At 69.5% G+C, this 111882-nt stretch carries 113 protein-coding genes, 3 tRNA genes and 3 pseudogenes (2 of these 119 cut by a window edge); 61 read left to right on the plus strand and 58 right to left on the minus strand.

Annotation, left to right across the window (positions count from 1 at the left end; all coding sequences use genetic code 11):
- A protein-coding gene (gene aspS, locus QF037_RS23395; RefSeq protein WP_307028310.1) for an aspartate--tRNA ligase crosses the window boundary here: on the minus strand, window positions 1-789 show its 5' end (the start). 975 nt of this gene lie to the left of the window's left edge; 789 of the gene's 1764 nt are visible here — the first part of the coding sequence; the start codon lies at window positions 787-789; the stop codon falls past the left edge of the window.
- A gap of 184 nt (window positions 790-973) precedes the next feature.
- Between aspS and QF037_RS23400 the strand changes: the two genes are divergently transcribed.
- Both QF037_RS23400 and QF037_RS23405 read left to right on the plus strand, forming a co-directional pair.
- Entirely contained in the window at window positions 974-3103 is a 2130-nt protein-coding gene (locus tag QF037_RS23400) for an ATP-binding SpoIIE family protein phosphatase (protein ID WP_307028312.1), read from the plus strand.
- Window positions 3104-3232: 129 nt separating this feature from the next.
- Window positions 3233-4102, plus strand: a complete 870-nt coding sequence (locus tag QF037_RS23405) for a BRO-N domain-containing protein (protein ID WP_307028313.1) — start codon at window positions 3233-3235, stop codon at window positions 4100-4102.
- Window positions 4103-4192: 90 nt separating this feature from the next.
- Here the strand turns inward: QF037_RS23405 and QF037_RS23410 are convergent, their stop codons facing one another.
- The 4 genes from QF037_RS23410 to QF037_RS23425 all read right to left on the minus strand — a co-directional run bounded on the left by QF037_RS23410 (window position 4193) and on the right by QF037_RS23425 (window position 6621).
- Entirely contained in the window at window positions 4193-5164 is a 972-nt protein-coding gene (locus QF037_RS23410; protein ID WP_266889914.1) for a pirin family protein, read from the minus strand.
- A 91-nt stretch (window positions 5165-5255) separates the two neighbouring features.
- Window positions 5256-5699 (minus strand): hypothetical protein, encoded by a 444-nt coding sequence (locus QF037_RS23415; RefSeq protein ID WP_307028316.1) that lies wholly within the window; start codon window positions 5697-5699, stop codon window positions 5256-5258.
- Window positions 5687-6088: a hypothetical protein gene (locus QF037_RS23420; RefSeq protein WP_307028318.1), complete on the minus strand. Its 402-nt coding sequence runs from the start codon at window positions 6086-6088 to the stop codon at window positions 5687-5689. Before QF037_RS23420 ends, QF037_RS23415 begins: the two co-directional genes overlap by 13 nt.
- A 68-nt stretch (window positions 6089-6156) precedes the next feature.
- Window positions 6157-6621, minus strand: coding sequence for an SseB family protein (locus QF037_RS23425; protein ID WP_059194285.1), 465 nt, complete (start codon window positions 6619-6621; stop codon window positions 6157-6159).
- A 167-nt stretch (window positions 6622-6788) separates the two neighbouring features.
- On the opposite strand from QF037_RS23425, the gene QF037_RS23430 reads away from it, so the two are divergent.
- The 4 genes from QF037_RS23430 (at window position 6789) to QF037_RS23445 (ending at window position 11279) form a co-directional block, all read left to right on the plus strand.
- Entirely contained in the window at window positions 6789-7628 is an 840-nt protein-coding gene (locus QF037_RS23430) for an intradiol ring-cleavage dioxygenase (RefSeq protein WP_307028321.1), read from the plus strand.
- 133 nt (window positions 7629-7761) lie between these two features.
- On the plus strand, window positions 7762-9588 hold the full coding sequence (locus QF037_RS23435; protein WP_307028323.1) for an acyl-CoA dehydrogenase: 1827 nt from the start codon (window positions 7762-7764) through the stop codon (window positions 9586-9588).
- 77 nt (window positions 9589-9665) lie between these two features.
- Window positions 9666-10961 carry a M18 family aminopeptidase gene (locus QF037_RS23440; RefSeq protein WP_307028325.1) on the plus strand — a complete coding sequence of 432 codons (1296 nt, stop codon included), beginning with the start codon at window positions 9666-9668 and terminating at the stop codon, window positions 10959-10961.
- Window positions 10962-11039: 78 nt separating this feature from the next.
- Window positions 11040-11279: a DUF6458 family protein gene (locus QF037_RS23445; protein WP_307028327.1), complete on the plus strand. Its 240-nt coding sequence runs from the start codon at window positions 11040-11042 to the stop codon at window positions 11277-11279.
- Here the strand turns inward: QF037_RS23445 and QF037_RS23450 are convergent.
- Window positions 11267-13096 carry an NHL domain-containing thioredoxin family protein gene (locus tag QF037_RS23450; RefSeq protein WP_307028329.1) on the minus strand — a complete coding sequence of 610 codons (1830 nt, stop codon included), beginning with the start codon at window positions 13094-13096 and terminating at the stop codon, window positions 11267-11269. The genes QF037_RS23445 and QF037_RS23450 overlap by 13 nt on opposite strands.
- 29 nt (window positions 13097-13125) lie before the next feature.
- Entirely contained in the window at window positions 13126-13530 is a 405-nt protein-coding gene (locus QF037_RS23455; protein ID WP_307028330.1) for a cupin domain-containing protein, read from the minus strand.
- Between the two features lie 53 nt (window positions 13531-13583).
- Between QF037_RS23455 and QF037_RS23460 the strand changes: the two genes are divergently transcribed.
- A complete protein-coding gene (locus QF037_RS23460) occupies window positions 13584-14597 on the plus strand; it encodes a helix-turn-helix domain-containing protein (protein WP_307028332.1) in 1014 nt (337 codons plus the stop codon).
- A gap of 99 nt (window positions 14598-14696) precedes the next feature.
- A complete protein-coding gene (locus QF037_RS23465) occupies window positions 14697-15194 on the plus strand; it encodes an LURP-one-related/scramblase family protein (protein WP_307028334.1) in 498 nt (165 codons plus the stop codon).
- Between the two features lie 3 nt (window positions 15195-15197).
- Here the strand turns inward: QF037_RS23465 and QF037_RS23470 are convergent, their stop codons facing one another.
- Entirely contained in the window at window positions 15198-15992 is a 795-nt protein-coding gene (locus QF037_RS23470) for a carbon-nitrogen family hydrolase (RefSeq protein WP_307028336.1), read from the minus strand.
- 180 nt (window positions 15993-16172) lie between these two features.
- On the opposite strand from QF037_RS23470, the gene QF037_RS23475 reads away from it, so the two are divergent.
- On the plus strand, window positions 16173-16997 hold the full coding sequence (locus tag QF037_RS23475; RefSeq protein ID WP_307028337.1) for a maleylpyruvate isomerase family mycothiol-dependent enzyme: 825 nt from the start codon (window positions 16173-16175) through the stop codon (window positions 16995-16997).
- A gap of 44 nt (window positions 16998-17041) precedes the next feature.
- Here the strand turns inward: QF037_RS23475 and QF037_RS23480 are convergent, their stop codons facing one another.
- Together QF037_RS23480 and QF037_RS23485 are read right to left on the minus strand one after the other, a co-directional pair.
- The gene (locus tag QF037_RS23480; protein WP_307028339.1) at window positions 17042-18334 is read right to left on the minus strand and encodes an MFS transporter; all 1293 of its coding nucleotides are present in this window, start codon (window positions 18332-18334) and stop codon (window positions 17042-17044) included.
- A complete protein-coding gene (locus QF037_RS23485) occupies window positions 18331-19005 on the minus strand; it encodes a GntR family transcriptional regulator (protein ID WP_307028341.1) in 675 nt (224 codons plus the stop codon). The genes QF037_RS23480 and QF037_RS23485 overlap by 4 nt, the downstream gene beginning before the upstream one ends.
- A gap of 270 nt (window positions 19006-19275) precedes the next feature.
- Between QF037_RS23485 and QF037_RS23490 the strand changes: the two genes are divergently transcribed.
- Complete coding sequence (locus tag QF037_RS23490) at window positions 19276-20124, plus strand: D-alanyl-D-alanine carboxypeptidase family protein (protein WP_307037331.1); 849 nt, start codon at window positions 19276-19278, stop codon at window positions 20122-20124.
- Between the two features lie 70 nt (window positions 20125-20194).
- On the opposite strand, the gene QF037_RS23495 is transcribed toward QF037_RS23490, so the two are convergent.
- Both QF037_RS23495 and QF037_RS23500 read right to left on the minus strand, forming a co-directional pair.
- Window positions 20195-20656, minus strand: coding sequence for a GNAT family N-acetyltransferase (locus QF037_RS23495; protein WP_307028343.1), 462 nt, complete (start codon window positions 20654-20656; stop codon window positions 20195-20197).
- Window positions 20653-21174: a hypothetical protein gene (locus QF037_RS23500; protein ID WP_307028345.1), complete on the minus strand. Its 522-nt coding sequence runs from the start codon at window positions 21172-21174 to the stop codon at window positions 20653-20655. The genes QF037_RS23495 and QF037_RS23500 overlap by 4 nt, the downstream gene beginning before the upstream one ends.
- Before the next feature lie 153 nt (window positions 21175-21327).
- Between QF037_RS23500 and QF037_RS23505 the strand changes: the two genes are divergently transcribed.
- Complete coding sequence (locus QF037_RS23505) at window positions 21328-22287, plus strand: BRO-N domain-containing protein (RefSeq protein ID WP_307028346.1); 960 nt, start codon at window positions 21328-21330, stop codon at window positions 22285-22287.
- Between the two features lie 379 nt (window positions 22288-22666).
- Window positions 22667-23092 carry a hypothetical protein gene (locus QF037_RS23510; protein ID WP_307028348.1) on the plus strand — a complete coding sequence of 142 codons (426 nt, stop codon included), beginning with the start codon at window positions 22667-22669 and terminating at the stop codon, window positions 23090-23092.
- A gap of 41 nt (window positions 23093-23133) precedes the next feature.
- On the opposite strand, the gene QF037_RS23515 is transcribed toward QF037_RS23510, so the two are convergent.
- Window positions 23134-24756 (minus strand): protein kinase domain-containing protein, encoded by a 1623-nt coding sequence (locus QF037_RS23515; RefSeq protein WP_307028350.1) that lies wholly within the window; start codon window positions 24754-24756, stop codon window positions 23134-23136.
- A gap of 336 nt (window positions 24757-25092) precedes the next feature.
- On the opposite strand from QF037_RS23515, the gene QF037_RS23520 reads away from it, so the two are divergent.
- Complete coding sequence (locus tag QF037_RS23520; protein WP_307028352.1) at window positions 25093-26658, plus strand: protein kinase domain-containing protein; 1566 nt, start codon at window positions 25093-25095, stop codon at window positions 26656-26658.
- 76 nt (window positions 26659-26734) lie between these two features.
- On the opposite strand, the pseudogene QF037_RS23525 reads toward QF037_RS23520, so the two are convergent.
- From QF037_RS23525 to QF037_RS51470, 3 pseudogenes are all read right to left on the minus strand, one after another.
- Window positions 26735-27797 (minus strand): annotated as a pseudogene (locus tag QF037_RS23525) (phosphotransferase).
- A 92-nt stretch (window positions 27798-27889) separates the two neighbouring features.
- Window positions 27890-28223: pseudogene (locus tag QF037_RS51465) on the minus strand (pyridoxamine 5'-phosphate oxidase family protein).
- Window positions 28206-28355 (minus strand): annotated as a pseudogene (locus tag QF037_RS51470) (DNA-binding response regulator); the annotation flags it as partial. The pseudogenes QF037_RS51470 and QF037_RS51465, both read right to left, overlap by 18 nt.
- Before the next feature lie 394 nt (window positions 28356-28749).
- Here QF037_RS51470 and pdhA (QF037_RS23540) point away from each other — a divergent pair.
- From pdhA (QF037_RS23540) to QF037_RS23550, 3 genes are read left to right on the plus strand one after another with little or no spacing between them, the layout of a single operon-like run.
- Window positions 28750-29928 carry a pyruvate dehydrogenase (acetyl-transferring) E1 component subunit alpha gene (gene pdhA / locus QF037_RS23540; protein WP_307028354.1) on the plus strand — a complete coding sequence of 393 codons (1179 nt, stop codon included), beginning with the start codon at window positions 28750-28752 and terminating at the stop codon, window positions 29926-29928.
- A gap of 2 nt (window positions 29929-29930) precedes the next feature.
- On the plus strand, window positions 29931-30911 hold the full coding sequence (locus QF037_RS23545) for an alpha-ketoacid dehydrogenase subunit beta (RefSeq protein ID WP_307028355.1): 981 nt from the start codon (window positions 29931-29933) through the stop codon (window positions 30909-30911).
- Between the two features lie 10 nt (window positions 30912-30921).
- Window positions 30922-32328 (plus strand): dihydrolipoamide acetyltransferase family protein, encoded by a 1407-nt coding sequence (locus QF037_RS23550; protein WP_307028357.1) that lies wholly within the window; start codon window positions 30922-30924, stop codon window positions 32326-32328.
- Between the two features lie 83 nt (window positions 32329-32411).
- Here QF037_RS23550 and QF037_RS23555 read toward each other — a convergent pair whose 3' ends face one another.
- On the minus strand, window positions 32412-32948 hold the full coding sequence (locus QF037_RS23555) for a bacterial proteasome activator family protein (protein ID WP_307028359.1): 537 nt from the start codon (window positions 32946-32948) through the stop codon (window positions 32412-32414).
- Between the two features lie 149 nt (window positions 32949-33097).
- On the opposite strand from QF037_RS23555, the gene QF037_RS23560 reads away from it, so the two are divergent.
- Window positions 33098-33661, plus strand: coding sequence for a hypothetical protein (locus QF037_RS23560; protein ID WP_307028361.1), 564 nt, complete (start codon window positions 33098-33100; stop codon window positions 33659-33661).
- Window positions 33662-33694: 33 nt separating this feature from the next.
- Here QF037_RS23560 and QF037_RS23565 read toward each other — a convergent pair whose 3' ends face one another.
- Window positions 33695-34675, minus strand: a complete 981-nt coding sequence (locus QF037_RS23565) for an NAD(P)H-quinone oxidoreductase (protein WP_307028362.1) — start codon at window positions 34673-34675, stop codon at window positions 33695-33697.
- A gap of 181 nt (window positions 34676-34856) precedes the next feature.
- Between QF037_RS23565 and QF037_RS23570 the strand changes: the two genes are divergently transcribed.
- Window positions 34857-35879 (plus strand): ATP-binding cassette domain-containing protein, encoded by a 1023-nt coding sequence (locus QF037_RS23570; RefSeq protein ID WP_307028364.1) that lies wholly within the window; start codon window positions 34857-34859, stop codon window positions 35877-35879.
- A complete protein-coding gene (locus tag QF037_RS23575) occupies window positions 35876-36724 on the plus strand; it encodes an ABC transporter permease (protein ID WP_307028366.1) in 849 nt (282 codons plus the stop codon). The genes QF037_RS23570 and QF037_RS23575 overlap by 4 nt, the downstream gene beginning before the upstream one ends.
- Window positions 36725-36737: 13 nt before the next feature.
- Here QF037_RS23575 and QF037_RS23580 read toward each other — a convergent pair whose 3' ends face one another.
- From QF037_RS23580 to pdhA (QF037_RS23605), 6 genes are all read right to left on the minus strand, one after another.
- Complete coding sequence (locus QF037_RS23580) at window positions 36738-37835, minus strand: potassium channel family protein (protein WP_307028368.1); 1098 nt, start codon at window positions 37833-37835, stop codon at window positions 36738-36740.
- Window positions 37832-39199, minus strand: a complete 1368-nt coding sequence (locus QF037_RS23585) for a molybdopterin molybdotransferase MoeA (protein WP_307028369.1) — start codon at window positions 39197-39199, stop codon at window positions 37832-37834. The genes QF037_RS23580 and QF037_RS23585 overlap by 4 nt, the downstream gene beginning before the upstream one ends.
- Window positions 39196-40062, minus strand: a complete 867-nt coding sequence (locus QF037_RS23590) for an NTP transferase domain-containing protein (protein WP_307028370.1) — start codon at window positions 40060-40062, stop codon at window positions 39196-39198. Before QF037_RS23590 ends, QF037_RS23585 begins: the two co-directional genes overlap by 4 nt.
- A 78-nt stretch (window positions 40063-40140) precedes the next feature.
- Window positions 40141-41457 (minus strand): dihydrolipoamide acetyltransferase family protein, encoded by a 1317-nt coding sequence (locus tag QF037_RS23595; RefSeq protein ID WP_307028372.1) that lies wholly within the window; start codon window positions 41455-41457, stop codon window positions 40141-40143.
- Complete coding sequence (locus QF037_RS23600; protein WP_307028374.1) at window positions 41457-42461, minus strand: alpha-ketoacid dehydrogenase subunit beta; 1005 nt, start codon at window positions 42459-42461, stop codon at window positions 41457-41459. Before QF037_RS23600 ends, QF037_RS23595 begins: the two co-directional genes overlap by 1 nt.
- Window positions 42461-43594, minus strand: coding sequence for a pyruvate dehydrogenase (acetyl-transferring) E1 component subunit alpha (gene pdhA / locus QF037_RS23605; RefSeq protein ID WP_307028376.1), 1134 nt, complete (start codon window positions 43592-43594; stop codon window positions 42461-42463). Before pdhA (QF037_RS23605) ends, QF037_RS23600 begins: the two co-directional genes overlap by 1 nt.
- Window positions 43595-43784: 190 nt before the next feature.
- On the opposite strand from pdhA (QF037_RS23605), the gene QF037_RS23610 reads away from it, so the two are divergent.
- Entirely contained in the window at window positions 43785-44270 is a 486-nt protein-coding gene (locus QF037_RS23610) for an Lrp/AsnC family transcriptional regulator (protein ID WP_266829930.1), read from the plus strand.
- Between the two features lie 72 nt (window positions 44271-44342).
- Here QF037_RS23610 and QF037_RS23615 read toward each other — a convergent pair whose 3' ends face one another.
- Together QF037_RS23615 and QF037_RS23620 are read right to left on the minus strand one after the other, a co-directional pair.
- Window positions 44343-44933, minus strand: a complete 591-nt coding sequence (locus QF037_RS23615) for a TetR/AcrR family transcriptional regulator (protein WP_307028378.1) — start codon at window positions 44931-44933, stop codon at window positions 44343-44345.
- Window positions 44930-46447, minus strand: a complete 1518-nt coding sequence (locus tag QF037_RS23620) for a 3-hydroxyacyl-CoA dehydrogenase (protein ID WP_307028380.1) — start codon at window positions 46445-46447, stop codon at window positions 44930-44932. The genes QF037_RS23615 and QF037_RS23620 overlap by 4 nt, the downstream gene beginning before the upstream one ends.
- Window positions 46448-46606: 159 nt before the next feature.
- Between QF037_RS23620 and paaN the strand changes: the two genes are divergently transcribed.
- Window positions 46607-48298: a phenylacetic acid degradation protein PaaN gene (paaN, locus tag QF037_RS23625; protein ID WP_307028383.1), complete on the plus strand. Its 1692-nt coding sequence runs from the start codon at window positions 46607-46609 to the stop codon at window positions 48296-48298.
- 16 nt (window positions 48299-48314) lie between these two features.
- Here paaN and QF037_RS23630 read toward each other — a convergent pair whose 3' ends face one another.
- The 3 genes from QF037_RS23630 to QF037_RS23640 are packed head-to-tail and all read right to left on the minus strand — an operon-like array spanning window position 48315 to window position 51102.
- Entirely contained in the window at window positions 48315-49058 is a 744-nt protein-coding gene (locus tag QF037_RS23630) for a TrmH family RNA methyltransferase (RefSeq protein WP_307028385.1), read from the minus strand.
- Window positions 49055-50272 (minus strand): HTTM domain-containing protein, encoded by a 1218-nt coding sequence (locus QF037_RS23635; protein ID WP_307028387.1) that lies wholly within the window; start codon window positions 50270-50272, stop codon window positions 49055-49057. The genes QF037_RS23630 and QF037_RS23635 overlap by 4 nt, the downstream gene beginning before the upstream one ends.
- A complete protein-coding gene (locus QF037_RS23640; protein ID WP_307028389.1) occupies window positions 50269-51102 on the minus strand; it encodes a DUF5819 family protein in 834 nt (277 codons plus the stop codon). The genes QF037_RS23635 and QF037_RS23640 overlap by 4 nt, the downstream gene beginning before the upstream one ends.
- Before the next feature lie 246 nt (window positions 51103-51348).
- Here QF037_RS23640 and paaA point away from each other — a divergent pair, with 246 nt between their 5' ends.
- The 6 genes from paaA to QF037_RS23670 all read left to right on the plus strand — a co-directional run bounded on the left by paaA (window position 51349) and on the right by QF037_RS23670 (window position 56154).
- Window positions 51349-52332 carry a 1,2-phenylacetyl-CoA epoxidase subunit PaaA gene (gene paaA / locus QF037_RS23645; RefSeq protein WP_307028391.1) on the plus strand — a complete coding sequence of 328 codons (984 nt, stop codon included), beginning with the start codon at window positions 51349-51351 and terminating at the stop codon, window positions 52330-52332.
- On the plus strand, window positions 52329-52616 hold the full coding sequence (gene paaB / locus QF037_RS23650) for a 1,2-phenylacetyl-CoA epoxidase subunit PaaB (RefSeq protein ID WP_307028393.1): 288 nt from the start codon (window positions 52329-52331) through the stop codon (window positions 52614-52616). Before paaA ends, paaB begins: the two co-directional genes overlap by 4 nt.
- Window positions 52613-53335 carry a 1,2-phenylacetyl-CoA epoxidase subunit PaaC gene (gene paaC, locus QF037_RS23655; RefSeq protein ID WP_307028395.1) on the plus strand — a complete coding sequence of 241 codons (723 nt, stop codon included), beginning with the start codon at window positions 52613-52615 and terminating at the stop codon, window positions 53333-53335. Before paaB ends, paaC begins: the two co-directional genes overlap by 4 nt.
- A complete protein-coding gene (gene paaD / locus QF037_RS23660) occupies window positions 53329-53853 on the plus strand; it encodes a 1,2-phenylacetyl-CoA epoxidase subunit PaaD (protein WP_307028397.1) in 525 nt (174 codons plus the stop codon). Before paaC ends, paaD begins: the two co-directional genes overlap by 7 nt.
- Window positions 53853-54911 (plus strand): 2Fe-2S iron-sulfur cluster-binding protein, encoded by a 1059-nt coding sequence (locus QF037_RS23665; protein ID WP_307028399.1) that lies wholly within the window; start codon window positions 53853-53855, stop codon window positions 54909-54911. Before paaD ends, QF037_RS23665 begins: the two co-directional genes overlap by 1 nt.
- A gap of 109 nt (window positions 54912-55020) precedes the next feature.
- Window positions 55021-56154, plus strand: coding sequence for an acyl-CoA dehydrogenase family protein (locus tag QF037_RS23670; RefSeq protein ID WP_307028401.1), 1134 nt, complete (start codon window positions 55021-55023; stop codon window positions 56152-56154).
- Between the two features lie 22 nt (window positions 56155-56176).
- Here the strand turns inward: QF037_RS23670 and QF037_RS23675 are convergent, their stop codons facing one another.
- The 5 genes from QF037_RS23675 to QF037_RS23695 form a co-directional block, all read right to left on the minus strand.
- Complete coding sequence (locus QF037_RS23675) at window positions 56177-56524, minus strand: rhodanese-like domain-containing protein (RefSeq protein WP_266824702.1); 348 nt, start codon at window positions 56522-56524, stop codon at window positions 56177-56179.
- Window positions 56525-56627: 103 nt separating this feature from the next.
- A complete protein-coding gene (locus tag QF037_RS23680; protein WP_307028405.1) occupies window positions 56628-57473 on the minus strand; it encodes a J domain-containing protein in 846 nt (281 codons plus the stop codon).
- Between the two features lie 46 nt (window positions 57474-57519).
- Entirely contained in the window at window positions 57520-57678 is a 159-nt protein-coding gene (locus tag QF037_RS23685; RefSeq protein WP_307028406.1) for a hypothetical protein, read from the minus strand.
- A 123-nt stretch (window positions 57679-57801) separates the two neighbouring features.
- A complete protein-coding gene (locus tag QF037_RS23690) occupies window positions 57802-59235 on the minus strand; it encodes a DUF2252 domain-containing protein (RefSeq protein WP_307028408.1) in 1434 nt (477 codons plus the stop codon).
- 158 nt (window positions 59236-59393) lie between these two features.
- Window positions 59394-59753 (minus strand): winged helix-turn-helix transcriptional regulator, encoded by a 360-nt coding sequence (locus QF037_RS23695; protein WP_307028410.1) that lies wholly within the window; start codon window positions 59751-59753, stop codon window positions 59394-59396.
- A 109-nt stretch (window positions 59754-59862) separates the two neighbouring features.
- Between QF037_RS23695 and QF037_RS23700 the strand changes: the two genes are divergently transcribed.
- The gene (locus tag QF037_RS23700; protein WP_307028412.1) at window positions 59863-60516 is read left to right on the plus strand and encodes an FMN-dependent NADH-azoreductase; all 654 of its coding nucleotides are present in this window, start codon (window positions 59863-59865) and stop codon (window positions 60514-60516) included.
- Between the two features lie 102 nt (window positions 60517-60618).
- Here the strand turns inward: QF037_RS23700 and QF037_RS23705 are convergent.
- Window positions 60619-60702 (minus strand) — tRNA-Leu (locus QF037_RS23705).
- 474 nt (window positions 60703-61176) lie between these two features.
- Here QF037_RS23705 and QF037_RS23710 point away from each other — a divergent pair.
- From QF037_RS23710 to pknB, 6 genes are all read left to right on the plus strand, one after another.
- Window positions 61177-62055 (plus strand): FhaA domain-containing protein, encoded by an 879-nt coding sequence (locus QF037_RS23710; protein WP_307028414.1) that lies wholly within the window; start codon window positions 61177-61179, stop codon window positions 62053-62055.
- 10 nt (window positions 62056-62065) lie between these two features.
- Window positions 62066-62578 carry an FHA domain-containing protein FhaB/FipA gene (locus tag QF037_RS23715; RefSeq protein WP_266824712.1) on the plus strand — a complete coding sequence of 171 codons (513 nt, stop codon included), beginning with the start codon at window positions 62066-62068 and terminating at the stop codon, window positions 62576-62578.
- A gap of 98 nt (window positions 62579-62676) precedes the next feature.
- Complete coding sequence (locus QF037_RS23720; RefSeq protein WP_307037335.1) at window positions 62677-64248, plus strand: Stp1/IreP family PP2C-type Ser/Thr phosphatase; 1572 nt, start codon at window positions 62677-62679, stop codon at window positions 64246-64248.
- 27 nt (window positions 64249-64275) lie between these two features.
- A complete protein-coding gene (locus QF037_RS23725) occupies window positions 64276-65718 on the plus strand; it encodes an FtsW/RodA/SpoVE family cell cycle protein (RefSeq protein ID WP_307028416.1) in 1443 nt (480 codons plus the stop codon).
- Window positions 65715-67190: a penicillin-binding transpeptidase domain-containing protein gene (locus QF037_RS23730; protein ID WP_307028418.1), complete on the plus strand. Its 1476-nt coding sequence runs from the start codon at window positions 65715-65717 to the stop codon at window positions 67188-67190. The genes QF037_RS23725 and QF037_RS23730 overlap by 4 nt, the downstream gene beginning before the upstream one ends.
- 169 nt (window positions 67191-67359) lie before the next feature.
- Complete coding sequence (gene pknB / locus QF037_RS23735) at window positions 67360-69393, plus strand: Stk1 family PASTA domain-containing Ser/Thr kinase (protein WP_307028420.1); 2034 nt, start codon at window positions 67360-67362, stop codon at window positions 69391-69393.
- A 185-nt stretch (window positions 69394-69578) separates the two neighbouring features.
- On the opposite strand, the gene QF037_RS23740 is transcribed toward pknB, so the two are convergent.
- Genes QF037_RS23740 through QF037_RS23765 form a run of 6 tightly spaced genes read right to left on the minus strand, consistent with a single transcriptional unit; the run spans window position 69579 to window position 73759 of the window.
- Complete coding sequence (locus tag QF037_RS23740) at window positions 69579-70319, minus strand: class E sortase (RefSeq protein WP_307028422.1); 741 nt, start codon at window positions 70317-70319, stop codon at window positions 69579-69581.
- 6 nt (window positions 70320-70325) lie between these two features.
- Window positions 70326-71432 carry a class E sortase gene (locus QF037_RS23745; protein WP_307028424.1) on the minus strand — a complete coding sequence of 369 codons (1107 nt, stop codon included), beginning with the start codon at window positions 71430-71432 and terminating at the stop codon, window positions 70326-70328.
- Complete coding sequence (locus QF037_RS23750; protein WP_307028427.1) at window positions 71429-72067, minus strand: aminodeoxychorismate/anthranilate synthase component II; 639 nt, start codon at window positions 72065-72067, stop codon at window positions 71429-71431. Before QF037_RS23750 ends, QF037_RS23745 begins: the two co-directional genes overlap by 4 nt.
- Window positions 72064-72261 (minus strand): hypothetical protein, encoded by a 198-nt coding sequence (locus QF037_RS23755; RefSeq protein ID WP_307028428.1) that lies wholly within the window; start codon window positions 72259-72261, stop codon window positions 72064-72066. The genes QF037_RS23750 and QF037_RS23755 overlap by 4 nt, the downstream gene beginning before the upstream one ends.
- Window positions 72262-72277: 16 nt before the next feature.
- Window positions 72278-72961 (minus strand): class E sortase, encoded by a 684-nt coding sequence (locus QF037_RS23760; protein WP_307028430.1) that lies wholly within the window; start codon window positions 72959-72961, stop codon window positions 72278-72280.
- Window positions 72962-72979: 18 nt separating this feature from the next.
- Window positions 72980-73759: a DUF881 domain-containing protein gene (locus QF037_RS23765; protein WP_307028432.1), complete on the minus strand. Its 780-nt coding sequence runs from the start codon at window positions 73757-73759 to the stop codon at window positions 72980-72982.
- Window positions 73760-73900: 141 nt separating this feature from the next.
- Between QF037_RS23765 and crgA the strand changes: the two genes are divergently transcribed.
- Window positions 73901-74155 carry a cell division protein CrgA gene (gene crgA / locus QF037_RS23770; protein WP_307028434.1) on the plus strand — a complete coding sequence of 85 codons (255 nt, stop codon included), beginning with the start codon at window positions 73901-73903 and terminating at the stop codon, window positions 74153-74155.
- Window positions 74156-74413: 258 nt separating this feature from the next.
- On the opposite strand, the gene QF037_RS23775 is transcribed toward crgA, so the two are convergent.
- Both QF037_RS23775 and QF037_RS23780 read right to left on the minus strand, forming a co-directional pair.
- Complete coding sequence (locus QF037_RS23775) at window positions 74414-75325, minus strand: rhomboid family intramembrane serine protease (protein ID WP_307028435.1); 912 nt, start codon at window positions 75323-75325, stop codon at window positions 74414-74416.
- Between the two features lie 133 nt (window positions 75326-75458).
- A complete protein-coding gene (locus tag QF037_RS23780) occupies window positions 75459-75992 on the minus strand; it encodes a peptidylprolyl isomerase (RefSeq protein WP_307028436.1) in 534 nt (177 codons plus the stop codon).
- A gap of 362 nt (window positions 75993-76354) precedes the next feature.
- Between QF037_RS23780 and QF037_RS23785 the strand changes: the two genes are divergently transcribed.
- Entirely contained in the window at window positions 76355-77056 is a 702-nt protein-coding gene (locus QF037_RS23785) for a DUF5324 family protein (RefSeq protein WP_307028438.1), read from the plus strand.
- 451 nt (window positions 77057-77507) lie between these two features.
- Here the strand turns inward: QF037_RS23785 and QF037_RS23790 are convergent.
- Window positions 77508-77580, minus strand: a tRNA-Ala gene (locus QF037_RS23790).
- A gap of 182 nt (window positions 77581-77762) precedes the next feature.
- Here QF037_RS23790 and QF037_RS23795 point away from each other — a divergent pair.
- Both QF037_RS23795 and QF037_RS23800 read left to right on the plus strand, forming a co-directional pair.
- A complete protein-coding gene (locus QF037_RS23795; protein ID WP_046256534.1) occupies window positions 77763-78311 on the plus strand; it encodes a helix-turn-helix domain-containing protein in 549 nt (182 codons plus the stop codon).
- Window positions 78312-78588: 277 nt separating this feature from the next.
- Window positions 78589-80088 (plus strand): protein kinase domain-containing protein, encoded by a 1500-nt coding sequence (locus QF037_RS23800; RefSeq protein ID WP_307028440.1) that lies wholly within the window; start codon window positions 78589-78591, stop codon window positions 80086-80088.
- Window positions 80089-80116: 28 nt separating this feature from the next.
- Here QF037_RS23800 and QF037_RS23805 read toward each other — a convergent pair whose 3' ends face one another.
- Together QF037_RS23805 and QF037_RS23810 are read right to left on the minus strand one after the other, a co-directional pair.
- Entirely contained in the window at window positions 80117-81406 is a 1290-nt protein-coding gene (locus tag QF037_RS23805) for a hypothetical protein (protein WP_307028442.1), read from the minus strand.
- 117 nt (window positions 81407-81523) lie between these two features.
- A complete protein-coding gene (locus QF037_RS23810; RefSeq protein ID WP_003999697.1) occupies window positions 81524-81652 on the minus strand; it encodes a DLW-39 family protein in 129 nt (42 codons plus the stop codon).
- Window positions 81653-81990: 338 nt separating this feature from the next.
- On the opposite strand from QF037_RS23810, the gene QF037_RS23815 reads away from it, so the two are divergent.
- Window positions 81991-82335, plus strand: a complete 345-nt coding sequence (locus QF037_RS23815; RefSeq protein ID WP_307028443.1) for a DUF6344 domain-containing protein — start codon at window positions 81991-81993, stop codon at window positions 82333-82335.
- A 463-nt stretch (window positions 82336-82798) separates the two neighbouring features.
- Here QF037_RS23815 and QF037_RS23820 read toward each other — a convergent pair whose 3' ends face one another.
- Both QF037_RS23820 and QF037_RS23825 read right to left on the minus strand, forming a co-directional pair.
- Window positions 82799-83212 carry a peptidase inhibitor family I36 protein gene (locus tag QF037_RS23820; RefSeq protein ID WP_307028445.1) on the minus strand — a complete coding sequence of 138 codons (414 nt, stop codon included), beginning with the start codon at window positions 83210-83212 and terminating at the stop codon, window positions 82799-82801.
- A 679-nt stretch (window positions 83213-83891) separates the two neighbouring features.
- Entirely contained in the window at window positions 83892-84650 is a 759-nt protein-coding gene (locus QF037_RS23825; protein WP_307028447.1) for a GntR family transcriptional regulator, read from the minus strand.
- A 190-nt stretch (window positions 84651-84840) separates the two neighbouring features.
- On the opposite strand from QF037_RS23825, the gene QF037_RS23830 reads away from it, so the two are divergent.
- The 13 genes from QF037_RS23830 (at window position 84841) to QF037_RS23890 (ending at window position 91511) form a co-directional block, all read left to right on the plus strand.
- A complete protein-coding gene (locus QF037_RS23830; RefSeq protein WP_232027742.1) occupies window positions 84841-85167 on the plus strand; it encodes an SCO3933 family regulatory protein in 327 nt (108 codons plus the stop codon).
- Window positions 85168-85169: 2 nt separating this feature from the next.
- On the plus strand, window positions 85170-86489 hold the full coding sequence (locus QF037_RS23835; RefSeq protein ID WP_307028450.1) for an FtsK/SpoIIIE domain-containing protein: 1320 nt from the start codon (window positions 85170-85172) through the stop codon (window positions 86487-86489).
- A gap of 5 nt (window positions 86490-86494) precedes the next feature.
- On the plus strand, window positions 86495-86662 hold the full coding sequence (locus QF037_RS23840; protein WP_307028452.1) for a hypothetical protein: 168 nt from the start codon (window positions 86495-86497) through the stop codon (window positions 86660-86662).
- An 80-nt stretch (window positions 86663-86742) separates the two neighbouring features.
- Window positions 86743-87402, plus strand: coding sequence for a DUF2637 domain-containing protein (locus tag QF037_RS23845; protein ID WP_307028454.1), 660 nt, complete (start codon window positions 86743-86745; stop codon window positions 87400-87402).
- A gap of 21 nt (window positions 87403-87423) precedes the next feature.
- A complete protein-coding gene (locus QF037_RS23850; RefSeq protein ID WP_307037338.1) occupies window positions 87424-87603 on the plus strand; it encodes a hypothetical protein in 180 nt (59 codons plus the stop codon).
- 4 nt (window positions 87604-87607) lie between these two features.
- Window positions 87608-87796, plus strand: coding sequence for a mobile element transfer protein (locus tag QF037_RS23855; RefSeq protein ID WP_307028456.1), 189 nt, complete (start codon window positions 87608-87610; stop codon window positions 87794-87796).
- Between the two features lie 11 nt (window positions 87797-87807).
- Window positions 87808-87963, plus strand: a complete 156-nt coding sequence (locus tag QF037_RS23860) for a hypothetical protein (RefSeq protein ID WP_307028458.1) — start codon at window positions 87808-87810, stop codon at window positions 87961-87963.
- A gap of 24 nt (window positions 87964-87987) precedes the next feature.
- A complete protein-coding gene (locus QF037_RS23865; RefSeq protein ID WP_307028460.1) occupies window positions 87988-88272 on the plus strand; it encodes a SpdD protein in 285 nt (94 codons plus the stop codon).
- Window position 88273: 1 nt separating this feature from the next.
- Entirely contained in the window at window positions 88274-88492 is a 219-nt protein-coding gene (locus tag QF037_RS23870) for a hypothetical protein (protein WP_307028462.1), read from the plus strand.
- A 92-nt stretch (window positions 88493-88584) separates the two neighbouring features.
- Window positions 88585-88764 (plus strand): hypothetical protein, encoded by a 180-nt coding sequence (locus tag QF037_RS23875; protein ID WP_307028463.1) that lies wholly within the window; start codon window positions 88585-88587, stop codon window positions 88762-88764.
- A 4-nt stretch (window positions 88765-88768) separates the two neighbouring features.
- Window positions 88769-90163: a replication initiator protein RepSA gene (repSA, locus tag QF037_RS23880; RefSeq protein ID WP_307028465.1), complete on the plus strand. Its 1395-nt coding sequence runs from the start codon at window positions 88769-88771 to the stop codon at window positions 90161-90163.
- Window positions 90160-90354 (plus strand): helix-turn-helix domain-containing protein, encoded by a 195-nt coding sequence (locus QF037_RS23885; RefSeq protein WP_307028468.1) that lies wholly within the window; start codon window positions 90160-90162, stop codon window positions 90352-90354. The genes repSA and QF037_RS23885 overlap by 4 nt, the downstream gene beginning before the upstream one ends.
- Window positions 90354-91511 carry a tyrosine-type recombinase/integrase gene (locus QF037_RS23890; protein ID WP_307028470.1) on the plus strand — a complete coding sequence of 386 codons (1158 nt, stop codon included), beginning with the start codon at window positions 90354-90356 and terminating at the stop codon, window positions 91509-91511. Before QF037_RS23885 ends, QF037_RS23890 begins: the two co-directional genes overlap by 1 nt.
- Before the next feature lie 55 nt (window positions 91512-91566).
- Here QF037_RS23890 and QF037_RS23895 read toward each other — a convergent pair.
- The 9 genes from QF037_RS23895 to dnaA form a co-directional block, all read right to left on the minus strand.
- A tRNA-Ile gene (locus QF037_RS23895) sits at window positions 91567-91643 on the minus strand.
- Between the two features lie 124 nt (window positions 91644-91767).
- The gene (locus tag QF037_RS23900) at window positions 91768-92565 is read right to left on the minus strand and encodes a DUF3566 domain-containing protein (protein WP_307028472.1); all 798 of its coding nucleotides are present in this window, start codon (window positions 92563-92565) and stop codon (window positions 91768-91770) included.
- Window positions 92566-92583: 18 nt separating this feature from the next.
- The gene (gyrA, locus tag QF037_RS23905; protein ID WP_307028474.1) at window positions 92584-95178 is read right to left on the minus strand and encodes a DNA gyrase subunit A; all 2595 of its coding nucleotides are present in this window, start codon (window positions 95176-95178) and stop codon (window positions 92584-92586) included.
- A gap of 42 nt (window positions 95179-95220) precedes the next feature.
- The gene (gene gyrB, locus QF037_RS23910) at window positions 95221-97260 is read right to left on the minus strand and encodes a DNA topoisomerase (ATP-hydrolyzing) subunit B (RefSeq protein WP_307028476.1); all 2040 of its coding nucleotides are present in this window, start codon (window positions 97258-97260) and stop codon (window positions 95221-95223) included.
- Between the two features lie 415 nt (window positions 97261-97675).
- Window positions 97676-98212, minus strand: coding sequence for a DUF721 domain-containing protein (locus QF037_RS23915; protein ID WP_307028478.1), 537 nt, complete (start codon window positions 98210-98212; stop codon window positions 97676-97678).
- Entirely contained in the window at window positions 98209-99330 is a 1122-nt protein-coding gene (recF, locus tag QF037_RS23920) for a DNA replication/repair protein RecF (protein WP_307028480.1), read from the minus strand. Before recF ends, QF037_RS23915 begins: the two co-directional genes overlap by 4 nt.
- A gap of 72 nt (window positions 99331-99402) precedes the next feature.
- Window positions 99403-100278: a phosphogluconate dehydrogenase (NAD(+)-dependent, decarboxylating) gene (gene gnd / locus QF037_RS23925; protein ID WP_307028481.1), complete on the minus strand. Its 876-nt coding sequence runs from the start codon at window positions 100276-100278 to the stop codon at window positions 99403-99405.
- Window positions 100279-100411: 133 nt separating this feature from the next.
- Window positions 100412-101542: a DNA polymerase III subunit beta gene (gene dnaN / locus QF037_RS23930; protein ID WP_067436160.1), complete on the minus strand. Its 1131-nt coding sequence runs from the start codon at window positions 101540-101542 to the stop codon at window positions 100412-100414.
- Window positions 101543-102397: 855 nt separating this feature from the next.
- The gene (dnaA, locus tag QF037_RS23935; protein ID WP_307028484.1) at window positions 102398-104326 is read right to left on the minus strand and encodes a chromosomal replication initiator protein DnaA; all 1929 of its coding nucleotides are present in this window, start codon (window positions 104324-104326) and stop codon (window positions 102398-102400) included.
- 374 nt (window positions 104327-104700) lie between these two features.
- Between dnaA and rpmH the strand changes: the two genes are divergently transcribed.
- From rpmH to QF037_RS23980, 9 genes are all read left to right on the plus strand, one after another.
- Window positions 104701-104838 (plus strand): 50S ribosomal protein L34, encoded by a 138-nt coding sequence (gene rpmH, locus QF037_RS23940; RefSeq protein WP_006381191.1) that lies wholly within the window; start codon window positions 104701-104703, stop codon window positions 104836-104838.
- 21 nt (window positions 104839-104859) lie between these two features.
- A complete protein-coding gene (gene rnpA, locus QF037_RS23945) occupies window positions 104860-105231 on the plus strand; it encodes a ribonuclease P protein component (protein ID WP_307028486.1) in 372 nt (123 codons plus the stop codon).
- Complete coding sequence (gene yidD / locus QF037_RS23950) at window positions 105228-105581, plus strand: membrane protein insertion efficiency factor YidD (protein ID WP_266890082.1); 354 nt, start codon at window positions 105228-105230, stop codon at window positions 105579-105581. The genes rnpA and yidD overlap by 4 nt, the downstream gene beginning before the upstream one ends.
- A 3-nt stretch (window positions 105582-105584) precedes the next feature.
- On the plus strand, window positions 105585-106856 hold the full coding sequence (yidC, locus tag QF037_RS23955; RefSeq protein ID WP_307028488.1) for a membrane protein insertase YidC: 1272 nt from the start codon (window positions 105585-105587) through the stop codon (window positions 106854-106856).
- Between the two features lie 15 nt (window positions 106857-106871).
- The gene (locus QF037_RS23960; protein ID WP_307028490.1) at window positions 106872-107384 is read left to right on the plus strand and encodes a Jag family protein; all 513 of its coding nucleotides are present in this window, start codon (window positions 106872-106874) and stop codon (window positions 107382-107384) included.
- A 127-nt stretch (window positions 107385-107511) separates the two neighbouring features.
- A complete protein-coding gene (gene rsmG, locus QF037_RS23965) occupies window positions 107512-108231 on the plus strand; it encodes a 16S rRNA (guanine(527)-N(7))-methyltransferase RsmG (RefSeq protein ID WP_307028492.1) in 720 nt (239 codons plus the stop codon).
- Between the two features lie 322 nt (window positions 108232-108553).
- Window positions 108554-109627, plus strand: a complete 1074-nt coding sequence (locus tag QF037_RS23970) for a ParA family protein (protein WP_307037341.1) — start codon at window positions 108554-108556, stop codon at window positions 109625-109627.
- On the plus strand, window positions 109624-110724 hold the full coding sequence (locus QF037_RS23975; RefSeq protein ID WP_307028494.1) for a ParB/RepB/Spo0J family partition protein: 1101 nt from the start codon (window positions 109624-109626) through the stop codon (window positions 110722-110724). The genes QF037_RS23970 and QF037_RS23975 overlap by 4 nt, the downstream gene beginning before the upstream one ends.
- Before the next feature lie 323 nt (window positions 110725-111047).
- On the plus strand, window positions 111048-111665 hold the full coding sequence (locus QF037_RS23980) for a GNAT family N-acetyltransferase (protein ID WP_307028496.1): 618 nt from the start codon (window positions 111048-111050) through the stop codon (window positions 111663-111665).
- 75 nt (window positions 111666-111740) lie between these two features.
- Here the strand turns inward: QF037_RS23980 and trxA are convergent, their stop codons facing one another.
- A protein-coding gene (trxA, locus tag QF037_RS23985) for a thioredoxin (protein WP_081218330.1) crosses the window boundary here: on the minus strand, window positions 111741-111882 show its 3' end. 191 nt of this gene lie beyond the right edge of the window; 142 of the gene's 333 nt are visible here — the last part of the coding sequence; the start codon falls outside the window, past its right edge; its stop codon occupies window positions 111741-111743.

Genomic DNA, 111882 nt, shown 5'->3' on the forward strand with positions numbered 1-111882 from the left:
CTCCTCGAACAGCTCCGTCATGAGCTTCTCGATCGGCTGGAAGACATCCTCCTGCTCGACGAAGCTCATCTCGACGTCGAGCTGGTAGAACTCGCCCGGCGAACGGTCCGCGCGGGCGTCCTCGTCACGGAAACAGGGCGCGATCTGGAAGTACCGGTCGAAGCCCGAGATCATCAGCAGCTGCTTGAACTGCTGCGGCGCCTGGGGGAGGGCGTAGAACTTGCCCGGGTTCAGACGCGACGGCACGACGAAGTCACGCGCGCCCTCGGGAGAGGTGGCGGACAGGATCGGCGTCGCCATCTCGTTGAAGCCCAGCGCCGTCATCTTGTGACGGATCGCGGAGATGACCGACGTACGCAGCAGGATGTTCTTGTGCATCCGCTCGCGGCGCAGGTCCAGGAAGCGGTACTCCAGGCGCCGCTCCTCGTTGACCCCGTCCTCGGTGTTGATCGTGAAGGGCAGCGGGGCGGCCGCGCCGAGCAGCTCGACCTCGCCGACCTCGACCTCGATCTCGCCGGTGGGCAGGTCGGGGTTCACGTTGTCGGTTCCACGTGAAACAACCTTGCCGTCCACCCGGACCGTGGACTCCTTGGAGACCTTGTCCAGGGCCTCGTAGGCAGGGGTGCCGGGACGGGCGACGAGCTGCGTGATGCCGTAGTGGTCGCGCAGATCGATGAAGAGGATGCCGCCCAGGTCGCGCCGATTGTGCAGCCAGCCGCTCAGCCGGACGTCGGTACCGACGTCAGAGGCGCGGAGCTCGCCGCAGGTGTGGGACCTGTACCGATGCATCGTCGTTCATCGTCCTTACATCTTGGGCTGTGCCGAGGGTCACTCCCCGACAAGGAACGGGCCATGGTGCCCGGACCTCCCAAGGGTACCGGCCGCCCCAAGATCGGCTCCCCACCATTGATCGGGAGGACGTGGACCCGGCCATCGGTGGCAGCCCCCGATCGCCTCTCCCTACAGTGGGGCAATGCGCACTGGTGAGCCCCTGCCCGCCGTGGGGGACATCCTCGCCGCCCTCGCGACCGGCCTGTGGCACTGGGACACCGCAACGGGCCAGGTCACCGTGGACGCCGAGGCCGCACGGCTGCTCGGGCTGCCCGCCGAGCCGACCACCCTCACGGAGGTCCAGGCACGCGCGCGTATGCACGCCGTCGACTGGAACGAGATCACCGGCGTCATCCAGCTCGCCGTCGCCGAGGGCACCCTCGCCGAGGTCCGCATCCGGATCATGGATGAGCAGAACCGGGTGGTGCGGGTCGTCCGCAGCCGCTCGAATCCCTCCTACGACGCCGAGCGCCGCGCCTTCGTCCTGATCGGCACCCTGCAGGAGGTCACCGAGCCCTCGCCCGGCACCCCCGCCGGCCGCAGCGCCATCACCGGCGACTGGCGGCGCTCCAGGGAGGCGTTCCTGCTGGACGCGGGCCGCGCCCTGGCCGAGGCCCGCTCCACCGAGGAGGTCCTCCGGGTCGCCGCGGGCCTGTCGATGCCGGGCTTCTCCCCGGACGGCCTCGCGGTCTTCGGCGTCGAGGGCGACCGCCTGAAGATCATCGGCCACCACGGCCAGCAACCCGGCGACGAGGGCCCCTTCTCCCACATGGCCCTGGAGACGGACTACCCCGCCGCCGAGGTGGTCCGCACCGGCCGCGCGGTCTATCTCTCCACCCCCGAGCAGTACCGGAACCGCTACCCGGTCACCTGGCCCCTCGCGGCCAACTTCGGCCGCCAGTCCTGGGCCTTTCTCCCCCTCACGGTCGCGGGCCGCACGATGGGCGCGTGGATGGCGGCCTTCGCCTACCCGGTCGCCTTCACCCCGGACGAGAGATCCGTGCTCACGACGGTCGCCCGGATGCTCGCCCAGGCACTGTCCCGCGCGGAGGCGGCCGAGTCGGCCAGAGAGCTCACCGACGGCCTCCAGCGCTCCATGCTCCCCAAGCTGGGCCCCGAGATACCGGGCATGAGCGTGGCGGCCCGCTACGTCCCCACCGGCGGCGGCCTCCAGGTGGGCGGCGACTGGTACGACATGATCCCGCTGCCCGGGGCAGGACGCTTCGCCCTGGTCATAGGCGACGTACAGGGCCACGACGTCCACGCGGCGGGCCTGATGGGCCAGCTGCGCATAGCCCTGCGGGCCTACGCCTCGGAGGGCCACCGCCCCGACGCGGTCCTGTCCCGCGCCTCCCGCTTCCTGCACGGCATGACGTACGACTCCCACGACCCCGCCGACCAGCGCTTCGCGACCTGCCTCTACGTCGAGGTAGACCCCGCCACCGGCCGGCTCGACATCGCCCGCGCCGGCCATCCCGACCCCGCGATCCGCATGGCGGACGGCACGGTCCTGGTCCGCCGCACGGACGGCGGCCTCCCCCTCGGCATCGACCCCGACGCCGACTACCCCACCACCCGCCTCACGCTCGAGCCCGGCGAGACGATGATGGTCTGCACCGACGGCCTGATCGAGACGGGCGGCCACGACCTGGAGACCGGCTGGCAGCGGGTCCGCGGGATCCTGGAGGAACACAAGGGCGACCTGGAGGAACTGGCGGACGCCCTGGTCCAGGCAGTGCACGGCCCCTCCTCCCACCACACGACGGGCCCCCTGGCGGACCGCCGCGAGGACGACATAGCGGTCCTGCTGCTGTGCCGCGAGGGAGAGGGCTGCGGCTGCGGCGACACCGTCGCGACGACGCCACAGGTCCGCCGCACGATGCTGTCGGTCGCCCAGGCGGAACCGGAACGCGTGGCGGTGGCCCGCCAGCAGCTGAAGGAACTCCTCCACGACTGGCCCTCGGAGGACCAGGTGGACTCGGCGGTACTGCTGCTGTCCGAGATGCTGACGAACGTCCTGGTCCACACCGACGCGGACGCGCTGCTCCTGGCGGAGGTACGCGGCGAACAGGGCGCCCGCCGAATGCACGTCAAGGTGACCGACACCAGCGACGACCTCCCCCACGTCCGCCGCCCCGGCGAACTGGCCTCGTCGGGCCGCGGGTTGATGCTGATCGAACTCCTCGCCGACACCTGGGGCGTGGACCCACAGGGCGAGGGCAAGAGCATCTGGTTCGAGCTCTACGAGTCGACGGCGGAAACACCGGAGTAGAACTCCCGCGGCAACCCTTCAACACACGTACAGAACCGATACTTCTGTCCACCTTTCGGGCGAACATCCTTAATGCGAACGCGAGTTGCCCTTCCGCGTCTCTAGGTTCCGAAGCGGAGGTGATGCTCGATGAACGAGCAGAACAACACGCGCAAGGACGCGATCGACATCAACGACTTCGTGTTCGCGGCCACGGGGGCCCGGGTGCGGAGGCTGACGATGCCGGACGGGACGCACTGGTTTCCCGCGGTCGACGTATGCAAGGAGCTTGGGTACACCACCCCTCGAAAGGCGCTGCTCGACCACGTTCCCCAAGAGCACCGAGAGATTCTCGAGACAGTGACTGGAGGTCACACTCTCAGCGTTCCCGCAGGTCGGGAGTGGCGACGAGACATGAACGTCGTCGATCTCCAGGGCCTGATCCGCTTGGTCAACGGCTGCACGAAGCCGGAGTCCCAGCCCTTCAAGAACTGGGTCGCCGAAGTCATCGCCACCATCCAGCGCGACGGCTCCTACTCCCTGGAACCGGCCCCCGCGCAGCCCGCCCCCACCGAGTGCACCGCATACGCCGTGCCCCAACAGCTCGCCGACGCACTCGTCCGGCTCGAAGAGCGCTCCTGCCACACGGACGAAGCACTACGGCGAATCGACCACAAGCAGAACGTGATCATCGAGTCCCTCCGGGACATCACTCAGGCCCTACGGCGCTCAGGTGACCGCTCCCGCCCCGTCGAGGCCCCGGAGCTGACGCCCCAGCAGCTCCTGGCCAACTGGAAGTCCCGGAACCTGGTCGTCACCGAGGACGTACACGCGGTGGCCGCCCACCTGGCTCCTGCGCTGCTGCACGGCGGCGCCGGTTACAGCGTGGACGAGATCTCCGTCTGCACCGGGCTGTCGCCCGACCGCGTCCACGACAGCCTGGAGTTGCTGTCCGAGCAGGAATGTGTGCGGCAGGTGGGCCGCGCCCCGAACGGCGCGCCGTTCTACGTACTGCCGTAATCCGGTAACGCCCACGCAGAAAAGGCCCGAAGCCGCACCCCAAACTTGCGGCTTCGGGCCTTCTCACAACCTACCGAGTCGCAGCCCGCCTTACAGGCCGCCCTCCGACATTCCGTGCACGGCCGGCACCGTCCCCAGCCGTCCCTTCTGGAAGTCGTCGAAAGCCTGCTGGAGTTCCTCACGGGTGTTCATGACGAACGGCCCGTAGTGCGCCATCGGCTCACGGATCGGCTGTCCACCGAGCAGCACGACCTCAAGATCCGGCGTATGCGAGTCCTGCTTCTCGTCCGCGCGGACGGTCAGGGACCCACCGGCGCCGAAGACCGCGGTCTGGCCCAGGTGGATCGGACGCCGCTCGGCACCCACCGACCCCCGGCCGGCGAGGACGTACGCCAGCCCGTTGAAGTCCTCCCGCCACGGGAGCGTGAGCTCCGCACCCGGCGCCAGCGTCGCGTGGACCATCGTGATCGGGGTGTGAGTGATACCGGGACCGTCGTGGCCGTCCAGCTCACCGGCGATCACTCGAAGGAGTGCGCCACCGTCGGGGGTTGTCAGCAGCTGGACATTGCCGCCACGGATGTCCTGGTAGCGCGGGGCCATCATCTTGTCCTTGGCAGGAAGGTTCACCCACAGCTGGAGGCCGTGGAAGAGACCGCCGGACATGACCAGGGACTCCGGCGGCGCCTCGATGTGGAGCAGGCCCGAACCGGCGGTCATCCACTGGGTGTCGCCGTTGGTGATGGTGCCGCCGCCACCCTGGCTGTCCTGGTGGTCGAAGACGCCGTCGATGATGTAGGTGACGGTCTCGAAGCCACGGTGCGGGTGCCAGGGGGTGCCCTTCGGCTCCCCAGGCGCGTAATCAACCTCCCCCATCTGATCCATCATGATGAACGGATCCAGCTGCCGGTAATGGATCCCGGCGAACGCACGGCGCACCGGAAAGCCCTCACCCTCGAAACCGCTCGGCGCGGTCGTGACGCCGAGCACGGGACGGGCCACGGCGTCGGCCGGGGCGGCCACGCGGGGGAGCGTCAGCGGGTTCTCCACGGTCACTGCGGGCATGTCGGTACCTCCTTGGTGCGTCCAGTTTAGTTGAGCATTGAACTTCCTGCCACCCCTAACCATGAGGTCCGCAGGCACATTCCCGCCGCCGTCAACGGAACAGGGCCTCCACCCCGACGCCCATCGCCCACAGGCCCGCCGACACCGTGGCCAGCCCGAGGACCAGGCGGAACAGACCGAGGGCAAGGTGCCCGGCGGTACCGTGCCCGACCTTGGGGGTGCCCTCCGGATCCTCGGGGTCGTACAGGATGTCGACCTCGTCCGCCCCGCCCTCGCGACCGCTGCGCGTACGCGTCTTCCCGAGGGCGTCGACGTACTCGTACGTGTGATGCGTGACGGCGTCCTCGCCGGTCCCGACCTCGTACGACCGCTCGCGCCGCCCCTCCACCGTGATCCCCCGGCGGCGCAGCACGACAGCCCCCCGCACCGTGCGCACGCCGCCCGGCAGGACGGTGCTCCCGGCGCCCGTCAGCACCGGACCGGCCAGCCAGAAGACGACGGCCCGCTCCCCCGCACCGCGGTTCACCAGCACCACGGCGACCAGCCGATAAGCGAGGACCAGCGCGCCGAGGATCGCGTATCCCAGGTGCGGGCCGGGCCTTCGACCGGCTCCGCCGACACCTCCGGGCGCGGCTCGTCGGCGTCGCGCACGGGCAGCGCGCGGCGTACCGCCTCGGCGAACGCCCGTACGGCAGGTGCGCTGCGGGAGGTGACGGAGTGGGTCACCGAATCGGTGGGTGTCGTGGCCACGACGACCGTGAGCACGCGGCCTCCGGGGCCGGTCGCGTCGACGCGGGCGATCGCCGCGACGGGGATCCGGTGGCGTACGCCACCGGTCTCCAGCAGCACGACGCCCGCTCGGAGGCGGGCAACAGAACGCCGCCGACCGTGCAGGACCAGCAGCGATGTGTCGATCTCGATCACGCGGGCACAGCAGGCGAGCCCGGCGCCCGGACGTAGCGGTTCAGTCGGAGCGGTCGTGGATCCGGCACTCAGCCGTACATCCGGCGCATCGCGAACTCGACCATCTGCTCCACGGCCTTCGCGTCGAAGACCATCCGGTGCTCGCCCTCCATGTCGAGGACGAAGCCGTAGCCGGTGGGCAGCAGGTCGATCACCTCCGCCCCCGTGATCACGAAGTACTTGGACTCCTTGCCCGCGTACCGGCGCAGTTCCTTGAGCGAGGTGAACATCGGGATCACCGGCTGCTGGGTGTTGTGCAGGGCGAGGAATCCGGGGTTGTCGCCGCGCGGGCAGTACACCTTGGACGTGGCGAAGACCTGCTGGAAGTCCTCCGCGGCCAGCTGGCCCGTGGTGAAGGCCCGCACGGCGTCCGCGAGGGACGGCGGGGACGGCTCGGGATACAGCGGCGGCTGCTGGCCGTACCCGCCCGGCATCTGCTGCTGTGGCGTGGCGTACTGCTGCTGCGTACCCGCGCTCTGGTCGTAGCCGTACATGGGCGCAAGAGTACCGATCGGGGCGGGGGCGCGGGCGGCAATGGGGGCCGGGCAGACCGACAGCGGCTTGACAGGCGGTGGCCGTGGTTTCCGGCGGCCGCCCCTCGTAGCGTCTGTAGTGCCGAGGGGAGCGGCACGGACAGCGGCCCACCACCAAGAGGACAGCCATGCGCGGACACCACGACGACGCAGCTCACGAGCACGACGGAGGACTCGCCCACGACCTTCCCGTCCTCGCCCGCCGACGGATGATCCGGCTGATGGCGGGAGCGAGCCTGGTACCGCTGGTCGGCTGTTCCGCGGACAACGACTCCACCGCGTCCGCCTCTTCCTCTTCCTCATCCTCTGCTACGGCCGGCTCGTCGTCCTCCTCGGAATGCGCCACCATTCCCGAGGAGACCGCCGGGCCCTACCCCGGCGACGGATCGAACGGTGTGAACGTCCTCAGGGAGAGCGGTGTCGTCCGCAGCGACATCCGCACGAGCTTCGGCGACTCCGCGGGCGGCACCGCCGAGGGGGTGCCCCTGACGTTCACGCTGACGGTCGTGGACGCCGCCTCCGGCTGCGGGACCCCGAGAGCGGGCGCCGCGGTCTACGTCTGGCACTGCGACCGCGAAGGGAACTACTCCCTGTACACCGAGGGCGTCACGGACGAAAACTATCTGCGGGGTGTGCAGGAGACCGACGACAAGGGGCAGGTCACCTTCACCAGCATCTTCCCGGGCTGCTACACCGGCCGCTGGCCGCACGTCCACTTCGAGGTCTACGCCGACCTGGAGGACGCGACCGCGGCCACCTCCATCACCAACACCTCGCAGCTCGCGTTCCCCAAGGACGTCTGCGACACGGTGTACGCAACGGACGGCTACAGCGAGAGTGTGTCCAACCTCGGTCGGCTCTCCATCGAGACGGACATGGTTTTCAGTGATGGGTACGACCAGCAGATGGCGGCCGTCACCGGAAGTGTCGAGAAGGGTTACACCGCCACCCTCACGATTCCGGTGTGAACCGTCACAGATGACTGGATCAGGGTTGCGGTTTATTACCGGCGGGTAGCATCATCGTATCGAAGCTACTTGTTGGTACGTGAACTAGCGCGAGGATCCAGTCCCTCGCCCGTCTCTCTACGGAGCCGTCGCCATGGGGCACTACAAGTCGCATCTCCGCGACATCGAGTTCAACCTCTTCGAGGTCCTCGGCCGGGACAAGCTGTACGGCACGGGTCCCTTCGAGGAGATGGACGTCGAGACCGCGAAGAGCATCCTCGACGAGATGACCCGTCTCGCCGAGAACGACCTGGCGGAGTCCTTCGCCGACGCCGACCGCAACCCGCCGGTCTTCGATCCGGAGACCAACACCGCGCCGGTCCCGGCGTCCTTCAAGAAGAGCTACAAGGCCTTCATGGACTCCGAGTACTGGCGTCTGGGTCTCCCGGAGGCCATCGGCGGCACCACCGCCCCGCCGTCCCTGATCTGGTCGTACGCGGAGCTGATCCTGGGCGCGAACCCGGCCGTGTGGATGTACTCCTCCGGCCCGGCGTTCGCCGGGATCCTCTACGACGAGGGCAACGACGTACAGAAGAAGATCGCCCAGATCGCCGTGGAGAAGACCTGGGGTTCGACCATGGTGCTGACCGAGCCCGACGCGGGCTCCGACGTCGGCGCCGGCCGCACCAAGGCGGTCCAGCAGGAGGACGGCTCCTGGCACATCGAGGGCGTCAAGCGCTTCATCACGTCCGGTGAGCACGACATGGAGGAGAACATCCTCCACTACGTCCTCGCCCGCCCCGAGGGCCACGGCCCCGGCACCAAGGGCCTGTCCCTCTTCATGGTCCCGAAGTACCTCTTCGACTTCGAGACCGGCGAGCTGGGCGAGCGCAACGGCGTCTACGCCACCAACGTCGAGCACAAGATGGGCCTGAAGGCCTCCAACACCTGCGAGATGACCTTCGGCGACCAGCACCCCGCCAAGGGCTGGCTGATCGGCGACAAGCACGACGGCATCCGCCAGATGTTCCGCATCATCGAGTTCGCCCGCATGATGGTCGGCACGAAGGCGATCTCCACCCTGTCGACGGGCTACCTGAACGCGCTGGAGTACGCCAAGGAGCGCGTCCAGGGTTCCGACCTCGCCGCCTTCGGCGACAAGACCGCGCCCAAGGTCACCATCACCCACCACCCCGACGTACGCCGCTCGCTCATGACGCAGAAGGCGTACGCGGAGGGCATGCGCGCCCTCGTCCTCTACACCGCCTCCATCCAGGACGCGATCGCCGTCAAGGAGGCCGCGGGCGAGGACGCCAAGGCCGAGCACGCGCTCAACGACCTGCTCCTGCCGATCGTGAAGGGCTACGGCTCCGAGAAGGGCTACGAGCAGCTCGCCCAGTCGCTCCAGACCTTCGGCGGCTCCGGGTTCCTCCAGGAGTACCCGATCGAGCAGTACATCCGCGACGCCAAGATCGACACCCTGTACGAGGGCACCACGGCCATCCAGGGCCAGGACTTCTTCTTCCGGAAGATCGTCCGCAACCAGGGCGCGGCTCTGAACGGTCTCGCCGAGGACATCAAGAAGTTCCTGGCGCTCGGCACGGGCGGCGAGGACCTCGCGGGCGCCCGCGAGCACCTGGCCAAGGCGGCCGTCGAGCTGGAGGCCATCGTCGGTCTGATGCTGACCGACCTCGCGGCCACCGAGCAGGACGTCAAGAACATCTACAAGGTGGGCCTGAACACCACCCGCCTGCTCATGGCCTCCGGCGACGTCGTCGTCGGCTACCTGCTCCTCAAGGGCGCCGCGGTCGCCGCCGAGAAGCTGGAGACGGCCTCCGCCAAGGACAAGGCGTTCTACACCGGCAAGATCGCGGCGGCGAAGTTCTTCGCGGCCAACGTCCTGCCCGGCGTCACCGGCGCCCGCAAACTCGCCCAGGGCGTCGAGCTCGAGCTGATGGAGCTGGACGAGGCCGCGTTCTAGGACACACCCGCACAGCTCTCCCGAGGGCCCGCTCCCATCATCGGAGCGGGCCTTCGTACGTCGTTAAGGTGAACCCCATGAGCGAACCCTCCCGCTTCGACCGCGGTCACACCGACGACCTCATGTCCTTCCTGGCTGCCGCCCCCTCGCCGTACCACGCCGTGGCGAACGCCGCCGAGCGACTGGAGAAGGCGGGCTTCAGGCAGGTCGCGGAGACGGACGCCTGGGACGGGACGACCGGCGGCAAGTACGTGCTGCGCGGCGGCGCGATCGTGGCCTGGTACGTCCCCGAGGGCGCCGAGCCGCACACGCCGTTCCGGATCGTCGGCTCGCACACCGACTCCCCCAACCTGCGGGTCAAGCCGCTGCCGGACGCCGGGGCGCACGGCTGGCGCCAGGTCGCCGTGGAGATCTACGGCGGACCGCTGCTGAACTCCTGGCTCGACCGCGACCTGGGCCTGGCCGGCCGGCTGACCCTGCGGGACGGCTCGACGCGGCTGGTCAACGTCGGCCGGCCGCTGCTGCGGGTCCCGCAGCTCGCCGTCCACCTGGACCGTTCGGTGTCGACGGAGGGCCTCAAGCTCGACAAGCAGCGGCATCTCCAGCCCATCTGGGGGCTCGGCGACGACATCCGCGAGGGTGACCTCATCGGCTTCCTGGAGGAGGAGAACGGGCTCCCGGCGGGCGAGGTGACCGGCTGGGACCTGATGGTGCACTCCGTGGAGCCCCCGGCCTACCTGGGCCGCGACAAGGAGCTGGTGGCCGGCCCGCGCATGGACAACCTGCTGTCCGTGCACGCCGAGGTCGCCGCGCTGAGCGCCGTCGCCACCGGCTCGGCCCTGTCCCACATCCCCGTACTCGCCGCCTTCGACCACGAGGAGAACGGCTCGCAGTCGGACACCGGCGCGGACGGGCCGCTGCTCGGCAGTGTGCTGGAGCGTTCGGTGTTCGCGCGCGGAGGGTCCTACGAGGACCGGGCGCGCGCCTTCGCCGGCACGGTCTGTCTGTCCTCCGACACGGGCCACGCGATCCACCCCAACTACGCGGAGCGCCACGACCCCACGCACCACCCGCGGGTCAACCGCGGCCCGATCCTCAAGGTCAACGTCAACAACCGCTACGCCACGGACGGTTCGGGCCGCGCGGTCTTCGCCGCCGCCTGCGAGAAGGCCGGAGTCCCCTTCCAGTCCTTCGTCTCCAACAACTCCATGCCCTGCGGCACCACGATCGGCCCCATCACGGCGGCCCGGCACGGCATCAAGACCGTCGACATCGGCGTCGCCATCCTGTCGATGCACAGCGCCCGCGAGCTGTGCGGCGCGGACGACCCGCATCTGCTGGCGAACGCGCTGGTGGCGTTCCTGGAGGGATAGCGAGACACAGCGAGGGATAGCCCCCGCAAGGCCGGGTACCCGCCTGCAACCGGAACCACCGGACAGGGAGGCGACACTATGGGCCTCGGCGGATGCATCATCCTCATCGCCGCGGGAGCCATTCTCACGTTCGCGACCGACTGGGATATGCAGGGAGTCAATCTCGACCTGGTCGGCGTCATCTTCATGATCGTCGGCCTGATCGGCGTCAGCACGTTCAGCAGCATCGCCCGGCGCAGGCGGGTGGTCGTACCGCCGCCCACGACGACCGTGGTCGAGGACGACCACCACCGGCGCGGGGGCGGCTACAGCGCCTGATCGTCCATACCGGCCAGCACGAGGGGCAGCCGGTCCGTACCGCCCTCGGCGAGACGGACCGGCACACCCCAGTCCTGCTGGTGGACATGGCAGGCGGGGTATGCGTTGCGAGGGTCGTCGTCGCAGGAGGCGGCCATCGCGGAGACATGCAGCACCCCTTCGGCGACCGCCGGATCGAGGTGCAGGGTGCGGGAGAGCTCGGTGCCCGCGCCATCGCCCTCGACGAGCAGTCCGGGCGGGGTGGCGGAGATCAGCAGCCGGGTCGAGGGACCGTAGCGGGTGTCGAGCTTCTGTCCCGCCGGAGCCTGGAAGACCACGTCCAACCGCAGCCTGCCCGGGGCGACTTCGGTGGCGGCGCGCGGGGTGCGATGGGCGACCGACTCCATCCGTACGGCCTCCTCCGGGAGCCGCAGCCGGGTGAGCCGGTGCCGGGCCGACTCGACGACCACGAGGTCGTCCCCGACGAGAACGGCGCCGCTGGGCTCGCGCAGATCCGTGGCCAGGGTGGTGACTTCGCCCGTCGCCGGGTCGTAGCGGCGCAGGGCGTGGTTGTACGTGTCGCTGACCGCGACCGAGCCGTCGGGCAGCGCGGTGACCCCCAACGGGTGCTGGAGCAGAGCCTGTCCGGTGGCGCCGTCGCGGTGTCCGAAGTCGAAGAGCCCGGTGCCGACGGCGGTGTGGACGGTGCCGTCGGTGTCCACCCAGCGCAGGGCTGACGTCTCGGAGTCGGCGACCCAGAGCCGCTCGGGGGTGGCGCCGAGCCCGGAGGGCTGGGCGAACCAGGCCTCGGCGGCGGGGCCGTCGACCAGGCCCTCGTTGGTGGTGCCGGCCGCGACCGCGACCGTTTTGTCGGCCGGGTCGTACGTCCACAGCTGGTGGATGCCGGCCATGGCGATCCACACCTTGCCGTGCCACCAGGCCACGTCCCAGGGGGAGGAGAGGTTGACCTCGCGCGCCGGTCCCGAGGTGTCGTCGCCCCGCATCCACGGGTGGCCGGTGCCGGCCAGGGTGGTGGTGCGGCCCGACTCCGGGTCATAGCGGCGCAGGGTGTGGTTCACGGTGTCGGCGACGACCACGGAGCCGTCGGGCAGCAGCGCCAGGCCCTGCGGCTCGTTGAACCGCGAGCGGACCGACGTACTGTCCGTCATCCCCCGGTGGTCGCCCTGGCCGATCCGCCGCACCACGGTCTCCGCGTCGGGCGCCAGCTCCACCAGCTGATGCCGGGTGGTGTCACTGACCAGGAGGTTCCCCGAGGGCAGCAGCACCGCCTTCCCCGGGAACCGCAGCACGGTCGCCTCCGGCTCCGGCGCCGCATAGGGTCCGTCCCCCCTCCGCAGCGTGCCCTTCGCCTCGTGCTCGGTCTCCAACTCCCTCACGAGCCGCTCTATGGCGTGCACATGCCCCTCACCGGCATGCTGCGCGACGACATACCCCTCCGGATCGACCACGACGAGCGTCGGCCAGGCACGCACCGCGTACTGCTGCCACGTCGCCAGCTCCGGGTCGTCGAGCACGGGATGCTCCACCCCGTACCGCTCGACGGCATCCACGACCGCCGCGTGCTCGGCCTCGTGCACGAACTTCGGCGAGTGCACCCCGATGACGACGACGGTGTCGGGGTGCTGGTGCTCCAGCTCGCGGAGCTCGTCGATGACGTGCAGGCAGTTGACGCAGCAGAACGTCCAAAAATCGAGAACGACGATACGTCCCCGCAGGTCGGCGAGGGTGTACTGCTTCCCGCCCGTGTTCAGCCAGCCGCCCTTGCCGACGAGCTCGGGGGCGCGGACGCGGACACGGCGGGGCGCGGAGTCGCTCATGGATCAAGAGTGCCACCCGCCACCGACAGTCACCCCAGCGTGTGCCCCGTGGTCGCGTCCACGTGGTCGGGGACGTCCTCGTGGCGATCGCCGACCGTGAGGGTGCCGGTGGGTTCGAGGAGGAGGATCGACGACGGGACGGGGGCGTACGGCTTGTGTTCCGTGCCGTGGGGGACGGTGAAGACCGAGCCCTTGGGGAGGACGACGGTGCGTTCGCCGGCCGATTCGCGCAGGGCGATGTGGAGTTCGCCGTCGAGGACGAGGAAGAACTCGTCGGTGTGGTCGTGGGTGTGCCAGAGGTGTTCGCCCTCGACCTTGGCGACGCGTACGTCGTAGTCGTTGACGGTGGTGACGATGCGGGGGCTCCACCGGTCCGTGAAGGACGCGAGGGCCTTTTCGAGGGAGATCGGCTCGGGGAAGACGGGTTCGCTCATGCCCGTCATCTTCGGCCGTGGCCCGGCACACGCGCGAGTGCTAGGAATTGCATATGCCGCAAGGATCCTCTCAAGCGAACAGGCGTCCGCACCGGGTCGCGGTCATCGTCGACGAGGGCACCAACCCCTTCGAGGTCGGCGTCGCGACCGAGCTGTTCGGGCTGCCGCGGCCCGAACTGGGGCTGCCGGGGCCGCTGTACGAGGTGACGCTGTGCGCGCCCACGCCCGGGGTGCGGATGAACCACGGGTTCTTCACGCTGAGCGGGGTGCCCGGGCTCGAAGCCGTGGACGGGGCCGACACCCTGGTCGTGCCGGGGCGCCCGGACAACGTCGTACCGCGCGGGGCCGCCGTACTCGACGCCATTCGCCGCACGCACGCGCGGGGCGCCCGCGTCATGAGCCTGTGCACCGGCAGCTTCGCGCTCGCCGAGGCGGGGCTGCTGGACGGCCGGCGGGCCACCACCCACTGGCTGTGGGCGGATGCGTTCCGCGAGCTGCATCCGGAGGTCCTCCTGGAGCCCGACGTCCTCTTCGTCGACGAGGGCGACCTCCTCACCGCCGCCGGCAGTGCCGCCGCGCTCGACCTCGGGCTGCACATCTGGCGGCGCGACCACGGTGCCGAGGTCGCCAACGCCGTGTCCCGGCGGCTGGTGTTCGCCGCCCATCGGGACGGCGGGCAGCGGCAGTTCGTGGAGCGTCCGGTGCCCGAGGTCCCGGACGAGTCGCTGGCGCCCCTGCTGGCGTGGGCGCGGGAACGGCTGGGGGAGCCGCTGACGGTCGCGGAACTCGCCGCCCGCGCGGCCGTCTCCCCCGCCACGCTGCACCGCCGTTTCCGGGCCCAGCTCGGCACGACGCCGTTGGCCTGGCTGACGGGGGAGCGCGTGGCACTGGCCTGCCGGCTGATCGAGCGGGGCGAGGAACGGCTGGACGTGGTGGCCGCCCGCAGCGGCCTGGGGACGGCCGCGAACCTCCGCGCGCGCGTGCGGCGCGCGACCGGGCTCAGCCCGTCGGCGTACCGGAGGCGGTTCGGGACATCGGCGCCAGAGGTGCCGCGGCCTCGGACCTGAGCTCTCGCAGCTCGAACACCACACCGACCCCGGCGTGCCCACCATCCCTACGGCCTATCGGTTGCGTCCCGACGCGCGGGGCGGGGAAGCCGTAACGACATGAGATTCCTCGTACGCGACCGGCTCCTCGGCTTCGGTGACGACTACTGGATCGAGGACGACCAGGGCAACAAGGTGTTCCTCGTCGACGGCAAGGCCATGCGACTGCGGGACATCTTCGAGCTGAAGGACACCCGTGGGCGCGTCCTGATCGACATCCGGCAGAAGATGTTCGCCCTGCGGGACACGATGCTCATCGAGCGGGACGGCGAACCGCTGGCCACCATCAAGCGCAAGCGGCTGTCCCTGCTGCGCAACCACTACCGGGTGTCCCTGGCGGACGGCAGCACCGAACTCGACGTCAGCGGGAAGATCCTCGACCGGGAGTTCGCGGTCGAGTACGACGGTGAGCTGCTCGCCGTGGTCTCCCGGCGGTGGCTGCACGTGCGGGAGACCTACGGCGTCGACGTCGTACGGGAGGACACGGACCCGGCGCTGCTGATCGCGGTGACGGTGTGCGTGATCCACCTCGCCGAGAAGGAGAGCGAGTCCGACTGAGCCCTAGCGGCGGGGTGCGTCCAGTCCCAGCATCCGGTCCTTCAGCGCCGGGAACTGATCCCGTGTCACGGCGACCTTCGCGGGGTCGAACTCGACGGTGAGGACCTCCTCGCCCGCGCCGGCCTCGGCCAGTACCTCGCCCCACGGATCCACCACGATCGAGTGACCGGCCTGTGGAACTCCCGCATGCGTCCCGGCCGTTCCACAGGCAAGCACGAACGCCTGGTTCTCGACCGCCCGCGCCTGGGCCAGCAGCGTCCAGTGCGCCCGGCGGCGCTCCGGCCAGCCCGCGGGGATCACCAGGGTCTCGGCGCCGGCGTCGACGAGGCCGCGGAAGAGTTCGGGGAATCGGAGGTCGTAGCAGGTCGCCAATCCGAGGGTGGTATCGGGCAGACGGACCGTCACCAGGTCCCGGCCCGCGCCCATCAGCACGGCCTCGCCCTTGTCGAAGCCGAAGCGGTGGATCTTGCGGTAGGCGGCGATCAGGTCGCCGGAGGGGGAGAAGACGAGAGAGGTGTTGTAGAGCGTGCCGTCGGCGGTGCGCTCCGGGATGGAGCCCGCGTGCAGCCAGACGCCCGTGTCGCTCGCGGCCTTCGCCATGGCCTCGTGCGTCGGCCCCTCCAGCGGCTCGGCCTCGCTGCCGAACCCCTCGTAGGCGAACGCGCCCGTGGTCCACAGCTCCGGCAGCACGACCAGATCGGCACCGGCCTGGTCCCGTACCAGGGAGGCCACCCGCCGTCGGCGCGATTCGACCGATTCGCCCTCACTTACGGCGATCTGAATCAACGAGGCGCGCACACTACCACCGTCCTGGCATTCGAGCCGTTCACACGGGCCTACGATCGTCACACGAAAGCACTGCCGGGGTGCCTCTTAGCAGCGTAACTTAGCGTTCCAAGACACCCGCCGACAGCCACACTCCCACTGGCAACGACGCCATCACCAGCCCGTGCACCGACCGCCGAGGGGTCCCGTTCCGTGAGTCTGCATCCCACCCTCCAGCCCTACGCCGACGCCTGGACCCACTCCATCGACGCGATATCCGAGCTGGTGACCCCGCTCGTGGAGGGAGAGTGGAACCGGCGTACCCCGTGCCCCGGCTGGTCGGTGCGGGACATCGTGTCCCATGTCATCGGTCTGGACACCGAGATGCTGGGGGACCCGCGCCCCATCCACTCACTGCCTCGCGACCTCTACCACGTCACCAATGAGCACCAGCGGTACACGGAGATGCAGGTCGACGTCCGCCGTCATCACACCGCGCCGGAGATGACGTCCGAGCTGGAGTACGTGATCATCCGCCGCAACCGTCAGCTGCGCAACGAGTCGCGGGATCCGGGCACGAAGGTGCGCGGCCCCCTCGGCAGCGAACTGACGCTCGAAGAGTCCATGCGCAAGCACGCCTTCGACGTCTGGGTGCACGAACAGGATCTCCGCGCCGCTCTCGGCCGCCCCGGCAACCTGGACTCCCCCGGCGCGCACATCGCCCGTGACGTCCTGCTCGCCGAGCTACCCGCCATAGTCGCCGAGAAGGCCGACGCCCCTCGCAGCTCGGCGATCGTCCTCGACGTCCACGGCCCGATCGAGTTCCTGCGCACGATCCGCGTCGACATCCAGGGCCGCGGCACCCTCGAAACGGCCCCCGCCCTCGGCCCCGCCGCCACCCTCACCCTCGACTGGGAGACCTACGTCCGCCTGGCCTGCGGCCGGGTGACGGCGGACGCGGTACCGGACCGGGTCAAGGCGGAGGGCGACCCGGCACTGACGGCGGCGATCCTGCGGAACTTCACGGTGACGCGGTAGCGGACCGGCGGTGACGGGCGGGACCGGGGGCTCAGCCCCCAGCGCTACACCGGCACGTGCACCGTCTCCACCCGGCTCGCCACCAACCGCTCCCGCTCCCGGCGGATCGCCCGCTTGCGCAGCCGCAGGATCTGGCTGATCCCCAGCGCCTGCAGCACGAAGACCGCGGAGAAGGCGATCCGGTAGTTGTTCCCGGTCGCGTCCAGCAGCACCCCGATCGCGAACAGGGTCGTCATCGAGGCGACGAAGCCGCCCATGTTGGTGATGCCGGACCCGGTGCCCTGCCGCTCCGGCGGGTTCGCCGGACGCGCGAAGTCGAAGCCGATCATGGAGGCCGGCCCGCACGCGCCCAGCACCGTGCAGAGCACCACGAGCAGCCACATCGGCGCATGCTCACCGGGGTACGCCAGCGTCACGGCCCACACCAGCCCCGTCGCCCCCACGGTCCCCAGCGCCAGCGGCAGCCGCGCCTCGTGGTGCCGGGCGACGACCTGGCCGTAGACCAGCCCGATCGCCATGTTCGACAGCACGACGAGGGTCAGCAGCTCACCGGCGACCGCCCGGGACAGCCCCTGCGCCTCGACCAGGAACGGCATGCCCCACAGCAGCAGGAACACCATCGCCGGGAACTGGGTCGTGAAGTGCACCCACAGGCCGAGCCGCGTGCCCGGCTCCCGCCACGAGGCGGCGATCTGGCGTCGTACGTAGGCCGCGCCCTGGTGCGGGAAGGGCTCCGGCTCCTGTCCCTCGGGGTGGTCCTTGAGGAAGAGCAGCAGCAGGACCAGCACGACGACACCCGCGACCGCGCTGCCCGCGAAGGCCGCCGTCCAGCCGATGCCGTGCAGCAGCCGGGCCAGCACGAGGGTGGAGACCAGGTTGCCCGCCATGCCGACCAGCCCCGCGAACTGCGCGACCATCGGCCCGCGCCGGGCCGGGAACCAGCGGGTGCCGAGCCGCAGCACGCTGATGAACGTCATCGCGTCACCGCAGCCCAGCAGCGCGCGCGAGGCGAGGGCCATGCCGTACGAGGGGGAGAAGGCGAAGCCGAGCTGTCCGGCCGTGAACAGCACCACCCCGATGGTCAGCACCTTCTTGGTGCCGAGCCGGTCGACGAGCAGACCGACCGGTATCTGCATGCCCGCGTACACGAGCAGCTGGAGGATGGAGAAGGTCGACAGCGCGGAGGCGTTGACGTGGAACCGGTCGGCGGCGTCGAGGCCGGCCACCCCCAGCGAGGTACGGAAGATGACGGCGACGAAGTAGACGGAGACGCCGATGCCCCAGACGGCCATCGCGCGGCGGCCGCCCGGAGGGTCACCCGGCAGAGTGGCGCTCATCGGACCTCGCCCCGCGCCAGATGCGAGAACCACTCGACGTGGCCGTGGATGAGCCCGACGACCGCCTCCGCGTCGCCGGAGCGCAGCGCGTCGAGGATCTGCTCGTGCTCGACGAGGGTCTTGGTGATGCGGTCGGGGTGAGCGTGCATCACGGCGACGCCCATCCTCAACTGCCGGTCGCGGAGCTGGTCGTAGAGCCGGGACAGGATCTCGTTGCCCCCGCTGCGGACGATCTCGGCGTGGAAGCAGCGGTCGGTGACGGCGGCGCCGGCCAGGTCCCCGGCGGCGGCCTGCTCCTTCTGCTGGGCGAGGAGTTCCTCGAGCCGTGCGATGAGCCGCGGCGATGCCGGTACGGCCTTGCGCGCGGCGTGTTCCTCGACGAGCTGGCGGGTCTCCACCACGTCCGCGATCTCCTGTGCGGAGACGGGCAAGACCAGCGCGCCCTTCTTCGGGTAGAGCTTGATCAGCCCCTCCACCTGGAGCCGCAGCAGCGCCTCGCGCACCGGTGTCCGCGAGACCCCGACGGCCTCGGCGAGCTCGCCCTCGGTGAGCAGGGTGCCGCCCTCGTAGCGGCGCTCCAGGACGCCCTGCTTGACGTGGTCGTAGACGCGGTCGGCGGCGGGCGGCTGCTTGATGTGAGCGACGGACGGGGCGGGTGGGGCTGAAGGCATGCGCACATCATAGATACAACACGTACGCATGACGGAGACCCGTCCATATTGCGGAATCCAGGGGCCCCAGGGGCCCCGCAGGGCAGGGAAACCCGAACTCGCCCCAGCGGCCGCACAACCTTCTGTGCTACTTACGAGTCAGACACGTGCGGCCCCAACAGCTTTTCAGGTCAACTCGGCCGCACGCCAGGGGCATTCAACGTATTCGGGGTACCTCACTTGATTACCGGCATTCAGGGCATCCGTATCCGCAGAGCTGTAGCCGTGGCCGTGACCACCGGCTCGCTGCTCGCCACCGGAGCCCTCACCGCGGCGCCGGCGCAGGCCGTCACCGCGCCCACCATCACCGCCAAGGGCGGGTTCCTGATGAACAGCGCCACCGGCACGACGCTCTTCTCGAAGTCGCCCGACACCAAGCGGCTCACCGCGTCCACCACCAAGGTCATGACCGCGAAGGTCGTCCTGTCGCAGTCGAACCTGAACCTGGACGCCAAGGTCACGATCAAGAAGGCGTACAGCGACTACATCGTCGCCAACGGCGCCTCGTCGGCGGGTCTGATCGTCGGTGACAAGGTCACCGTCCGCCAACTGCTCTACGGGATGCTGCTGAAGTCGGGCTGCGACGCCGCGATGGCGCTCGCCGACAAGTACGGCTCCGGCACGACGGTCGCGGCCCGCACCAAGAGCTTCATCGGCAAGATGAACACCATGGCCACGAGCCTGGGCATGAAGAACACGAAGTTCGACTCGTTCGACGGCATCAGCAAGGGCGCCAACGCCTCGACGCCGCGCGACCTGACGAAGCTCGCCCGCAGCGCGATGAAGAACTCCACCTTCAAGTCCGTCGTCAAGACCAAGTCGTACACGGCGAAGACGATCACGAAGACGGGCTCCACCCGCACCATGGCGGCGTGGAAGAACACCAACCTGCTGCTCGGCTGGAACGGCACGCTCGGCGTGAAGACCGGCTCCGGCACCGAGGCCAAGTACTGCCTCATCTTCGCCGCCACGCTCAACGGCGAGTCGGTGATCGGTACGGTCCTCACCGCACCCAACGAGGCCAGCCGCACGACGGACGTGAAGAAGCTGATCAACTACGGCTACGCGAAGATCAGCTGACACGCGGCATGTGTGCGTGAAGCAGAGGAAGGGGCCTGCCACGGCGGGCCCCTTACTCATGTACCGAGCCTCATGTGACGGGCAGAAGGAACCGCCGCTTGTCCTTGGACGTGGCCCCGATCCGCCCGTAGAACCGAATGGCCCCGTCGTTCCACGCGGGCGTCTGCCACTCCACATGCCCGACGCCGAGCGCCCGCGCCTCATCCCGTACGGCGTCCATGAGCGCCTCCCCGATGCCGAGCCCGCGGTGCCCGTCCCGCAGGAACAGACAGTCCATGTGGAGGTACTCGGCACCGTCCCAGGTGGACACCTCGGCGGAACAGGTGGCGTACCCGACGACGGTCCCGCCCAACTCCGCGACGAGACACCGCAGTCGTGGCTCGGGGCTCCCGAACATCAGGGGCCGCAAGCGCTCTTCGAGCCCGGGGGCGGGCGGTTCGGCCTTCTCGTAGACGGCGTGCTCGGCGATCAGCGCGACGACGTCCGTCAGTTCCTCGGGCCGCGCCCGCCGCACGACGGGGCCACCGCTCACCGGACCTCACCCTCCAGCACCTCCGCGGACCAGGCGGCGAGCCGCGCGCCGATCTCCCCGTCCCCGTCCAGCACATGCCGCACCCAGGCGTCTCGCTCGTACGCGAGCACGGCCGCCTCCCACACGCAGGGCGCCAGCCCCTGCCGCCCCGGCCGCAGCCCCTCCGGCTCGCCGACGGGCCCGACGAACACCGCGAGGTCGGACATGTCCCCCTCGATCCACGTGTGCACCAGCACGTAGTCCCCGTCCCCACCGGCATGTACCAGCAGCACGGCGACCCCGAGAGAGCCACGCAGCCCGGCACTGCCGAGATGCGCCTCGGCGACCGCCAACCCGGCGCCCACGCCCTCGACCTGACGCCCGGGGGCTTCGATGCCGTACGCCTTCACCAGATGCCCGGCGACCTCGTGCGTCCCCAACGGCCTTACGACGCGGGCGTGATGGGTGTCGGCGAGCGAGGTCAGAGTGGGCAGGTCCACGGACGCGGGCGCTTCTGAGACGGTTCGAAGATCGGCCATACGGTCATGATGCCTGGTCCTGGTCGCTATACACCCATCCATGGTGGCCCCGCGGCGAGATCCATGATCTTCCCTCCGCAATCGTGAACATTGCTGCGCTGGCTGGCATATTCGCTTTTGTCCGCTCCACGTTCCGCAGCGGAGGTGGTTCACATGATCGAACCCAGCAAGCATCAGCCCGATCCTCGGACACAGCATGACGCGATCGACGTCAGCGACTTCGTGTACGCGGCTACCGGAGCCCGTATCCGGAGGCTGACGATGCCGGACGGGACGCACTGGTTTCCCGCGGTGGATGTCTGCAGGCAATTGGGGCACACCAACTCGCGGCAGGCACTCGCCGACCATGTCCCGGATGGCCATCGAGAGATTCTCGAGACCGTAACTGGAGCTTACGGTCTCAGCATTCCCGCAGGTAGAGAGTGGCGTCGAGACCTGAACGTCATCTCTCTCCAAGGTCTCATCCTCCTCGTCAACGCCTGCACCAAGCCGGCCTGCGCCCCCTTCAAACAGTGGGCGGTCGAAGTGATCGAGACCGTCCAGCGCGAGGGTTCCTACACCCTCGAAGAGGCCGAGGTGCAGCCCACCGAACCGGGTGCCCCGATCGCGTACGCGATGCCGGAGCAGGTCGCGGAGGCCATCGTCCGGCTGGAGGCGCACAACCTTCAGGTCGACGAAGAACTCGCGAACGCGCAGCGCGAATCACTGGCCGTGCAAAGGGAGATGCTGGAGATGCAGCGCGCGACGCTCACGGCGCAGCAGGCCATCGCCCAGGCCATGGACCGCATCGCGAACCGGCTCGACGTCCTCGCTCTTGACCGTCCGACACCCACCGCCGACTTCTCGGACCACCCGACCACCGAGGCCGTACTGGCCGACTGGCGGCAGCGGCTCTCCGTGACCGCGGACGTCTGGGCGGTCGCGGTGGTGATCGCTCCCGTGCTGGTCGAGGAGGGCGAGCTGAGGCAGCCGCTCGACTCGATCGCCGCCCGCACCGGCCTGTCCGTCCACCGCGTCAACGAATGCCTGCGCCTGCTGCGCAAGCACGCCTGCATCCACCCCCGGGGCGGTGCCGAGGACGGGACGCCGGTCTACGTGCTCAAGCGTTCCTGACCGCTCTCTCGCTCTTAGGTGAAGGGACGGCCGCAATCCGAACTTGCGGCCGTCCCTTCGGTTTTCAACCTACCGCCTCAGACCACCTCGACGAACGCGGTCCACGCGGCGGGCGTGAGCCGGAGGAGGGTGGTGGGTGTGTTGCGGGCGACTTCCAGGATCCGTCGATCAGGCTGACCGAGCCACACCAACCCGCGGCGGCTGCGCGTCGACGCCTACAGAGCCACGTACGAGACCGACGGCGACACCGTAGTCATCAAGATCCTCATGCTCGGCAGTGCGGCAGCCTGAGGCAGGTCACAGCATGATCAATGTGGGCATGTCAGAAACGCCGGAGACCTAGTCTTTCGGTGTTTCTGACATGCCCAGGAGGATCCACATGAAGATGAGGCACGCCCTCGTCACCGCAGGCGCCCTCGCCTGCCTTTCCATCCCGCTCGTGGCCTCGCCGGCCGCCGCCGACTCGATGGTGACGGGCAACTGCACCGCCACCGGTGCGTACGGCGCCTACACCGGCTTCTTCACCAGCTCCACCCGGGTCGACCCGCTGAGACTGAGAGTGCTCGACACCGCGGCCGACGGCCACCACGTGGCCATCCGCCTGGTCACCGTCGAGAACGACGGCGACCACATCGCGTGGAGCTTCCGCCACTACTACGGCGGCAACGGTGGCGAGGCCACCTGGGACACGTACGCGACATCGTCGAACGGCATCGCCGCGGTGCGGATCCAGGTCGGCGTCTTCGAGGGCGACGACCTTCTGCGGCTCTGCTCCAGCGACCTGAAGTGGAACCCGTATACCTGACGGATCCCGGGGTGGGGCCCGTCCGGTTCCACCCCGGCCTCTTAACTGGCCGGAACGCCCGTCGAGACGTCGAACTGCATGTCCGGCGGGTTCTTCGGGTCGAAGTCCGTCCCGGCCTTGGGGAACTGTTTCATGATCGTGCCCTGGCCGTACGTGCTCTCGGGGTAGTCGTTGGCGTCGTACTGCCAGCCCGCCGCCTGTAGGCACAGCTTGACCGAGTCCCAGTTCTTGAACGCGAAGTCCGGCATCCGCACCTGATCCGGGTCGTTGTACGACTCCTGCGGCTCCGTGCACTCGGTCGTCTCGACCGTCCGTTCCGCGTCCCCGGTCCGGTACCCCGACGGCGTCGACGAGGTGGTCGGTGTGGTGTCGCCGCCGGCGTCGTCGTCCGTCCCGCCCCCGCTCAGCGTCAGCGCCGCGATCAGGCCGCCGACCGCCACGACGGACACGATGATCGAGCCGAGGATGACCGGCTTGTTGCTCTTGCGGCCGCCGCCCGAGGGCGGTGCCTGCTGCGGGGTGATGTTGTACGGCGGCGGAGTCGAGGCGTACGCGTTCGGCGCCGGCGTGGGGGTCTGGTACCCGCCCTGCTGCGGATAGCCGTACGCCGGGGAGGGAGTCGAGGGCGGCGGGGTGCCGTAGGGGTTCGGCGTCGGCTGGTACGGCGTCTGGACCGGGCCCGTCGGCGCCGGGGTCCCCTGGTCCACCGGCGGGAACACCGCCGAGCCCACGCCCGCCCCGCTCGACGTCTGCGCGCCGGGGACGATGCTCGGCGCGGCCGCCTGGAAGGACGCCGCCACCCGCAGGCACTCGGTGCGCATGGCCTCGGCGCTGGGGAAGCGCTCGTTCGGGTTCTTCTTCAGGGCGCGGGCGATCAGCGCGTCCACCGCGGGCAGCAGCGCGCGGTTGATCTGCGACGCGGCCACCGGCTCTTCCTGCACATGCGCGTACGCGATCGCCAGCGGCGAGTCCGCGTCGAACGGCAGCCGCCCGGTGACCAGTTGGAACAGCATGATGCCGACCGAGTAGAGGTCGGAGCGCGCGTCCACACCGCGGCCCAGCGCCTGCTCGGGGGAGAGGTACTGGGGGGTGCCGACGACCATGCCGGTCTGCGTCATCGACGTGACACCCGACTGCATGGCGCGCGCGATGCCGAAGTCCATGACCTTGACGACGCCGCGCTTGGTCATCATCACGTTGCCGGGCTTGATGTCGCGGTGGACCAGGCCCATCTCGTGGCTGATCTCCAGCGCCGCCAGCACATCCGCGGTGATCTTCAGCGCCTTGTCTGCGGGCATCGCGCCGTACTGCCGTACGTCCTCGTCGAGCACCGAGCCGAGCGGCCGGCCCTCGACGTACTCCATGACGATGTACGGCATCGTCATCCCGTCGAGGTTGTCCTCGCCGGTGTCGAAGACCGAGACGATGTTGGTGTGCGTGAGCTTGGCCACCGCCTGGGCCTCGCGGCGGAAGCGCTCGCGGAAGGCCTGTTCCCGGCCCAGCTCGGTGTGGAGGGTCTTGATCGCGACGGGGCGGTCGAGCACGGTGTCGTGCGCGAGGTGCACCGAGGCCATGCCACCCTCACCGAGCAAGTCGCGCAGCTGATAGCGGTTGTTGGCGATCGCCCGCCCCGCATACCGGCCGTGTGCGCCGTCCTGGCTCATGTTCCGCGTCCCCCATCGGCCATCAGGCGCCGGCCCGACTGTCGTTGATCGAATGGCTCATTCCCGGCCAAGTCTGCCCCACGGCACTGACAGGTCAAGCCGGGTGCCCGTTCCGTGACCGTACGCGAAAGAAGCGTCGCGGAAGCGTTACAGGGGACCTACGGCCGGTACACAGAATTTGCACGACAGCGCGTGCTACCGCTTTGATGACCGGTCCGGCTCGGACCGGTCCCCGGACTCATCCCGGACCGGAGGCTTGCGCAAAGGCTGTAGCGTGGCCGACGGAGACCGTAACAACACCGCGCGCACCGCGGGCAGAAACGACGGCGAGGACCGATGGCACAGCAGCAGCGCGCTCAGGGCCCGTCCGACCCCGAGGCGGCTGGCGGCGGAATGTCAGACGCGCCGGAGATGTGGGGCAACGGCGGACTGGTCGGCGACGGCCGGTACCGGCTGACACACAGACTCGGCCGGGGCGGCATGGCCGAGGTGTTCGCCGCCGAGGACGTACGTCTCGGCCGCACCGTGGCGGTCAAACTGCTGCGCTCCGACCTCGCCGAGGACCCGGTCTCCAAGGCCCGCTTCACCCGCGAGGCCCAGTCCGTGGCCGGCCTCAACCACCACGCGATCGTCGCGGTGTACGACTCCGGCGAGGACTTCGTGAACGGCCATGCCGTTCCGTACATCGTCATGGAGATCGTCGAGGGCCGGACGATCCGGGACCTTTTGCTCAACGCCGAGGCCCCCGGGCCCGAGCAGGCGCTGATCATCGTCTCCGGGGTCCTGGAGGCACTCGCCTACTCCCACCAGCACGGCATCGTGCACCGGGACATCAAGCCGGCCAACGTCATCATCACCCACAGCGGCGCCGTGAAGGTGATGGACTTCGGCATTGCCCGCGCCTTGCACGGCGCGCAGTCGACGATGACGCAGACCGGCATGGTCATGGGCACCCCTCAGTACCTGTCGCCCGAGCAGGCGCTCGGCAAGGCGGTGGACCACCGCTCCGACCTGTACGCGACGGGCTGCCTCCTGTACGAACTCCTCGCGCTGCGGCCGCCGTTCACCGGTGAGACGCCGCTGTCCGTCGTCTACCAGCACGTCCAGGACATCCCGACGCCGCCGTCCGAGGTGTCCGACGCGACGCCTCCGGAGCTCGACGGCCTGGTCATGCGCTCGCTCGCCAAGGAGCCGGACGACCGGTTCCAGACGGCCGAGGAGATGCGCGGGCTCATCCAGTACGGGCTGCAGATGCTGTACGAGCAGGGCGGTCACACCGGCACCTGGAACACCGGTCCTGTCGCGGTGCACGACGGCCGGCAGACCCCCTCGGGCGGCTTCGCCGGGACCACCGTCATGCAGCACCCCGGTGACGCCTCCGGCACCACGCAGATCCCGCAGCCGATCCTGCCCGGCGGCTACGGCGGCGGGGACGACGGCGGCTTCGAGGGGCACGGCAACCGGGGCAGCGGCCGCGGCAAGCTGTGGATCCTCGCCGTCCTCGCGGTGGTCGCCATAGCGGCGGGCGTCGCGCTGGCGCTGAACGGGAGCGGCGGGGGTGGTGGCGGTGACGGCACCACCCAGAAGCCGACCACCTCCACGACGCCTTCGAAGACGACGAGCGAGTCGCCGAGCGACGAGCCGACGGACGAGGCGACCGACACGCAGACCGACGACGGGTCCACGGGCACCGATCCGTCCTACACCCCGTCCTACACACCGTCGTACACGCCGTCCCCGACACCGACGGAGACGGCGACGGAGCCCACGGGCGACCCGACGAGCGCGGAGCCGACGGACGAGCCGACGGACACCGGGGAGCCCACGGACACCGCCGAGCCCACCGACACGACTGGTGGCGACCCCGGCGGCGACGCCGGTGGCGTAGGAGACGGCACCTGACGCAGGACACCGCCACGCGCGCGTACGGGCCGGACACGGACCGCACGCGCGCGTGGCGTTTTTCCGGGCGGGCGGCTCAGCCGGCGAAGGCGTCGCACACCGCCTCGTACTCCCGCGTCCACCACACCACCAGCGCCGAGGCCGCAGGGAACTGGGGGTCCGCGCGGGTGTCGCCGCGTTCGTAGTGCCAGCGCAGCATCCAGAAGTCGTTGAGGCGCTCCCACCAGACCCGGTGGACGGCCGCCGCCAGCTCCGAGGGCGGGGCGCCCGCCGTACGCCGGTACGCGCGCGCGTACGCCCGCACCTTCGGCAGGTCGAGCGCCCCCCGCGGGCCGTACGAAGAAGATCGCGGCGGCGCGTACGGCCTCCTCCGCGCGGGGCTGCACGCCCAGCCGGTCCCAGTCGACGATCGCGGCCGGGGCGTCCCCCTGGTAGAGCAGGTTGAACGGGTGGAAGTCCCCGTGCACCCACCCCACGCACCCGCCCCGCGGCGGCCGCCGGTCCGCGTGCCGCTCCAGCAGCGCCCGCCGCTCCAGGAGCCGGTGCCGGGCCAGCTCGTCGAAGGAGTCGGCGGGACGGTGCCGGCGTACGCGGGCGAGCAGGTCGTCGATGAGGGCGAAGGTGTCGGCGGGGCCGGCGCTCCCGGCGCCGGGGTCTGCGGCGGGCGTGGGCGCGCTGCCCGGCGGCCCGGCACCCGCCTCACCGCGCGCGCCCGGTACGCGTCCCTGCACCGGCATCACCCGCTCCAGGCTCGCGTGCACCACGCCGAGCAGCGCCCCCAGCCGTCCGCACTGCTGCGGTGTCAGCTGGCCCCCGTGGCGGTGGCGGCCCTCGATCCATGGGCGCAGGGCGTAGGAGTGGCCGCCGATGACCGCGACCGTGCGGCCGTCACGGTCGGGCAGGGGAGGGGCGACCGGGACGCCCAGGGCCGCCAGCCGCTCGGTGGCGCGGTGCTGGCGGGCGATGGCGGCCGGGTCGGCGGTCTCGGGGTCGAAGTGGTGCTTGAGGAAGTAGTGGCCGCGGGTCGTGCGCAGGCGGTAGCCGCGGTTCAGCAGCCCCTGGTCGACGGGTTCGCAGGTGACGGCGGAGCCGGCGGCGTACTGGCTGAGGAGGGCCCGCAGCGGGGGCGTGTGAGGCATGGGGGGTGGTACACAAGGGCGCGGCACGCGCCAGATGCTAGGGCACGAGCCGGGCCTGTGAGCTGGGCGTTGTCACAGACAGTCGCTTTCGGTCACGGCATGTGCGCGAAGCGACTTTCCAGGGCGCCGTCGGTCGAGTGGACCGTGCCGAACTGCGGCTCGACGAGCAGTTAGACAGGCTCATACGAACCGGTCGAGTTCGGCGGCCGTCGGCTCGTACGCCGAGCACTCGCCCACGACCTGGACGGACCACAGCCCCGCGCCCGGCCGGGCCGAGCCCAGATTGTCCGCGCCGTACGCGACGACACCGCCGGCGCACGCGCGGTGGTAGCCGCAGTTCCCGGGCAGCCTCAGCAGGACCCGCCCGTCGTCCACGACGTGCCGGGCGAGGGCGAGGAAGGGCAGGGCGCGCATGCTGGTGGCCACCCGGCCGTAGTCGGTGCGGGCGAGCAGGGACTTGCGGGCGGCGACGTCCCGTACGGCCGCCAGGAGTTCGTTGCCCCGGATGGCCTTCAGGACATATCCCGAGGCACCCGCCATGATCGCGTCGAAGAGGGCGTACCGGCCTCGCCGACCACCTCGATGTCGTCCTGTGTCTGAGAGCTCGCTTCAGGCAGGCTCTTCCCGTGACCTGGGTCACCGGGTTAACGTGCCGTTGTTCCGGCCCCCTGCAAGGCTGTGACCAGGAGTTGTTCCCGACTTTCGCGATTTACTTGGAAATCCAAGCAAAATCGCAGGTCAGGAGGGGTTTCACAGAAATGTGAGGCACTGGGTAACGTGCATTGTGCAGGGCGCTCGCCGGGGCACCTGTCACGCCTGTTCCCGACCGAGTCGCACCCACCCCGTGCGTCCGCAGGGCTACAGGTGAGCCGCTCCCCCAGGCTCTGAACGAGCCGAGGGGAACCCCAGGCCCCCGGCGAACCCGGGTAGCCGGACCGACGGAGGAGCACACGTGACCGTGGAGAGCACTGCCGCGCGCACACCGCGACGCAGCGCCAGTACCAAGAGCACGGCCGGCAAGCGCACGACCGCCAAGAAGCAGCCGGGCACCGAGCCCGAGCTCGTGCAGCTGCTGACGCCCGAGGGCAAGCGCGTCAAGGACGCCACGTACGACAAGTACGTCGCCGGCATCACCCCCGAAGAGCTCCGCGGTCTGTACCGCGACATGGTGCTCACCCGCCGCTTCGACGCCGAGGCCACCTCCCTGCAGCGCCAGGGCGAGCTGGGCCTGTGGGCCTCGCTGCTCGGCCAGGAGGCCGCCCAGATCGGCTCCGGACGGGCCACCCGCGAGGACGACTACGTCTTCCCGACCTACCGCGAGCACGGCGTCGCCTGGTGCCGCGGGGTCGACCCGAGCAACCTGCTGGGCATGTTCCGCGGCGTGAACAACGGCGGCTGGGACCCCAACACCAACAACTTCCAGCTCTACACGATCGTCATCGGCTCCCAGACCCTGCACGCCACCGGCTACGCCATGGGCATCGCGAAGGACGGCGCGGACAGCGCGGTCATCGCCTACTTCGGCGACGGCGCGAGCAGCCAGGGCGACGTGGCCGAGTCCTTCACCTTCTCCGCGGTCTACAACGCCCCCGTCGTGTTCTTCTGCCAGAACAACCAGTGGGCGATCTCCGAGCCCACCGAGAAGCAGACCCGCGTGCCGCTCTACCAGCGCGCCCAGGGCTTCGGCTTCCCGGGCGTGCGCGTGGACGGCAACGACGTGCTGGCCTGCCTCGCGGTCACCAAGTGGGCCCTGGAGCGCGCCCGCAACGGCGAGGGCCCGACGCTGGTCGAGGCGTACACCTACCGGATGGGCGCCCACACCACCTCCGACGACCCGACCAAGTACCGGGCCGACGAGGAGCGCGTGGCCTGGGAGGCGAAGGACCCGATCCTGCGCCTTCGCCGGTACCTGGAGGCCTCAAACCACACGGACGACGGATTCTTCGCGGAACTCGAGGCCGAGAGCGAGGCGTTGGGCAAGCGAGTACGTGAAGCGGTCCGCGCCATGCCGGACCCGGACCACTTCGCCATCTTCGAGCACGCGTACGCGGACGGACACGCGCTCGTCGACGAGGAGCGCGCCCAGTTCGCCGCCTACCAGGCGTCGTTCGCAGAGGAAGAGGGGGTCTGACCATGGCAGCCGAAAAGTTGGCCCTGGCCAAGGCGATCAACGAATCGCTGCGCCGCGCCCTGGAGACGGACCCCAAGGTCCTCATCATGGGCGAGGACGTCGGCAAGCTCGGCGGTGTGTTCCGGGTGACGGACGGACTGCAGAAGGACTTCGGCGAGGAGCGGGTCATCGACACCCCGCTCGCCGAGTCGGGCATCGTCGGCACCGCGATCGGCCTCGCGCTGCGCGGCTACCGCCCGGTGGTGGAGATCCAGTTCGACGGCTTCGTCTTCCCGGCCTACGACCAGATCGTCACGCAGCTCGCGAAGATGCACGCCCGCTCGCTGGGCAAGGTCAAGCTCCCCGTCGTCGTGCGCATTCCCTACGGCGGTGGCATCGGCGCGGTCGAGCACCACTCGGAGTCCCCCGAGGCCCTCTTCGCGCACGTGGCCGGCCTCAAGGTCGTCAGCCCCTCCAACTCGTTCGACGCGTACTGGATGATGCAGCAGGCCATCCAGAGCGACGACCCGGTGATCTTCTTCGAGCCCAAGCGGCGCTACTGGGACAAGGGCGAGGTCAACACCGAAGCCATCCCCGGCCCGCTGCACAGGGCACAGGTGGTCCGTGAGGGCACCGACCTCACCCTGGTCGCTTACGGCCCGATGGTGAAGCTCTGCCGGGAGGTCGCCGACGCGGCCGCCGAGGAAGGCAGGAACCTCGAGATCCTCGACCTGCGCTCGGTGTCACCGCTGGACTTCGACTCCATCCAGGCCTCGGTCGAGAAGACCCGCCGTCTGATCGTCGTCCACGAGGCACCGGTGTTCTTCGGCTCGGGCGCGGAGATCGCGGCCCGGATCACGGAGCGCTGCTTCTACCACCTGGAGGCCCCGGTGCTCCGGGTCGGCGGCTACCACGCCCCCTACCCGCCGGCCCGCCTGGAAGAGGAGTACCTGCCGGGCCTGGACCGGGTACTCGACGCCGTCGACCGTGCCCTGGCGTACTGAGGAGAGGGTCGTGACGACGATGACGGAAGCGTCCGTACGCGAGTTCAAGATGCCGGACGTGGGCGAGGGGCTCACCGAGGCCGAGATCCTCAAGTGGTACGTCAAGCTCGGTGACGAGGTCACCGACGGCCAGGTGGTGTGCGAGGTCGAGACCGCCAAGGCGGCCGTCGAACTGCCCATCCCCTACGACGGTGTCGTCCGGGAGCTCCACTTCCCCGAGGGCACCACGGTCGCCGTGGGTATGTCGATCATCGCGGTGGACGTGTCGGGCGGGGCGGCTCCCGCCGAGGCACCGGCGCCCGCCGCCGAACCCGAGCCCGAGAAGAAGCCCGAGGGCCGCCAGCCCGTGCTCGTCGGGTACGGCGTCGCCGCGTCCTCGACCAAGCGGCGCCCCCGCAAGGGCCCCCAGGTCCCGGTCCAGGAGCCCGCACCGGTCCAGGAGACCCCGGCCGTGATCCAGGCCGAGCTGAACGGCCACGGGGCACCGGTGGCGGCGCTCAAGGAGCGCCCGCTGGCCAAGCCTCCGGTGCGCAAGCTGGCCAAGGACCTCGGCGTCGACCTGACGACGATCGTCCCGTCCGGCCCCGACGGCATCATCACCCGCGAGGACGTCCACGCGGCGGCGGCCCCGGAGCCGGCGGTAGTCGAGACGCCGGCGCCCACCGCGGCCCCCGCCCAGGCGCCCGCGCCCGTACCGACGTACGACACGGCCAGGGAGACCCGTATCCCGGTCAAGGGCGTCCGCAAGGCGACGGCCGCGGCGATGGTCGGCTCGGCGTTCACCGCGCCGCACGTCACGGAGTTCGTGACGGTCGACGTGACCCGCACGATGAAGCTCGTCGAGGAACTCAAGCGGTCCGACAAGTACGGGATGCAGGGGCTGCGGGTGAACCCGCTGCTGCTGATCGCCAAGGCCCTGCTGGTAGCCATCAAGCGGAACCCGGACGTCAACGCGTCCTGGGACGAGGCGAACCAGGAGATCGTGCAGAAGCACTATGTGAACCTGGGCATCGCCGCGGCCACCCCGCGCGGTCTGATCGTGCCGAACATCAAGGATGCGCACGCCAAGACGCTGCCGCAGCTGGCTCAGGCGCTGAGTGAGCTGGTGGTGACGGCGAAGGACGGGAAGACCTCGCCCGCCGCCATGCAGGGCGGCACCGTCACCATCACCAACGTCGGCGTCTTCGGCGTCGACACCGGTACGCCGATCCTCAACCCCGGCGAGTCCGCGATCCTCGCGGTCGGCGCGATCAAGCTCCAGCCGTGGGTCCACAAGGGCAAGGTGAAGCCGCGTCAGGTGACGACGCTGGCGCTCTCCTTCGACCACCGGCTGGTCGACGGCGAACTGGGCTCCAAGGTGCTGGCGGACGTGGCGGCGATCCTGGAGCAGCCGAAGCGGCTGATCACCTGGGCGTGAGGCATCAGTGCCATGAGGCCCGAGTGCCGTGAGGCATGAGTGAAGGGGCCGGCGTTCTTCGCCGGCCCCTTCGTTTACGTGGTTTACAGGTAGGGCCCGCCCGAACGGCCCGCCGCGGGACCGTCCTCGCCGTCATGGCCGACGCCGGGCGGCAGCGCCCGCCGCATCTGCTCCAACTGCGCCCGCGCGGCCATCTGCTGGGCGAACAGGGTGGTCTGGATCCCGTGGAAAAGACCCTCCAGCCAGCCGACCAACTGCGCCTGCGCGATCCGCAGTTCGGCATCGCTCGGGGTCGCCCCGTCCGTGAAGGGCAGGGAGAGCCGCTCCAGCTCCTCGACCAGCTCAGGGGCCAGACCGTCCTCCAGCTCCTTCACCGAGCTACGGTGGATCTCCTTGAGCCGGACCCGGCTCGCCTCGTCCAGGGGAGCCGCTCGCACTTCCTCCAGAAGCTGCTTGATCATGCTGCCGATCCGCATGACCTTGGCGGGCTGTTCCACCATCTCCGTCACCGGAATCTCGCGGGAGTCCTCGTCCCCGGTGCCGCCGAGCGCCATTCCGTCCTGGCCAACGACCAGGATCTGGGGCTGCTCGGGCGACCGTTCGTTCCTCGGCATCTCCATGCCGCCATTCTCTCGCACCGGTACACCTCACCACTGAGGTGCCCCCCATGGAAGGTGATCCACCGTTTACGGTGCGGATTGTGCGGCCTCTTCGGCACTTCGGCGGCGCCCGGAATGCCGCGAGCCCGGCCCGGTGTGACGCTGGTCCCGTGACGCGATGGCTGCGCACAGTGCGCACTACCGGACTGTTGATCGCCCTGGGGGCGGGAGCGGTCGCGATTCCGTGCGGGGCGGGGACGTCGTACGGCGCCGAGGCGGTGCGCGGGGTGCGATACGTCCCGAAGGTGGAAACCGAACGGTCCGAACCGGTGCTGCACGGCGCCCGGTCCGTCCCGCGCGCCGAAACCACCGCGTCCCCCTCGGCCGAGCCGTCGCGGGCCGGAAGCCGGGCGGGTGAGGGGCGGGAGCGGCCGGGGCGGCGGGAGGCAGCGGAGGCTACGGAGACCGGCGAGGAGGACGCGGGTGCGGGCGTCGGGAGCGAGAGCGAGGCCGAGCCGCCCGCCGACGGGGACGCCACCGTCGTAGCGGAGCCGTCGCGGGAAGCCGTACCGGACGCCTCCCCGCCGCCGCAGCGGCCCGGGCGGCAGGGCGTCACCCGTGCCGAGAGCCCCACCGAGCCCGTCCTGCGGATCCTGCCGCTCGGCAGCGGTCTGGTCCTGATCGGGCTCGGTCTGGGGCTCGCGTTCGTCGGCCTGCGGGTGCGACGGGGCTGAGGGCCCCGAGGGGCCGCCCTGCCCGGCGTACCCCTACTCCACGACCAGCAGCACCTTCCCCACGTGCCCGCTCTCCTCCACCACCCGGTGCGCCGCCGCCGCGTCGCTCATCGGGATCTCGCGGTCCACCACGGGACGGACATGGCCCCCGTCCAGCAACGGCCAGACGTGTTCTCGTACCGCCGCCACGATCGCCGTCTTCTCGGCCGCCGGACGGGCCCGCAGCGACGTCGCGCTGATGGCGGCGCGCTTGCCCAGGAGCGCCGCGATGTTCAGTTCGCCCTTGATGCCGCCCTGCATGCCGATGATCGCGAGGCGGCCGTTGACGGCGAGGGTCTGGACGTTGCGGTCGAGGTACTTCGCGCCCATGTTGTCGAGGATCACGTCGGCTCCCGCGCCGCCGGTCGCCTGCTTCACCTCGGCCACGAAGTCCTGCTCCCGGTAGTTGACCAGGATGTCCGCGCCGAGCCCGGCACAGTGGTCCAGCTTCTCCCTCGTGCCCGCCGTGACCGCGACCTTCGCACCGACCGCCTTCGCCAGCTGGATCGCCATCGTGCCGATGCCGCTGGAGCCGCCGTGCACGAGCAGCGTCTCGCCCGGGCGCAGGTGGGAGATCATGAAGACGTTCGACCAGACCGTGCAGGTCACCTCGGGCAGCGCGGCGGCCTGCCGGAGGTCGACGCCCTTGGGCACGGGCAGCAGCTGACCGGCCGGCACGACGACCTTCTCGGCGTACCCGCCGCCCGACAGCAGCGCGCACACCTCGTCGCCCACCGCCCAGCCGGAGACACCGGGTCCGGTTTCGACGACACGGCCCGAGCACTCCAGGCCGGGGTGGGGGGAGGCGCCGGGCGGCGGGTCGTAGAAGCCCTGGCGCTGCAGGATGTCGGCCCGGTTGACGGCACTGGCCACCACCTCGACCAGCACCTCGCCCTCGCCGGGCACCGGATCGGGGGCCTCGTCCCACACCAGCGCCTCGGGCCCACCAGGTTCGGGAATCGTGATCGCACGCATGAGGGCGACGCTACTCCTCCGTCCCGGGTCGCAGTCCCCTCGGTCGTCGGACGGAGCGGCCCCCGGTCATTGGGCGGATCCACTCGAAAATCCCTGTGCGCGACCGATGAGTTTGCGCGACGGTAAAGGTCTCCCCATGCGTAGCCCAAGCACGCGCTAGCACGCGGAAGGACAACCCACCATGAGCCAGCACACCTCCGGCCTGGCCATCGAGACGGCGGGACTGGTGAAGACGTTCGGCGAGACGCGGGCCGTCGACGGAGTCGACCTCTCCGTCCCGGCCAGCACGGTCTACGGCGTCCTCGGCCCGAACGGCGCCGGCAAGACGACCACCGTGAAGATGCTCGCCACCCTCCTGCGCCCCGACGGCGGCCAGGCCCACGTCTTCGGCCACGACATCGTCCGCGAGGCCGACGAGGTGCGCGGCCGGGTGAGCCTCACCGGTCAGTACGCCTCTGTCGACGAGGACCTCACCGGCGCCGAGAACCTGATCCTGCTCGCCCGTCTCCTCGGCCACCACAAGAAGGCCGCGCGGGTGCGCGCCGGGCAGCTCCTGGAGGCCTTCGGGCTGACGGACGCGGCCGCGAAGCAGGTCAAGCACTACTCGGGCGGCATGCGGCGGCGCATCGACATCGCCGCGTCCATCCTCAACACTCCCGACCTGCTGTTCCTCGACGAGCCGACGACCGGCCTCGACCCGCGCAGCCGCAACCAGGTGTGGGACATCGTGCGCGCGGTGGTCGCCCAGGGCACCACCGTGCTGCTGACCACGCAGTACCTGGACGAGGCCGACCAGCTGGCGTCCCGGATCGCCGTCATCGACCGCGGCAAGGTGATCGCCGAGGGCACGAAGGGCGAGCTGAAGGCGTCCGTGGGCGCCGGATCCGTCCATCTGCGACTGCGCGACCCGGCTCAGCGGCCCGCGGCGGAACAGGTACTGCGGCTGGCGCTGGACACGGACGTACAGCTGGAGCCCGATCCCGTGGCACTGACCGCCCGCCTCGGCGGCACGACCAGCGACAGCGCGGCCGAGCAGGCATCCCGGGCCCTCGCCGAACTGGCCCGCACCGGCATCACCGTCGACAACTTCTCCCTGGGCCAGCCCAGCCTGGACGAGGTGTTCCTCGCCCTCACCGGACACGACACCCGCGACGACTCGCAGAACGACCCGAAGCCCTCCAAGGACGAGGAGGTCGCGGCATGAGCACCGTGACACAGACCGAGACCCAGGACCTCGCCCCCGTCAGCGCCGAGTCCCTCGCCGCACTGCTGGTCTCCGGGGAACGGCCGCCGCGGCCCAGCGCCCTGTCGGCCTCGCTGACCTTCGGCTGGCGGGCGATCCTCAAGATCAAGCACGTCCCCGAGCAGCTCTTCGACGTCACCGCGTTCCCGATCATGATGGTGCTGATGTACACGTACCTGTTCGGGGGCGCCCTGGCGGGCTCCCCGAAGGAGTACATCCAGTTCCTGCTGCCCGGCATCATGGTGATGTCGGTCGTGATGATCACGATGTACACGGGTGTCTCGGTGAACACCGACATCGAGAAGGGCGTCTTCGACCGCTTCCGGACGCTGCCCATCTGGCGGCCGTCGACGATGGTCGGCTATCTGCTCGGCGATGCCCTGCGCTACACGATCGCGTCCGTCGTGATGCTCACCGTCGGCCTGATCCTCGGCTACCGCCCGGACGGCGGGCTCGGCGGCGTGCTCGCCGGAGTCGCGCTGCTGATCGTCTTCTCGTTCGCGTTCTCGTGGATCTGGACGATGTTCGGGCTGCTGCTGCGCACCGAGAAGTCGGTGATGGGCGTCAGCATGATGGTGATGTTCCCGCTGACCTTCCTGTCGAACATCTTCGTCGACCCGAGGACCATGCCGGGCTGGTTGCAGGCCTTCGTCAACAACAGCCCCATCACCCATCTCTCCTCGGCCGTCCGCGAACTGATGGCGGGCGACTGGCCCGCCGACGAGATCGCCTGGTCACTGGGGTGGGCGGCCCTGTTCGTGGCGGTCTTCGGACCCATCACGATGCGGCTCTACAACAGAAAGTAGGTCTCAGCGAGTCTCAGTCCTGGCGAAGCGGGCGGACGTCGGGCGCGATCTGCGAGCCCGGCGTCGCCCGCACGATGGTGATCAGCCGGTCCGTCAGCTCCAGCGTCCCGACGGCCGCATCGTCGTATCCGAGCACCCGGTGTCCGCGTACGACGCTCACCACCAGGTCCTCCGTCTCCCGCGGCTTCTTGCCCACCTCGGCCTTTATGACCGGCCGTTCGATGATGTCGAGCCCGGTGCCCTGCTGGATGAGGTCCTCCATCACCATGCCGGCGGCCGGGCTCAGCACGGAGAGCCCGAGCAGCCGGCCGGCGGCACTGGCGCTGGTGATGACCGCGTCGGCGCCGGACTGCTTCAGCAGCGGCGCGTTCTCCTCCTCGCGCACAGCGGCCACGATCTTGGCGCCCTTGTTGAGCTGCCGGGCCGTCAGCGTCACCAGCACCGCCGTGTCGTCGCGCTGGGTCGCGATGATGATCTTCCGGGCCTTGTGCACCTCGGCCCGCTTCAGCACCTCGCTGCGCGTCGCGTCGCCGACGATCCCCGCGTAGCCGTCGGCCGTGGCCGCCTCGATCACCTTGGAGCTGGGGTCGACCACGACGACCTGCTCTTTCTTCAGGCCCGTCGCACAGACGGTCTGGATCGCCGAGCGCCCCTTCGTACCGAAGCCGACGACGACGGTGTGGTCGCGCAAGGTGGACCTCCAGCGATTCAGGCGCCATTCCTCCCGGGTGCGTTCGGTGAGGACCTCGAGGGTGGTTCCGACCAGGATGATCAGGAACAGCACACGCATCGGCGTGATGAGGAAGATGTTGGTGAGCCGGGCGGCGTCACTGACCGGGGTGATGTCGCCGTATCCGGTGGTGGAGAGGGAGACGGTCGCGTAGTAGAAGGCGTCGAGGAGGTCGACGGAGTCGTCAGAGCTGTCGCTGTAGCCGCCGCGGTCGGCGTACACGATCAGTGCCGTGCCCACCAGGAGCAGCAAGGCCATGATCACCCGCCTGGCGACCTGCCGGAACGGGTGCTCCACCACTTTCCTCGGGAGTTTCACCCGATAGGTCACGAGATGTTCGTCCGCCTGGCGGGCGATCGCGTCATGGCCCGGAAGTTTCACGTGAAACACACCTCGATTCCGGCGGACGCCCAGGGCAGGTCGAGCAGTTCCAGCTCCTGACCGGGGCGGGCACCACCGGGCGGTACGACGGCCAGCGCGTCCGCCGCCGCGATGCCCCGCAGCATGGCCGGCCCGTTGTAGTGCAGCGGGACGGCGCTGTCGCCGCGCAGGACGACGGGGATGAGCCGGGTGTCGTACGGGTGCCCGTGCGCTTCGTCCCGCACGGGCAGGGTGTACGGCTCGGGGGCGGGGCGTGCCGCGAGCGTCCGCAGCAGCGGTTCGGCGAGCGTGAGCAGACCGGAGACGGCGGCGAGGGGGTTGCCGGGCAGGCCGACGAGGTGCTGGTGCTCCTTGGTGCGGGCCAGCAGCATGGGGTGGCCGGGGCGCACCTTGACGCCGTCGACGAGGAGTTCGGCGCCGATCCGCCGCAGTGTGGGGTGGACGTGGTCGACGGGGCCGGAGGCGGTGCCGCCGGTGGTGACGATCAGGTCGGCGTCGGAGGTGGTGATCGCCTTGTAGAGGGCTTGGGCGTCGTCCCCGAGCCGGCGTACGGCGGTGACCTCGGCGCCGAGTCCGCGCAGCCACGGCGGCAGCATCGGGCCGAGCGCATCACGGATGAGACCGTCGTGCGGGAGCCCCTCGGTGAGCAACTCGTCGCCGAGGACGAGGACTTCGGCGCGGGGGCGGGGGATCGCGGTGAGGGTGTCGTACCCGGCGGCCGCGGCGAGCCCGAGAACGGCCGGGGTCACGAGGGTGCCGACGGGCAGGAGTTGGTCTCCGCTGCGGCATTCCTGGCCCCGCGGGCGGATGTCCTGGCCATGGCGGGTGTCGCGGGTGGCGTGCAGCCGGCCCTGGGCATCGGTACGGCCGTGCTCGCTGCGGATGACCGCGGTGGTGTCCAGGGGGATGCGGGCGCCGGTGGCGATCCGGACGGCCTCCCCGTCGGTGAGCGGCTGCGGCTCCGCGTGTCCGGCCAGAACACCCTCGTCCCGTACGTCCCAGGGGCCGGGTCCGGCGACCGCCCAGCCGTCCATCGCGGAGGTGTCGAAGGAGGGCAGGTCGGTGAGGGCGGTGAGGGGGCCGGCCAGGGTGAGGCCGAGGGCGGTGTCGAGGGGTACGGAGACGGGGGCGCGGCGGGCGGCCCGGGTGCCGGCACGGGCGGCGCGTGCGGCGACGGCACGGGCCTCGGGCCAGGAGGTGGCGCGGTGGTGGGTGTCGGGCTTGTGGCCGGTGGGCGACGTGGGCTGTGGCGGGGGCGTCCGGTCTGCGGGGGTGCGGGCGTTGTCGCCGTTCACGAGGGCGAGCACCTCCTCCACGTCCAGTTCCTCGGCGTCCTCGGCGTCCGCGCCGGTGCCGGCGGTCATCCGGCGTCGGTGTCGGGCTTGGGACCGGCGTCCGGGGCGCTCTCCTCGGACCAGCCGAGCGCGAGGTCGGCGGCCTTGCGGGCGAGTTCGGCCACCGTCTGCGGGCCTCCCCCGGCCTGTGCGGCCGCGTAGCCGACGAGGAAGGTCGTCAGCGGCGCCGCGGGCCTGGCCACGTTGTGGGCGGCGTCGCGGGCGAGGTCGAGCAGGACGCCGGTGTCGACGTCGAGTTCGATGCCCAGCTCGTCCTTGACTGCGGAAATCCATTCATCCAACACGTGCCCATGCTCCCTGATGCGTGCCCTGGCGGCGGCGATGTCGTCCCAGGTGTCGCAGTCGAACGACGCGACGGGGTCCGGGACACGAGTGAGGTGGAGGCCTGCGGTGAGGCGACGCAGGGGGAGGCCGGTGAGGCCGTCGTGCTCCGTGCCGAGCGCGACCAGCTCGCGGCGGAGGGCGGCGGCGCGGTACGCGGCCACGAGCGGTTGGTCACGGCCGTCGGCATCGGTGAGCAGCGCGCCTTCGGTGTCCCCCGTCCGCAGGGTGGTCAGCAGGTGCCGGACGGTGTCGGCGGCGAGGAACGGCAGGTCGGCGGAGAGGACGACGACGTCCGGCGCGGTGGTGTGGCTCAGTCCGGCGCCGAGTGCGGCGAGCGGGCCTCCGCCGGGCGGGTCCTCGCGGGCCCAGGTCACGGGCCGTGCGGTGGGCCGGGGATCGGCGACGACGACGGTGGTGCGCGCGTCGGCGCAGGCCGCCAGGACCCGGTCGAGCAGCGCCCGGCCGCCCACCCGTACCCCGGGTTTGTCGGCACCGCCGAGCCGCCGGGCGGCACCCCCGGCGAGCACGACGACGTCGTAAGCGGTCACCCCCCGAGTATGCGTGCCGTGGCGATCACAGGGAACGCAGGGGAGGCCGTGCAATCAGTGCATGTGTGGTCCGTGGGATCAGAGGGTGCGCAACAGCACCGCCGGCTGTTCCACGCAGTCCGCCACGTACCGCAGGAAGCCGCCCGCCGTGCCGCCGTCGCAGACGCGGTGGTCGAAGGTGAGCGACAGCTGGACGACCTGCCGCACCGCCAGCTCGCCCTCGTGCACCCACGGCTTGGGGATGATCCGGCCGACGCCGAGCATGGCGGCCTCGGGGTGGTTGATGATCGGTGTGGAGCCGTCGACGCCGAAGACCCCGTAGTTGTTCAACGTGAAGGTCCCGCCGGTGAGTTCCCCCGGCGTGAGGCCTCCGGTCCGGGCCGCCTCGGTCAGCCGGACGAACTCCGCGGTCAGCGACTCGGCGTCCCGCGCGTGCGCGTCCCGTACGACGGGCACCACGAGCCCGCGCTCGGTCTGCGCCGCGAACCCGATGTGCACATGATCGAACTGGACGACCTCCCTGGCCGCCATGTCGACGGTGGAGTTGAGCTCGGGGAACCGGGCGAGGGCGGCCGTGCAGATCCGGGCGAGGAGTGCGAGCAGGGAGATCTTCGGTCCGCCCGCCGCGTTCATGGCCGTACGCGCACGCATCAGCTCCGTCGCGTCGGCGTCCACCCAGCAGGTGGCGTCGGGGATCTCACGCCGGCTGCGGGAGAGCTTGTCGGCCACGGCACCGCGGATGCCCTTGAGCGGGACGCGGATGCCTCCGAGGACGGGAGCCGACGTCTGCGGTGGTGCTGTCGGCGCCGGTTCGGCGACCTTGTCCTGTGCGGCGGCGGACCGCAGGGCGTTCTCCACGTCCGCCCGCAGGATCAGCCCGTCGGGTCCGGAACCGGTCAACTCCCGCAGATCCAGGCCGTTCTCCCGGGCGAGCCTGCGCACCAGCGGCGAGATCACGGGCACCGGGCCCTCCACCACCTCGCGCACCGCGGCCTGTCCGTTCGCCGCCGGGGACGCCACGGGCGCCCCCTGCCCCGGCCGCACCCTGCGCCGCCGCGCGGGCGCCTCGGACGTGCCGTACCCCACCAGCACGTTCCCGGAGCCCTCGCTCTTCGCGGCGGAGCCGTCGGTGGAACCGTCGGTGACGGGTGCCCCGACCGCCACCGTGATCAGGGGCGACCCCACGGGAAGCTCCGTGCCCTCCTCGCCGAACCGGGCCGTGACGACACCGCCGTACGGACACGGCACCTCGACCATCGCCTTGGCCGTCTCGACCTCGACGACCGGCTGGTCCACGGCGACCACATCGCCGACCTCCACCAGCCAGCGCACGATCTCCGCCTCGGTGAGCCCCTCCCCGAGGTCGGGCAGCTTGAACTCCAAGACCTGTGCCATCAGCCCTCGGCCTCCCACTGCAGACGCCCCACGGCGTCCAGGATCCGGTCCACGCCGGGCAGATGGTGGCGCTCCAGCATCGGCGGCGGGTAAGGGATGTCGAACCCGGCCACGCGCAGCACCGGCGCCTCCAGGTGGTGGAAACAGCGCTCCGTGACGCGGGCCGCGATCTCGCCGCCCGGTCCGCCGTAGCCGCCCGACTCGTGCACGACGACCGCGCGCCCGGTCCGCCGGACCGACGCGCAGACGGTCTCGTCGTCGAACGGCACCAGCGAGCGCAGATCGACGACCTCGAGGTCCCAGCCCTCGGCCTGTGCCGCCTCGGCGGCTTCGAGGCACACCGGTACGGACGGCCCGTACGTGATGAGCGTGGCGCTCCGCCCCGAGCGCCGCACCGTCGCGCGGCCGATCGGCTCGACATCGGTCGGACGGTCCGGATTCCACGAGTCCTTCGACCAGTACAGACGCTTGGGTTCCAGGAAGACGACCGGGTCGTCGGAGGCGATGGCGGCGCGCAGCAGCCCGTACGCGTCGGCGACGGTGGCGGGCGTGACGACATGGAGCCCCGGAGTCGCCATGTAGTACGCCTCGGAGGAGTCGCTGTGGTGCTCGACGCCGCCGATGCCGCCGCCGTAGGGCACCCGGACGGTGATGGGCAGCGGCATCGCGCCTCGGGTGCGGTTGCGCATGCGCGCCACGTGCGAGATCAGCTGCTCGAAGGCGGGGTAGGCGAACGCGTCGAACTGCATCTCCACGACCGGCCGCAGGCCGTACATCGCCATGCCGACGGCCGTGCCGAGGATGCCGGCCTCGGCCAGTGGGGTGTCGGTGCAGCGGTCCTCGCCGAACTCCTTGGCGAGGCCGTCGGTGACCCGGAAGACACCGCCGAGGGTGCCGACGTCCTCACCCATGACGTGCACGCTCGGGTCGGCGGCCATCGCGTCGCGCATCGCGCGCGTGAGGGCCTGCGCCATGGTGGCCGGTTTGAGGGCGACGGTCGTCATCAGTGCGCCCCTTCCTGTTCCGCCGCCAGCTCCGCCTGCAACCGCGCCTGCTGCTCGCGCAGCTGCGGGGTCGGCTCGGCGTAGACGTGGGCGAACAGGTCCATCGGGTCGAGCGCCGGGTCCTGGTTCATGCGTTCGCGCAGGTCGGCGGCCATGGTCTCGGCGGCGTCCCGCGCGGCCTGGATCGCGTCGTCGTCGAGGAGCCCGCGCGTGGTCAGCTCGTGCTCCAGGAGTGCGATCGGGTCGTGCTGCCGCCAGGTCTCGACCTCCGCGTCGCCGCGGTAGCGGGTCGCGTCGTCGGCGTTGGTGTGGGCCTCCACGCGGTAGGTGATCGCCTCGACGAGGGTGGGGCCGCCGCCCTCGCGCGCGCGGCGTACGGCGGCGGCGAGGACCTCGTGCACGGCGGCCGCGTCGTTGCCGTCGACCAGCCGGCCGGGCATGCCGTAGCCGACGGCCTTGTGGGCCAGCGACGGAGCCGCGGTCTGCTTGGCGAGCGGGACGGAGATCGCGAAGCCGTTGTTCTGGACCAGGAAGACGACCGGCGCCTGCCAGACGGCGGCGAAGTTCAGCGCCTCGTGGAAGTCGCCCTCGCTGGAGCCGCCGTCGCCGACCATGGCGAGCGCGACCACGTCGTCGCCCTTGAGGCGGGCCGCGTGGGCGAGGCCGACGGCGTGCGGGAGCTGGGTGGCGAGGGGGGTGCACAGGGGGGCGACCCGGTGTTCGCGCGGGTCGTAGCCGGTGTGCCAGTCGCCGCGCAGCAGGGTCAGCGCCTGGACGGGGTCCAGGCCGCGGGCGACGGCGGCGAGGGTGTCGCGGTAGCTGGGGAAGAGCCAGTCACGGTCCTCGAGAACCAGCGCGGCGGCGACCTCGCAGGCCTCCTGGCCGGTGCTGGAGGGGTAGACGGCGAGGCGGCCCTGCTTGGTGAGGGCGGTGGCCTGCGTGTTGTACCGACGGCCGCGCACCAGTTCGGCGTACAGGCGGCGCAGCAGGCCCGGGTCGGCCTTCGCCGCCGTCTCCGTGCCGAGGACGCGGTACGGCTCCGCGTCGGGCAGCAGCGGCGCGGGGTCGGTACGGGGCTGCCAGGCGGGCGGCGGCGATGGCCGGTACGCGCCCCGCTGCTCCATGACCGTCATGACGGCACCTCCTCGTGGGAGCGGCTTCAGACGCGTCACGGCTTGTGATGCGCCTCACCTACCGATTGTTCGGTCGTCGGCACATTTTGGCTACAGGCACCCTCAGGCTGTGGACAAACGGTTCTCCACAGCCTGCAATGAACGCAGTACGTCCATGGTAGGGAGGCGGGGGGACATGGCACCTGAACAAATGGCCGAGAGCCCGGACGGCGGTCGCCCGCTGCCGCCCCCTCGTCCCCTGGACGCCATCGACGAGGACATCCTGAAGATGCTCCAGGCGGACGGCCGCGCGTCGATAAGGTCGGTGGCCGAACGCGTGCACGTCTCGCGCGCCAATGCCTACGCGCGTATCAACCGACTCGTCGAGGACGGCGTGATCCGCGGTTTCGGCGCCCGCGTCGACCACGAACGCGCCGGTCAGGGCACATCGGCGTACATCACCCTGAAGATCGTCCAGAACACCTGGCGCACGGTCCGCGCCCAGCTCATCCAGCTGCCCGGCGCCTCCCACATCGCCCTGGTCGGCGGCGACTTCGACGTCCTGCTCCTGGTCCACACCCCGGACAACAGGGCCCTGCGCGAACTGGTCCTCACCCGCCTCCAGGCCATCCCGGAGGTCCTCAGCACCCGCACCCTGCTGGTCTTCGAGGAGGAGGACCTGGAGCCGCAGGGCTGAACGGGGCCGCGCCGGGCCGGGCAGGGCGGACCTTTTTCGCGGCCCTTGTGCGGGCGGCCCCGTGCGTGCGGCTCAGTGCTGCTTGCGCAGCCCCGAGAACACCAACTGCACGACGGCGTCGGCCGCTTCGCGTTCGCTCACGCCCCGCCCGTCCGGCCGGTACCACTCCACCATCGAGTTGATCATTCCGAAGACCAGCCGCGTCGCGAGCCGCACCTCGACATCGCCGCGCACATCGCCGTCGGCGGCCGCGGCCCTCAGCAGCTCGGCGACCCGGTGGTCGAAGTCGCGGCGCCGCTCCAGGGCCCAGCGCTCGGTGTCGGTGTTGCCGCGCACGCGCAGCAGCAGCGTCACGTACGGCAGCTCGGTGATCAGCACCTCGACCATGCGCCGCACGACGTACTCCAGGCGCTCGACCGCCCGCCCCACGCGCGCGGGCTCCTCGCCGAGGATCCCGAAGAGCCCGTCGAGCGCGCGGCTGACGGCCCTGCGCAGCAGCTCCTCCTTGCCCGCGACGTGGTGGTAGATCGAGGACTTGGAGATGCCGGCCGCCTTGGAGAGATGCTCCATGGAGGTGCCGTCGTAGCCGCGCTCGATGAAGACCTGGACGGCGACGGACAGCAGCGTCTCGGGGGTGTACGTGTCGCGCTTGGCGGTGGTCATGAGGTGCTGCCCTCCCTCTTGTCGGTGGCGTACGCGTGGCGGTACAGCGCGAGGGACGGTGCGTAGCGGCCGCTCGGATCACGCAGGTGCAGGTCGTCGAGGAGGGCGTAGGCCCAGTTGCGGCCGAGCCTGCGGCTCCATTCGAAGGGGCCCAGCGGGTAGTTGACGCCGAGGCGCATCGCGGTGTCGATGTCCTCCTCGGTGGCCACGCCCTTGGCGACGGCGTCGTGCGCCAGGTCGACGATCCGGGCGACCGTGCGGGCGACGATCATGCCGGGGACGTCACCGATGACGCTGACGTCCTTGCCGAGCGCCTGGAAGAGGCCGATCGCCTCGGCGAGGGTCTGCTGCGCGGTGTCCTGGGAGGCGGACAGGGCGATACGGGTGGCCCGGCGGTAGTCCAGCGCGAGGTCGAAGTACACGACGTCCCGGAACTCCACCGAGGTCTGCCCGTCGGCGAGCGCCAGCTGGCCCCCGCTCGGCAGCACCAGCCGGGTGCCGTGGTCCTCGTCGTCCTCGCGCACGGGGATGCCCGCCTCGCGGATCAGCGCGAGCAGCTCGGACGCGGGGCCCAGGTCGCCCTCGGCGACGACGTACGCGGGCGCCTGCGCCGGTTCCGCGGTGTGCGGCTCGGCGGGCTCGGCCTCGGGTCCGTACACGTACCAGCCGTGTCCGCTCTTGCGGCCGAGCCTGCCCGACTCCACCAGCCGCCGCTGCGCGAGCGAGGGCGTGAAGCGGACGTCCTGGAAGAAGGACGTCCAGACCGAGTGCGTGACGGACTCGTTGACGTCCTGCCCGATCAGGTCGGTGAGCTCGAACGCGCCCATCTTGAAGCCGCCCGACTCACGCAGCACCGCGTCGATGGTGGCGGGGTCGGCGCCCTGGGCCTCGTACACCGCGAACGCCTCGGCGTAGTAGGGCCGGGCGATGCGGTTGACGATGAAACCGGGGGTGTCGGCGCAGGCGACCGGTGTCTTGCCCCAGACCCGTGCGGTCTCGTACGCGCGCGTGGCCGAGGTGACGTCGGTGGCGAAGCCGGAGACGACCTCGACGAGCGGTAGCAGCGGTGCGGGGTTGAAGAAGTGCAGGCCCACGAAACGGCCCGGGTTGCGCAGGGCGCCGCCGATGGCCGTGATCGACAGGGACGAGGTGTTGGTGGCGAGCAGACAGTCCTCGCCGACGACGTCCTCCAGCTCCCGGAAGAGCTGCTGCTTGACGTCCAGCCGCTCCAGGGCCGCCTCGACGACCAGGGCGCAGTCCGCGAGGTCGGCGAGGCTGTCGGCGGCCGTGAGACGCGCGCGTGCCGCGTCCCGGTCGGCGCCGGAGAGGCGCTCCTTCTCGACGAGCCGGTCGAGCCGCGCGCCGATCGCGTCAGCGGCTTCCTGGGCGCGCCCTGGGGCGGCGTCGTAGAGCCGTACGGGATGGCCGGCGACCAACGCGACCTGGGCGATGCCCTGGCCCATGGTGCCGGTGCCGACGACGGCCACGGGGCTGCTGAGGTCGAGTGCTGTCATGTGCGCGATCCTCCCGCACGGGGTTTTCCACAGTTGCGGCGGACCCCCTTGTCCCGACCGATCGTTCGGTTACTCTAACTCTGTCTGGCTGTATCTGCCCAGGTTCTGCCCAGGTCATGAGCTCGACGAAGAGTTCACAAGACGAGGAGTTGGTCCCGCATGGCCGCCGAACTGACCGCCCACGAGCTGATCGCCAAGCATCGGCCCACCCTCGACCAGGCGCTCGAAGCGATCCGCACGCGCGCGTACTGGTCGCCGCACCCCGAACACCCCAAGGCCTACGGGGAGAACGGCAGCCTGGACGCGGCCGCGGGCAAGGCCGCCTTCGACGCGCTGCTGGGCACCCGCGTCGACCTCGGCCAGCCCGGCACGGACGACTGGGTGGGCGGCGAGGTCTCGCCGTACGGCATCGAGCTGGGGGTGACCTACCCCCACGCGGACATCGACACCCTGCTGCCCGCCATGCGCGCGGGGCAGCGCGCGTGGCGCGAGGCGGGCGCGGAGATCCGCGCGGTGGTCTGTGTGGAGATCCTCAAGCGGATCAGCGACCGGACGCACGAGTTCGCGCACGCGGTCATGCACACCTCCGGCCAGGCCTTCATGATGGCGTTCCAGGCGGGCGGCCCGCACGCGCAGGACCGCGGTCTGGAGGCGGTGGCGTACGCGTACGTGGAGCAGGTCCGCACGCCCGACACCGCGGAGTGGAGCAAGCCGCAGGGCAAGCGCGACCCGCTGGCGCTCACCAAGCAGTTCACGCCGGTCCCGCGCGGCATCGGCCTGGTCATCGGCTGCAACACCTTCCCGACCTGGAACGGCTACCCGGGCCTGTTCGCCTCCCTCGCCACCGGCAACGCGGTCCTGGTCAAGCCCCACCCGCGCGCGGTGCTGCCGCTCGCGCTCACGGTCCAGGTCGCGCGTGAGGTCCTAGACGAGGCGGGCTTCGACCCGAACCTGGTGGCGCTGGCCGCCGAGCGCCCCGGCGAGGGCATCGCCAAGACCCTGGCGGGCCGCCCGGAGATCCGCATCATCGACTACACCGGTTCCACCGAGTTCGGCGACTGGCTGGAGGCCAACGCCCGCCAGGCGCAGGTCTACACGGAGAAGGCCGGCGTCAACACGGTGCTGGTCGACTCCACGAGCGACTACAAGGGCATGCTCTCCAACCTGGCCTTCTCGCTGTCGCTCTACAGCGGCCAGATGTGCACCACTCCGCAGAACTTCCTGATCCCCCGCGACGGCATCCGCACCGACGAGGGCCCCCGCACCTTCGACGAGGTGGTCGCCGGCCTCGCCCGCGCCGTGGACGGCCTGCTGGGCGACGACGCGCGGGCGAACGCGCTGCTCGGCGCGATCGTGAACCCGGACGTCAAGGCCCGCCTGGAGGCCGCGACCGGGCTCGGCGAAGTCGCCCTCGCCTCACGGGAGATCAGCAACCCGGAGTTCCCGGACGCGGTCGTGCGCACCCCCGTCATCGTCAAGCTGGACGGCGCCAAGCCCGACGACGAGGCCGCCTACATGAGCGAGTGCTTCGGGCCCGTCTCCTTCGCCGTCGCGGTCGACTCGTCGGCTGACGCCGTGGAGCTGCTGCGGCGCACGATCCGGGAGAAGGGCGCGATGACGGTCGGCGCGTACACCACCGACGAGGAGGTCGAGCGGTCCGTGCAGGAGGTCTGCCTGGAGGAGGCGGCCCAGCTGTCGCTGAACCTCACGGGCGGGGTGTACGTCAACCAGACAGCCGCGTTCTCCGACTTCCACGGCTCGGGCGGCAACCCGGCCGCGAACGCCGCGCTGTGTGACGGGGCGTTCGTGGCCAACCGGTTCCGGGTCGTCGAGGTCCGCCGGGAGGTCTAGGACTCCCGGACAAGTCCTAGACCCCGCCGTCCAGGCTCCAGTGGTACAGCGTCATCGCCACACTGGTCGCGAGGTTGTAGCTGGAGACCTGCGGGCGCATCGGCAGGGACAGCAAATGGTCGGCACGCGCGCGCAGGTCGGCCGACAGGCCGCTGCGCTCCGAGCCGAACGCGAGGACGGCGTCGTCCGGGAGCTTCGTGCCCCGGATGTCGTCGCCCTCCGGGTCCAGGGCGAACAGCGGGCCCGCAGGCAGTTCCCCGACCGTCACCCGTTCCACCGCCGTCGCGAAGTGCAGCCCGGCGCCCGCGCGCACCACCGTCGGATGCCAGGGGTCGAGCGTGCCGGTGGTGACCACACCCGTCGCACCGAAGCCCGCCGCCAGCCGGATCACGGCCCCGGCGTTGCCGAGGTTGCGCGGCTGGTCGAGGACCACCACCGGGGCGGTGCGCTCCGTCCGGGCCAGCCGCTCCAGGTGGGCCGCGCGGGACGGTCGTACCGCCAGGGCTGCGACCGCCGTCGGATGCGGGCGCGGCACCAGCGAGGCGTACACCGGCTCCGGCACCTCGGTCAGCAGCGCGTCCAGCGCCCGGCGCACGTCGGGGGCGAGTTCGTCCGCGAGGGCGAGCGTGGCCTCCCGGTCGGTGGTGACCGCGACCGTGACCTCGGCGCCGAAGCGCACCGCGTGCTTGAGGGCGTGGAAGCCGTCGAGCAGGACGCAGGAGTCGGCGAGCCGGTGCCAGAGGCCGGCGGGGTCGGTCATGCCGTGAAGCCTACGTGCGTCTCCTCGGCGCCCTCCGGGGCGCGCGTCTGCGGCACCGGCGCGGGACCGCCCCGTCCCGCCGTCAGCCGTTCACGCGCGCGTGCCACCCGGCCGCCCATCCGGCGCAGGAACGGCGTCGGCAGGAACACCGCGTCGGCGGCGATCATCGCCAGCGAGAAGAACGGCAGCCCGAGGACGACCGCGATCACCGCGTGCTCGGTCATCATGGCCGCCAGCAGGACGTTCTTGACCCGCCTGTTGAACAGGGTGAACGGGAAGGCCACCTGGACCACGACGGTCCCGTACGTCACGAGCAGCACCATCGTGGCGCTGGACGACAGCGCGTCGGCGAGGGCGGGCCAGGGCGAGAAGTAGTCCAGGTGCAGGGGGTAGTAGACGGCGGTGCCGTCCTGCCAGCGCGTGCCCTGGATCTTGTACCAGCCGGCCGTGGCGTAGATCAGACAGGCCTCGGCCATGATCACGAGCAGGGCGCCGTTGTGCACGATGTTGCCGATGACGTCGAGCAGGATCCGCGGCTGGTCCGTCCGCGCCAGTCGCCCGACCGTCCACCACACGCCGAGACCCAGCCACACCGCCCACAGCAGGGCGGGGATGACCGGATCGCCCTCCAGCAGCCGTCCCGCCCCGGTCACGGCGATCAGCATCAACCCGAGCACGATCCACAGGGCCGGGCCGACCCGGTCCACGACCCGCTCGCCACGCGCGCGTGCCTCGTTCTCGCGCCGCGCCCTGCGCGCGTCCAGCGACCAGACCTGGCCGCACCGCGTGAAGACGAGGTAGACGCACATCAGGTGCAGGACGTTGTCGCCGCCGTCGCCCATGAAGATGGAGCGGTTCTGCAGCGACAGCACGCCGACCATGAAGAGCACCGACATGGTGCGGGTGCGCCAGCCCAGCAGCAACAGGAAGCTCGACAGCACGGCGAGGCCGTAGACGCTCTCGAACCAGATCCGGCCGTCCGACCAGATCAGCGCCGTGAAGGCGCCGTTGCCGGCGATCAGCTGCTCGGCGAGGTCCCAGCTCCACGGGCCGTCGGGGCCGTACAGCTCCTGGCGGTGGGGCAGCTCGCGCAGCAGGAAGAGCAGCCAGGTCGCGCTGAAGCCGATGCGGACCACGGCGCTCTGGTACGGGCCGAGTGCCGACTCGGTGATGCGGGCGATGGCCGTGGAGAGCGACAGGGCGAAGCGGTTCACCGCTCACCTCCCGGCAGATCGGCCGGCGTGACCGACCACCAGGGCAGCTCGCGGTACAGGGGCTTCTCGGAGACCTGCTCCTGACTCCATTTCGGCGGTCGCACGCTGGTGGTACGGGAGCGGACCTGTACGCGTTCGACGCTGCCGTCGGACCCGGCCGCGTCGTCCCGGTCCAGGCGCATCACCACGATGCGGCGCAGATACGTCTCGGACAGGGCGCCGCGCAGCCCGACCGGGCGGTTGTCGGTGCCGTGGGTGGCGGTGAAGAAGTCCCACGCGCGGCGCAGCTCGTTCTGCTGGGTGTGGCTGGGCAGCAGATTGCCGTCGATGGCCCGGCCGTCCTCGGCGGACAGGTCGTACCAGCCGGTGGTCCGCACGGTGCCGTCCGCGGCGAGGACCTGGGCCCGCACCTGGACCGCGATGTTCTGCTGCAGCGGGTTCGGCGCGAAGAGCTTCCAGTTCTGCTCGAACTCCGGGTAGATCCAGTCGTCGATCGCCTTGCCGTGGTGTTTGGTGACCGCGTTGGAAGGCGCGACGTGCAGGAACGTCATCCCCAGATGGACGCAGACGGTGACCGCCACGATCGCGAGCGCCAGCGCGGCACCGATCTGGTAGCGGAGCGAGAGGGCGGCCACACCGGTGCGGGGTCCGGTGCCGAGCGGGGGAGGCAGGTCGTACGGCGACGCCGGGGGCGCCGCGCCCGCGGGATCGTCGGCCGCGGGCACGGCGGCCGCGGGCACGGCGGCCGGCGGCCCGGCGCCCCCCTCCGGCACCCCCGGCTCGTCGGCAGGCCCGCTCCGGGCGCCCGAGCCTGTGTCGTACGCGTCCATTCCGCCCCGTCTCCCGATGTCCGCTCCGTCTTCCGGCCACGAGGCCGCAGGGCCCGCCGCCGCCCTCGCGCACCCCTCCACGGCGCTCGCACGGGAACGGTACTCAGGCCTTCCCGCCCGCACAGCCCGTCGGCAGGTTATCCACAGCGGTTGACACCTTACGGCGCCCGGCACACCATGGAATCGACGAACCGAACGATCGGTCGGGAGCCTGCTCCGGGCAGCGCACAAGATCGAGGGGGCCACATGGCAACAGCAGCACAGGCGTACGACCGGGAGGACGCCGTCGACCAGGACGCGTACGAGCGCGCCTTCGACGCCGCCGTGGCCGCCGACGAGCGCATCGAACCGCGCGACTGGATGCCGGACGCCTACCGCGCGACCCTGGTCCGCCAGATCGCCCAGCACGCCCACTCCGAGATCATCGGCATGCAGCCGGAGGCGAACTGGATCACGCGCGCGCCCTCGCTGCGCCGCAAGGCCATCCTGATGGCCAAGGTCCAGGACGAGGCCGGGCACGGCCTCTACCTCTACAGCGCGGCCGAAACCCTCGGCACCGGCCGCGACGAGCTGCTGGACAAGCTCCACACCGGCCGTCAGAAGTACTCCTCGATCTTCAACTACCCCACGCTGACCTGGGCGGACGTCGGCGCGATCGGCTGGCTCGTGGACGGCGCCGCGATCACCAACCAGGTCCCCCTGTGCCGCTGCTCCTACGGCCCCTACGCGCGCGCGATGGTGCGCATCTGCAAGGAGGAGTCCTTCCACCAGCGCCAGGGATACGAGCTCCTGCTGGCGCTCAGCAAGGGCACCCCCGAGCAGCACGCGATGGCCCAGGACGCGGTGGACCGCTGGTGGTGGCCGTCCCTGATGATGTTCGGCCCGCCCGACGACGAGTCCGCGCACTCCGCACAGTCAATGGCCTGGAAGATCAAGCGGCACTCCAACGACGAGCTGCGCCGGCGCTTCGTCGACATCTGCGTCCCCCAGGCCGAGTCCCTGGGCCTCACGCTCCCCGACCCGGACCTGAAGTGGAACGAGGAGCTGGGCCGGCACGAATTCGGCGAGATCGACTGGACCGAGTTCAAGAACGTCCTCAAGGGCAACGGCCCCTGCAACGAACAGCGCATCACCCAGCGCAGGCAGGCCCACGACGAGGGCGCCTGGGTCCGCGAGGCCGCCTCGGCCTACGCCGGCAAGCACACCGAGACGGGAGCCGCACGCGCATGACGAACACCGACTGGCCTCTGTGGGAGGTCTTCGTACGCTCCCGCCGCGGCCTCTCGCACACCCACGCCGGCAGCCTGCACGCACCGGACGCGGACCTCGCCCTGCGCAACGCCCGCGACCTGTACACCCGCCGCGGCGAGGGCGTCTCGATCTGGGTCGTCCCGTCCTCGGTGATCACCGCGTCCTCGCCGGACGAGAAGGACCCGTTCTTCGAACCGTCCGCCGACAAGCCCTACCGCCATCCGACGTTCTACGAGATCCCGGACGGGGTGAAGCACCTGTGACCGTCGACCTGACCACGCACGCCGCCGCTCTGGCCCTCGGGGACGACGCCCTGGTGCTCTCCCACCGCCTCGGCGAATGGGCCGGCCACGCCCCCGTCCTGGAGGAGGAGGTCGCCCTCGCCAACATCGCGCTGGACCTCCTGGGCCAGGCCCGCGTCCTGCTCTCGATGGCCGGCGACGAGGACGAACTGGCGTATCTGCGCGAGGAGCGCGCCTTCCGCAACCTCCAGCTGGTGGAGCAGCCGAACGGCGACTTCGCCCACACCATCGCCCGCCAGCTGTACTTCTCCACCTACCAGCACCTGCTCCACGCCGAACTGGCCGCGGGCGAGGGCCCCTTCGCCCCGCTCGCCGCGAAGGCCGTCAAGGAGGTCGCCTATCACCGCGACCACGCCGAGCAGTGGACCCTGCGGCTGGGCGACGGCACGGACGTCAGCCACGAGCGGATGCGGCGGGCGTGCGAGGCGCTGTGGCGGTTCACCGGCGAGATGTTCCAGCCCGTGGAGGGCGTCGACGTCGACTGGGCCGCCCTGGAGACCATGTGGCTGGCGTCCGTCACGGACGTCCTGGGCCGGGCCACCCTGAGCGTCCCCGAGGGCCCGCGCACGGGCGCGTGGACGGCCGGTGCGGGCCGACAGGGCCTGCACACCGAGTCCTTCGGGCGGATGCTCGCCGAGATGCAGCATCTGCACCGCAGCCACCCGGGGGCGTCATGGTGACCCTGACACCGCTGGAGGCGGAACTCCTCGAGGTGGCCGGGTCGGTGCCCGACCCCGAACTGCCCGTGCTCACCCTGCGGGAACTGGGAGTCGTGCGCGCGGTGCACGTCCGCGGCCAGGACACGGCCGAGGTCGAACTGACCCCGACGTACACCGGCTGCCCGGCGATCGAGGCGATGGCCGTGGACATCGAGCGGGTGCTGCACGCCCACGGCGTCCGCGAGGTCACCGTGCGCACGGTCCTCGCGCCCGCCTGGTCGACGGACGACATCTCGGCCGAAGGCCGCCGCAAGCTCAGGGAGTTCGGCATAGCCCCGCCGCGCACGCAGCACGCGGCCGGCCCGGTGACCGTGTCCCTGGGCCCCACCCGGACACTCGACGCCACCGACCCCGTCCGCTGCCCGCACTGCGGATCCGCCGACACCGAGCTGCTCAGCCGTTTCTCCTCCACGGCCTGCAAGGCGCTGCGGCGCTGTCTGGACTGCCGTGAACCCTTCGACCACTTCAAGGAGTTGTGATGGCCCGCTTCCACGCGCTCCGGGTGGCGGCGGTCGACCGGCTCACCGATGACTCCGTGGCCCTCACCTTCACCGTGCCGCCGGAGCTCGGCGAGGCCTACCGCTACGCACCGGGCCAGCACCTCGCCGTGCGCCGCACGGCGGACGGCGAGGAGATCCGGCGCACGTACTCGATCTGCTCCCCGGCACCGGACGGTGAGGCGCCTCGCCGACTGCGCGTCGGTGTACGGCTGGTGGACGGCGGAGCCTTCTCCACGTACGCGCTCAAGGAGATCACCGTCGGCGACGAGCTGGAGGTGATGACTCCCGCGGGGCGCTTCACCCTCACCCCCGCACCCGGCCTGTACGCGGCGGTCGTCGGCGGCAGCGGCATCACCCCGGTGCTGTCGATCGTGTCGACGCTGCTGGCGCGCGAGCCCGAGGCCCGGTTCTGTCTGATCCGCAGTGACCGTACGGCCGCCTCGACGATGTTCCTGGACGAGGTCGCCGACCTGAAGGACCGCTACCCGGAGCGGCTGCAGCTGGTCACGGTGCTCTCCCGGGAGGAGCAGCAGGCGGGACTGCCGTCCGGACGGCTCGACCGGGAGCGGCTGACGGGACTGCTGCCCGCGCTGCTGCCGGTGGCGGATGTGGCGGGCTGGTTCCTGTGCGGGCCGTTCGGGCTGGTGCAGAGTGCGGGACGAGCGCTGAGGGAGCTCGGCGTCCCCCGGAGCCGCGTCCACGAGGAGATCTTCCACGTCGACGAGGGAGCGGCCCCGGCGCCCAGGGCCCCCGCGCCCGCGCACAGCACGGTGACCGCCCGTCTCGACGGCCGCGGCGGGACCTGGGCCGTCCAGGACGGCGAGTCCCTCCTCGACGCGGTCCTGCGCAACCGCTCCGACGCGCCCTACGCATGCAAGGGCGGGGTGTGCGGCACCTGCCGCGCCTTCCTCGTCTCCGGCGAGGTCCGCATGGACCGCAACTTCGCGCTGGAGCCGGAGGAGACGGAGGCGGGGTACGTACTGGCGTGCCAGTCGCATCCGGCGACGGAGACGGTGGAGCTGGACTTCGACAGGTGAGGCCCGGGGCGGGCCGCCCCGTTCCCTTCTTCTAGAACCTGTTCTATCTTGACGGTCCGTCAGATCGGCTCACCCGTCGATCGGCTGACGCGTCGGGAGGACAGGGACCGTGGACTTCACCTTCACCGAGGAGCAGCAGGCGGCGGCCGAGGCGGCACGTGGCGTGTTCGCCGGGGTCGCGCCGGACGGGGTGCCGAGCCCCGCGCTCGCCACGGGCGCCGTCGCCGACCACTTCGACCGCGAGCTGTGGAGCAGGCTCGCCGACGCGGACCTGCTGAGCCTGCTGCTGACGGAGGAGTACGGCGGGGCCGGTCTGGACGCGGTCGCGCTGTGCCTGGTGCTGGCCGAGTCGGCGAAGGTGCTGGCGCGGGTTCCGCTGCTGGAGAGCAGCGCGGCCGCGGCGGCCGTACAGGCCCATGGCACCGAGGAGTTGAGGTCCGGCCTGCTCGCCCCGGCGGGCCGCGGTGAGGTCGTGCTGACCGTCGCCGCGAGCGGCCGTACCGGCCACGACCCCGCCGAACTCGCCGTGACCGCACGGCAGGAGGGCGCGGAGTGGATCCTGGACGGCGTGCAGACGGCGGTGCCCTGGGCGTTCGACGCGGACCACATCGTCGTACCGGCGCACACGGCGGCCGGACAGACCGTGCTCACGCTGGTGGCACCCGCCGGCGTAGGGGTCGCCCTCGCCGAGCAGCTCTCCACCACGGGCGAGCGGCTCGGCGAACTGCGGCTGGAGTCGGCGCGGATCGCGGCCCGGGACGTCCTCGACGCGGACGGGGCGTGGGAGTCCCTACGGCATCTGCTGACCGTCGGGACGTGTGCGCAGGCACTCGGCCTGGGCCGTCAGGTCCTGCGGATGACCAGTGAATACACCAGCAAGCGGGAGCAGTTCGGCTTCCCGGTCGCCACGTTCCAGGCCGTCGCCGTGCAGGCCGCCGACCGCTACATCGATCTGAAGGCGATGGAGGCCACGCTGTGGCAGGCGGCCTGGCGGACCGGCTCCGGGACCCAGGGCGCGCTGCCGGTCTCCGGCGAGGTCGCCGTCGCGAAGATCTGGGCCTCGGAGGGCGTACGTCGGGTCGTGCAGACGGCACAGCATCTGCACGGCGGGTTCGGCGCCGACACCGACTACCCGCTGCACCGGTATCACGCCTGGGCCAAGCACCTGGAACTGTCGCTCGGCCCGGCAGCCGCCCACGAGGAGGCGCTGGGCGACCTGCTGGCGGCGCACCCCCTGGCCTGACGCGCGCGCCCGGGTGCCCGACCTAGAGAACGAACGCCGGCGAACCGTTGTCCGTGACCATGGGACGGCCGGCGCCGTCCCAGGCCAGCATGCCGCCGTCGATGTTCACGGCGTCGATGCCCTGCTGGACCAGGTACTGGGTGACCTGCGCGGAGCGACCGCCGACGCGGCACATCACATAGGCCCGCCGACCGTCCGCCACCGCCTCGGTCACCTCGCCGAACCGGGCCACGAAGTCACTCATGGGCACGTGCAGCGCACCCTCGACATGCCCCGCGGCCCACTCGTCGGCCTCACGGACATCCAGAACGAGACCGTCGGCCGGAACACCGGCGACGTCGACCGAGGGCAGGGAAGCTCCGAAACTCATGGCCCGAGGCTACCTGAGCGACAGACGAGCCCCCGGCCGAGGGATCCGCGCACACCGCGGCGACATCCGACGTCCACAGGCGCCCGCCCGGCACACGGCCCGCCTACTGCCCGAGCAGCTCCGCCAGCTCGCGCTCCCGCTCCTCGAGCTGCGCCAGCAACTGCTCGGCGATCTCCTCCAGGAGCCGGTCGGGATCGTCCGGGGCCAGCCGCAGCATCGCCCCGATCGCGCTCTCCTCCAGCTCCCGCGCGACCACGCTGAGCAGCTCCTTGCGCCGGGAGAGCCACTCGAGGCGGGCGTAGAGCTCCTCGCTCGGCGTCGGCCCCTGCTCCGGCGGCTTCGGCCCGGCGGCCCACTCCTCGGCCAGCTCCCGCAGCAGCGGCTCGTCACCCCGGGCATAGGCGGCGTTGACCCGGGTGATGAACTCATCGCGGCGCGCCCGCTCGGTGTCGTCCTGCGCCAGGTCGGGGTGGGCCTTGCGGACCAGCTCACGGTAGAGCTTGCGGGCCTCGTCGCTGGGCCGCACCCGCTGCGGGGGCCGCACCGGCTGCTCCGTGAGCATCGCCACGGCCTCCGGGAACAGCCCGTCCCCGTCCATCCAGCCGTGGAACAGCTCTTCCACCGCCGGCATCGGCATCACCCGGGCACGGGCCTCGTCCGCCTTGCGCCGGTCCTCGGGGTCACCGGTGCGCTCGGCCGTGGCCTCGGCGATCTGGGCGTCCAGTTCGTCGAGCCGGGTGTACATCGGGCCGAGTCTCTGGTGGTGCAGCCGGGAGAAGTTCTCGACCTCGACCCGGAAGGTCTCCACCGCGATCTCGTACTCGATCAGCGCCTGCTCGGCGGCCCGCACGGCCCGCTCCAGCCGCTCCTCGGGCCGGGGCGCGCCATCCTCGGGCGCCGCCCGCGTACCGCCGGCGACACCACCCTGCTCAGCTTCCGGGGTCGTCACCCGACCAGCGTAGGCCACGGCCGGGTCGGCCCTCGGACGACCAGTGTCAGCCCCCACCCGCATCCGGGCAGTCCGCCGCCACCCACTGAGCCGCGAGGTCCCGGCACACGACGACCAGCGTCCCCGGCCGGCACACCACCTCATGGGCGCGGCCCCCGCCGTGCGGCAGCACCTCGTCGAGGCTCACGTCCCCCGGCGCGGCCACGTCACAGACCTCCGGGGCAGCTTCGCGAGGTAGGGCCGCGGGTCGATGATCCCCGTGATGTCCCCGTCCCGCCCGTCGAGATCCACGTACCTCACCGAAGAACCCGCACCGGCCGCAAGCCCCTCACGCCCCCGTCTCCGCCGCGAGCCTTCCCGACCGCACCGCCGCCACCAGGTCCGCGTGGTCCGCCTCCGTACGGTCGGCGTACGCCACGGCGAACGCGGCCATCGCCTCGTCCAGCTCCTCGCTCTTGCCGCAGTACCCGGCGACCAGGCGCGGGTCGGCGCTGTGCGAGTGGGCGCGGGCCAGCAGCGCCCCCGTCATACGGCCGTAGTCGTCTATCTGGTCGGCGGCGAGCGCGGCAGGGTCGACGCTGCCCTTGCGGTTGCGGAACTGCCGTACCTGGAACGGCCGTCCGTCCACCGACGTCCAGCCCAGCAGGATGTCACTGACGACCTGCATCCGCTTCTGTCCGAGGACGACCCGGCGGCCCTCGTGCTCGACGGCGGGCGCCTCGAACCCGGCGGTCACCAGGTGCGGCAGCAGCGCCGAGGGGCGGGCCTCCTTCACCTGGAGCACCAGCGGCTCATCGCGGTGGTCGAGGAGCAGCACGACGTACGACCGGGTGCCGACGCTGCCCGTACCGACGACCCGGAACGCGACGTCGTGCACCGCGTGCCGGGACAGCAGCGGAAGGCGGTCCTCGGAGAGCGACTCCAGGTACTCCTCCAGGGACCCGGCCACCGCCGCGGCCTCCGTGTCCGGCACGCGCCGCAGCACCGGCGGGGCGTCCACGAAGCGGCGCCCGCCGTCGCCGGTCTGCTCGGTCGACTTCGCCGCGAACCGTCCGCTGGTGTTGGCCCGCGCCTTCTCGGAGACCCGCTCCAGCGTGCCGACGAGATCGTGGGCATCGGTGTGGGAGACGAGCTCCTCGTCCGCGATGGCGTTCCAGGCGTCCAGCACCGGGAGCCCGGCCAGCAGCCGCATGGTGCGGCGGTAGGCGCCCACCGCGCCGTGCGCCGCACCGCGGCAGGTGTCCTCGTCCGCACCCGCCTCCCGGCCGGCGAGCACCAGCGAGGCCGCGAGCCGCTTGAGGTCCCACTCCCAGGGGCCCTGGACCGTCTCGTCGAAGTCGTTGAGATCGATGACCAGATCGCCACGCGCGTCCCCGTACAGACCGAAGTTGGCCGCGTGGGCGTCGCCGCAGATCTGGGCGCGGATCCCGGTCATGGGGGTGCGCGCCAGGTCGTAGGCCATAAGGCCCGCGGAGCCGCGCAGGAAGGCGAAGGGCGTGGCCGCCATCCGACCGACGCGCAGCGGGGTGAGTCCGGGGATGCGGTCGCGGTTGGACTCCTCGACCGCGTTCACCGCGTCGGGCCGCGAGCCGTCCAGGTCGAGCGCGGTGTGCGCACCACGCGGGACCCGCTTGCGCAGCGCCTTGCCCTCCTGCTTGGGAGACCCCTGCACCGGCCGCTCGGCGAAGCCCCGCACCCGCGGCAGCCTGCGCCCCGCGCCTGCGGAAACCTCGGCGGAAGCCTCCACCCCGACCTCGGTCATCGCGACCGCCTTCCCGAACCCGCACACGCCCGAACATCAACTCGTGCAGACCGTACAGCCGGTGGCCGAAACGCGTCAGGCCCTGTGGACAACCGCGCGCCTGTGGAAAACCGGCCCCGCAGCCGCCCTCCTCGGCACCCGACCCGCGTTGGAGGCCCTCAGCACCCGCCCCCGGGCCCCTTCGGCAAGTGCCGCTGCGCCCACTGCTTCAGCTCCGCGAACGCCGGCTCCAGCGCCGCCCCCGCCGCCGTCAGCCGGTACGACACCCGCAGCGGCGGCCCCTCGTCGACCTCGCGCAGCACGAGCCCCGCGGAGGCGAGCTCGGTCAGACGGTCGGACAGCATCCGCTCGCTGATACCGGGAATCGCCCGGCGCAGGTCGACAAAGTACGCCGGGCCCGGGGTCAGGACGGCCACGATCGGCCCGGTCCAGCGCTTCCCCAGCAACTGGAAGACACGGGTGATCCCGTCGTCCACCTGCTTGCAGGCCTCCGTGCCGTGCCTCTCCTCGACCGTCATACCTTTCAGAGTACTGCGCTCACGTACGGGGGTGAAAAAAAGTAAGTAGCTGTGTTATCAATAGCTGTGTACGAACTATTAGCCACGCACCGCTCGTCAGGAGACCCCCATGGCCACCCTGCTGCACATCGACTCCTCCGTGTTCCCCCACGGCGCCTCCTCGTCCCGCTCCGTCACGGACGCCTTCCGCAGGACCTGGGAGGAGCAGCACCCCGAGGGCACGGTGATCTACCGCGACCTCGCCACGGACCCCGTGCCGCACATCACCGCCGACGCCCACCTCGCCGGCTTCTCCGATCCCGCCACGCACACCCCTGAGCAGGCCGCCGCCTTCCACGCGCGCGTGCAGCTGATCGAGGAGCTGGAGGGGGCGGACGCCGTGCTGATCGGCGCCCCGATGTACAACTTCGCGATCCCCTCGACCCTCAAGGCCTGGCTGGACAACGTGATGCTCGTCGGCCGCACCTTCCTGACCGAGGACTCGAAGATCACCGGCACCCCGGTCACCGTCGTCGCCAGCCGCGGCGGCTCCTACGCGCCGGGCACTCCGCGCGAGGGCTTCGAGTACGTGCAGAACTACCTCCAGGCGGTACTCGGCGACTCCCTCGCCCTGGACGTCGACTTCATCGTCCCGGAGCTGACCATGGCCCCGCAGAACCCGGCGATGACCGAACTGGTCCCCCTCTACGAGGCCTCCCGCGCGCGTGCCCACCAGGACGCGGAGACCAGGGCGAAGCACCTCGCCCAGCGCGTGGCCGCGTAAGCCCGCGGCCGGGACCACGCCGTGTGATTGTCCTCACGGCGGACAGCGCCGGAGGACAACGCAAAAGCCCCGCAGGTCTGAGACCTGCGGGGCTTTCAGCTGTGCGCGAGGGGGGAGTTGAACCCCCACGCCCTTTCGGGCACTGGAACCTGAATCCAGCGCGTCTGCCTATTCCGCCACCCGCGCATTGGGTGTGTCTTCGGGCTGTTTCCCCTTGGGGTTGGCGCCTTCCGACACCCAGAACATTAGCACGCGAGCAGGGGTGGGTTCACATCCCTTATCCAGGGGCAGCAGCTCACCAGGGCCGTAGACATCCCGCACCGACCCGCCGTCCTTCCGGCTACGTATCAACACGTGTCTGTTCACGTATCAACCTCGTACCGGTACCGCCCGTCTCCCCAGTAGCCGGTCGGGGCGCACAGTCAGGTGCGGGACACTTGTCTGCGGCCGCCTCTACGATCCTTGACAGGAGGAGTCGGCCGGGGGAGTTCGAAGAGGAGCTCCACAGGGAACCTCGGAGGCGTCGACACCCGTCGACGAGGCCGACAGGGGGAACCAGCCGATTGACCGGCGCGTGGATACGATCAGTAAGCAGTACCAGGTAAGGCAGTACCCGCTCTGCGGGGTGCAGGACGGCAGCAGCTACGGAGGAGGTGCCCCATGGGAGTCCTGAAGAAGTTCGAGCAGCGCCTCGAAGGTCTGGTCAACGGCACCTTCGCCAAGGTGTTCAAGTCCGAGGTACAGCCCGTGGAGATCGCGGGAGCACTCCAGCGCGAGTGCGACAACAACGCGACCATCTGGAACCGCGACCGCACGGTCGTCCCCAACGACTTCATCGTGGAGTTGAGCACACCGGACTTCGAGCGCCTGAGCCCGTACTCCGGCCAGCTCGGCGACGAACTCGCCGGCATGGTGCGCGACTACGCCAAGCAGCAGCGCTACACCTTCATGGGCCCCATCAAGGTCCACCTGGAGAAGGCCGACGACCTCGACACCGGCCTGTACCGGGTGCGCAGCCGCACGCTCGCCTCCTCCACCGACCAGCAGGCCCCCGGCGCGGCCGCCCCGGCGGGCCGGCCCGCGGCCCCCGGCGGCTACGGCTCCGCGCCGGCCCCGGCTCCCGCCGGGGCCCCGGGCGCCCCGCCCATGCCGGCCGCGCCGCCGCCCGGCGGCCGCCCCGGCGGCTACGGGTACCCGCAGCCCGCGAGCGGTCAGCGGCCCCCTGTCGCACCCGCTCCCGCAGCCGCGGCAGGCGGACGCACCCGCCACTGGATCGAGATCAACGGCGCCCGCCATCAGATCTCCCGCGCGACGCTGGTGCTGGGCCGCAGCACCGAGGCCGACGTGCGGATCGACGACCCCGGCGTCTCCCGCCGGCACTGTGAGATCCGGACCGGAACGCCCTCGACAGTCCAGGATCTGGGATCCACCAACGGCATCGTGGTGGACGGACAGCACACCACCCGCGCTACGCTCCGCGACGGCTCGCGGATCGTCGTGGGCAACACCACCATCATTTACCGGCAAGCCGAAGGGTGAAGCGGGGGCAATGTCAGAGCTGACCCTCACGGTCATGCGGCTGGGTTTCCTAGCCGTACTGTGGCTGTTCGTGATCGTGGCCGTGCAGGTCATCCGCAGCGACCTGTTCGGTACGCGTGTCACCCAGCGCGGGGCCAGGCGAGAGGCCGCACGGCCGCAGCAGGCCCAGCGCCAACAGGCGCCCCCGCAGCAGCGCCAGCAGCCCGCCGCCGGCCGTCGCGGCCGTAACGCCCCCAGCAAGCTGGTCGTCAGCGAGGGCACCCTCACGGGCACCACCGTCGCGCTCCAGGGCCAGACCATCACGCTGGGCCGGGCGCACGACAGCACCATCGTGCTGGACGACGACTACGCCTCCAGCAGGCACGCCAGGATCTACCCGGACCGGGACGGCCAGTGGATCGTCGAGGACCTCGGATCCACCAACGGCACCTATCTGGACCGGAGTCGGCTGACGACCCCCACACCGATTCCGCTGGGCGCGCCGATCCGCATCGGCAAGACCGTCATCGAGCTGCGGAAGTAGTGCTACATCATGAATAGGCGCGAGCGGAGCGAGCACGCGGAGTGGGCCCCCACCCCGGGCCCCGGCGCGCTCCCGACCGGAGGGTGGGCACCGTGCGGATGTATCCGGAGCCGACGGGCGAGGTGCGCATGAGTCTGTCACTGCGCTTCGCCGCCGGATCGCACAAAGGCATGATCCGGGAGGGCAACGAGGACTCCGGATACGCCGGTCCGCGCCTGCTCGCCATCGCCGACGGCATGGGCGGCGCCGCCGCCGGTGAGGTCGCCTCCTCCGAGGCCATCTCCACCATCGTCGCCCTCGACGACGACGTCCCCGGCTCCGACGTCCTCACCTCCCTCGGCACCGCGGTCCAGCGCGCCAACGACCAGCTGCGCTCCCTGGTCGAGGAGGACCCCCAGCTCGAGGGCATGGGCACCACGCTCACCGCCCTGCTGTGGACCGGCCAGCGCCTCGGCCTCGTCCATGTCGGCGACTCGCGCGCGTACCTGCTCCGCGACGGCGTCCTCACCCAGATCACACAGGACCACACCTGGGTGCAGCGCCTGGTCGACGAGGGCCGCATCACCGAGGAAGAGGCCACCACCCACCCGCAGCGCTCCCTGCTGATGCGCGCGCTGGGCAGCGGCGAGCACGTCGAGCCCGACCTCTCCATCCGTGAGGTCCGCGCCGGCGACCGCTACCTGATCTGCTCCGACGGGCTGTCCGGAGTCGTCTCCCACCAGACGCTCGAGGACACCCTCGCCAGCTACCAGGGACCCCAGGAGACCGTGCAGGAGCTGATCCAGCTCGCGCTGCGCGGCGGCGGCCCCGACAACATCACGGTCATCGTCGCCGACGTACTGGACCTGGACACCGGGGACACCCTCGCCGGGCAGCTCTCCGACACCCCGGTCGTCGTCGGCGCGGTCGCCGAGAACCAGCAGCACCCACTGCACGACAACGGCATCATGCAGACCCCCGCGGGCCGCGCCTCCGGGCTCGGCCGCCAGCTGCCCGGACAGGGCGGGGGCGGACAGTTCGGCCCGCCCGGCTCCGGCGACGTCACCGGCTTCATCCCCACCGACGGCTTCGGCGACTACAGCGACGAGGACTTCGTCAAGCCCCGCAAGGGCCGCAAGTGGCTGAAGAGATCCTTCTACATCGCCCTCACGCTCGCCGTCGTCGGCGGCGGCCTCTACGGCGGCTGGCGCTGGACCCAGACCCAGTACTACGTGGCCGCCAACGACGAGCACGTGGCGCTGTACCGGGGCATCAGCCAGGACCTGGCCTGGGTGTCGCTGTCGAAGGTGGAGAAGGACCACCCCGAGATCGAACTCAAGTACCTGCCGCCGTACCAGCAGAAGCTCGTCGAGGGCACCATCGCCGAAGGCGACCTCAAGACCGCCCAGAAGAAGATCGACGAACTCTCCCTGCAGGCCTCCGCGTGCAAGAAGCGCGCCGAACAGCAGGCCGCCGAGAGCGAGCAGAACTCCAAGACCGGCGAGGGCGAGGCCGGAGGCACCACGGGAACCACCAAGACCTCCCTCACGTCCAAGGCCTCACCGACCCCGTCCACCTCGACCTCACCGTCCCCGAACGCTTCCGCCTCCCCGACCGCGCCCACTCCCACCCCCGGCCCCACCCTCTCGGACGAAGAGAAGCAGGTCGTCGGGCAGTGCGGTACGCAGTAGGCAAGCCGTGAGAGGCCCTGTCACACGATGAGCAGTACTTCCAACACGTCGACGCACCACACGTCCACGATCGGCTCGATCGGCACACCGAGCCGACGCAACACCGAGCTCGCGCTGCTGGTGTTCGCCGTGGTCATCCCGGTGTTCGCCTACGCCAACGTAGGCCTCGCCATCAACGACGAGATGCCCACCGGCCTGCTGGGCTACGGCCTGGGCCTCGCCCTGCTCGCGGGCGTCGGCCATCTCGTCGTACGGAAATTCGCGCCGTACGCGGACCCGCTGATGCTGCCGCTGGCCACCTTGCTGAACGGGCTCGGCCTGGTCGTCATCTGGCGTCTGGACCAGTCGAAGCGGCTCCAGCAGAGCCCCCTCTACGTCGAGGCCGCGCCGCGCCAGCTGCTCTACTCCGCGCTGGGCGTCGCCCTGTTGGTGGCCGTGCTCATCTTCCTGAAGGACCATCGCGTCCTGCAGCGCTACACCTACATCTCCATGGCCGGCGCGCTGTTCCTGCTGGTCCTGCCGCTCGTGCCGGGACTCGGCGCGAACATCTACGGCGCCAAGATCTGGATCAAGATCCCGGGCCTCGGCACGGTCCAGCCCGGTGAGTTCGCGAAAATCGCCCTGGCGGTGTTCTTCGCCGGCTACCTCATGGTCAAGAGAGACGCCCTGGCGCTGGCCAGCCGCCGCTTCATGGGCCTGTACCTGCCCCGCGGCCGCGACCTCGGCCCGATCATCGTCGTCTGGATGATCTCGATCCTCATCCTGGTCTTCGAGACCGACCTCGGTACATCCCTGCTGTTCTTCGGGATGTTCATCATCATGCTGTACGTCGCCACCGAGCGGACCAGCTGGATCGTCTTCGGTCTGCTGATGTCCGCGGCCGGCGCGGTCGGCGTGGCCAGCTTCGAACCGCACGTCCAGCAGCGCGTCCAGGCCTGGCTCGACCCGATGAAGGAGTACACGCTCTCCCGTCAGGGCGTCGGGGGCCACACCGAACAGTCCATGCAGGCCCTGTGGGCCTTCGGCTCCGGCGGCACCCTCGGCACCGGTCTCGGGCAGGGCAACTCCGACCTCATCGGCTTCGCCGCCAACTCCGACTTCATCCTCGCCACGTTCGGCGAGGAGCTGGGCCTGGCAGGCGTCATGGCGATCCTGTTGCTCTACGGGCTGATCGTCGAGCGCGGTGTGCGTACGGCCCTCGCGGCCCGCGACCCGTTCGGCAAGCTGCTGGCCGTCGGTCTGTCCGGCGCCTTCGCCCTCCAGGTCTTCGTCGTGGCCGGCGGCGTCATGGGCCTCATCCCGCTGACCGGTATGACGCTGCCGTTCGTGGCCTACGGCGGTTCGTCCGTCATCGCCAACTGGGCGCTGATCGGCATCCTGCTGCGCATCAGCGACACCGCACGCCGTCCGGCGCCCGCGCCCGCCCCCAGCCCCGACGCCGAGATGACCCAGGTGGTCCGCCCGTCATGAACAAGCCCCTGCGCCGGATCGCGATCTTCTGCGGCCTCCTCGTCATGGCCCTGCTCATCCGTGACAACTGGCTCCAGTACGTCAAGGCCGACGAGCTGAGGACCGACAGCGACAACCGCCGGGTCGCCATCGAGCGGTACGCCACCCCGCGCGGCGACATAATCGTCGACGGCAAGGCCATCACCGGCCACACCGAGACCACCAGCGGCGACTTCAAGTTCAAGCGCACCTACAAGGACGGCGCCATGTGGGCGCCCGTCACGGGCTTCGTCTCGCAGGCCTACGGCGCCAACCAGCTGGAGTACCTCGAGGACGGCATCCTCACCGGCAACGACGACCGGCTCTTCTTCCGCAACACCCTGGACATGATCACGGGCAAGCCGAAGGAGGGCGGCAACGTCGTCACCACCCTCAACGCCGCCGCCCAGAAGGCCGCGTACGACGGCCTCAAGGAGCGCGGCAAGGGCGCGGTCGTCGCTCTCGAACCGTCCACCGGCAAGATCCTGGCGATGGCCTCCTACCCGTCGTACGACCCCGGGACGATCGCCGGCGGCGGCGAGTCGGACGAGAAGGCCTGGAAGGCCCTCGACAAGAAGAACAACCCCGCCGACCCGATGCTCAACCGGGCCCTGCGCGAGGTCTACCCGCCCGGCTCCACCTTCAAGGTCGTCACCGCGGCCGCCGCGCTGGAGAACGGCCTGTACGACGACGCCGACGAAGAGACGGACTCTCCGCTCCCCTGGGTCATGACGGGCACCAGGACCGAGCTGAAGAACGAGGGCAACATCCCCTGCGAGAACGCCACGCTCCGCGAGGCGCTGCGGGTGTCCTGCAACACTGTCTTCGGCAAGATCGGCGCTGACCTCAAGAACGACAAGATGCTGGAAGAGGCCAAGAAGTTCGGCTTCACCGAGGAGCAGTTCACGCCGGTCCGCTCCAGCGCCTCCGTCTTCTCGGACGACATGGAGCCCTCGCAGGTCGCCCTGTCCTCCATCGGCCAGTTCAACACCGCCGCGACCCCGCTGCAGATGGCCATGGTCGCCTCCGCGGTCGCCAACGACGGCACCCTCATGAAGCCGTACATGGTCGACGAACTCCAGGCCAGCAATGTCGACGTCATCGAGAAGACCGACCCGGAGCAGTACAGCCAGCCGCTGTCGGCGAAGAACGCGCAGATCCTGCAGTCGATGATGGAGACGGTCGTCGAGAAGGGCACCGGTACGACCGCCAAGATCGGCGGCGGCGTCACGGTCGGCGGCAAGACGGGTACGGCCCAGCACGGCGAGAACAACAGCAAGAACCCGTACGCCTGGTTCATCTCGTACGCCAAGCTCGCCGACGGCAGCAAGCCGGTCGCCGTGGCCGTGGTCGTCGAGGACGAGAACGCGGTCCGCGAGAACATCTCCGGAAGCGGCCTCGCGGCGCCCATCGCCAAGAGCGTGATGGAGGCGGTCATCAACTCCAACAAGTGACCCCGATCACGTCCCCTTCACATCGGTGCACGTTGCGATACCGGTCCTGTATCGGGTGACGGGCTTGGCCAGGTCACACAAAGCCAGCCGGGTACGGTAGGCCCGGACGGCAGCCTCCGACCGCACACCAGTGCCGGTCGGGACCGACGGAGAGGGCTGGTAGGTAGCTATGGAAGAGCCGCGTCGCCTCGGCGGCCGGTACGAGCTGGGCCAGGTGCTCGGCCGTGGTGGCATGGCGGAGGTCTACCTCGCGCATGACACCCGGCTCGGCCGCACCGTGGCGGTGAAGACGCTGCGCGCGGATCTCGCACGCGACCCGTCCTTCCAGGCCCGGTTCCGCCGGGAGGCCCAGTCGGCCGCCTCGCTCAACCATCCCGCGATCGTCGCGGTCTACGACACGGGTGAGGACTACATCGACGGGGTCTCGATCCCGTACATCGTGATGGAGTACGTCGACGGCTCCACGCTCCGTGAGCTGCTGCACTCCGGCCGCCGGCTGCTGCCGGAGCGCACGCTGGAGATGACGATCGGCATCCTCCAGGCCCTGGAGTACTCCCACCGGGCCGGCATCGTCCACCGTGACATCAAGCCGGCCAACGTCATGCTCACGCGCAACGGCCAGGTCAAGGTCATGGACTTCGGCATCGCCCGCGCCATGGGCGACTCCGGCATGACGATGACCCAGACCTCGGCGGTCATCGGCACGGCCCAGTACCTCTCGCCGGAGCAGGCGAAGGGCGAGCAGGTCGACCAGCGCTCCGACCTCTACTCGACGGGCTGCCTCCTCTACGAGCTCCTGACGGTACGCCCGCCCTTCGTGGGCGACTCCCCCGTGGCCGTGGCCTACCAGCACGTCCGCGAGGAGCCGCAGCCCCCGTCGGTCTTCGACCCCGAGCTCACGCCCGAGATGGACGCCATCGTCCTCAAGGCCCTGGTCAAGGACCCGAACTACCGCTACCAGTCCGCCGACGAGATGCGCATCGACATCGAGGCGTGCCTGGACGGCCAGCCGGTGGCGGCCACCGCGGCGATGGGCTCGGTCGGCTACGGCGCCTACCCGGACGACCAGCCGACCACCGCCCTGCGCTCCACGGACGCCGGCGCCACGTCGATGCTCCCGCCCATGAACCCGGACGACCCGGGCTACGGCGGCTACGACGACCGCCCCGACCGTCGCCGCCAGCAGAAGAAGAACAACACCTCGACGATCCTGCTGGTCGTCGCGGCGGTGCTGGTCCTGATCGGCGCGATCCTGATCGGGAAGTGGGCGTTCAAGGGGAACAACAGCGCGGACGACAAGGTGGCGGTACCGACCTTCGTCGGTGAGACGCTGAAGAGCGCCAAGACCATGGCGTTGAACAGTGACCTGACGCTGGCCACCACCGAGAAGACCTGCGAGAAGCAGCCCAAGGGCAACATCTGCGAGCAGGACGTCGACCCGGGAACCAAGGTCGAGAAGAAGTCCACGATCAACGTGGTGGTCTCGACGGGTGCCCCGAAGGTCACCGTGCCGAGCGTCATCGGCGACCAGTTCGACGACGCCAAGGCAAGGCTTGAGGGCGAAGACTTCGGGCTGGTTGTCAAGAAGAAGGAGAAGGAGTCCACGGAGGAAGCGGGCTCCGTCCTTGACCAGGACCCGGTATTCAACAAGCAGGTCGAGAAGGGTTCGACGATCACCCTGACGGTCGCCACCGAGATCCAGAAGTCGACCGTCCCGGACGTCAACGGCTTGAGCTGCGACGACGCCAAGGCACGGATGGTGGAGAGCAACCTCACCGGCAACTGTGTGACCGACGCGGAAACCGATGACGACAACCTGGTCGACAAGGTCGTCAGCACCGACCCGGGGATCGGCAACTCGGTCGACAAGAACTCGACGGTGACGATCCACCTCGGCAAGAAGACCGAGAAGGCCAAGGTCAAGGTCCCGAACGTCGTCCAGAAGACGGTGGGAGAGGCCAAGCAGATCCTGCGGGCCCAGGGCTTCAACAACATCCAGTTCGCCAACGGCAGCGATCAGAGCGACACCGCGTTCGTCGTCGACCAGGACCCTGACCAGGGCAACGAGGTCGACGACCCGGCAGGCACGTCGATCACCCTGACGACCGTCAGTGTCGGCGGCAACAACAACGGCGGCGGAAACAACGGCGGAGGCACCTTCTTCGGCGGCACGACCGGAACGGCGGCCCGCACCGAGGACTGATCCCTGCTCGACCCCGTCTGAGGGGCTGGTCGCTCCAAGCGACCAGCCCCTCAGCGCTTTCGAGGGTGGCGCAGACCACAAAGGTCTACCGCCCGAAGCCTCCAGGCTGCGGCTGAACAAAGAAAAGCGCTGTCTCCCCTTTTCGTCGGGGAGGCAGCGCTTTTCATTCTCGTCCGGATAACCGGTCAGCGCAGTTCCTTCGGCAAGGTCCGCTCGCTGTCCACCTTCTCCACCCGCACCAGTTCCCCCCACACCACATACCGGTACCGCGACGTGTACACCGGCGTGCAGGTGGTCAGCGTGATGTACTTGCCGGCCTTCTTCTTGCCGGACTCCTTCGGGACGGCGCCCAGGACCTTGACGTTGTACTTCGAGGTCTCCGGAAGGATCGCGTACGCCTTGTAGACGTACCACTTGTCCTTCGTCTCGAAGACGATCGGGTCGCCCTTCTCGATCTTGTCGATGTTGTGGAACTTGGCGCCGTGACCGTCGCGATGGGCCGCGAGGGAGAAGTTGCCGTCCTTGCCGGACATCGGCAGCGTCGCCTTGACCGGGTCGGTGTAGTAGCCGGCGACACCGTCGTTGAGCTGCTTCGCCGACGTTCCCTTCTCGACGAGGACCTCACCGTTCTTCATCGCGGGGACATGCAGGAAGCCGATGCCGTTCTTCGTGTTCAGCGCGCCCGGCCCCGTGTCCTGGGCCCAGTTGTCGCGGACCTTGTCGGCCTGTTTGCCCGCCGCGCGGTCGGCGATGACGTTCGTCCACCACAGCGAGTAGACGACGAACAGGCCGAGGATCAGACCCGCCGTGATGAGGAGTTCACCGAAGACACTGACCGCCGTGGCGATCGGGCCCATGCCGCGGCGGCGCGGGGCGTGGGTGGTGTCGGTGACCTCTTGCTGCTCCGCGGTCGCTGCCACTTTCATCTGCCCTTACTGGACGAGCGCATCCGGCTTGCCCTTGCTGCGCGGCCGTTCCTCGACCATCTTGCCCCAGACGATCAACCGGTACTTGCTGGTGAACTCCGGCGTGCAGGTCGTCAGGGTGATGTAACGGCCCGGCTCGGTGAAACCCGACTGCGGAGGAACCGGATTGAGCACGCTTGTGTTGCTCGGCGCCGTCACCGGCAGCGACGACGTCATCTTGTAGACGAAGTAGTCGTCCTGTGTCTCCACGACGATCTCGTCGCCCGCGCTGAGCTTGTTGATGTACCGGAACGGCTCGCCATGCGTGTTTCGATGCCCCGCGAGCCCGAAGTTCCCGGACTTCGCGCTCGGCATCGCCGTCTTCAGCGCACCCTCCGAGTAATGCCCGACCATGCCCCGGTCGAGCACCTTCTTGTTGCTGACGCCCTCCGCTATCGGCACGACCACGTCCAGCTTGGGAATGTGCAGCAGCGCGAACCCCTGCCCCGGCTCGAACTCACCCGGCGCCCGCTTCCCGCTCGCCCACTCGTTCTGAAGCGTGCTCGCCTCCCTGCCGGCCTGCGCGTGCGCCCGCACGTTCGTCCACCACAGCTGGTAGGTGACGAACAGGAGCATCAGGACGCCGGTCGTGATGAACACCTCACCGACCGCCCGGCTCGCCAGCACCGCCGGGCCGGGCTTGTTCGCCCGCGCCTGCCGCCGGGCCTCGACACGGGAGAGCGGAGCCGACGACTTCCCGTCGTCCGACGCCTCCGCCGACTCGACGGAAGGCCTCGCTCCACCCCCATGACGCCCACCACGGCGCTTGGCGGCCTTTCTCCGGGCCGCACGGCCCCCCGCAGGGGTTCCGGGGGCTCCTGTGGTGGACGAGGCGTCAGACACCGGTCCAGACGCCGGTACGGATCCGCCCATGCGCGTCAGCGGCGGCTCCGGTATCCGCAGCGCCACCGTCTCGTCGTCGGCAGGCGGCACCCAGGGCTCATCCACACCCGCCCCGCCGCCGCCCGTGTCGTACGACGCGCTGTCGTACCAGTCCCCAAGCGCACCGGCATCCTCGTACGACTGCTTCCCGTACGAGGTCCCGGACTCGCGCTCGGGGCGCAGTGCGGTCACGCCGAGGCCCTGCCCACCACCGGGGCCAGCCCCGCGCTTCGCGCCACCGCACCCTGGTCGCCGCACTCCACCAGCCAGTTGGCCAGCATCCGGTGCCCGTGTTCCGTCAGCACCGACTCGGGGTGGAACTGCACACCCTCGATCCGCAGTTCACGGTGGCGCAGCCCCATGATGATCCCGTCGTGGGTCCGCGCGGTCACCTCCAGCTCGGCCGGCACCGTCTCCGGCTCGGCAGCGAGCGAGTGATAGCGGGTCGCCGTGAAAGGCGTCGGCAGACCCGCGAAGACACCCTTGCCCTCGTGCTCCACCAACGACGTCTTGCCGTGCAGCAGCTCCGGCGCCCGGTCCACGACACCGCCGTACGCCACCTGCATCGACTGCATCCCCAGGCACACACCGAAGACGGGCACCCCGGTGGCCGCGCAGTGGCGGACCATCTCGACGCAGACGCCCGCCTCCTCCGGCGTCCCCGGACCCGGCGACAGCAGCACACCGTCGAAGCCGTCCTGGGCGTGCGCCGTCGACACCTCGTCGTTGCGCAGCACCTCGCACTCGGCGCCCAGCTGGTACAGGTACTGCACCAGGTTGAAGACGAAGCTGTCGTAGTTGTCGACGACAAGAATCCGCGCACTCACTGGTTGTCCACCGTCACATCGTTGAAGGGCAGCAGCGGTTCGGCCCACGGGAAGACGTACTGGAAAAGGACGTAGACCACAGCAAGCACCAGCACGAGTGAGATGAAAGCCCTCACCCACGCGTTCCCTGGCAGATGCCGCCAGATCCAGCCGTACATGCCGTCCCTTCCGTCGCACCACGGCACCAGACTCACGCCGTACCGCACCAGACTAACGGCGCAGGGCCGTCGGCTTCCCTTTCTCCACAGGCTGTGTGGAGTCCAGATGCGCCCACACGATCAGCCGGTGACTGTGCCCCCACTCCGGATCGCACGTGGTCAGGGTGAGATAGCGGCCCGAGCGCGTATACCCCGACTTACGTGGCACAGGATCGATCACCTCAACGTCCGTGGGCACGGTTTTGTAGGGGCCTTTGTCGATCCGATACGTGAACCAGGTCGTCCCGTCCGTCAGCACCACCGCGTCCCCGCGCCGCAGCTTGGGGAAGTCCTTGAAGGGGTCGCCGTACGTACGCCGGTGACCGGCCACCGAGAAGTTGCCTTTCTCCCCGAGCCGCGCCGTCCGCGCGTAGTGTCCGAGCCCCTTCTTCAGGGTGCCGACGGCCGTCCCCTCCAGCACGGGCTTGTTCCACGTGAAACCAAGCCGGGGGATGTACATGATCGCGAAGGGCTTGCCGCTCTTGTACGCCGTCGGCTCCGGCGTTCCGGACGGGGCGCCCCCCGTGGGCTGCCGCACGCTCCCCTTCGACCACTGGTCCTGCAACTGGTCGATCTGCTCGCCCATGACGTCGTCGGCCTTCACGCCGGTCCAGAACAGCACGTAGACGACGAAGAGCACGATGACCGTGCCGACGGTGATGCAGAGTTCGCTGACGGTCCTGACGACGACACGCACCGGCGGCTCCAGGAAGGCCTACTCCACAGGCTTGGCGTACTGCAGATCCACTGTGCCCGAGTAGCCGGGCAGAGTCACCGTCCCTTCGTCCTCGACTTTCCAGCCGAGTCCGTAGACGTTGACGTACACCATGTAGTTCTGGATCGCCGGGCTCGCCGCGAGCGACGTCCGCAGCTTCTCCGGGTCCCCGATCGCCGTGATCTTGTACGGCGGTGAGTAGACCCGGCCCTGGAGGATGAGCGTGTTGCCCACGCAGCGCACCGCGCTGGTGGAGATCAGCCGCTGGTCCATGACCTTGATGCCCTGGGCGCCGGCCTGCCACAGCGCGTTCACCACGGCCTGCAGGTCCTGCTGGTGGATGACCAGGTAGTCGGGCTGCGGCTCGGGATAGCCGGGGAGCTTGGCGGTGGCGTCCGGCGGGGCGTCGTTGAGCGTGACGGAGATCGCCTCGCCCTTCAGCTTCTGCATCCCCGCCTTCTTCTCCAGCGCCGCCAGCTTGTCGTCCTCTGCCTTCGTGCTGCCGTCGTCCCGCTCGGCCAGCGCCTCGACGTCGTCCCTGAGCGTCCCGGTGGTCTCGTCCAGCTGACCGTTCTTGTGGCTGCGCTCCAGGATGAGGTCGGACAACTTCAGCAGCGAGGCATCCGTACGGATATTTGTGCCCTTGGCCGTATTGAAGCTGGTGAAGAAAATGAGGCCCGCGAGAGCGAAGACGGCCACCGTGAGCAGCCGCACGGGCCGGAAACCCCGTCTGCGGACAGGGCTGGATCCGGCCTGGGGGGAGTCGGCAGAATTGCTCAACGTACCCTTATCTCCTTCGGCGCCGCGGAAGCACTACGCTAACGGACGCCCGGGGGAGCACTCAGTGTCCCCTTGTACGCTGCCCCGAGCCCGACCTAGTTACCTGCGCGGCCACGCAGCGCATCGACAGGAGAGACCCTCGTGCCGAAGTCACGTATCCGCAAGAAGGCCGATTACACGCCGCCGCCTGCGAAGCAGGCGACCAGCATCAAGCTGACCAACCGCGCCTGGGTCGCACCCGTCATGTTGGCCCTGTTCGTCATCGGGCTGGCCTGGATCGTCGTCTTCTATGTGACGGACGGCTCGCTGCCCATCGACTCGCTCGACAACTGGAACATCGTGGTGGGCTTCGGCTTCATCGCCGCGGGATTCGGCGTCTCCACGCAGTGGAAGTAGTGGCTGCTTCGCGGTGAACACAGCTCTGCCCAGGGCTATCCGCTGAGTTATCCACAACGTTTTCCACAGTGGGGAAAAAGAACGACGATCTGTGGATAACCCATCCAGTGTTGACGCCGGTGTGACGGAACTACCGGTCACCCGAAAGCATGTTCGCCCCCTGTCCGACCTGCGGAAACACAGGTCAGCGACAGGGGGCACGCTTGTTCGCGCACACTATGCACAAGATTCGCCACCCGCTGTGGACAACTGTCCCGCTCAGGTGAGCTGAGCCGTCCTCACCAGCGTCAATACGACGACCAGGGCCAGGACCAGGGCGCAGGTGCCGTACTGGATCAGGGCCCGTCGTTCGCGCGGGGCGTGCACCATGGCGTAGCCGATGACCACGCCTCCGGCGAGGCCGCCGATGTGGGCCTGCCAGGAGATGTCGAACGCCGGGTTGAAGGTGAAGATCAGGTTGATCACCAGGAGCGCGATGATCGGCCGCATGTCGTAGTTGAGCCGGCGCATCAGGACGGCGGTGGCGCCGAACAGGCCGAAGATGGCGCCGGAGGCGCCGAGCGTGGCCGTGGTCGGGGACGTCAGCAGATAGGCGAGGACGCTGCCGGCCAGGCCGGACACCAGGTAGAGCGCGAGGTAGCGGGCGCGGCCGAGGGCCGCCTCCAGTGGGCCGCCGAGCCACCACAGGCTCAGCATGTTGAAGGCGATGTGCCAGATCTCCTGGTGCGTGAACATCGAGGTGACCAGGCGGTACCACTGGCCGTCCGCGACGCCCTCGGTGGCCGTGAAGGGTGGCGGCGGCCAGGCGCCGATCAGGACGAGATCGCTGAGCATTGAGTCCGAGGCCCGGACGGCGATGAACACGGCGAGGTTGATCCCGAGGAGGATCTTGGTGACCAGCCGGGGGTCGGCGGCGACCGTGCCGCCGGCGATCGTGCGGGGCATCGCGGCGTCGGGGCGGTGGCCGGTGCCGGAGTCGCCGCGGACGCAGTCGGGGCACTGGAAGCCGACGGAGGCGCTGACCATGCACTCCGGGCAGATCGGGCGTTCGCAGCGGGTGCAGCGGATGCCGGTCTCGCGGTCGGGGTGGCGGTAGCAGCCGGGCGGGCCCTCGGCTTGCTGGGGGCCCTGGTCCTCCGGGCCCTGTGGGCTGCCTGGCGCCTGGTCCATCGGGGTCCCCTAAGTCGTCGTATGCAATGAAACCGCCCCGCCCATCCTTACGGACGAGCGGGGCGTTTGGTTCCCTGGTGGGCCCGGCGCCGACGGGCCGGGCGTTCGCCTCGGCCCGTGCGGGGCTCGGTGATCAGTCCTTGCGGGTCTCGACGAGGACCGACTCGATGACGACGTCGTTGAGCGGGCGGGAGGTGCGCGGATTGGTCTGTGTGCCCGCGATGGCGTCGACGACCTTCTGGCTGGCCGCGTCGGTGACCTCGCCGAAGATGGTGTGCTTGCGGTTCAGCCATGCCGTGGTGCCGACCGTGACGAAGAACTGCGAGCCGTTGGTACCCGGTCCGGCGTTGGCCATGGCCAGCAGATAGGGCCTGTCGAAGGAGAGGTCCGGGTGGAACTCGTCCTTGAACTGGTAGCCAGGGCCGCCGGTGCCGTTGCCGAGCGGGTCACCGCCCTGGATCATGAAGCCGCTGATGACCCGGTGGAAGACTGTGCCGTCGTAGAGCTTGGCCGTGGACTTCTCGCCGGTGGTGGGGTTGGTCCACTCGCGCCGGCCGGTGGCGAGCTCGACGAAGTTCTTGACCGTCATCGGCGCGTGATTCGGGAAGAGCCGGACCTCGATGTCGCCGTGGTTGGTCCTGAGGGTGGCGTAGAGCTGCTCGGCCACGATCTGCCTTCCGTTGTTTCTGTAACTCCCCCGATCCTTGCACGGTCGACGCGCTCCGACCCCCGTCGCCCTTCTCCGGGTGCTCGTTGCGGGGTGTCGTCTGCAGAAAACCGGTCGAGTAGTTCCGGGCCGGGGGCGTTCGTCGACGATCCGTGGCATTGTCGACGACAAGCTCCCGTTGCCCGTATTCATCCGCTATTGCATGTGATCGGTTCTTCAGCAGCGCTTGATCGGAGATCGTCCGGAGTCAGCGCCCATGACCCGGATGCCTGCCCTCACATGCCCAGGTGCCCGTTGGCAGGCATGATCCGTAAAAGGGTGGAAAGTCGAATTACCGTACGCCACCGAGGAGGAGGATTCCCGTGACCCGCATCGACAGCGTGCGCGCCGCGACCGGTTCGGCGAAGGACAGCGTGCTGCACGCCGCGGACGTGGTGGCGCCGTACGCCGACACGGCCAAGGACAGGGCCGCTCACTACACACACGAGGCACGCGTACGGCTCGCGCCGAAGGTGTCACAGGCGGCCGAGCAGGCTCGCGTCCAGTACGACGCGCATCTCGCGCCGCGTCTGGAACAGGCCCTGACGCATGTGCCGCCGAAGGTCGACCAGGCCGCCCACGAGGCCGCCGTCCGCACCCGCAAGGCTGCCCGGCAGGCCGCCGACTATTCACGTCCGAGGATCGAGCAGGCCGTGGCCGCGGCCGGGCCCGTGAGGGACGAGGCCGCATCCCGCGGTACGGCCGCGCTGCTCGCGCTGCGCGGTCAGGTCTCGGCCAAGCAGATCGAGAAGCTGGTCCGTAAGCAGGAACGTCGGGCGAGGGTCGGTCGTCTCGCCAAGGCACTGGCGATCGCGGGCGTCGTCGCGGGCGGTGCCTACGCCGCCTGGAAGTGGTGGGACAAGCAGGCCAACCCCGACTGGCTGGTCGAGCCTCCCGCGGCGACGGAGGTCCCGGAGTCGACTCGGCTGACGTCGGTCGACGGCAGCGGCCAGTCCGTGCTCGACCCGGAGGTGCAGGTCAAGGAAGCCGAGGAGGAGGCCGCGCACCGCGACGAACGACACTGACGTCCGGCACTCCGAACATCGCTGTGGGGCAGGAGACTTGAGGGTCTCCTGCCCCACAGCGATGTTTCACGTGGAACGGCGGATGCTTGCCCTCTGCACCCACGATGACGTTTGCAACGGTTCAGGTGTGCAAGTTCTGCACAGACCGTGTTGACGGAGAGCATCACCCTGGTTACCAGCACACGTTCCCACCAGTCCCCACAAGGCCTCCACCAGCGGAATCATCGGCTCCGGCACTTCGTCGACTACTCGCACGACGGACTCGGGCACCCTGTCGACTCTCGCGTTTGCGCAAATATCCGCAACGGCCGAGACGCCGTCGAGTGACGCACGTCACCCCGAAGGACCTTCTCCGTCCACACCTGGCGCCCGCGCGGATCCGTCACGTGAAAAACCCGCACATGCAAGAACCGGCCAGCCGCCGTGAAGGGCGTCTGACCGGTCCGAGGTGTGGAGCCTAGGGGAGTCGAACCCCTGACATCTGCCATGCAAAGACAGCGCTCTACCAACTGAGCTAAGGCCCCGGGAGGGGAGCGTCCGACCGGAAGTGACTCATACCGGTGGGCGTCGCAGACCAGAGTACCGGGTCGCCCCCGGTATCTCGCAAAAAGATTGGGGGTCCCGATGAACGACCACTCTCCGTAAGATGCTCGGCGTGGTTCGCTACAGCGAACCGCGGTATTTGGGGAAGCGATGGGGAGACGCAATGGACGCCGCACAGCAGGAAGCGACCGCGAGAGCGCGGGAACTGCAGCGGAACTGGTACGGGGAGCCGCTGGGGGCGCTCTTCCGTAAGCTCATAGACGATCTTGGTCTCAACCAGGCTCGTCTCGCGGGGGTACTGGGACTGTCCGCACCGATGCTGTCGCAGCTGATGAGCGGTCAGCGGGCGAAGATCGGCAATCCGGCCGTGGTCCAGCGAGTGCAGTTGCTGCAGGATCTGGCGAGGCAGGTCGCGGACGGCAGCGTCAGCGCGGCCGAGGCGACCGAGCGGATGGACGAGATCAAGAAGTCGCAAGGGGGCTCGGTGCTCAGCAATGCCACGACCACGACCAGCAGTTCGGGAGCGCCGACGGTCAAGCGGGTCGTCCGTGAGATCCAGTCGCTGCTGCGGTCGGTCGCGGCCGCGGGGGACATCATCGAGGCGGCGGACACCCTCGCCCCGACCCATCCGGAACTGGCAGAGTTCCTCCGGGTCTACGGCGCGGGCCGCACGTCCGACGCGGTCTCGCACTACCAGTCCCACCAGAGCTGACTCCGCTGCCCGGTCACCGAAGGGGGTTCGGCAGCCGGGACGACGGCCGAGGAGGCACGGGGGAGTCGTGCCGCTGGAGAGGGCACGGGAGTCGTCGCTCATCCGGGGAGGGACACGTGGGGGCGTGTCACTCACCGGCCGGGAGACGGGCCGTGTCGCTCGCCGGGGGGGCGGTGCGAGGGGAGTCACTCATCCTGGAGCGGTGCGGCGGGAGTCGTATCGCTCGTGGAGGGGGAGGCAAGGGGGGACACCGCAGGGGGAGGAGCGACGCACTGCCATGGGTGAGGTCTTCGCCGGCCGGTACGAACTCGTCGATCCGATCGGGCGCGGAGGTGTCGGCGCCGTGTGGCGCGCCTGGGACCACCGCCGCCGTCGGTATGTCGCCGCCAAGGTGCTGCAGCAGAGCGACGCACACTCGCTGCTGCGCTTCGTCCGCGAACAGGCGCTGCGGATCGACCACCCCCATGTGCTCGCGCCCGCCAGCTGGGCCGCCGACGACGACAAGGTCCTGTTCACCATGGATCTGGTCGGCGGAGGTTCGCTGGCCCATCTGATCGGGGACTACGGTCCCCTGCCACCGTCCTTCGTGTGCACGCTCGTCGACCAACTCCTGTCGGGGCTGGCGGCGGTGCACGCGGAGGGTGTGGTGCACCGGGACATCAAGCCCGCCAACGTGCTGCTGGAGGCCACCGGTACCGGTCGGCCCCGGCTGCGGCTGTCCGACTTCGGCATCGCGATGCGGCTGGGCGAACCGCGGCTGACGGAGACCAACCTCGTGGTGGGGACGCCGGGTTACATCTCGCCCGAGCAGATGATGGGCTCGGAGCCGGACTTTCCCGCCGATCTGTTCGCCGTCGGCCTGGTCGCGCTGTATCTCCTGGAGGGCGCCAAGCCGGACGCCAAGGCTCTCGTCCAGTACTTCGCGGCGCATGGGACGCCGAGTGCGCCCAAGGGCATCCCAGAACCGCTGTGGCAGGTCGTGGCGACGCTGGTGCAGCCGGATCCGCAGGCGCGGTTCCGCACCGCCACGGGGGCGCGGAAGGCGCTCGCCGCGGCCGCGGAACTTCTGCCGGAGCCGGGCCCCGACGACGAGCTGATCGAGATCTTCGACCAACTGGGGCCACTGCCACCGGGGTTCGGGCAGACGGGACCGCTCAAGCCCGCACCTGGGGTACGGACGGGGTTCTCGGACACTCCAGAACCGAGTGCCGGCTTCCCGCAGTCCGCGAGGGACGGCGACTCCGCCTCCGCATGGCCCGGCACCGACTCCGTACCGCCCGATCCCCGTCGGAGCACCGGGTCGCAGCCGGCGGCGTTCCTCTCCGAGTCCTCCGGTGTTGCGCGGCCGCCCAGCATGTCGGACACCGGCAGCTTCCCGCTGCCACCCCCGCAGGCCACTGGCTCCTCTCCTCAAGTGCGTCCCCCGGACGCCCAGACACCGCCACAGACACAGCAGGGCGCGCAGCACCAGCCCTCCCACGTCTCCCCCGACGACCCCACGCATGTCCTGCCCTCCCCCCGGCCGCAGCCGCCGCCCTACCCGACGCGGCCCCTGGCGTCACCGCCGCTCCATCGCGCCGATGCCTCTACTGCTTCGTACACCGCTCAGGTCCCGCAGGTTCCACCTCCGGCCCAGGAAACTTCGCGGCACCGCGCAGGCAGAGGAGCGCGCAGGGCACGACGGCGCCCCGGCCCTCCGGCCAAGGTGGTCGTCCCGATGCTGCTCCTCGCGCTGGCCTGCTACGCCGTGGGCTTCTGGGCACTGACCCGGATCTGAGCACCCCACGGGCACCAGGGCGCCGCACCTACCCGACGGCCCCGGCCGCCCTCCGCCGAGCCACCACCGTCCACGCCCCCAGTACCACCAGCACCAGGCTTCCGCCCCCGATGCCCGCCACGGCGACCACCTTCATCAGCGCGTCGCCTCCCGCGCCCCCGCCCTCGGCCGCCGCCTCCCGGTCCTGCGCCGACACCTCGAAGAGGCCCCGCGGATCGGACGGTGCCGCGTAGGCGGGTGCCGCCTCGGTCGTGCCGTCGATCCGCACCCGCAGTGTCACGCCGAACGGCTTGTCGCCGTACTTCTCGGCCATCGCCGACGAGAGATGGAGGGCGAGGTAGTACGAACCGGCGAACCGCATCGCTCTGACCTGGCGGGAGGAGTCGTAGCGGTTGGTGTAGTCGACCGGCGCCAAGGGGTCGAGGGAGTCCGTCTTCTGGGTGCCGTTGTAGCCGATGGCCACGTCGTCGACGGGCATGCGTGCCGGGTTGTACAGCGACGTGATGAGCGCGCCGGCCACATAACGGCCGCGAGTCGTGCTGCCCAGTTCGGCGGTGACGTGGAGCTGCTGCCCCCAGTCGACCGGCACTTTGTAGAAGAGCGTCTGCCCGGGCGCCACATCGGCGCTCCAGACCCCCTCCTTCACCGGCACGGCCTCGTCGAAGCCCGCGCCGCCCGGACGTCGTACGGCCTGGTCCGTCGGAGGCTGTGGGGGCGTGGAGTTCCAGCTCTGCGGCGCCTTCGTCGCCTCGGCCCGGTCCAGGTGCGACTCCGACACCGGAGCGAGCTCCAGCTCCCATTCGCCGGGCGATACGTCCGTGCCGTCGATGCGCTCCACGCGCACGTAGTACAGACCGCTGCCCTTGCACAGGGCGCGATGGGAGAAGGCCTCTCTCGCTCCCCAGGCGACGATCGGCCGCGGACTGCGGCTCGCTCCGAAGTAGGCGCTCTCGAAGGAACAGGAGCGGCTGTCGGCGTCCTGCAGGTACACCCTGATGCCGCCGCCGGTGGAGACCGTCGTGCCCGCGCGCGGGACGGCCGTGACGGAGACGTACGTGTCCGACGTCTTGTCGAGTACGAGGCGGTAGTAGAGCTTGCCGCTCGCGGGGAGGGTGCTCCGGTACGTCTCGCCGATGTCGAGGGACTCGGCGTCCGAGGTGGTCGCGGCGCCGGTGACCTGCCGGGCGTCGGGGGCGAACGCGTACGAGGGGCTGGGTGTGCTCGCCGCGAGGGCCGTCTGTCCCGGCAGCAGGGCGGCCAGGGCCATTCCCACGACGGCCGCGCACACGCCGCGCCACCGCACCGTACGCCGCCCCATCACGCGCCACCCCTCGCCGTCGCCTGATCGTGGCTCATCCTGCCCGGCTGCGTCTCGCGCAACACAAAACCCCGACCGCGAGGCGGCCGGGGTCTGTTCAGAACCGAATGTCGGTACTCACGAACCCGTGGGCACGGAGTCGGTCGCCTCCGTCCACAGATCCTGCTCGGCGCGATCCGCCTGGATCTGGCGGTACACGAGGAGCCCGCCGATGGCGGCCAGTGCGACCAGGAGAAGCTTCTTCACCGTGCGACCTCGTCTTTCCTTGACGTAGGGGACCTCTGGCGCCCGACTATACACACCGACCGATACCGATCGGTGACCTGCGTCAGCTCCTCAACTTCCGCCCTGGACACCGCAGTAGAAGCGGATGACGCCACTCCGATCGGAGGGTGATCACACCTCCACGGACGGTCACTTTGAGCCTTCTCCTCCAGTTTCTTCCACTTTTCAGGCTTCTTGCACCCATTCGAGTGGTGTTCATCTGAACATCGACGCGCCACGGGCGTCGGTCCATGATTTCGCCGCCCCCATACACATCATGAGGAAAGTACGCAAATCGCCCAACCCGAAAGTGAGGGGCCATGGCCCAGAACAAGGTCATGAACCTGTGGACCGCCATCGTCACCGCCCTCCTGGCGCTGTGCACGACGCTCGGACTCATCACCACGACCGCCGCCGCGGCAGTACCGCAGACCGAGCCGACCCGCAACAGCAGCACCGAGGCCAAGACACCGGCGCCGTCCCTCTGGCCCTGGTCCGCCACCAGGGCCCTGCCCCCCACGATGAAGCAGCGCATCCGAGCCGAGGCCCACGGAAAGACCCCCAGCTGCCGTCACCGCCCGCCCGCGGACACGGAGGACGCCGACAGGGCCACGCCCCCCTGCGACGACTCGGCCGCCGAGCCGGCCGCGCCCCTCCAGCGCTGACGGCGCCGTCCCTTCCCCGATGTAACGGCGAACTTGCGTACCCGCCCGCTGCATAGACGTACAGGCGAAACCCCCCGGTCTCCATCGACCGGGGGGTCATCGTGCTGCTGCTGCCAAAACGAAGAACGGGTGCCTCCCACTGGGGAGACACCCGACTTCTCGATCTTTGCCTGTGGGGCTAACAGGATTTGAACCTGTGGCCTCATCCTTATCAGGTCGATCATTAGGGTCTATGGGCCTCGGTCAATCCTCTTCAGGCTCCGGTTGGCCGTCCGCCGGCATTCACCGCTGACCGCTGCTGTTCGCCCTTGTTGGTGTCAGCCGCTGGTGTCAGTGATGAGTGGCGCCCTTGACAAACTCAACTCAGCATACTAACGGCCCACTTCCTTAACGCAAGCTGGTGCCTGGCACTATCCGCGTCAGGCACAGTCTCGCCAAGGCAGCTCACCTTCAACTGCCTTCCTCAGCAGTTGGTACCGCCGACCCATTTATGGGAAGCCAGGTAGTGCGTGCCGGAAATGTTCTTCTTCTCGCCCTTGGAGACGCAGCCCACCTTGTCTGAGCCGTGTTGCCCGGCCTGGTCGTAGTAGAGCACGTCCATGCCGCTCGTCCCGTTGTTGAAAACGGAACCGGCCGAGTCGTAGTGGGCCCATGAGCAGACACCCGGGCTAACCCGCCAAATGGCGTCACTTCCCTCCCATGAACACTTCTCCCCGTAGCCATTGGCCATCGAGTAGAAGCAGACGTACCCCGTGTCGCACTCGTACCTGGGCCTGTCTTCTGCCTGCGCTGGAGCGGTGCCGGCGCTCAGGCCTGCCATCACAACGGCGCCTGCAAACAGGCCCGCCTTGGCACGGACAGCACGAATTCTCTTCATACTTCATCCCCCACGGATCACATGGCGTGCTCGCCATAGAGCCTGATCAGCTATCGCCGGTCAGAGCCACCACCGTAGGAACTCGTGCCCTCCACGGCTACCTATAACTATTTAGGGTGGTGCGTGAGGTGAGACGCGACAAGACGGCACGGCGCTCTCCGCTCGCCGCCGTCCTCTGGGGCCGCCTCAACACCCGCTGAACTCCGGCCAGACACCCCGCCGCCTTAACCCACCACTCTCCCCAGCTCCCATCCCGTCCGCCGTCGACCCACACGCCGTGGAGCGGGCGTGGTTCCTGGCGTCCAGGTGGAGCGCGCCACTGTACGAACGACCTGGACGCCAGGGGCCGCGTCTGCTCGGCTCTGCCTGGGTCGGCGGTGGACGGGATGGGAGCTCCCACGCACGCCACTACGGGCCCGCAGTCGGGAACGGCGCCCCCTCCATCCCGGTGCCGGCCGATCCCCCGCCGGAGGCATTGTCTTGACCGCAGGCCGCTCTATGCGGTGATCGCCTCATGGCCACTGGCCCTATCCACATGTGGGCGCGCGTCGGCGCAGCGCGGGCGGAGCGGGCCGAAGGCAGGAGCGTCGCCCGGAGCGGAGCCGGGAAGCGCGCCCGGCGGAGCGGAGCGCAGCCGGGGCTTGATGAGGTAGAGAAACCTGTAACAGCTCGTGCTGGCCTACGCGTCGAAGTCGTATTCCAGGATGTAGGAGGCGGCATCGAGCGTCATTTCGTTGATCTCGACGGGGCGCCCTTCGTCCGCGAACGCGGTCCGGCAAATGAGGATGACCGGCGTACCCGCGGAGATGCTCAACTGTTCCGCCTCATGCTTCGTGGGCATGCGCGAGCGGATCTCCTCGCGGAAGTGCACTGGCTTGTACCCGAGTTCGGCAAGACGGGCATAGGTCCCGCCCGGCCCCGTGTCGGCTTGAGTGATCGCTGACCCCGCCACCATCGACGTGGGGAGATAGCTCGTCGCGAGAAGAACGGGCTTCTCATCCAGGACGAACCGCCGCCGCCTCACGCACACGGTGTCCTCGCCACCCAGGTCCAGGACCTGCCCGATGTGTTCCGGTGCGGCCTCTTCGGACACCGTCACCTGATCCACCACGAGTGCGCGGTTCTCGATGTCGGCAGACCAGATAGACCGGCCGCTACCCCACTGTTCCTGCGCGAGCCGCTTGATGCCTTGGCGCCTAAGGGGACGAAAAGATCGTACGAAGACCCCAGCACCCTTGCGGGACTCGGCGATGCCCTCGTCCTTGAGCACACTCAAGGCCTGACGAGCCGTCATGCGGGCCACGCCGTGGGTGGCCATGAGGTCGTTCTCTCCCGGAAGCCGATCACCGGGACCGTACTCGCCCGACCGGATCGCCTCGCGTAGAGAGTCCGCAATCCGCTGGTACTTCGGCCGACGGTCGTCGTCGGTGGTGGTCATTCGGGAGCCCTCCCTTCTTCTCTAGACAGCCTAGGCCATGCATGCCATGCCCGACCTGTCGTGTAGCCACGATCCCGCTCCCTCAACATCTCTAGACAGATTCTCTTGACGTCTCTAGAGACGTGTGCCCTACTGGAGATGTCTAGAGAGGTTGCGAATGGATGGCCTCCAAGAACTGAGGGATGTGCTCATGCCGTCGTTCAAGATCGACACTTCGACTGCGTTGGTGTTCGTGGCGACTGCGCCGGAACCCAAGGTGAAGAACTTCCAGACCGGCGAGCGGGCCGTGAACCAGGAGGGCAAGCCCATGTCGACCGTGGGCCTGCTGGTCTCGGACGAGGGGGAGGGCAACCTCCTCAAGGTCTCGATCCCGGAGAACGGCTACCCGGAGGCCCTGGCCCCGGGCATGCCGGTCAAGGTCATCGGCCTGAAGGCTCGGGACTGGGAGAACGTGATCAAGGGAGAGAAGCGCTCGGGTATCTCGTTCAGTGCCGTCGCGATCACCCCGGCGGCCTGATCATGGCCGACCTGACGATGTGGCTGGAGGCCACGGCAGCTGTAGCGGGGGCCGGTGGCCTCGGTTATGCGAAGTACCGTGCGCCGCGCGTGTACTGGTCGCTGGTCGGCCTGCCCGCGACGTGGGGCCGGTTCACGTTCTCCTACCGCTCGACGATGGACGTGTGCGGTCTGACGGTGCAGCCGTCCGGCCTGCGGGCGTTCATGGCGCGCAACGTGGCCCGTCGTGAGGTGCAGCCGGTAGCGCCGAAGATCCGCCGGGTGCGGGGTACCTCGACCGGGCTTCGGGTGACGCTTCGTCTTCCGGCCGGTCTGGAGCCTGCCGACGTGATCGCTTCGACGGAGCGGTTGAGGCATGCCTGGGGTGTGCACGCGATACGGGTCGTGGTGACCAAGCCGGGGTTCGTGGAACTGCGGATGACCGGCTACGACGTGCTGCGTCGGGTGCGGATGCCGCGCAAGGCACAGCCGCATGGGATGGCCGTGCCGGTCGCGCTTCGCGATGACGGGACCGCGTTCGAGCGGGACTACCTCAAGGCCCCGATGGGGCTCACGCTGGGTGCGAACAGCTCCGGCAAGTCCATGTATCAGCGCAACCTGATCAAGGGGCTGGCTCAGCTGCCGGTCGCGCTGGTGGGGATGGACTGCAAGCGCGGGGTGGAACAGTCTGCGTTCGCGCCGCGGCTGTCGGCCCTGGCGACGACCCCGGACGATGCCGCTTCGCTGGCCGATGTGCTGGTCACGGAGATGGAAGACCGCTTCGACCTGCTGCACCTGTACGGCGCCTCGGACATCTGGGAACTCCCCGAGGACCTGCGTCCGGCCCCGGTCGTGGTGCTGGTGGATGAGATCGCCGAACTGTTCCTGATCTCCCGTAAGGAGGATGAGGAGCGGCGCACGCGGATCGTCACGGCGTTGATCCGGCTGGCGCAGATGGCCCGTGCGGTCGGCATCTACCTGGAGATCTGCGGTCAGCGCTTCGGCTCCGACCTGGGCAAGGGCGCCACCATGCTCCGTGCCCAGCTCACCGGCCGGGTGGTGCACCGGGTCAACGACAAGGAAACCGCCGAGATGGGGCTGAAGGATGTAGCCCCGACCGCTGTTCCGGCCGCGTGTGTGATCCCTGCGAACCGGCCCGGTACGGCCGTGGCTACCGATGCGGGCGGCGGCTGGTGCCGGATCCGCACCCCGCAGGTCTCCCGTGAAGAAGTCGCCGAGGTCTGCCGGGACTTCGAGCATCTGGTCCCGGATCTGCCGTTCCTCGCGCCGTTCCGGCCCCGCGTTTCCGCTTCGCCTGCTGCCGCTCCGTCGCTGGTCAAGTGATCGCCATGGGTGCATCCAAGACCCCCGCGACCGCCGGACCGGCGAAGTGCCCGACCTGCAAGGGCTCCGGCGAGGTCTCCCGCGCCGTCTATGTCGGCCGCAAGCGCCGCGCGGTCGGACAGCAGACCGGTATCTGCCTGACCTGCCTCGGCTCCGGCGAAGCCACCGACTGAAGCTCGCCGGGACCGGGCGGCCGGACATGGATGGCTCCCCGCCCGCCCCTGGCTCACCCCCTCGAAGGGAGGTACAGATCATGAACCGCTCGCTTCGCCCAGACGCCGTCTTGATCCAGGCCGTCATCGCTGGCGCCCTGTCCTTCGCCCACCTGCACGACCTCGCATACGCGGCCGGACAGACGGGATGGAAGGCCTGGGCCTACCCGGTCTCGGTCGATCTCCTGCTGGTCGCCGCGTGGCGTCGGCTGCGCACCGCTCGCCGGGACCGCTCCGCCTGGACCTGGTTCGCGATCGCGCTGTGCGCCTCGCTCGGCGCCAACATCGCCACCGCCGGACTCCTCGACCTGGAGCACGTCCCTGCCTGGCTGCGGATTCTCGTGGCTGGCTGGCCTGCGCTTGCCTTCCTCGGCGGCACCCTCCTGGTCCACTCGCCCGCCGTGCCGGCCGTTTCCGCACAGCCCGTGGACATCCCGGCCGCGCCGGAAGTCGAGACGCACCGCGCCGACGCCCCCACCCCCGCGGCCGAGCCTGTGCCGGAACTGGCACCCGCAACAGCCCAGGCGCTCCCGGCCGATGTGCCCACGGTTCCGGCCGCGCTGCTGGATCACGCACGGAAGATCGCCGACGCACACCGCGCTTCCACTGGCTCCCCGATGCCCGCTGACGCCCTGTCGGCCCGGCTCCAACTGCCCGCCCCCATGGCCCATGCGATCACCGCACAACTCCAACTCACCTGAAAGGAAAAGAAGTTGGCCACCATGCAGCCCTTCGAGCGCCCCGAGGACTTCGTGAACGCGGCCCGCGAGATGGCCGATGCCGGACGCCCGGCCCTGGCCCGCCTGCTCGCCGAGGAAGCCGCCGACCGCACCCCGGACCCGAACACGGCTCAGCAGATCCTCGCCGAGTTCCCCGGCCGCAGCCTGCGACAGGAGGGCTGACGCCGTGACCGCTTACCGCCGCTTCCGCGACCGGCGCCGTATCGGCCCCGTGCAGGTCGGCACCTACTACGACGGCCGTGGCCGCGACAAGCACGCCGCCGCCTGCACCGCGCCGGGCTGTGGCTTCTCCGCCGACTACACCGACCGCTCTGCCGCCGAACTCGCCGCCAACACCCACCGCTGCAAGGCCTAGGAGACCCCGCCATGGATGTTCCGTTCTGGCTCGTCGTCATCGTCGTCGGCTGGCTCGGGATCAAGCTCACCCGCCCGCCCGCGTGGCTGGTCGTCCTGCTCCTGCTCGGCGGCTACCTCCTCGCCAACAGCATCCTCGGCCCCGCCATCGGCACCGTCGTCAAGTAACCCCGACTTGAAGGGAAACAAGCCGTGTTGACCCCGAAGTACCCGCCCCGGGACACCGCCCCGGCCCATGCTCCGGCCCGCGATGCCCTGGTGCCCGTCCCGCAGGCCCCGGCCCCGGTCGCGAACCGGTCCACCGTCCAGCTCACCCCCGGCAGCGCGCTCGCCCTCGCGGCCGGTGGCGGTGCCGTGGTCCTCGTTGTCGGTGCCGTCCTGGTCTCGCTGCTCCTCGCGGTCGCCATCACCGGCATGTCGGTCGCCGTGTGCGCGGTCGTCCTCCGCTCGCTCCTCAACACCGAAAGGAACCGCTGACATGGGCATCTTCAGCAACCCCGAGAAGGCTGACCGCGAACTGACCCAGGACATGCTCAACGACATCGCGGTCGACCTTAAGGGCGGCCCGGTCGACGACTTCACCGCCGTGGTCGCCGGCTCGCTGCTCGCCACCGCCAACGCCCAGGGCCTGGCCGACGACTGCGGCGACGAGGACGCCTACCCGCCGCCCGGCCACGGCTACTCCCGCCGCCGCTAACGGCCCCCGGGGCGGCTCTCTCGCCAAAGAACCGCCGCCCCGGACGCCTGCACCTCTTCCAGATCCAAAGGACCCGAAAGGGAAGTCCCATCATGTCCCAGCACGCCCAGAACACGCCCGTCTGCCGCGACTGCGACGGCTTCCCCGTCGTCGCCATCACCACCGGTACACGTGCCTCCGACGGCACCCGAAACACCCTCCGCATTACGTGCCTGACCTGTAAGGGCACCGGTCGTCGCACCGCCGCCGCGCTCGTCCGGGCCGGAAGGTGATCGCGTGACCGACACCGCCACCATGGCGGGCCTGGACCCGGCCACCCTCGCCGACGTGCTGAGGCTGGCCGGGTCTGACGGCTTCGACCGCATCCAGGACCAGATCCGCCGTACCGGCGGCTGCTCGGACCCGATTCACCTTCAGGGCTCGACGGTCACCCGCGACGCGGTTTCCGGCCAGGTCCTGCACAGCTACTCGACCGACACCGAGCCCGGCGGACGCCTCCGTATCGCGTGCGGCAACCGGCGAGCCTCTCGCTGTCCCTCGTGCGCCTGGACTTACGCCGGAGACACCTATCACCTCATTCGCGCCGGACTCGTCGGTGATCCCGCCAAGGGCACCCCGACCGCCGTCCGGGACCACCCGCGGGTCTTCGCCACCCTCACCGCGCCCTCGTTCGGTCCGGTCCACAACCGCCCCGGTAACCGGCCCTGCCGATGCGGCCTCCGGCACCACGAAGAGGCACCCGAGCTCGGCACCCCGCTCGACGCGACGTCGTACGACTACGCGGGCGCGGTGCTGTGGAACAACCACGCCTCGGAGCTTTGGCGCTACTTCACGATCTACCTCCGTCGCGAGATCGCCAAGCGGGCCGGGCTCACGCAGAAGGCGGCTCAGGAACAGTCCCGGGTCGCCTTCGGCAAGGTCGCTGAGTACCAGAAGCGCGGGGCCGTGCACTTCCATGCGGTGATCCGCTTCGACGGGCCGGGCGGTCCCGATTCCCCGCCACCGCCCTGGGCCACCCTCGCTCTCCTCACGGAGTCGATCCGGGCTGCCGCGGCCCGCGTCGCGGTCGATGTACCCCCGGCCGGAGACGAACCGGCGCGCACGCTGCGGTGGGGCACGCAGCTCGACGTACAGCCGATCGGCGCCTTCGGCCACGGCGAGGAGATCACCGAAGCGGCCGTTGCCTCCTACGTCGCCAAGTACGCCACCAAAGCGGCCGAGACGACCGGCACTGTCGACCGCCGCATCGGCAACAAGGAGGCCCTGGTCCTGCTCGGCGTCCCGGACCATCCCCGCCGGCTGATCGAAGCGTGCCTCGACCTGCACGCGCTCTACCCGGACAGGAAGCTGTGCGACTGGGCTCACATGCTCGGCTTCCGGGGCCACTTCTCCACCAAGTCCCGCCGCTACTCCACCACCCTCGGCGCCCTCCGCCAGGTCCGCGCCGACTACCGCGCCGCCCAGCAGCGCGAAGCTCTCGGCCTGCCCGACCTCGACGACAACCCGGAGGCAACCACGCTCACCCTCGCCCACTGGACCTACGCCGGCCACGGCCACACCCCCGGCGAATCCTGGCTCGCCGCCAACATCCGCCGAGACATCCAACTCAACCGCGAGACCGCCCGCGAGGAGCTACCCGCCCTGCTCGAACTGGAAGGAGCCGCCACGTGACCACTACCACCGCTGCCTCCGAGTTGCTGAAGGTCCCGGAGGTCATGGCACGGCTCAAGGTCGGCCGGACCAAGGTCTACGACCTGATCCGTACACACCGATTGGTCTCGATCAAGGTCGACGGCTGCCGACGTATCCCGGCCGATGCGGTCGCGGACTTCATACGAGGACAGATCGAGAGGGCTGCCTGATGGCCAAGAGGCGCCCCAACGGCGGCGGAACAATCACCAAGCGCGCGGATGGCCGCTACCAGGGAGCCGCGTACGTCACCGACACCGACGGCAACCGCGTCCGGAAGTACGTCTACGGGGCGACCTGGGACGAGGCCGCTGAGAAGCTCGGCAAGCTCCAAGACCAGGAACGCAACGGCATCCCGGTGCCGTCCCGGTCCTGGAGCCTCGGGGAGTGGCTGGCCTACTGGCTTGAGCACATTGTGAAGCCAGATCGCGAGCACAACACGTACGTCAAGTACGAGTCCAAGGTGCGGCTCTACCTCGTTCCTCACCTCGGTAAGAAGCCCATGGTCAAGCTCACTCCGGCCCAGATCCGCATGTGCATGGCCGCATTGACGCGTGAGAAGGTCCCTGCGGCCACCCGCTTCGAGGTGCTGCGCACCCTGCGGAACGCCCTCAACCGTGCCGTTCGTGAGGAGCTGCTGACGCGCAACGTCGCGCTCCTGGTCGACATGCCCAAGGTCAGCAAGGACAAGGGAAGGGCCTGGAGCGCTCGTGAGGCGATCACTTTCCTGCGGACCGCCCGCGCTCACCGCTTCTACGCGGCCTGCGTTCTGATCCTCGTCCTCGGTCTCCGCCGGAGTGAGGTGTTGGGACTGCGCTGGCAGGACATCGACTTTGAGAACCGGCAGTTCACACCGGTCAAACAGGTGCAGCGGGAGAAAGGCGTGGGACTGATCCTCAAAGATCTCAAGACGGAGTCTTCGACGGCTGTGCTGCCGCTTCCGGAGTTCTGCGCCCGTGCCTTGGAAGAACGCCGGGAACTGCAAGATCTAGAGCGGCAGATCGTCGGTGAGGCCTGGGAGCAGGAGCCGGACCGTGACGTGATCTTCTCGTCAGAGCGCGGTGGACTGACCGACCCGGTGGGCTTCTCGCGTAGCTTCAACGCGCTGGTGAAGCGTGCCGGTGTGCGTCGCATCACGGTCCGGCTCGCACGGCACACCTGCGGGACCCTGCTCGCCTTCCTGAAGGTGCATCCCAAGGTCGCTCAGACGATCCTCCGGCATAGCCAGATCAGCATGACCATGGACGTCTATACACACGTGGTCGGCTCCGACCAACGCGAGGCAACCGCGATGCTCGCCGAACTGCTGGAAGATCCACTCATCGGCTGATGTCAGCCGTAGATGTCAAAGACCCCCGGGCATGATCGCCTGGGGGTCTTTGTGCTGGTGGGGCTAACAGGATTTGAACCTGTGGCCTCATCCTTATCAGGGATGCGCTCTAACCAACTGAGCTATAGCCCCGCCGCGCTCTGCGGTGTGTGTCCCGCGCGCTGACTCCTGAAGATTAGCGCACGACATGGGCAGTCCCAAAATCGGTTGTCCGCGGTCCCTCAGGAGGGGTTTGGAACGGCGATCGGAGTTAATGTCACTCGTCCTCGGCGAGCGTCAGCTCGACACCGCCGACGAAGCCCGCGGAGAGGTTGTAGATGAACGCGCCGAGGGTCGCGAGAGCCGTCGCGAGGACGACGTCGATGACCGCGATGATCGTCGTGAACATCAGGACGTTCGGCAGCGACAGGAAGGACTGCAGGTCGAAGCCGTTCGACTCGTTGGAGCCGGTCGCCTCGGAGATCGTGCCGCCGACGGTCGAGAAGACGCCCATCGCGTCCATGACCATCCACAGCACCGCGGCCGCCACGATCGTGCAGATGCCCAGCGCGATGGAGAGCAGGAAGCTGACCTTCATCACCGACCACGGGTCGGCCTTGGCCACCCGCAGCCGCGCTTTGCGGGTGCGGGGCGTGGTGCGCGCGCCGGTGCGCGGGCGGCGTACGGCGCCCGCGGAGACGGCGGCCTGCGCCGGGTAGGCCTGCGGCGGGTGGTACGGCCCGGCGGCCTGCTGGGGCCCGCGCTCTCCCGGCAGCGGGGACGGGGCCGGCTGCTCAGCCGAAGGCTGCTGCGGCTGTGCGCCCGGAGCAGCCGAGCCCGCGCCGGCCGCGTACTGCTGGGTCTGCGGGCCTCGGGTGTCCGTCACAGTTCCCCCCTGGGATCCATGCGAGTCGGGCGAGGGTGAGTCCTTCGCGGGCGACTTGATCGCTTTGAGCTGGGTCGTGTGCGAATCTGTCGCCTGCGCGGCGGAGCCACGGCCGCCGCCGTCCGTGTCCGTACCGGCCTGAGAACCGGTAGAGGTACCGGACGATCCGGCGCCCGTGGCTCCGCTCACGCTGACTCACTCCTCGTGCTACTCGGCCGAGGGCGCCTCACCCTCGTCCGTGCCGGTGGTCACGGCACCCTCGGCGGTCTCGTCGACGGCGTCAACGCCCTCGACTTCCTCCGCCTCGCGCCCCGCCTCGGCGTTACGTGCGATACCGACGACGGCATCGCGCTTGCCCAGGTTGATCAGTTGGACGCCCATGGTGTCACGGCCCGTCTCCCTGATCTCGTTGACTCGCGTACGAATCACACCGCCGCCCAGCGTGATGGCGAGGATCTCGTCGGTCTCCTCGACCACCAGCGCGCCGACGAGAGAACCACGGTCCTCCACGATCTTGGCGGCCTTGATGCCGAGGCCGCCGCGACCCTGGACGCGGTATTCGTCGACGGCGGTCCGCTTCGCGTACCCGCCGTCTGTGGCAGTGAACACGAACGTACCGGGTCGAACAACATTCATCGAGAGCAGCTCGTCTCCCCCGCGGAAACTCATGCCCTTGACACCCGAGGTCGCACGGCCCATAGGACGCAATGCGTCATCAGTGGCAGTGAACCTGATCGATTGGGCCTTCTTGCTGATCAGGAGCAGATCGTCCTCGGCCGAAACAAGCTCGGCTCCGATCAGTTCGTCGTCCGAACCGTCGTCCGTCTCCCGGAGGTTGATCGCGATGACACCACCGGAACGCGGCGAATCGTAATCCTTCAGTGCCGTCTTCTTGACCAAGCCGCCCTTCGTGGCCAGCACCAGGTACGGCGCCACCTCGTAGGTGCGGATCGCGAGGATCTCGGCGATCGCCTCGTCCGGCTGGAAGGCCAGCAGGTTCGCGACATGCTGTCCACGCGCGTCACGGCCGGCGTCGGGAAGCTCGTACGCCTTCGCGCGGTAGACCCGGCCCTTGTTCGTGAAGAACAGCAGCCAGTGGTGGGTCGTGGAGACGAAGAAGTGGTCGACGATGTCGTCTTCCTTGAGCTTCGTGCCCCGCACGCCCTTGCCGCCGCGCTTCTGGGCGCGGTAGTCGTCGGTCTTGGTGCGCTTGACGTAGCCGCCGCGCGTGACCGTGACGACGATGTCCTCCTCGGCGATCAGGTCCTCGATGGACATGTCACCGTCGTAGGGGACCAGCATCGTCTTGCGGTCGTCGCCGAACTTCTCGACGATGACCGCGAGTTCCTCGCTGACGATGCCGCGCTGGCGGACCGGCGAGGCCAGGATCGCGTTGTACTCCGTGATCTTCGCCTGGAGTTCGTCGTGCTCCTGGATGATCTTCTGTCGCTCCAGGGCGGCCAGTCGGCGCAGCTGCATCTCGAGGATGGCGTTCGCCTGGATCTCGTCGATCTCCAGGAGCTCCATCAGGCCCGTGCGCGCGATGTCGACGGTGTCGCTGCGCCGGATCAGCGCGATGACCTCGTCGATGGCGTCCAGGGCCTTCAGCAGACCACGCAGGATGTGCGCCCGCTCCTCGGCCTTGCGCAGCCGGAAGCGCGTACGGCGGACGATGACCTCGATCTGGTGCGCCACCCAGTGACGGATGAACGCGTCCAGCGACAGCGTGCGCGGAACCCCGTCGACCAGCGCCAGCATGTTGGCGCTGAAGTTCGACTGGAGGTCCGTGTGCTTGTAGAGGTTGTTCAGTACGACCTTGGCGACCGCGTCCCTCTTGAGCACGATGACCAGACGCTGACCGGTACGGGAACTGGTCTCGTCCCGGACGTCCGCGATACCGCCGACCTTGCCGTCCTTCACCAGGTCGGCGATCTTCTGCGCGAGGTTGTCGGGGTTGGTCTGGTACGGCAGCTCCGTGACCACCAGGCACTGGCGGTTCTGGATCTCCTCGACCTCGACGACCGCGCGCATGGTGATCGAGCCACGGCCCGTGCGGTACGCCTCCTCGATGCCCTTGCGGCCCACGACGAGCGCGCCGGTCGGGAAGTCGGGGCCCTTGATGCGCTCCATCAGCGCGTCCAGGAGCTCCTCGTGCGAGGCCTCCGGGTTCTCCAGGTACCACTGGGCGCCGGAAGCCACCTCGCGCAGGTTGTGCGGCGGGATGTTGGTCGCCATACCGACCGCGATGCCTGCCGAGCCGTTGATGAGCAGGTTCGGGAAGCGGGCGGGCAGGACGGTCGGCTCCTGGGAGCGGCCGTCGTAGTTGTCCGTGAAGTCGACGGTCTCCTCGTCGATGTCGCGGACCATCTCCATGGACAGCGGCATCATCTTGCACTCGGTGTACCGCATGGCGGCCGCCGGGTCGTTGCCGGGAGAGCCGAAGTTGCCGTTGGAGTCCACCAGCGGCATCCGCATCGACCACGGCTGCGCGAGGCGGACCAGCGCGTCGTAGATCGAGGAGTCGCCGTGCGGGTGGTAGTTGCCCATGACGTCGCCGACGACACGGGCGCACTTGTAGAAGCCGCGCTCGGGGCGGTAGCCGCCGTCGTACATGGCGTACAGGACGCGGCGGTGCACGGGCTTGAGGCCGTCCCGGACGTCCGGCAGCGCGCGGGAGACGATGACGGACATCGCGTAGTCGAGATACGAGCGCTGCATCTCCGTCTCGAGCCCGACGGGCTCGACACGCTGGGCGATGATGCCGCCCTCTTCAGGGGTGACAGGAGTGTTCTCGTCGGCCATTGCTGGTGAAGATCCTTCCTGGTGCGGTCAGCTGAGACCGACTCAGATGTCGAGGAAGCGGACGTCCTTGGCGTTGCGCTGGATGAACGCGCGGCGGGCCTCGACGTCCTCGCCCATCAGGACCGAGAACAGGTCGTCGGCCTGGGCGGCGTCGTCGAGGGTGACCTGGCCGAGGACGCGGTGCTCCTGGTCCATGGTCGTCACGCGCAGCTCCTCGGCGTTCATCTCGCCGAGACCCTTGAAGCGCTGGATCGAGTCCTCGCGCACGCGCTTGCCGCGCTGGCGCCCCATCTCGAGCAGCGCGTCGCGCTCGCGGTCCGAGTACGCGTACTCAATGTCGTCCCGGCCCCACTTGATCTTGTAGAGCGGGGGACGGGAGAGGTACACATGCCCGGCCTCGACCAGCGGCCGCATGAAGCGGAACAGGAAGGTCAGCAGCAGGGTGCTGATGTGCTGTCCGTCGACATCGGCGTCCGCCATCAGGATGATCTTGTGATAGCGGAGCTTCTCGATGTCGAAGTCCTCGTGCACACCCGTGCCGAAGGCCGAGATCAGCGCCTGGATCTCCTGGTTCTGCAGGATCTTGTCGATCCGCGCCTTCTCGACGTTGAGGATCTTGCCTCGGATCGGGAGGATCGCCTGGTACTGCGGGTTCCGGCCGGACTTGGCCGAGCCGCCGGCGGAGTCACCCTCGACGATGAAGATCTCGCACTTGGTCGGATCGTTCGACTGGCAGTCCGAGAGCTTGCCCGGCAGCGACGCCGACTCCAGCAGGCCCTTGCGACGCGTCAGGTCACGCGCCTTGCGGGCCGCCACGCGCGCGGTGGCCGCCTGGATGCCCTTGCGGATGATGTCCGCGGCCTCGACCGGGTTGCGGTCCAGCCAGTCGTTGAGGTGCTCGTAGACGGCCTTCTGCACGAAGGTCTTCGCCTCCGTGTTGCCCAGCTTGGTCTTCGTCTGGCCCTCGAACTGCGGCTCGCTCAGCTTGATCGAGATGATCGCGGTCAGACCCTCGCGGATGTCGTCACCCGTGAGGTTGTCGTCCTTCTCCCGCAGCAGCTTCTTGTCGCGCGCGTACTTGTTGATCAGGTTCGTGAGCGCCGCGCGGAAGCCCTCTTCGTGCGTACCGCCCTCATGCGTGTGGATGATGTTGGCGAACGAGTACACACCCTCGGTGTAGCCGCCGTTCCACTGCATCGCGACCTCGAGCGAGAGGTGGCGCTCCTTGTCCTCGGCCTCGAGGTCGATGATGGAGGGGTGGACCGCCTCTCCCTTGCGGGAGTTGAGGTACTTCACGAAGTCGACGATGCCGCCCTCGTAGTGGTACGAGACGGTCTTGACCTCGTGCTTCTCGTCCTCGCCCGCCTCGTCGGCACCGGCGGTGGCCTTCGCCGACTCGCGCTCGTCCGTGAGGTTGATGGTCAGGCCCTTGTTGAGGAAGGCCATCTCCTGGAAGCGCCGCGAGAGCGTCTCGAAGGAGTACACGGTGGTCTCGAAGATGTCGGGATCGGCCCAGAACGTGACCGAGGTCCCGGTCTCGTCGGTGGCCTCGTGCCGCTCGAGCGGAGCGGTGGGCGCGCCCGCCTTGTACTCCTGGGTCCAGCGGTAGCCGTCGGTCCTGATCTCCACGGCCAGCTTGAACGAGAGCGCGTTCACGACGGAGACGCCGACGCCGTGCAGACCACCGGAGACGGCGTAGCCGCCGCCGCCGAACTTGCCGCCCGCGTGCAGCACGGTGAGGACGACCTCGACGGCCGGCTTCTTCTCGATGGGGTGGATGCCCACCGGGATGCCACGGCCGTTGTCGATCACGCGCACGGCGCCGTCGGCGAGGATCGTGACGTCGATGGTGTCCGCGTGACCGGCCAGCGCCTCGTCGACCGAGTTGTCGACGACCTCCTGCACAAGGTGGTGCAGGCCGCGCTCGCCGGTCGAGCCGATGTACATACCGGGTCGCTTGCGGACCGCGTCCAGACCCTCGAGGACGGTGATGGCGCTCGCGTCGTACGAGGCGGTGACCTCGCCGTGCGCTCCGACGCCGGTGGACGGGATGTTCTCGTTGGGGTTGCCGGAATCGGCCACGAAGCGCCCTTTCTGGCACAGCACGAGCCAGGCTCGTCGGCGGTTTGCCGGAGCGGCTGCGGCATGTTGCGTTGGTAAGCCTTGTTCAGCGTTGTTCAGCTTGTCCCGGCGGTCCCCACGAGTGGGGCGGGATTAGCTTCCAGTCTACCGGTAGCGCTGACAGTGATGGGGGTTTGCGGGTACCTGAGTCCGCATGTGCCGCCCTAAATCCTCCTCCTCCGGGTCCCCATATACGGAGGAGGGCTCCAAGAGGCTCACGGAGGCACTCAGCGCTTCGGGCTGTCAACCCTTGGCTACTTGGGAGTCAGGTCGCTGTTCGCAACCGCGTGGGGTCCGGCGACACGAAGGCCGCCGACGGTCCTTCGCAGCCGTCGACGGCCTTCGATGTGATGTCTGTCACCCGCAGGTTTCCCGGTCACCCGTAGGTGTCACCAGGGCCGGTGCTGCCCGGGGCGCGCAAGGGGCCATAGCGCCGCGGGGGCCCCGCGGGCCCCTGCACCTTGATGACCCGCACGGCCCCGTGCCCGAGATCCTCGTTGAGCCGGGCCACCAGCGTCGGCGCGAGCAGCCGCAGATTGGTCGCCCAGGCCGTGGAGTCGCAGCGCACGATCAGGACCCGCTCGTCCTCGTCGTATCGCTCCGGCTCGCAGTGCTTGGCCACGTCCTCGCCGACGATCTCCGGCCAGCGCCCCATCACCCCGCCCACCGCCGCCGGGGCCTCCCAGCCGCGCTCGCTGATGAGCCGGTTAATCGCGGAGCCCAGCGCCATCGGGTCGCGCCCGTCGGCGCGCGCGCCGGAGCGCAGACCACCCCGCCGCGCCTGCTTCTTCTGCTGCGCTGCGTCCCCACGCGCGCGTGCCTGCTCTTTGGCCGCCCTGAGCGCCACGCGCGCGAGGTCGACACCGGAGGGCTCGGGGCTCTTCTCGGGAGCGGGTTCCTGAGAGCTGCTCATACGCGCTCCACCACCCCTTCGGACACCGAGTACCGCGCCCCCGCCAGCAGATGCGGTACGTCGTCGTCGACCGCGGCCGTCACCAGCACCTGCTCACCGGGCGCCACCAACTCCGCCAGCCGCTCCCGGCGCCGGGTGTCCAACTCGGCGAAGACGTCGTCGAGGATCAGCACCGGCTCATTGCCCTCCGCGCGGAGCAGGTCGTACGACGCCAGGCGCAACGCCAGCGCGTACGACCAGGACTCGCCGTGCGAGGCGTATCCCTTGGCGGGCAACTGACCGAGTTTGAGCAGCACATCGTCCCGATGAGGGCCTACGAGGGTGACGCCCCGCTCGATCTCCTGCTTGCGGGCGTCCGCGAGCGCCGCCATCAGCTGCGCGTAGAGGTCCTCGCGGGTGTGGGCCTCGCCCGGCGCGGAGGGCTTGTACTCCAGGGCGATCGGACCGCCGCCGGGGGCCAGCTGCTCGTACGCCTTGTCGGACAGCGGCTGGATCGCGGCGATCAGGTCGAGCCGCTGGGCGAGCAACTCGGCGCCCACGCGCGCGAGGTGCTGGTCCCACACGTCGAGGGTGGACAGGTCCATGGAGCGGCCGCCGTGCCGTCGGGCGAGCGCCGCGGACTTCAGCAGGGTGTTGCGCTGCTTGAGAACCCGCTCGTAGTCGGAGCGCACTCCGGCCATGCGCGGGGAGCGCGCGGTGATCAGCTCGTCGAGGAAACGGCGCCGCTCACCGGGGTCGCCCTTGACCAGCGCGAGGTCCTCCGGCGCGAACAGCACCGTCCGTACGATGCCGAGCACGTCACGCGGCCTGACCTGCGAGGACCTGTTGATCCGGGCGCGGTTGGACTTGCCCGGGTTCAGCTCCAGCTCGATCAGCTGCTGTCGCTCACCCTGCTTGACCTGCGCCCGGATCACCGCGCGGTCGGCGCCCATGCGGACCAGGGGGGCGTCGGAGGAGACGCGGTGGCTGCCGAGGGTGGCGAGATAGCCGACCGCCTCGACCAGGTTCGTCTTGCCCTGTCCGTTGGGGCCGACGAACGCCGTGACGCCCGGGTCGAGCGGAACTTCGACCCGGGCGTACGAGCGGAAGTCGGCCAGCGACAGATGCGTGACGTGCATGGTCGGGCGCCGACCTCCCCCAGCTTGTGGACTGCGCCTCGAGTCCTGTGGATCGCGACGCAGCCCTGTGGATTACTTCTTCTCGACCGCGTGGCCGCCGAACTGGTTGCGCAGCGCCGCGATCATCTTCATCTGCGGCGAGTCGTCCTGGCGGGACGCGAACCGCGCGAACAGGGACGCGGTGATCGCCGGAAGCGGTACCGCGTTGTCGATGGCAGCCTCCACGGTCCACCGGCCCTCGCCGGAGTCCTGTGCGTAACCGCGCAGCTTGTCCAGGTGCTCGTCCTCGTCGAGGGCGTTGACCGCGAGGTCCAGCAGCCAGGAGCGGATGACGGTGCCCTCCTGCCAGGAGCGGAAGACCTCCCGGACGTCCGTCACGGAGTCGACCTTCTCCAGGAGCTCCCAGCCCTCGGCGTAGGCCTGCATCATCGCGTACTCGATGCCGTTGTGGACCATCTTCGAGAAGTGGCCCGCGCCCACCTTGCCGGCGTGCACGGCACCGAAGTCGCCCTCGGGCTTGAGCGCGTCGAAGACCGGCTGCACCTTGGCGATGTTCTCGGCGTCGCCGCCGTACATCAGCGCATAGCCGTTCTCCAGGCCCCACACACCGCCGGAGACACCGCAGTCGACGAAGCCGATGCCCTTGGCCGCGAGCTCCTCGGCGTGCTTCTCGTCGTCCGTCCAGCGGGAGTTGCCGCCGTCCACCACGACGTCACCGGGCTCCAGGAGCTCGGCCAGCTCGTCGACCGTCGACTGGGTCGCGGCACCGGCCGGGACCATCACCCAGACCACGCGCGGGCCCTTGAGCCTGCCCACAAGCTCTTCCAGGCTGTGGACGTCGGCGAGGTCCGGGTTGCGGTCGTATCCGATGACGGTGTGGCCTGCGCGGCGGATCCGCTCGCGCATGTTGCCGCCCATCTTGCCGAGGCCGACGAGACCGAGCTCCATCAGTTGTTCCTTAGGTTGCTGTGGCGTGTGAGGCACCTTCGTACCCACGTCCGAGCCTAAACCCGGACGCTCACGCACACCTGTGGGCATACCCGCTCAAACGTATGCCCCGACCTGCGGGTTCTCTGAAGGGTCAGCCGCTCAGGCGCACCGGCATGATCAGGTACTTGTAGGCCTCGTCCGCCTCGGCGTCCAGCGCCGGCTTGCCGCTGAGCAGCGCGGGCTTCGTGGACGTCGTGAAGGAGAGCTGGGCGACCGGGGAGTCGATGGCGCTCAGGCCGTCCAGCAGGAACGTCGGGTTGAAGGCGATCGACACGTCGTCGCCCTCCAGCTGGGCGTCGACCCTCTCCACAGCCTGTGCGTCGTCGCTGGAACCCGCCTCCAGGATGAGCACGCCCTGCTCGAAGCTCAGCCGCACCGGGGTGTTGCGCTCGGCGACCAGGGCCACACGCTTGACGGCCTCCACGAAGGGGGCGGTCTCGATCACGGCGATGGAGTTGAACTCCGTCGGGAACAGCGAGCGGTACTTCGGGAGGTCGCCCTCCAGGAGGCGGGTCGTCGTACGACGACCGGCACCCTCGAAGCCGATCAGGCCCTCGCCCGCACCCGAGCCGGAGAGCGCCAGGGTGACGCTGTCGCCGCTCGTGAGCGCCTTGGCGGTGTCCAGGAGCGTCTTGGCGGGCACCAGGGCCACCGCGGACGCCTCGGGGTTCTCCGGCTTCCACAGGAACTCGCGGACCGCGAAGCGGTAGCGGTCGGTGGAGGCCAGCGTGACGGTGTCGCCCTCGATCTCGATGCGCACACCGGTCAGGACGGGCAGCGTGTCGTCGCGGCCGGCGGCGATGGCGACCTGCGCGGCGGCGGAGGCGAAGACCTCCCCCGGGACGGTGCCGGTCGCGGTCGGCATCTGCGGCAGTGCCGGGTACTCCTCCACAGGCAGGGTGTGGAGTGTGAATCGCGAGGAGCCGCAGACCACGGTCGCCCGTACCCCGTCTGTGGAAATCTCCACCGGCCGGTTGGGGAGCGCGCGGCAGATGTCGGCGAGAAGCCGGCCGGACACCAGGACCGTGCCCTCCTCCTCGACCTCGGCCTCCACGGACACCCGTGCCGAGACCTCGTAGTCGAAGCTGGACAGGCTCAGCTGGCCCTCCTCGGCCTTCAGCAGAAGGCCGGCGAGGACAGGCGCCGGCGGACGGGCCGGGAGGCTGCGTGCCGCCCAGGCCACTGCCTCCGCGAGTACGTCGCGTTCCACCCGGATCTTCACTGTTGCCGCCTCCTGCTGTTGCCGGCGCTTCGCTCTGCCTGGCCCTCGTCGTCTGACTCGGTGTCGTCAGCCCGGTGAGGGGAAGGACACCGGGGAACAGTCTGACGCACCCCACTGACAGTAGGTGCCTCTCGGGGTCAAGTCGTGACGAGGGGCAGCCGGGAGCCGGACAGCGAGTTGTGCACAGGGCCCACTTCGAAACGGATTCCCAGCTCTCTCTAGTTGGGAGTAGTAGTAGGGGCTGTGGAAACGGTGGATAACTGCGTTTGCGCAGGTCACACCGGAAATTTTGTCCACTGACCCTGTGGGCGGAGGCGGTGGACAACCGGCCTCATCTGTGGAGAACAGAAAGTTCTGCACATCCCGTGCACAGCCTGAGGCGACTTCTCCCCAACGCCGTCCCCAGCTTTACCCACGTTTCCCACAGGCCAACCCGGCACCTTCGTGTGACGCCTTTCACTCGACCCGGTGAGCAGCCGCGTCGCGTTGCCGAACAGTGGACAGCGGTGTGGAGAAACTGGTGATCGCTGGGGACAACGCGCCTCAGCCTGTGGGTTGCCGGTGGACAACTTCGTGCACAGCCTGTGGATCTTTTCTCTGTCCACAGCCTGTGGAGATCCTTCGTCCACGAATCCACAACCAGGTGACCTGCCCTGATGGTCATTCAACACGGGCGCCTGTGGACACAGTCTGGACAACTTCCCAGTCCCCAGGGTGTGGACGGGAAAAAGTCACCGAATCTGTGGAGAGAGGCCGTAACCCGGCAGCTATTCGAACACCGGGCTACGAGGTCATGAAGAAGGGCGCCCTCGGGAACTCGTCCCGGGGCGCCCTCAGCGGGTGTCTCTGCGGCCGTCAGCCGTTCTTGATGCGGTTCGTGAGCTCCGTGACCTGGTTGTAGATGGAGCGCCGCTCCGCCATCAGATTGCGGATCTTGCGGTCCGCGTGCATGACCGTGGTGTGGTCGCGGCCGCCGAACAGCGCGCCGATCTTCGGCAGCGAGAGGTCCGTCAGCTCCCGGCACAGGTACATGGCGATCTGGCGGGCGGTCACGAGTGCGCGGCCGCGGGAGGTGCCGCACAGGTCCTCGACGGTGAGGCCGAAGTAGTCGGCGGTCGCGCTCATGATGGCCGTCGACGTGATCTCCGGCGCCCCGTCGTCGCCGCCGGGGATGAGGTCCTTGAGGACGATCTCGGTCAGGCCCAGGTCCACCGGCTGCCGGTTGAGCGACGCGAACGCCGTCACCCGGATCAGCGCCCCCTCCAGCTCGCGGATGTTGCGCGAGATGCGGGAGGCGATGAACTCCAGGACCTCCGGCGGGGCGTTGAGCTGCTCCTGGACCGCCTTCTTGCGGAGGATCGCGATACGCGTCTCCAGCTCCGGCGGCTGGACGTCGGTGATCAGACCCCACTCGAAACGGTTCCGCAGCCGGTCCTCCAGCGTGACCAGCTGCTTGGGCGGCCGGTCGCTGGAGAGCACGATCTGCTTGTTGGCGTTGTGGAGCGTGTTGAACGTGTGGAAGAACTCCTCCTGCGTCGACTCCTTGTCCGCGAGGAACTGGATGTCGTCGACGAGCAGGATGTCCATCTCGCGGTACCGCTTGCGGAAGCTGTCGCCCTTGCCGTCGCGGATGGAGTTGATGAACTCGTTGGTGAACTCCTCCGAGCTCACATAGCGCACGCGCGTGCCGGGATAGAGGCTGCGGGCGTAGTGCCCGATCGCGTGCAGCAGGTGCGTCTTGCCGAGCCCGGACTCCCCATAGATGAAGAGGGGGTTGTACGCCTTCGCGGGCGCCTCGGCGACGGCCACCGCGGCGGCGTGCGCGAAGCGGTTGGAGGCGCCGATGACGAAGGTGTCGAACAGGTACTTCGGGTTCAGGCGGGCCGTCGGCTCACCCGGGCCCGCCGCAGGTGCGGGCTTCGCGGCCAGCGGGCTCGGGGCCCCACTGGACCCGGAGACCGCCGGGCCGCCGCGGTGCACGTGCCCGCCGCCGGAGGGCGGCTCGGGACGGTCGCGGCGCGGGCCCGGCTGGTCGTACTCGGAGGAGCGGCGGGGCTGGTCGTAGTCCGGCCGCTGGTCGTCGTAGGGGGGCCGCTGCTGGTCGTAGTCGGGGCGCTGGCCGTCGTAGGGCGGACGGTCCATCTGCTGCGGGCGGTAGTCCTGCGACGGCGAGGAGTAGGAGTCCTGGGAGTACGACTCCTGCGACGGCGGGGTCGCGTACGGGTCGCGCTCGGGGAAGCCGAGGCGCGGCTGCTGCCAGCTGTACTCGTCCTGCTGCGGGCGTGGCCAGGCGCCGGGTTCGGGTCGCTGGTACTCGTTCGGGTAGGCGGGACGCGCGGTGGGCAGCTGGTCGTTCTGCTCGGGACGGCCCGGCCGGCGGTCGTCGGCGCGGTGGCGGCCGTAGCCCTCGTACTGCCGATCGGTCTGGCCGTCGTACTGGTTGGAGGGGAGCTCGGGCTCTTCGTAGCGTGGCTGCGGGCGGGCGGCCGGAGGGGCCGGGGGCTCGCCGGCGGAGTCGTCGACGGTGATCGCGATGCGGATCGGGCGGCCGCACTCGCGGCTCAGCGTCTCGCTGACGATCGGCGCCAGGCGGCCTTCGAGTACGCCCTTCGCGAATTCGTTCGGTACGGCGAGCAGGGCGGTGTCGGCGACCAGCGCGAGGGGTTGGCAGCGGCGGATCCAGTGCTCGTCCTTCGTCTCGACCCCCTGCCCACGGCCCCCGTCGAGGAGCTGCTCCAGTACTCGTGGCCACACTGCGGCAAGATCGGCAGGTACGTCAGCCACAGGGCACGCTCTCTCACGGGGTCCCACGATCGTGTGGTGTGGGACGAGTCGGGATTCAAAGGGGGTGGGGCACAGACATGGGAACGAATCGGAGTTCAGCCACGGTAGTCAGGGCGACGGGTGCGGTTCAAGTTGTTGTCCCCAGCCTGTGGATAGTGTCTCCTGGTGACCTCTGGTTTGACCGGATGGCGTAGCCGCGCGTACCGTAACCAGGTCGAGTTGTCGATGGCTGCTGCCGCCTGCCTCCGATGGGCACAGATCGCGTCAGGTGATCGGGAAGCGGTGCACTCGGGCGTAAGCGAGAGCTACTCGTGGGCGCACGGTGACAGCCAGGACGGCACCCGCCACCACCGATTGATTTCTGGAGCCCCCGAGTGAGCAAGCGCACCTTCCAGCCGAACAACCGTCGTCGCGCGAAGACCCACGGCTTCCGCCTGCGGATGCGTACCCGTGCCGGTCGCGCGATTCTCGCGAACCGCCGTGGCAAGGGTCGCGCCAGCCTGTCCGCCTGATCCTGATCAGGTCATGACGTCGTGCTGCCTACCGAGCATCGGCTGAGGCGGCGCGAGGACTTCGCGACCGCGGTACGACGGGGGCGCCGGGCAGGCCGCCCGTCCCTCGTCATCCATCTTCGTAGCGGTGTCACGGACCCGCACGCGCCTGGGGAGAGCGCTCCCCCGACGCGTGCGGGTTTCGTCGTGAGCAAGGCCGTGGGCGGTGCGGTGGTGCGCAACAAGGTGAAGCGCAGACTGCGGCATCTGATGCGCGACCGGGTCGAACTGTTTCCCCCCGGTAGCCTGGTAGTCGTACGAGCGCTGCCCGGTGCGGGTGACGCCGACCATGCACAGCTGGCCCGAGACCTGGATGCCGCCATCGAGCGGTTGCTGGGAGGGGGCGCGCGATGAAGTACCCGCTGCTGGCTCTGATCAAGCTGTACCAGTGGACGATCAGTCCGCTGCTGGGGCCTGTCTGCAAGTACTACCCGTCGTGCTCCCACTACGGCTATACGGCCATAGACCGGCACGGTGCGATCAAGGGCACGGCACTCACCGCCTGGCGCATCCTGCGGTGCAATCCGTGGTCACTGGGCGGTGTGGACCATGTTCCGCCCCGCAAGCGCCCGCGGTGGCACGAATTTCTGCGTAACGCCTGGCGTGCACGCAAGGGCGGGCCCTCCGCCGCCGAAACGGCCATTGAAGGACAGACTCCTTCGAGCCCGGCCGCAGAGACACCGTCCCATGCCCAAGGAGCATGATTAGTGGACACGATTGCCAGCCTCTTCAGCTTCATCACGACACCTGTCTCCTGGGTCATCGTCCAGTTCCACAAGGTGTACGGCGCCGTTTTCGGGCCTGACACCGGGTGGGCCTGGGGCCTGTCGATCGTGTCCCTGGTGATCCTGATCCGTATCTGCCTGATCCCGCTCTTCGTGAAGCAGATCAAGGCGACCCGGGCCATGCAGACGCTGCAGCCCGAGATGAAGAAGATCCAGGAGCGCTACAAGAACGACAAGCAGCGCCAGTCCGAAGAGATGATGAAGCTCTACAAGGAGACGGGCACCAACCCGCTCTCCTCGTGTCTTCCCATCCTGGCGCAGTCGCCGTTCTTCTTCGCGCTGTACCACGTGCTCAACGCCATCGCGAACAACGACACCATCGGCTCGATCAACCAGAGCCTGCTGGACAGCGCGCAGAAGGCGCACATCTTCGGGGCCCCCCTGGCCGCGAAGTTCACGGACAGCTCCTCGGACGTCGCCGCGCTCGACGCCTCGCTGACCACGGTCCGCATCGTGACCGCGGTCATGATCGTGATGATGTCGGCGTCGCAGTTCTACACGCAGCGCCAGCTGATGACGAAGAACGTCGACACCACGGTGAAGACGCCGTTCATGCAGCAGCAGAAGATGCTGATGTACGTCTTCCCGGTCATGTTCGCCGTCTTCGGCATCAACTTCCCCGTCGGTGTCCTCGTCTACTGGCTGACCACCAACGTGTGGACCATGGGCCAGCAGATGTACGTCATCCACAACAACCCGACCCCGGGTTCCAAGGCCCAGGCCGCCTACCTGGAGCGCCTGACCAAGCACGTCACGAACCACGGCAAGACGCGCAGCCGTGGTGAGAAGGCCATCGTCAAGGCCATCGTGGCCAAGGGCCGCGACCGCAACGAGTTCGAGCGCAAGTTCATCAACGCTCTGAGCAAGACGGGCCTCGTGGCCCAGGCGGACGGCACCGTGGTGAAGGGCGAGGCCCAGGCCGCCGCCGAGACCGAGGACGGTACGCCGACGACCGGCGGTACTCCCAAGCGCCAGCAGCCGAAGCGGCAGAGCAAGTCGCAGCGGCAGTCCGGTGGTGCTTCAGGTGCCCCGAAGGCGGCCGACGAGCCCACGTCGCTCACCAAGTCCGACGAGCCCGAGGACGCCAAGCCCGCCGCTCCGGCCAAGAAGCAGCCCGGCGGCAATACCCGCAGCAAGGCCCAGTCCGGACAGCGCAAGGGTCCGCAGCGGCCCAAGTCCCCGTCCAAGAAGTAAGAAGGAGTCCATCCCGTGACGGAAGGCACCACCTCCGCTGCTGCCGAGGGTGTAGACACTCTGTCCCGCCTGGAGCAGGAGGGCGAGATCGCGGCGGACTACCTCGAGGGTCTGCTCGACATCGCCGATCTCGACGGCGACATCGACATGGACGTCGAGGCCGACCGTGCCGCTGTGTCCATCATCAGCGACTCGGGCGGCCGCGACCTGCAGAAGCTGGTCGGCCGCGACGGCGAGGTGTTGGAGGCGCTCCAGGAGCTCACGCGCCTGGCCGTGCACCGGGAGACCGGGGACCGCAGCCGGCTGATGCTGGACATCGCGGGTTACCGCGCCAAGAAGCGTGCCGAGCTCTCCGAGCTGGGTGCCAAGGCCGCCGCCGAGGTCAAGAGCACGGGTGAGCCCGTGAAGATGCAGCCCATGACGCCGTTCGAGCGCAAGGTCGTGCACGACGCCGTCAAGTCTGCCGGTCTGCGCAGCGAGTCCGAGGGCGAGGAGCCGCAGCGCTTCGTCGTTGTGCTTCCCGCCTGATCGGTCCGTACGTTCCTCCGGCCCCGTCTGTAGCGCAGACGGGGCCGAACTTTGTCAGCCTGATAGTTCTGGTGGATGTGGTGATCGGCGCCGCGTGCGCCCATCGCGGTACGGAAGGACGGTCCCCGTGACGGAGGCAGCGGAGCTCCCCCCTGCGCCCGAGCAGGCGCGCACGGTGTTTGGTGATCGCTACGCGGACGCGGTCCGGTACGCGGAGCTGCTCGCCGAGGCGGGCGTGCAGCGCGGTCTGATCGGGCCGCGTGAGGTGCCCCGGCTGTGGGAGCGGCACCTACTGAACTGCGCGGTGCTCTCTGAGGTCGTTCCCGAGGGTGTGACGGTCTGCGACGTGGGCTCGGGTGCCGGCCTCCCCGGCATTCCCCTGGCGCTCGTTCGGGAGGACCTGAAGATCACGCTGCTGGAGCCCCTGTTGCGGCGCACGACCTTTCTGACCGAGGTCGTCGAGATGCTCGGCCTGGACCATGTCACGGTCATGCGGGGGCGTGCCGAGGAGGTCATGGGCAAGCTGCCGCCGGTGCACGTGGTGACGGCGCGTGCCGTGGCCCCGCTGGACCGTCTCGCCGCCTGGGGCATTCCCCTGCTGCGCCCGTACGGCGAGATGCTCGCGCTCAAGGGCGACACGGCGGAGGAGGAGCTCAAGGCGGCCGGCACGGCGCTGAGCAAGCTGGGCGCTGTGGAGACCTCGGTCCTGCATGTTGGGGAGGGCGTGGTGGATCCGCTGTCCACGGTCGTACGGGTCGAGGTCGGTGAGAGCCCTGGCGGTGTGCGCTTCGCGGCGAAGCGGGCCAAGGCGGCTCGTACGGGGCGTGTTCGTAGACGTCGGGGCTAGCTGTCGGGGATGGTCATCGGGGGCGGCCGGAGTCGGCGACGTCGACGGCGCCGCTGATCCGTCCTGACGACGAGACGTACTCCACACAAGCTGTCAAACCTACGCATGCCGGAGTGTCGCGGCACTTCGGGCTCTGCTGCTGTGCATCGTGTTTCACGTGAAACGTCGCTCACTGTTGCACGGCATCATCAGCCGTGGTCGCGCCGCGGCCGAACCGCGTGACCGGAAGCCTCTCGGGTCTCTCGGAGAGGTAACGGAGTTGTCCACAGAGGTGGATTTCTCCACAGAACGCCAGGCCTCACTGGTTCACGACCCCGAAGACATGGGAGGCTCTGTTCATTGCGAGCCTGAAGTCGAGGAGAGTGAATCGTTGCGGTCCGACGCCAACATCGCGGGACCGATGACCGATCCGGTCCCCGGTCCCCGTACCGAGTCGATGGGGGACGATGTTTCACGTGAAACACCGCCCCCGATGGACGACACCCCCATCGGTCGCGCTGCCCAATTGGCGGTGGAGGCTCTGGGCCGTGCCGGTGAGGGCCTGCCTCGGCCTGAGCAGACCCGCGTCATGGTGGTCGCCAACCAGAAGGGTGGCGTGGGCAAAACGACGACAACGGTCAACCTCGCCGCTTCGCTGGCGGTGCATGGCAGCCGTGTCCTCGTGATCGACCTCGACCCGCAGGGCAACGCGTCCACGGCCCTGGGTATCGACCACCACGCCGAAGTGCCGTCCATTTATGACGTCTTGATCGACAGCAGGCCGCTGGCCGAAGTCGTCCAGCCGGTCCCGGACGTAGAGGGTCTCTTCTGCGCTCCCGCCACGATCGACCTCGCCGGCGCGGAGATCGAACTGGTCTCCCTGGTGGCACGTGAGAGCCGGCTTCAGCGGGCGATCCAGGCGTATGAGCACCCGCTGGACTACATCCTCATCGACTGTCCGCCCTCGCTCGGCCTGCTGACCGTCAACGCGATGGTCGCCGGTGCCGAGGTTCTCATTCCGATCCAGTGCGAGTACTACGCGCTGGAGGGTCTGGGGCAGCTGTTGCGCAACGTCGATCTGGTGCGGGGCCACCTCAACCCCCACCTGCATGTCTCGACGATCCTGCTCACCATGTACGACGGCCGGACGCGGCTTGCGTCCCAGGTAGCGGACGAGGTGCGCACCCACTTCGGTGACGAGGTGCTGCGGACGAGCATTCCCCGCTCGGTCCGTATCTCCGAAGCGCCGAGCTATGGGCAGACGGTGCTGACCTACGATCCAGGATCGAGTGGCGCCCTGTCCTATCTTGAGGCGGCACGAGAAATCGCGCTGAGGGGCGTGGGCGTCGCCTATGACCCGACGCAGGCCCATATCGGCACCCAGAGCAATCCGAGCATGGTGGAGGGCATTCAGTGAGTGAGCGACGGAGGGGTTTGGGCCGTGGGCTCGGCGCACTGATCCCTGCTGCCCCGACGGAGAAGACGCCGGCTCCGGCCGCGGTGGGGGGCGCCGGTTCCGCGTCTCCGTCGGCCGTACCGGTGCTGACGACCGACCGAGGAGTGGCTGCGGCGAAGGTTGCCATGCTGCCGCCTGTTTCACATGAAACCGAGGAACCGTCGGTCAACGGCTACGCGGAGACGCCCGCGCCTCCCGTGGGCGCCTTCTTCGCGGAGCTCCCGCTCGACTCCATCACGCCGAACCCGCGCCAGCCGCGTGAGGTCTTCGACGAGGACGCGCTGCAGGAACTGGTCACCTCCATCCAGGAGGTCGGTCTCCTCCAGCCGGTCGTCGTACGGCAGGTCGGTCCTGCGAGCTACGAGCTCATCATGGGTGAGCGGCGCTGGCGGGCCAGCCGTGAGGCGGGCCTGGACGCGATCCCGGCGATCGTGCGGGCCACGGACGACGAGAAGCTCCTCCTGGACGCGCTCCTGGAGAACCTGCACCGGGCTCAGCTGAACCCGCTGGAAGAGGCTGCCGCCTACGACCAGTTGCTGAAGGACTTCAACTGCACGCACGACCAGCTGGCGGACCGCATCGGCCGTTCCCGCCCGCAGGTCTCCAACACCCTGCGTCTGCTGAAGCTCTCGCCGTCCGTCCAGCGCCGGGTCGCCGCCGGGGTCCTGTCCGCCGGACACGCACGCGCCCTGCTCTCCGTCGAGGACTCGGAGGAGCAGGACCGCCTGGCTCACCGGATCGTCGCCGAGGGACTCTCGGTGCGTGCCGTCGAGGAGATCGTGACCCTCATGGGGTCGCGGCCACAGACGGCTCAGCGTTCCAAGGGGCCGCGAGCCGGCGCCCGTGTCTCGCCGGCGCTGACCGACCTGGCAGGCCGTCTCTCGGACCGCTTCGAGACGCGGGTGAAGGTCGACCTGGGGCAGAAGAAGGGCAAGATCACGGTCGAGTTCGCCTCCATGGAGGACCTCGAGCGGATCCTCGGCAGCCTCGCCCCCGGAGAGGGCCCTGTCCTCCAGAAGAGCCTTCTGGACGGCGACGCCGAGGACGTGGAGGACTAGAGCCTCGGACCGGCAGGGCACGATGCCCGGCAGTCGACGGAGCGGGCTGTGTCCGGTGGGTACCGGACACAGCCCGCTCTTTGCTTTCAGGCGGTATCGAGGCAATCACATCGTGGATACGATGCGTTCGGGTATGGCGCATCCACCCGGCAGCACCTTCAGGGGAGGGCAGGTGTCATGCGAACGGTGAGCCGCACCGGACTGGTGAGCGCGGGCCTGGGGCTGGGCGCGGTCGGCGGCTTCGTCGGCAGCCTGATCCGGGAACGCGGCGCTCTGACAGCCGCCCGCGATGCCGCGGGCGAGGGAAGCGAGGAACAGCCTTCATGGGCCGTCGGCTCGTACCGCTCACGCTGGACAACCTTCAGGACGTTCCCAAGCGCTGTCGCTCGTGTGTCTTCTGGGAGCTGGACCCAGTCAGCGGCGAAGCCGCGGTAAAGGCAGGCACAGCTGCCCTGGAGAAGGAAGCTTGGATCTCCTCGGTCATGTTGGACTGGGGATCGTGCGGCCGGGTCGTGTACGTCGACGAGGTGCCGGTGGGCTTTGTGCTCTACGCTCCTCCGGCCTATGTCCCCCGCTCGACGGCTTTTCCCACGAGCCCCGTGTCACCTGACGCCGTGCAGTTGATGACGGCGTTCATCATGCCCGGATATCAGGGACAGGGGTTGGGCAGAGTGATGGTCCAGACGGTGGCCAAGGATCTGCTGCGACGGGGCTTCAAGGCGATCGAGGCGTTCGGGGACGCCCGCTGGCGGGAGCCGGCCTGTCTTCTGCCCGCTGACCACCTTCTGGCAGTGGGCTTCAAGACGGTCCGTCCTCATCCCATGCATCCTCGCCTGAGGCTGGAGCTGCGGACGACGCTCTCCTGGAAGGAAGACGTGGAGATGGCGTTGGACCGGCTCCTGGGCGCCGTGCAGAAGGAACCGGCGCTACGGCCGCTGTAACGACAGTGGGCCGGCCCTCACGGGCCGGCCCACTCGTGTTTCACGTGAAACATCATTCAGGTGTCATGCGAAACGTCACTCGGCGATGAAGTCCTCGAGGTCGCGAACGATCGCGGCCTTCGGCTTCGCACCGACGATGGTCTTGGCGACCTCGCCACCCTGGTAGACGTTCAGGGTCGGGATGGACATGACGCCGTACTTGGCGGCCGTACCCGGG

Source organism: Streptomyces canus (genome assembly GCF_030815415.1).
Taxonomy (GTDB): Bacteria; Actinomycetota; Actinomycetes; order Streptomycetales; family Streptomycetaceae; genus Streptomyces; species Streptomyces canus_F.

Coding starts and splice junctions, on each gene's coding strand:
- QF037_RS23575 (WP_307028366.1), top strand. CDS start 35,876: ATGAGCACCGTGACACAGACCGAGACCCAGGACCTCGCCCCCGTCAGC.
- QF037_RS23715 (WP_266824712.1), top strand. CDS start 62,066: ATGTCAGAGCTGACCCTCACGGTCATGCGGCTGGGTTTCCTAGCCGTA.
- QF037_RS23565 (WP_307028362.1), bottom strand. CDS start 34,675: ATGCGTGCGATCACGATTCCCGAACCTGGTGGGCCCGAGGCGCTGGTG.
- QF037_RS23445 (WP_307028327.1), top strand. CDS start 11,040: ATGGGCCTCGGCGGATGCATCATCCTCATCGCCGCGGGAGCCATTCTC.
- QF037_RS23980 (WP_307028496.1), top strand. CDS start 111,048: ATGGGCCGTCGGCTCGTACCGCTCACGCTGGACAACCTTCAGGACGTT.
- QF037_RS23480 (WP_307028339.1), bottom strand. CDS start 18,334: ATGAGCGCCACTCTGCCGGGTGACCCTCCGGGCGGCCGCCGCGCGATG.
- QF037_RS23720 (WP_307037335.1), top strand. CDS start 62,677: ATGTATCCGGAGCCGACGGGCGAGGTGCGCATGAGTCTGTCACTGCGC.
- QF037_RS23400 (WP_307028312.1), top strand. CDS start 974: ATGCGCACTGGTGAGCCCCTGCCCGCCGTGGGGGACATCCTCGCCGCC.
- QF037_RS23730 (WP_307028418.1), top strand. CDS start 65,715: ATGAACAAGCCCCTGCGCCGGATCGCGATCTTCTGCGGCCTCCTCGTC.
- QF037_RS23690 (WP_307028408.1), bottom strand. CDS start 59,235: ATGACCGAGGTCGGGGTGGAGGCTTCCGCCGAGGTTTCCGCAGGCGCG.
- QF037_RS23830 (WP_232027742.1), top strand. CDS start 84,841: ATGCCGTCGTTCAAGATCGACACTTCGACTGCGTTGGTGTTCGTGGCG.
- QF037_RS23795 (WP_046256534.1), top strand. CDS start 77,763: ATGGACGCCGCACAGCAGGAAGCGACCGCGAGAGCGCGGGAACTGCAG.
- QF037_RS23455 (WP_307028330.1), bottom strand. CDS start 13,530: ATGAGCGAACCCGTCTTCCCCGAGCCGATCTCCCTCGAAAAGGCCCTC.
- QF037_RS23460 (WP_307028332.1), top strand. CDS start 13,584: ATGCCGCAAGGATCCTCTCAAGCGAACAGGCGTCCGCACCGGGTCGCG.
- QF037_RS23970 (WP_307037341.1), top strand. CDS start 108,554: ATGGGAGGCTCTGTTCATTGCGAGCCTGAAGTCGAGGAGAGTGAATCG.
- QF037_RS23615 (WP_307028378.1), bottom strand. CDS start 44,933: ATGACCACCGCCAAGCGCGACACGTACACCCCCGAGACGCTGCTGTCC.
- QF037_RS23545 (WP_307028355.1), top strand. CDS start 29,931: ATGGCAGCCGAAAAGTTGGCCCTGGCCAAGGCGATCAACGAATCGCTG.
- QF037_RS23860 (WP_307028458.1), top strand. CDS start 87,808: ATGGATGTTCCGTTCTGGCTCGTCGTCATCGTCGTCGGCTGGCTCGGG.
- QF037_RS23675 (WP_266824702.1), bottom strand. CDS start 56,524: ATGAGTTTCGGAGCTTCCCTGCCCTCGGTCGACGTCGCCGGTGTTCCG.
- QF037_RS23845 (WP_307028454.1), top strand. CDS start 86,743: ATGAACCGCTCGCTTCGCCCAGACGCCGTCTTGATCCAGGCCGTCATC.
- pknB (WP_307028420.1), top strand. CDS start 67,360: ATGGAAGAGCCGCGTCGCCTCGGCGGCCGGTACGAGCTGGGCCAGGTG.
- QF037_RS23640 (WP_307028389.1), bottom strand. CDS start 51,102: ATGGACGCGTACGACACAGGCTCGGGCGCCCGGAGCGGGCCTGCCGAC.
- recF (WP_307028480.1), bottom strand. CDS start 99,330: ATGCACGTCACGCATCTGTCGCTGGCCGACTTCCGCTCGTACGCCCGG.
- QF037_RS23520 (WP_307028352.1), top strand. CDS start 25,093: ATGGCACAGCAGCAGCGCGCTCAGGGCCCGTCCGACCCCGAGGCGGCT.
- QF037_RS23915 (WP_307028478.1), bottom strand. CDS start 98,212: ATGAGCAGCTCTCAGGAACCCGCTCCCGAGAAGAGCCCCGAGCCCTCC.
- QF037_RS23440 (WP_307028325.1), top strand. CDS start 9,666: ATGAGCGAACCCTCCCGCTTCGACCGCGGTCACACCGACGACCTCATG.
- QF037_RS23450 (WP_307028329.1), bottom strand. CDS start 13,096: ATGAGCGACTCCGCGCCCCGCCGTGTCCGCGTCCGCGCCCCCGAGCTC.
- QF037_RS23815 (WP_307028443.1), top strand. CDS start 81,991: ATGGCCCAGAACAAGGTCATGAACCTGTGGACCGCCATCGTCACCGCC.
- QF037_RS23870 (WP_307028462.1), top strand. CDS start 88,274: ATGGGCATCTTCAGCAACCCCGAGAAGGCTGACCGCGAACTGACCCAG.
- QF037_RS23485 (WP_307028341.1), bottom strand. CDS start 19,005: ATGCCTTCAGCCCCACCCGCCCCGTCCGTCGCTCACATCAAGCAGCCG.
- QF037_RS23570 (WP_307028364.1), top strand. CDS start 34,857: ATGAGCCAGCACACCTCCGGCCTGGCCATCGAGACGGCGGGACTGGTG.
- paaD (WP_307028397.1), top strand. CDS start 53,329: ATGGTGACCCTGACACCGCTGGAGGCGGAACTCCTCGAGGTGGCCGGG.
- QF037_RS23840 (WP_307028452.1), top strand. CDS start 86,495: ATGGGTGCATCCAAGACCCCCGCGACCGCCGGACCGGCGAAGTGCCCG.
- gnd (WP_307028481.1), bottom strand. CDS start 100,278: ATGGAGCTCGGTCTCGTCGGCCTCGGCAAGATGGGCGGCAACATGCGC.
- QF037_RS23425 (WP_059194285.1), bottom strand. CDS start 6,621: ATGTACGGCTACGACCAGAGCGCGGGTACGCAGCAGCAGTACGCCACG.
- paaB (WP_307028393.1), top strand. CDS start 52,329: ATGACGAACACCGACTGGCCTCTGTGGGAGGTCTTCGTACGCTCCCGC.
- QF037_RS23510 (WP_307028348.1), top strand. CDS start 22,667: ATGAAGATGAGGCACGCCCTCGTCACCGCAGGCGCCCTCGCCTGCCTT.
- gyrA (WP_307028474.1), bottom strand. CDS start 95,178: ATGGCCGACGAGAACACTCCTGTCACCCCTGAAGAGGGCGGCATCATC.
- QF037_RS23430 (WP_307028321.1), top strand. CDS start 6,789: ATGCGCGGACACCACGACGACGCAGCTCACGAGCACGACGGAGGACTC.
- QF037_RS23800 (WP_307028440.1), top strand. CDS start 78,589: ATGGGTGAGGTCTTCGCCGGCCGGTACGAACTCGTCGATCCGATCGGG.
- QF037_RS23820 (WP_307028445.1), bottom strand. CDS start 83,212: ATGAAGAGAATTCGTGCTGTCCGTGCCAAGGCGGGCCTGTTTGCAGGC.
- QF037_RS23710 (WP_307028414.1), top strand. CDS start 61,177: ATGGGAGTCCTGAAGAAGTTCGAGCAGCGCCTCGAAGGTCTGGTCAAC.
- QF037_RS23695 (WP_307028410.1), bottom strand. CDS start 59,753: ATGACGGTCGAGGAGAGGCACGGCACGGAGGCCTGCAAGCAGGTGGAC.
- QF037_RS23775 (WP_307028435.1), bottom strand. CDS start 75,325: ATGGACCAGGCGCCAGGCAGCCCACAGGGCCCGGAGGACCAGGGCCCC.
- QF037_RS23630 (WP_307028385.1), bottom strand. CDS start 49,058: ATGACCGACCCCGCCGGCCTCTGGCACCGGCTCGCCGACTCCTGCGTC.
- QF037_RS23610 (WP_266829930.1), top strand. CDS start 43,785: ATGGCCGAGAGCCCGGACGGCGGTCGCCCGCTGCCGCCCCCTCGTCCC.
- paaA (WP_307028391.1), top strand. CDS start 51,349: ATGGCAACAGCAGCACAGGCGTACGACCGGGAGGACGCCGTCGACCAG.
- pdhA (WP_307028376.1), bottom strand. CDS start 43,594: ATGACGGTCATGGAGCAGCGGGGCGCGTACCGGCCATCGCCGCCGCCC.
- QF037_RS23515 (WP_307028350.1), bottom strand. CDS start 24,756: ATGAGCCAGGACGGCGCACACGGCCGGTATGCGGGGCGGGCGATCGCC.
- QF037_RS23805 (WP_307028442.1), bottom strand. CDS start 81,406: ATGGGGCGGCGTACGGTGCGGTGGCGCGGCGTGTGCGCGGCCGTCGTG.
- QF037_RS23505 (WP_307028346.1), top strand. CDS start 21,328: ATGATCGAACCCAGCAAGCATCAGCCCGATCCTCGGACACAGCATGAC.
- QF037_RS23600 (WP_307028374.1), bottom strand. CDS start 42,461: ATGACGACCGTCGCCCTCAAACCGGCCACCATGGCGCAGGCCCTCACG.
- QF037_RS23665 (WP_307028399.1), top strand. CDS start 53,853: ATGGCCCGCTTCCACGCGCTCCGGGTGGCGGCGGTCGACCGGCTCACC.
- QF037_RS23405 (WP_307028313.1), top strand. CDS start 3,233: ATGAACGAGCAGAACAACACGCGCAAGGACGCGATCGACATCAACGAC.
- QF037_RS23585 (WP_307028369.1), bottom strand. CDS start 39,199: ATGACCGCCGGCACCGGCGCGGACGCCGAGGACGCCGAGGAACTGGAC.
- QF037_RS23875 (WP_307028463.1), top strand. CDS start 88,585: ATGTCCCAGCACGCCCAGAACACGCCCGTCTGCCGCGACTGCGACGGC.
- QF037_RS23740 (WP_307028422.1), bottom strand. CDS start 70,319: ATGAAAGTGGCAGCGACCGCGGAGCAGCAAGAGGTCACCGACACCACC.
- QF037_RS23620 (WP_307028380.1), bottom strand. CDS start 46,447: ATGACAGCACTCGACCTCAGCAGCCCCGTGGCCGTCGTCGGCACCGGC.
- QF037_RS23725 (WP_307028416.1), top strand. CDS start 64,276: ATGAGCAGTACTTCCAACACGTCGACGCACCACACGTCCACGATCGGC.
- QF037_RS23410 (WP_266889914.1), bottom strand. CDS start 5,164: ATGCCCGCAGTGACCGTGGAGAACCCGCTGACGCTCCCCCGCGTGGCC.
- QF037_RS23465 (WP_307028334.1), top strand. CDS start 14,697: ATGAGATTCCTCGTACGCGACCGGCTCCTCGGCTTCGGTGACGACTAC.
- QF037_RS23700 (WP_307028412.1), top strand. CDS start 59,863: ATGGCCACCCTGCTGCACATCGACTCCTCCGTGTTCCCCCACGGCGCC.
- QF037_RS23555 (WP_307028359.1), bottom strand. CDS start 32,948: ATGGAGATGCCGAGGAACGAACGGTCGCCCGAGCAGCCCCAGATCCTG.
- QF037_RS23835 (WP_307028450.1), top strand. CDS start 85,170: ATGGCCGACCTGACGATGTGGCTGGAGGCCACGGCAGCTGTAGCGGGG.
- QF037_RS23500 (WP_307028345.1), bottom strand. CDS start 21,174: ATGGCCGATCTTCGAACCGTCTCAGAAGCGCCCGCGTCCGTGGACCTG.
- QF037_RS23850 (WP_307037338.1), top strand. CDS start 87,424: ATGCAGCCCTTCGAGCGCCCCGAGGACTTCGTGAACGCGGCCCGCGAG.
- QF037_RS23435 (WP_307028323.1), top strand. CDS start 7,762: ATGGGGCACTACAAGTCGCATCTCCGCGACATCGAGTTCAACCTCTTC.
- QF037_RS23825 (WP_307028447.1), bottom strand. CDS start 84,650: ATGACCACCACCGACGACGACCGTCGGCCGAAGTACCAGCGGATTGCG.
- yidD (WP_266890082.1), top strand. CDS start 105,228: ATGAAGTACCCGCTGCTGGCTCTGATCAAGCTGTACCAGTGGACGATC.
- QF037_RS23890 (WP_307028470.1), top strand. CDS start 90,354: ATGGCCAAGAGGCGCCCCAACGGCGGCGGAACAATCACCAAGCGCGCG.
- QF037_RS23595 (WP_307028372.1), bottom strand. CDS start 41,457: ATGGCACAGGTCTTGGAGTTCAAGCTGCCCGACCTCGGGGAGGGGCTC.
- paaN (WP_307028383.1), top strand. CDS start 46,607: ATGGCCGCCGAACTGACCGCCCACGAGCTGATCGCCAAGCATCGGCCC.